This window comes from Yersinia alsatica (assembly GCF_025133195.1).
GTDB classification, from domain to species: domain Bacteria; phylum Pseudomonadota; class Gammaproteobacteria; order Enterobacterales; family Enterobacteriaceae; genus Yersinia; species Yersinia alsatica.
The window spans coordinates 4,489,581-4,604,923 of the sequence record NZ_CP104006.1 but is presented as its reverse complement, the minus strand read 5'-3'; the positions used below and the strand labels follow the sequence as shown (position 1 = coordinate 4,604,923).

The window sequence follows — 115,343 nt, the reverse complement described above, 5'->3', positions numbered from 1 at the left end:
AATCCTTGCCAACTTCCCTGATAAAACAGGGCTGAAATAAGGTACGAAATGAGCAACGCAGGCACCATGACCGACAAAATAATCCGGCGCGCCAGAGGGGCACCAAAAATTCGCACTGTTAGGTCAGTGGCTAAGAAGATAAACGGAAAGGTAAAAGCCCCCCAAGTGGTGTGAAAACCGAAGATAGCGATCGGTAATTGCACCAGATAGTTACTGGAGGTAATGATGACAATATGGAATAGCGACAGCCATACCAAAGCGGTCATCCGCTGTTGGGCAGTAAACGAAAACATAAATGTGACCTTTTTGGTTATTGGGGTGAGGGAACCCAAACAGAATGTGCCGCAATTTATGCGACGCGCGGCATAATACGCGTTTGCGCAACGAATGCAATGGTTAATTTTAACGCAAACGTTAGCGCGGCTTGCACCTGAAAAACAGCAGAGTAAACTATCGAACCTCTTTTATATTGCTACTGACTGACAAGAGAACCGCAATGACCGATATTTTTGCCAATCCGGATAAAACCCTTGATGCATTGGGATTGCGCTGCCCGGAGCCAGTGATGATGGTGCGTAAAACTGTCCGGCATATGGAAGATGGCCAAACGCTGCTAATTATTGCTGACGACCCCGCCACCACCCGTGATATCCCCGGTTTTTGTCGCTTTATGGATCACCAGTTGCTGGCGCAAGACACCACACAGACTCCCTATCGGTATCTGGTTAAAAAAGGGGCAAAAGCCGAGTAATCCGCCGCTTTTGCCCTGAGACTCAAACCTCTCTTTTGCGCAGTAACCTCAAGGCATTGGCGGTGACTAAGGCGGTAGCACCGGAATCTGCTAATACCGCTAGCCACAAACCGGTTAAGCCGAGCAATGTGGTCACCAGAAAAATCCCTTTTAGCCCCAAGGCGATAGTAATATTTTGGCGAATATTGGCGTTAGCTGCTCGTGATAGCAGAATGATTTCAGCCAATCCGGTAAGCCGATTATGGGTCAGTGCGGCGTCGGCGGTTTCCAAGGCGACATCCGTGCCGCTACCCATGGCGATACCAATACTGGCGGCTTTCATGGCCGGAGCATCATTAATACCGTCGCCAACCATCAGGGTTGGTTGCGTCTCATTGAGTGCCATAACCGCTTGTACTTTATCGGCAGGTAGCAACCCGGCGCGGTAATCAATCCCCAATTCACTGGCAATTGCCGCTGCGGCTCGTGGGTTATCGCCAGTGAGCATGACACCTTGAATACCTAACGTTTTCAGCGAATCAATAGCTTGTTTGGCATCGGCACGTAAAGTGTCTCGCAGTGCCAATAAGCCGATGAGTTTCTCATCTTCCAGCACCGCGACTGCGGTTTTACCGCTGCTTTCCAACAGATCGAGCTGAGCTTGCCACTCGGCAGTCAATAATGCCGGTGATATTTTCCCTGGCGCGCTGACGCGAACAATTAGGCCGTTAACCACACCTTCAACGCCCACCCCCGCCAAGGCTCGGCGATCTTCCGCTAGCGGTAGCATTTGCGTGCTACCCTGTTTAGCTGATTGCATAATAGCGATAGCCAATGGGTGATGTGACCCAGCCTCGACCGCTGCGGCCATGGCTAACAGGCGACTTTCACTCACGCCAGATGCGGGCAGGATATCGGTAACTTTCGGCTTACCCTCAGTGAGGGTACCAGTTTTGTCGAAGGCGACAGTTTGAATTCGGCCAAGTTGCTCTAATGCCGCGCCGCCTTTAATCAGTGCCCCACGGCGAGTTGCCGCCGCTAATGCCGAGGTGATCGCCGCCGGTGTGGAAATGACCAGTGCGCATGGGCAACCAATGAGCAATAGTGTCAGGCCACGGTAAATCCAGGTCTCCCAAGGCTCGGCGAAAGCCAAAGGTGGAACCAACATCACCAGCGCCGAGAGAAACATAATTGCCGGAGTATAAATTCGACTGAAACGGTCAATAAAGCGCTCAATAGGTGCGCGCCGTTCTTCTGCTAATTCAATCAGTTGTAAAATACGGTCGATGGCATTGTTTCCCGGTTCCGAGATAACGCGCATTTCAGTGGCGCGATCGACCGATAAGCTCCCCGCCGCAACTTTCTCGCCTTGTTGGCGCTCAACAGGAATAGATTCTCCGGTGAGGGCGCTTTCATCAAAACTGGCAAATGCGGTGATTAATTCTGCGTCTGCGGGCAGGCGGCCACCCGGCGCGATTTCAATGATATCGCCGGGACGCAAGCTGGCGACAGGAACTGGTCTGCGTTCCCCATTTTTCAACAGCAGCGCTTCTTCCGGCACCAACGCCATCAGCGCAGTGACTCCACGGCGCGCGCGGTTTGCAGCATAGGATTCGAGTAATTCACCAATCATAAACAGCAGCAGCACCATGGCAGCTTCAGCTGTTGCGCCAATAAACATTGCCCCGATGGCGGCTACGCTCATCAAGGTTTCAATGGCAAAAGGTGTGCCTGAGCGAATGAGTTTCCAAGCTTTAGTTACGATAGGAATCAACCCGACAATGGTTGTCGCGGTGAAAGCAAATTCACTCAGCTCAGTGCTAAATAACGAGATTACCCAGCTGATAAGCATCAGCGTGGTTAATAATGCGATTGGTAGATATTCACTAAAGCGTGTTTCTGGCGCTGGGTTCGTCACAGCTGATTGAGCATCTATCAGACTAAAACCAGCTTTCATGACGGCACTTTGCACTTGGGGGCGAATATCCGAGCTGGCATCAACCACCAATTTTTCCGTCGCGAAGAGGACTTTTACATTTTCAATGCCAATCAAACTACTAACTGCATTTTCAATCTTGCGGGCGCAACTCGGGCAATCCATCCCTTTGACCTGCCAGCTAAAACGCTGACTTCCTGTAGGTAGCGTTGCCGCAAGTATGTCACTCTCGTCATCACCCTCATCGGCATGGCTCTGACTACAGCAACCCCCTTCGTGATGTGAATGTTCACTCACTGGATTTGTACTGTCATTACCGGTTTTGGTGGCTTGTTGGCTACTGCAACCCGTTTGTTTTTTCGCATGGGTTTGACCACAGCCACAGTGGCTATGTGTATCAGTTGAATTCCGATGTTCAGAATGTGAATGCATGATGCCTCCTGGACAAAATGTAAAAGAGATACTGGATTTAGCCAGTATGCTTGCACTCTACACCTTAGAGTCAACTCCAGAGTCAAGAGGCTAAATGAGAATAATTACTAAACGGAGGCTAGTCGGCGATGAGGGTATAACGGAAGGGAGCACATCTTGCGCCAAATATTCCAGCCCCATCTTTGGGGCTGTGTCTCCGTAACTTTATAAATCAGTATGTTGCTAAATTGCTTTGTACTGTAATGGGTTAATTACAGATACAGCGACCGAACAATCAGGAAGTGCCCAACAAAATAGCAGCCAGCGACGACGGCAGCTGAAGCGCGGAACGAGAAACGATAGCGATTCAGTAACCAAATAGTATGCGACACCAGCAAAAGCACGGTACCTGCCAGCAATGAGAAGCTCAGGTCGGTACTACGAGCAAAGTACTGTTCACCTGCCATCCACACCATAAGTAATGTCATGCCGACGAAAGCGACTACCGGCCAACGCATCTCTTCTAACTTGCTCCAGATTGTTGCCAACAATAGCGCGCCAACAATAATTAAAACCAAAGGAAGCGGCCAGAATAGGGTGAAGGTCATCTGGCTGGCAAAGCTGATGGTATACAGTAAATGAGAGAGGAAGAATGCACCCAAAGCATAAAGTAAGCGCTCACTGGGTAGCAGTAATAAGGCGTCTGCAACCAGCGTTGCCACCAGACCGAATACAATCAGATAACCGGCAGGGCCGAGGATCGGTGCTTGCCATGCCAGTAACAGCAACAGTAACAAGGTGACGGGTTTGAATACCCAACGTTGCCAACGTGGGCCGCGGTAAGTTGCATCAACAAACAACCAACCGGAAAAGAATACAGCAAGGAATGGCCAGCTCATTATTTATCCTTTTTCTATACAGGTTTCAATGAAAGTACCTGTGTTGTAATGATAATCCGCAACGCCAATAACTTTTAGTATACATCCTTCAAGTGTAAGGGATGGAAACAAAGAGTGATAGATACGCTCACGTGATTTGCATGATTTATGCCACTTAATGCGTAGCAGTGCGCATAATCAGGTTTAGCGGAGCAATCGGTCGGCACAGCTCTTGGTCTTGTTTGGCCCACATGTTATGTTAACGCCGATTTCCGTTCGTTAAATCAAGGGATAGAGGCAATACGCCATGGCTAATGAACAATTGCTTTATCGTATTCAATTTATTAATAACGGTAAGAATTATCAGCTCTATGTCCGTGAGGTTGGCCCAAGTACCCTGTTTGGGTTTATTGAAATTGCTGATTTTGTCTTTGATAGCCAATCCACATTACTGGTTGATCCATCAACAGAAAAATTGAAGACAGAGTTTTCTGGTGTTAACCGTAGCTATATTCCACTTCATTCTGTGATTCGCATTGATGCGGTAACGGAAAAGGGCAGTGCTCGGATCTCCGAACTGGGCAATAACGTGATGAGCTTCCCTTATCTGCCAGGTAATAAACCTTAAACCTATCTCTTGAGTGGGGTTCGTAAGATTTTATGAACAAACCTCCGTTGCTATTTATTGCTGTAGTTGTGCTGATTGCCGTGCTGGCAACCCGTCAGTATTGGCAGAAAAAACGGCAGGAAGCGGAAAATGACCGCTCACCGGTGCGCAGCTTACAAGTTGAAGTCATTAATAAGCGAGAGGTATTGGCTCCCAATCGTCGTTCACGTCAGCGTGAAGAGATTGTTGCCGAAGAAAAGCGTTATGAAGTTGATTTTCGATCGGTTTTTAGTGAAATAGCATCGAAAAATAACAGTGAAATCAAAATGATACTACCGCTACAGGAATATAATCGTATTGAGCAGGGTGCCCAAGGGACGCTACGCCTACAGGGAACCCGTTATATTAATTTCACGCCCAACACAGCCGTAACCAATAAGTGACCCCGATAGATTACATCAGTAAGTGATTCGTGTGAACGAAAGTAGCCAACACATCTGCAGCTTGAAAGATGGCACATATCTGTACCCAATAGATTTCAAGATGCAGGAAGGCGGCAAAGGAGAGAATCCCGATGAGCTTACATCAGTAAATGACTCGGGTGAACGAAAGCAGCCAACACCCCTGCACCTTGAAAGATGACGGGTAAGGCCATTATTTCTTAGGAATTGGTGGTTGCTTCTTTTGCCAGGCCAGCAATTCAAAAACGCCGAAGACAAAAATTTTAACTTGTTGTAACCGACTGATGGGTTGGTCTTTAGGTTGGGTAGATTTGAGTAATACCAATTGCAACCCATGCATCAACACCATGAATATCATTGCAACATTAATAAAATATTTTAACGGTGTTGGAAAGGGTTTAAATAGATTTAAGAGCAGGAAAAACCATACTCCTAGCATCAATAATCGGCCGAGGTTAATCCACATGGTGTTGCTCCTGTTCTTCAACGGATTCTGCATCTTGATGAGTCGGTTTGTTACGGATATAGAGGCGATAAGCAACTTGCCCGGCAATTTTCTCACGATGTAACTGCCAACTGGCTGGCACATCTGCGGCAGCGCTTTCAGCCTCAGCTTCGACATAAATCCAGGCATCTGCCGCTAGCCAGTTGAATTGTTCCAGTAAATTGATGGTTTCAGCCAATAAACCTTTACGAAAAGGGGGATCAAGGAATACCAAATTAAAAGGTTGCCCCGGTTGGGCCAACCATTGCAAAGAGTTGGTATGCACGACTTGCCCATTTTCGGCACTCAATAACGTCAGGTTGCTGCTCAGTTGCTTCGCGACATGCCGATCAGCTTCCAGCAATATAGCTTCACCTGCGTAGCGCGATAGTGCTTCCAGCCCTAATGCGCCGCTACCAGCAAAACAATCCAGGCATCGGGCACCTTGAATCATCGGTGCAAGCCAGTTAAACAGTGTTTCTCTCACCCGATCAGTGGTTGGACGCAGCCCTGGGCTATCAGGCACAGGCAATTTGCGCCCTCGCCATTTACCGCCAATGATGCGGATCTGCCCTGCTGATTGTGATGGGGCTTGTTTTGCTTTTACTATCGGTCGCTTTGCCATAGATCGCTTTATGTGAGAATTGGCCAGTATTACAGCACTGAATAAAAAAGTTAGTTGCTATTCTACCTATGTGTGCAGTGTGGGGGAAACGTTAAACCTTTGTTGATTGAATTCACAATAGAAAGCAGCATCGTGCGCGTGTTGCTGTTCAGGGGAAAGTGATAGACTTGCGAACTATTATCTTATTTATGCAAACCCAAAGTAATTAGAGTCCAAAAATGGCAAAAGATAAAAAACGTGGATTTTTTTCCTGGCTGGGTCTTGGCCGGCAGAATGAAGAAAACACAGCAGAGCCATTGGCTACTGAGAAAGAAGATACAGCAGAGCAAATTGCCGAACAGCAAGCTATCAGTGAAAAACAAGCTAATGTAGCGCCTGAAAGCACGGCAACCGAGCCTGTAGCAGAGCAGCCAACACTAACCCCGGGTGAATGGGATAGCGTTGCCATCAGTGAAGCTGCGGCTGAAACTCTCCCAGAGGTGGCAGCAGAACACACTGCGCAATCTGTTGAAGAGCCTATAGTTATTGACGAAACTATAGTCGTCGAGAAACCTATAGCCGTTGAAAAACCTATAGATTCTGCTGAAGATCCTCGGTATTTACAGCATCATTTCTCACAGCATCACTCTTCACCGCATCATTCTTCACAACAACAGAGTGATGATAAGAGTATTACTTCATGGGATGAAGGCTCGGTCAGTGCGCCAGAACTGCCGCTGATGGAAGATAATGTTGTTATTGATGCTCCAGCGCCACAAGCTGTAGTCGAAGAACCTCAGATTGAGGTTATTGAAGAGCTTGATATTGCTGAAGTCGAAGACGATGAAACGGAAGAAGAAATTGCTCCAGTAGCGGCTCAGGAACAAGAGCGGCCAACTAAAGAAGGCTTTTTTGCCCGGCTAAAACGCAGCTTAATTAAAACCAAGCAGAATCTTGGCTCCGGTTTTATGGGGTTGTTCAGCGGTAAAAAAATCGACGACGACCTCTTTGATGAGCTGGAAGAACAGCTTTTGATCGCCGATGTGGGTGTCGAAACTACCCGTAAAATCATTACCTCTTTGACAGAACACGCCAGCCGTAAGCAACTAAAAGATGCTGAAGCGCTGTATGGCAAGCTCAAAGAGGAAATGTCTGAAATTCTGTCTAAAGTAGATAAACCATTGGATGTCAGTGGCAAAAGTCCGTATGTCATCTTAATGGTCGGTGTTAATGGTGTGGGTAAAACCACCACTATCGGTAAACTGGCGCGTCAATTCCAGGCGGAAGGTAAATCTGTCATGCTGGCTGCGGGCGACACTTTCCGTGCCGCAGCGGTAGAACAACTGCAAGTTTGGGGTGACCGCAATAAAATTGCCGTTGTGGCACAGCATACCGGTGCAGATTCCGCTTCGGTAATTTTCGATGCTATTCAGGCGGCTAAAGCTCGTGGTATTGATGTGCTGTTGGCAGACACCGCGGGGCGTTTGCAAAATAAAGCCCACTTGATGGAAGAGCTGAAGAAGATTGTCCGTGTGATGAAAAAGCTGGACGGCGATGCCCCACATGAGGTTATGCTGACGTTGGATGCCAGTACCGGACAAAATGCGGTTAGTCAGGCGAAACTGTTTAATGAAGCAGTGGGTCTGACCGGAATTACCCTGACTAAACTGGATGGCACCGCCAAGGGCGGGGTTATTTTTGCCATTGCAGACCAGTTCGGTATCCCAATCCGTTATATCGGTGTTGGGGAAGGTATAGAAGATTTGCGGCCATTTAAGGCTGACGATTTTATTGAGGCTCTTTTTGCCCGAGAGGATTAATACGGATGATTCGCTTTGAACAGGTCAGTAAAGCTTATCTAGGCGGACGACAGGCGCTGCAAGGGGTAGATTTTCATCTGCGTCCGGCGGAAATGGCGTTTCTGACCGGCCACTCTGGTGCTGGGAAAAGTACTCTGCTGAAACTGATTTGTGGTATCGAGCGACCGAGCGCTGGCCATATCTGGTTTGGTGGTCACGATATCAGCCGCTTGAAAAACCGCGAAGTGCCATTCTTGCGTCGCCAGATCGGAATGATCTTCCAGGATCACCATCTACTGCTCGATAGAACAGTATATGACAATGTTGCTATGCCATTGATTATTGCTGGTGCCAGCACCGAAGATATTCGCCGCAGGGTGTCAGCAGCACTGGATAAAGTGGGGCTATTGGATAAGGCGAAGAACTTCCCTATTCAACTTTCCGGTGGTGAGCAACAGCGTGTCGGTATTGCCCGGGCAGTGGTGAACAAGCCCGCGGTATTACTGGCGGATGAACCAACTGGTAACCTGGACGATGCGTTATCCGAAGGCATTTTGCGTTTGTTTGAAGAATTTAACCGTGTGGGTGTGACCGTGTTGATGGCAACTCACGATACGTCGTTGATTGCCCGGCGGCGCTACCCAATCTTGACGCTGAGTCAGGGGCGGATGTTAGGAGCGCATCATGGCGAATAACGCGCAGAAAGCAAAAACCAAGGCGCTGAAAGGCGGCTGGCGCGAACAGTGGCGCTATTCGTGGGTTAATGCCATTGCCGATATGATGCGCCAACCCTTGGCAACGTTGTTAACTGTGATGGTCATTGCTATCTCACTGACACTGCCAAGTGTGTGCTATATCGTATGGAAAAACGTCAGTCAGGCGGCGGATCAATGGTATCCGACTCCGCAATTGACGATTTATCTGGATAAGGCTCTGGATGATAATGCGGCTGAAAATGTCGTAACCGCACTGAAAGCTGAAGCTGGTGTTGAGAAGGTTAACTATCTATCGCGAGAAGAAGCGATGGGTGAGTTCCGCAACTGGTCTGGTTTTGGTGGTGCGCTGGATATGCTCGAAGAGAATCCATTGCCCGCTGTCGCGATCATCACACCGAAGTTGGATTTCCAAAGTTCAGGGTCGTTGGAAACTCTACGTGACCGAGTCAGTAAAGTTGAAGGTGTCGCGGAAGTTCGCATGGACGACAGCTGGTTTGCTCGCTTGGCAGCCCTAACGGGATTAGTTGGGCAAGTTGCTGCAATGATTGGTGTTTTGATGATAGTCGCTGTGTTCCTGGTGATTGGTAACAGTGTACGTTTGAGCATCTTTAGTCGGCGCGACACTATCAATGTCATGAAGTTGATTGGCGCGACCGATGGGTTTATCTTGCGTCCGTTCTTGAACGGCGGGGCGATGTTGGGCTTTAGTGGCGCAGTGTTATCACTGATTCTGTCTGAAGCACTGGTATGGAAGCTGGGTTCGGTGGTTACGCAGGTAGCCACAGTGTTTGGCACCAGCTTTACATTACACGGCTTAAGCTGGGATGAGTGCCTATTACTGGTATTGATCTCTGCCATGATTGGCTGGATCGCAGCTTGGCTGGCGACGGTTCAACATTTACGCCGATTTACACCGCAGTAAAAAATGTTTGTTATACTCTTTCCCTGCAGTGCTCGGATTAAGGCAGGGAAAGAGTCGTTGTTTGCCCGTTAATTCCGCTGACTCTCCCCTGACACACTCCGGGTTATCTGCTAGGATCTACAGTTGAGAAATGTGATCTAGTTTGAACTTTTTTGGCAATAACCAGTCGAAGAACACAGTGAAATGATATAGCGCCCAGCGCTTGAATCTGCCTAAGCAGATGCTAAAATATCGGCGCTGAGATAAAACCGCACTATACCTATAGATGCAATGAGAGGGTTTTGAATGACCAAAGAAATGCAAACTTTAGCCTTAGTACCCCAAGGTAGTCTGGAAGCCTATATTCGGGCTGCCAATGCCTATCCGATGCTGACTGCAGAGGAAGAGCGGGAGCTGGCTGAACGGCTGCATTACCAGGGCGATCTGGGAGCGGCTAAACAGCTTATCCTGTCTCACCTGCGCTTTGTCGCTCATGTTGCCCGCAACTATTCTGGGTATGGTTTGCCACAAGCCGACCTTATCCAGGAAGGTAATATTGGCTTGATGAAAGCGGTTCGCCGTTTTAACCCTGAGGTAGGGGTACGTCTGGTGTCCTTCGCAGTACACTGGATCAAAGCAGAAATTCACGAATATGTTCTGCGTAACTGGCGAATTGTTAAAGTCGCGACCACAAAAGCTCAGCGTAAGTTGTTCTTTAACCTGCGTAAAACCAAGCAGCGTCTGGGCTGGTTTAATCAGGATGAAGTAGAGCTGGTTGCCAAAGAACTGGGTGTGACCAGTAAAGATGTTCGTGAGATGGAATCACGCATGTCCGCTCAGGATATGACTTTCGACCCATCTCCAGATGACGAAGCACGTGACGGCCAATCTATGGCCCCAGTCCTGTATTTACAGGATAAAACCTCTGACTTTGCTGATGGCATCGAAGAGGACAACTGGGATAACCACGCGGCAGATAAACTGTCTTATGCGTTGGAAGGATTGGACGAGCGGAGCCAGCATATTATTCGTGCCCGTTGGCTGGACGATGACAATAAGTCTACGTTGCAGGAGCTGGCTGATCAGTATGGCGTATCTGCGGAACGTGTTCGTCAGCTTGAAAAGAACGCGATGAAAAAATTACGTATGGCAATCGAAGCCTAATACGGCAATCACGATGCGGCAATACGACAAAAAGGGCGATATTAATATCGCCCTTTTGCTTTTCTGATATTTACGCTGGCTATTGATACCGTAGCACCGGCGCTACCCTTACGACTGCCGCTGCCAGCCTTGTGTACTGCGGATAAAACCGTTGGCGTGCATAAAGCCATCTATTGCTGCACGGTTTTCGGCAGTGACTTGCTCATTACTTAAATACCAGTGCTTGATTACTGGTAGCTGACGCAATGTTTCTTCAATCAGATATAACCCCACTCCGCGACGACGCGTCACCTCTCTGATCCACAAATCCTGAAGTTCGGCTTGTTCACCATCCACCCTGATTTTAACTGCACCTAACAGACGCTCATTAAAACGTGCGGCGAAGAGGGGCTTACCATCGTCAATCCATTGTTGCCAGAGGGCTGGTTGTTGCTCAGGCCAAATTTTAGCTAAATCGATAAGGTCCTGATGAGTAAGGGTTGTTAATCGTTCAATAGTCAGTTTCATCGTCGCTAGACCACAAAGAGATAAGGGTTATGGGGCTGTGGTTTATTGTACTAGATCACAGGTCAGAGCGTTGTGTAAGTTTTTCTGTACGTTTACGGGGGAAAATGTTTTTTCGATACTGCATTTTCCGAGTTTTAGTAGACTAAATGATCACATATCCAGCACAACTCACTAGCATTTGTGCGAAACCCATTCAATTTAATCCTAATTTTATGCTGTTTACACCGCTTGTTTCTGCTTGTCTCAGTTGATTTACAGCATAAAACTCCTGTTTAATGACATGAAAAATAAAGTCTTATTAGAAAAATGCATGGCTTTTGAGACTAAATCATTATTACTTATGAATAAAACGTTAAAGCACGATAAAAAACGTTAAGACAAACACAACAAGCACGTTCACAACGACAGATGGGGTATTCGCGGATGAAATTAACAAAAGGTAAAGTGTTGCTGGCTGGGTGTATAGCAATGGCGATGAGCCATTCTGTGCTGGCGAAAGACATTAAAGTTGCCATTGTTGGCGCTATGTCCGGTCCGGTTGCCCAATATGGTGACATGGAATTTACCGGCGCACGTCAGGCTATTGCTGATATCAATGCCAAAGGTGGAATTAAAGGCGATAAACTGGTTGGCGTGGAATACGATGATGCCTGCGACCCTAAACAAGCAGTGGCTGTTGCTAACAAAGTGATTAACGATGGCATCCGCTATGTTATCGGCCACCTGTGCTCCTCCTCAACTCAGCCTGCTTCAGATATTTATGAAGATGAAGGCCTGATCATGATCACCCCGGCGGCAACTAACGCGGATCTGACCACCCGTGGTTACAAAATGATTATGCGCACCACTGGTCTAGACTCTGACCAAGGCCCAACTGCGGCGAAATATATTCTTGAGACTATCAAACCTAAACGTATCGCGGTTGTGCATGATAAACAGCAATATGGTGAAGGTTTGGCGCGCTCAGTACGTGACAGCCTGAAAAAGCAGGGCACAGAGCCTGTGCTGTTTGAGGGTGTGACTGCGGGTGATAAAGATTTCTCTACTCTGGTTGCTCGTCTGAAGAAAGAGAACGTCGATTTTGTTTATTTCGGCGGTTACTACCCAGAGATGGGGCAAATCCTGCGTCAGGCTAAGCAAGCTGGTCTGACAGCCCGCTTCATGGGCCCAGAGGGCGTTGGTAACTCCTCACTGTCTAATATCGCCGGTGATGCTTCTGAAGGCATGCTGGTGACATTACCGAAACGTTATGACCAGGTTCCTGCTAACCAACCTATCGTTGAGGCATTGAAAGCGAAGAAACTGGATCCAACTGGCCCGTTCGTTTGGACAACCTATGCTGCGCTGCAATCACTGACTACAGCGATGGAGCGGAGTGGCAGCCAGGAACCTGCTGATTTGGTCAAAGATCTGAAAACCGGTAAGCCGGTTGAAACCGTGATGGGGCCATTGAGCTGGGATGAAAAAGGCGATCTGAAAGGGTTTGAGTTCGGTATTTTTGAATGGCATGCGGATGGCTCGTCTACCGCAGTCAAATAACAATAATATTAGAATCATCAAGTTGTAGGGTTGCTGTCGCAGCAATCCGGCCCCTTTTACCAACTGCATCCCCCCAGATTACGGGGGGATTTTTCCACTCTGCACACAGTAGATTCGGCGCAGTTGGCTAGGGCAGCCAAGCAAGTGAATCAAAGGGTTAGGGTATGTCAGAGCAGTTTCTCTATTTTCTGCAGCAGATGTTCAACGGTGTTACGTTGGGCAGCACTTATGCGCTGATCGCCATTGGTTATACCATGGTGTACGGCATTATCGGCATGATCAACTTTGCTCACGGCGAAGTGTATATGATCAGCAGCTACGTCTCATTTATCGTGATCGCCGCATTGATGATGATAGGGATCGATGCCAGCTGGTTATTGATCGGCTCCGCTTTTCTTGTCTCGATTGTGATCGCCAGTGCCTATGGCTGGAGTATTGAACGGGTGGCGTATAAGCCGGTTCGTAGCTCTAAGCGTTTGATTGCACTGATCTCTGCGATCGGGATGTCTATCTTCCTACAAAACTATGTCAGCTTGAACCAAGGTTCCCGTGATCTGGCATTACCCAGTTTGGTGACGGGGCAGTGGACTCTGGCAGAAACCAATGGTTTTGCCGCAACTATCAGCACCATGCAGCTGACTATTTGGATAGTCACCTTCCTGGCTATGTTGGCATTGACACTGTTTATTCGTTATTCCCGCATGGGGCGAGCATGTCGTGCCTGTGCTGAAGACTTAAAAATGGCCAGTTTACTGGGCATTAATACTGACCGGGTTATTTCGCTGACTTTTGTTATCGGCGCGCTGATGGCTGCTGTTGCCGGGGTTTTATTGGGTCAGTTTTATGGTGTGATTAACCCATACATTGGCTTTATGGCCGGCATGAAAGCCTTCACCGCCGCAGTATTGGGTGGCATTGGCAGCATTCCGGGGGCGATGATTGGTGGCTTGATTCTAGGGGTAGCTGAAGCATTAACCTCTGCTTATCTCAGTACCGAATACAAAGATGCAGTTTCATTTGCGCTGTTGATTGTCGTCTTGCTAGTGATGCCGACCGGGATCTTAGGCCGTCCGGAGGTTGAAAAAGTATGAAACAACTCAATTTCCTTAACGCCATTCTTTCCAGCTTTGTGTTACTGGTCCTCGCCTCATTTGTGATGGGCTTGCAGCTGCAATTAGACGGCACCAAACTTATCGTACAAGGCGCTTCAGAAGTCCGTTGGTTGTGGATTGGCGCGGCTTGCATCGTGGTTTTCTTCTTCCAATTGGTGCGCCCATATATTCAGCAAGGCATTAAAAAAGTCTCTGGCCCAGCCTGGGTGTTACCTAGCTTTGATGGCACTACACCACGGCAAAAACTATTAGCTGCCGCAATTATTGTCGCCGCGGTAGCTTGGCCATTTTTGGTTTCTCGCGGTTCAGTTGATATCGCAACATTGACACTTATCTATGTCATGTTGGGCTTGGGGCTGAATGTCGTGGTTGGGTTATCCGGCTTGCTGGTGCTCGGCTATGGCGGTTTTTATGCTATTGGTGCCTATACCTATGCTCTGCTAAATCACTATTATGGTTTAGGTTTCTGGGAAAGCTTACCTCTGGCAGGTATTGTCGCGGCCCTGTCAGGATTTCTACTGGGATTCCCGGTTCTGCGTCTGCGCGGAGATTATTTGGCGATCGTGACATTGGGTTTCGGTGAGATTGTGCGTATTTTGCTGCTCAATAATACCGAGTTTACCGGCGGTCCTAATGGTATTAGCCAAATCCCTAAGCCAACCCTGTTTGGCCTGGAATTTAGCCGCACAGCGAAAGACGGCGGTTGGGATACCTTCCACAATTTCTTTGGCCTGAATTATGACCCGAGTGACCGCATCATTTTCCTGTATATGGTCGCACTGTTATTAGTGATTTTGACACTGTTCGTGATTAACCGGTTATTGCGTATGCCGCTAGGTCGGGCATGGGAAGCACTGCGCGAAGATGAAATAGCCTGCCGTTCATTGGGCCTCAGCCCAACCAAAATCAAGCTAACAGCGTTTACCATCAGTGCCGCCTTTGCCGGTTTTGCCGGTACGTTATTTGCCGCCCGTCAAGGATTTGTCAGCCCAGAATCTTTCACCTTTGTTGAATCAGCTTTCGTGCTAGCGATTGTAGTATTAGGCGGAATGGGGTCGCAGTTCGCGGTCATTCTGGCTGCTGTGTTGCTGGTGGTTTCGCGTGAATTAATGCGCGATCTCAATGCGTACAGTATGTTGCTGTTAGGTGCATTGATGGTATTGATGATGATTTGGCGTCCGCAAGGGTTGCTGCCAATGAAACGGCCACAGCTGAAGCTTAAAGTGGCAGATATCAAAGCTAAACAGGGGGAACAAGCATGAGTACGCAACCTTTGTTAGCTGTTGAAGGGCTGTCGATGCGTTTTGGTGGATTGTTGGCGGTGAACAATGTTGGTCTGACCCTTAATCAAGGGGAAATTGTTTCGCTGATTGGCCCAAATGGGGCGGGTAAAACCACTATTTTTAACTGCTTAACTGGTTTTTATCGCCCGACTGGTGGCACCATTAAGTTGCGAGATCGTCATCTTGAAGGGTTACCCGGCCAGATGATTGCTCGCATGGGCGTCATTCGTACTTTTCAACACGTGCGATTATTCCGTGAAATGACGGTAGTGGAGAACTTGCTGGTAGCACAGCATCAGCATCTTAAAAGCGGTGTATTTGCTGGCTTGTTGAAAACTCCCGGCTTTCGCCGGGCAGAGGCCGATGCATTGGAACGTGCGGCAACTTGGCTGGAGCGTGTTGGGTTATTAGATTTGGCTAATCGTCAGGCAGGGAATCTGGCTTATGGTCAGCAACGGCGTTTAGAAATAGCACGCTGCATGGTAACCCGCCCTGAATTATTGATGTTAGATGAACCGGCTGCGGGTTTGAATCCGAAAGAGACTGATGAACTGAATCAGTTAATTATGGAACTGCGTGACCAGCATCAAGTGTCGGTATTGCTCATTGAGCATGACATGAAACTGGTGATGGGGATTTCTGATCGTATTTATGTGGTCAATCAGGGGACCCCGCTGGCTCAGGGTACACCAGCCGAAATTCGTAATAACCCGGATGTGATCCGCGCCTATTTGGGCGAATAAAACATGGGCGAGGCATAAACATAACATGTTGTCATTTAATAAAGTTTCAGCCCATTACGGCAAAATTCAGGCTTTGCACCAAGTTAGCCTGCATATTCAACAAGGCGAGATCGTTACACTGATTGGCGCCAATGGGGCGGGTAAAACCACCTTGTTGGGGACATTGTGTGGCGAACCTCGAGCGACCGAGGGCAGCATTGTTTTTGGTGAGCAAGATATTACCGCCTGGCAAACTGCGCGCATTATGCGTGAGGCGATTGCGATTGTGCCAGAAGGGCGTCGGGTCTTCTCCCGTATGACTGTTGAAGAGAATTTGGCAATGGGCGGCTTCTTTGCTGATCGCCAACAATATCAGCAACGTATCGAGCGGGTTTACGACTTGTTCCCACGGCTGTTTGAACGGCGTGTTCAACGGGCGGGGACGATGTCTGGTGGTGAACAACAAATGTTGGCGATTGGTCGTGCGCTGATGAGCCAGCCTAAATTATTGTTGCTGGATGAGCCGTCACTGGGGCTGGCACCGATTATTATTCTGCAAATATTCGATACTATTCAACAGCTAAGAGAGGAGGGTATGACTATCTTCTTGGTTGAACAGAATGCCAATCAGGCACTGAAACTGGCTGATCGTGGTTATGTACTTGAGAATGGTCGTATTGTTCTGGAAGACACTGGGGCGGCCTTGCTGGCGAATGAGGCAGTGCGCTCAGCTTATTTGGGCGGTTAAGTCTCATAGATGATTTTTTAAGGCCCACTTATGGGCCTTATTCTATTATTTAATCAACTCTATGATTCAGGGGTGATAGTGAAAGTCAGTGTATCGCTGTAGCTGCCTTTATCCATGGAATCGGTACGGTAAAGATATATTTCGGGCGACCAGCACATTTCTTGTTTATCCGCGTAATTATTTGCTATTAACTGAATAAATTTTTTATCTTTTGGCAATACAAATTTTTTGCTAGGGTTCTCATCACTTACGAATCTTACGTTATAGTTAATCAGATTATTGCCTGCGTTTTCTTTTAATTGAAAATATTGGCCACTATTATCTAATGCATTTATATTACTGGCACTGATCATATAATTATTATTCTGTACCCCCATCGCGCGATAGTTGATACAGAAGCGATTTGCTGATGCATTTTTCAATCGGAGATGTAAGCTACCATTATTGTCAGCGGTTCTTTCTAACAAAGAGTCAAGATCGATAGATTCTAACTGCCATACTGCGGAAGATAGCTGGAATTTAGGCGCCACTTTAAAAGTGTCTGGTGCGATATTAGCCTGTGGATCAAAAGGTTTGCATGCCTTACCATATGGGCCAAAAGATACCCCTTTTGATGCAAATAGCGAGTATGCCGACGGTCGCGGCTTCTTATCTACATCATCAATATAATCATCGTTAACAAAACTTAACTCGCCTCCAACGGTGGCACCGATTCGGATAGATTTAAGCACATTGGGATTAACTGTAAATGACACCTCATAGCTTTTATGTCTATTATTAAATGTCTTGTGGCTATTAAACTTAATCTCTTTAATATTATCATTAGAACTATCCAGTGTCGCGCCATTGAGCGAAATGTTATTTAGATCCTTAACACCAATATTAACATTGGGTGAACCATCAGCATGGTAGAAATAGAGTGATAACAGGGCGTTGTGTCTAGCCAAGTCAATATATGTTGCTTCATCACTCGGAAGACCTATTAATTTTGCCCATGATTTTTGATATGGAGAGTCTTGGATAAATAGATTATTAACCAAATCTACCTTAAAAGAGACTTTGACGCTGTTGTCATCTAATAGTTTTACTGAACAATGGGAGTAGTTTTGAACAAAGTTGTTGTAAAAAAGGGGGCTAGCGATAGCTGTGGGTTGCAGCATTAAGAGCATTAACCCCATTAATAGTTGTTTATATTTTATGTTCACTTAGTCTTTCTCCATGTCTGTCAGCTATTTACTTCAAAGATTAATGTCAGCTGTCCGTGATACTTCCCTGTACTATTTGGTTCACTGGGTGCCAAAGCTGAAATACGCAATATATAGTCAGTGCTGACCAAGCTAGATGTACCTTTATCCACCGTAAATGTTTCTGGAGCAGCTGTTAATTGCCGAAAATTGGTGCGTTCTTTGCCCCAATATACTTGAGCAAGTGAGAATGTCCGTTCGGGATCGCCAACGTTATTAGCCTGACGAGTGAGTATTAGCTCATTTTTAACTGAGACTCGAAATCCCGTTTGGTTGCGTAGTTTTACTGTGACAGGAACGTCAGATTGATAAATATTGGGATTATCCAGGCTATTATCCAGTTTGATATTGTCGTACCAGCCACCTTGTGGTCTTTCAACCTCAATGATGGGCAGTGCGGTGACGTCTAATTTGATATCAATACGGCCAAGCTCAATTTCAGTACCAGCAGAATTAACCTGCCATGGAATGAATAATAATATGGCCAATATTTTTATAATATTCATAATGCTCCTTAATCTTTAACTAGTAGGGCACTGTAAGCTGAAGAATTCATCTTCAACTATTCCCTGTAGATTGCTGACGGTTAGTTGCCGGTATTTTTCGGGATAAAGATTAAAATTATCTATTTCCCCCTGTTGGGTCTTCAACTGTTGCCAATGCAGGCGAGTATTACCGGTATTTTGTAATTTCAATTTTCCGTCAACGCAGTGGTGTACCCATTGGGGATGTGATGAAGCAGGTAGATGCCTGACCAATCCCATATAACTCAGTTGCACACCGACAGCACCACCATGGCCTCCGCTGACTTGTAGGTTCTTTTCTGGCATGACGGATAGCCGATAAATTTGTTCTTTATCTGGCGATTGCAGTGCTTTAAGTAATATTCTACCGCTCTGCTTGGGGCCGAGAGTGAGTTTGGATGGCACGGCAAATAACGCTGGTTGCAGTTGCTCTCCAACAGAGATTAATGATTCTTGGTCTGGTGGCACTCCGGGGTTATTAATCTGATACAACTGAACTGTGATGTACTCAGTGACTGAGCTGCGGTTGATAACATTCACCTCCGCACTAGTTTGTTGTATTTCCAACACATGTGGCTGAATATCTATTACTGCGAAAGCATTCAGTGGCAGCCAGCTAGCTGCAACGAAGAGTAAAGGTTTCATTGTCAGCCTGCCCGCTAAGTTGTTTGACTGATAAGGTGATTGGAGTACCCGGATACACATTCAGACTGTCTGCAAGTGCGGTGTTATCCGATGATTTCAGTTGTGCAAACTTACTGTGGACGCTACCTGTAGAACGGAGTATTAGCCCATCAGGCAGGCATTGATGTTGCCAATGGCGAGTATGGGCTGCGGCTGGAGGGACATGGTGGATAAGGACGCCATAACCAACACTGATAGCAATTGGTGTGTGGATCTTGCCCTTATCTCCGTCACCCACGGCTTTAATATCGACGACTGGATCGATATACAAACGGTATAAGGTTTCCTGTTTCGGGGACTTTAATGGGAGCAACTTTATATCGCGTTTTTGCTTCGGCCCTAACGTGATCCGGTTAGGATTAAAAATCATTTCAGGCTGAGCGATATCACTGATTAGCGTCTTTTTTTCTGGGGTCATTCCCGGGTTCTCTACCTGCTGTAGAGAGATATTCAAATACAATGGCGTATCACCGCTGTTAGAGACTTGCACGGTGTGGTGTTGATCCATAGCTTCAACCGTCGTGCGGATAGGTATCGCCATTAACTGCCCATGAGTTGCCGTGGTAGAGGCCAGCAGTAAGGTAATACTTATAAGTAATTTATTATATTTCATGGTTATTTCCGTCGGTATTAATTGGAGTGACAAAGGTAAATATGGTCACGCTGCTGCTGCATATCGCAGTGATAACGGACCGAACCATTTTGGACCGTAATATTTTTCAGCACGACGTTAGAATTAATGGCAAATAGCCCATTAGGGTGCACGGTATCGTTGGTCTCTTTAATTGTTCCACTAACAGGTTGCCCCTGTGAGTCTTTAAGAAAACCGTTGTAAAGAATGTCTAGCGTAATATCAGCTTTACTAACAAATACCTGACCTGGATGTGCGCGGACAATATTCACCGGTAACTGAATATTCATGTCCAGATCACTGCGATTATTATGTGTCCGAACAAAGAAACGGTCTTGATAGCGGGGAATAGGTATGGCGTAAAGGCCACCGCCGGTTATTGGATTCCCTTCTGCGTTGAAGCTGTAGGGAGTGCCTGATAATTCAGGTGTTTTGATCAGCAATGCTGAGCCACTATAGCTACTGCGCCCTAACGCCGCCCCTTGTGGACTGATGGCTACCATACCGCTATAGCTAATACCGCCGTTGGCTATCTTGTTATCTACCCCCATTCGGGCCGAAATATCTCCACGACTGCCGCTACGTTGGGCAAAAGTACCGATGCCATTAGATTTCCCACTGGTGCTGCCACTGATACCCAAAGAACTGGTGCCATGGTTATCGGTAAATTCTTTTTGATAATTGGCACTGGTGCTTAGTTGTTGTCGGGTATAGGCGCTGTTGATGCTGGCGCTACTTTGACGCAGAGACAGCGTGGTATTTATAAACACCCCGTAGTTGTTTTGGCTATGCCATTGCCCACCTTTTTGTGCGCCAACGGACAGATTTAAGCCAAATTGCGGTTGTCGCCAGTTCCAACTGCTTTGAATACGATGCTGTTGGTTATTCTTATACTGATTGAATTGGTAACTGAGCTGAGTTGGTCCAACGCGACGGCTATAAGAAGCTGAAGTACTGCCGGAACTTGGTGCGTATATTGATATATCCGGCGTTTGATAGCGCGCAACAGATAGATATCCCACCGTAGAATTGCCGCCATTTAGGCGCAGATAACCGCCACTACGTTTCTCTCCAGACATCACACCTAAAGTCGGGGTGATATTAAGAGAGGATATACCTAATGGATGCGATATGTTCCCTTCGGCTGCCCAGTGGCGCGCATCATCAGCCAGTAGCGAGATATTGGTTTGAATATTTTGTATGGCCATGCTGCGGCCAAATTGTGCCAGATGGTGAGGTTTATTTTTGTCTCTTTTTGCACTTTTACCCATGGTCAGGAACCAACCATGATTAGTTTGTGTGCCGATATTACTGATGGTTTGGCTTTCCTGACTGACAACGCGACCAGTATGGTCCACAAGGCGAATATCAATATTGTAGTAACCACCGGGGAGCCGGTTATAATCAATTTCGTTGCGGCCCAATTGTGCGGGAATACGGCGGATCAATTGGTTATCACGGTAGATTTCATAATCACCATCAACAGTGGCATATAACACTAAGCTGCCCGCCGAGGGCTTATCCAGCGCTAAATAGCTCTGGCTACCTAAGGTGATAAATTGGTCTAATGCTGGATTGATCAGGGTATGAATACTACCCGCGCTGTTATCGAGATTATTTTGTTTACCCGTCCGTAAATAGAGGGCTTGGAAGTTCTTTTGTAGATACCAACTGCCCATCCCGATTTGTGTTTGCTGTTGGTACTGTGATTGGCCTGCGAACGGGTAATGGTTCTTGGTGCGAACGCTGTTATAAAACCACTGCACAAAACCATAAGATTGCAGGGGTAGCCCAAGATAACCCTGCCCACGGGCAGACATGGCACTGTAGTTTCTTGCGGTCATACGTACGTCAAAAGATTGGTTATGAACTAAGCCCCAAGTCGTAACCGGCATCAAATAGCGGCTATTGTTATTGGTGATAGTGACAACGTTATTCACCTTATCCAACATGACGCGATGGTTTGACAAAATATAGTCGCAGCCATTTTCACATTGCAAATAAGGAATTTGAGGTAAAATCTGTTCTAATAATGCAATTGAAGGCTCATCAATGTGGTTATTACGGTATTGCTGCGGGTCGAAGCTTAATGCATTCTTACTTTCTGAGAAAAATATTGGGCCAGGTAATGCTTTACCATCGAATATACCAAGCAATTGCAGTGTTTTATGCTCGTCAATAGCTGAAAAACCCGCAGGAACTAAATGCTCAATAGTGATATTTTGCGCATATATTGAATTGGATGTTTGTAGTAATAGAATAAATAAGAGTGCCGGCCTGGCTATTATAGTGTTTTCCATTGAATTATATTCCACTATTAATGATTTAATTTTTTTATAGAGGCATATTTCCCCGACGAATATATTTATTTGTGCTAATGGTTTTCATTAAACCACTATGTTATATATTGAAGTCAAAGGGTAATACAGTCAGGAAGTTAGCCTCCTGACTGTATAGGTTAATTAAACAGGCATGTACTATGTATGATTAAACTCCAGCCTCAATACTAAGCTTTAGAGTTCCAGAATAAACTTCATTTTCTTTAGCATTATCTGGTTGTTCGGCTGTTATATTGAGCGTGTCTTCGAACTTATTAGCAGCCAAATCAAACTTCTGCGCCTGATCGATAGTTAATGTTTTACCTGCAAGTTTCACCGTCACGCTCTTAAATTCTTTATTATCCCCACTGGTTTTTTCTTGTAGAATAAGCCCATCTTTGTATGTGATATTAATAGAATCCCCTGTATTACTTTCTATGCTAATACGCTCCTCGAATGTATGTTCTTTGTCAGCAGAATTATACTTCAACTCTAAATTATCGTTCCCAAACGGAGCGCCTTCACTGTTTAAAATGATAATCTCACCATTAATTGTTGCACTGACGGGGATGTCTTTTTCTATCGGAGCAGCATAAGCAGCCATGCTACCGACTAATGTTGCCATAGTTATAATAGATAATAGAGTCTTTTTCATCGTGGATACCTAATAGTCCTTTGTATAAAATTCTATTCAGAATGAATAGCCGTTATTTCCTCTAGCGGTTCTTGTGGGTTATATTATCGACGATAACGAGGGCGTTAATACAGTCTTATTAATATCGAGCCTCACAAGGCGAAGAGACAGTAACATGTCAGATAAAGGTGGTTCAATAATGATTCAACCAATTTAAGGAAAGAAAATTAAATTGGCTGGGGTAATTAAATAAATTCCTAATTGATACTTTAATTTTTATTATATCGTTGGATAAACCTTATTTTAGCGGTCAATGAATTTAGCAGAAATACTAATTATATTCGTTACTCGTCGTGGCATTAAAAGCTAATTTCGTTTCTGTTCTGATTTCTTTGTCATTTTTCTGTCACGTGAAGGTTATATTTCTGTCATGAAATGGTGTCATGTTTGCTTTCGAACAAAAACTGATTTATTTCGCTCACCAGCAGCAATTCATTGAAGTGAGCCATACAGATTTATTCAGGGGCTAGATATGTTTAACAATACTATTCGTAAAACGTCGATTTGTATCGCGCTTACCTTGGCATTCAGTGCCAATGCAATGGCTGTCACTGAGATTCCTTTCTGGCATTCAATGGAAGGGGAGTTAGGTAAAGAGGTCGATTCATTAGCGGATCGTTTTAACCAGTCACATACCGATTATAAGATTGTACCGGTCTATAAAGGTAACTACGAACAGAGCTTGGCCGCAGGTATTGCTGCTTTCCGTTCAGGAAAAGCCCCCGCTATTTTACAAGTTTATGAAGTCGGTACCGCGACAATGATGGCCAGTAAAGCTATCAAGCCGGTATTCCAGGTGTTTAAAGATGCGGATATCAATTTTAACGAATCCGTCTTTGTGCCAACAGTGGCAGGTTATTACACTGATGCCAAAACTGGGCACTTATTATCGCAGCCATTTAATAGCTCCACGCCGGTGCTGTATTACAATAAAGATGCTTTCAAGAAAGCGGGCTTGAACCCTGACCAACCGCCTAAAACCTGGCAAGAACTGGCGGAAGATACCGCTAAGTTACGCGCTGCTGGCTCAAGCTGTGGTTACGCCAGCGGCTGGCAGGGTTGGATTCAAATTGAAAACTTCAGTGCCTGGCATGGTCAGCCGATTGCCAGCCGCAATAATGGTTTTGATGGCATCGATGCGGTGCTGGAGTTCAATAAGCCATTGCAGGTTAAGCATATTCAGTTGCTGTCAGATATGAACAAGAAAGGTGATTTCACCTATTTTGGCCGCAAAGATGAATCAACCGCCAAGTTCTATAATGGCGACTGTGCGATTACCACCGCCTCTTCTGGTTCACTGGCCGATATTCGTCATTATGCCAAGTTCAACTATGGCGTCGGCATGATGCCTTACGACGCAGATGCTAAAAATGCCCCACAAAACGCCATTATTGGTGGTGCAAGTTTGTGGGTGATGGATGGCAAAGACAAAGATACCTATAAAGGCGTGGCGGAATTCCTGCAATATCTGGCTCAACCGGAAATTGCTGCTGAATGGCACCAAAAAACCGGTTACCTGCCGATTACTACTGCAGCTTACGAGTTGACCAAACAGCAAGGCTTCTATGATAAGAATCCGGGCGCTGATGTTGCCACTCGTCAAATGCTGAATAAACCGCCATTGCCTTATACCAAAGGCTTGCGTCTGGGCAATATGCCACAGATTCGTACCGTGGTAGATGAAGAGCTGGAAGGAGTGTGGACGGGTAAGAAAACACCTCAGGAAGCTTTGGATACCGCAGTGAAGCGGGGTGATGTGTTGCTACGTCGCTTCGAGCAAGCGAATAAATAACGTTATTTGGCTATTTTATTTGCCAGTTTGGGCTTGCGGTCTGCGCAGCCAAACTGGCTGTGCCTGTAATGCCAAATAGTGTTGTGCAGTCATCAGCATTTAGTTCGATAAACGGTTAACTCTATGTCATCTTCCCGTCCCGGTTTCTCCTGTAGTTGGTTGCCTTATTTGTTGGTATTACCCCAACTGGCAATCACCGCGGTTTTCTTCCTATGGCCTGCCGGTGAAGCATTGTGGTATTCGGTGCAAACACTGGACCCCTTCGGCCTCTCTAGCCAATTTGTCGGGCTGAGTAACTTTATTCAGCTATTTCAGGATGAATACTATTTAGCTTCCTTTTACACCACGCTGATTTTTAGCTCTTTGGTGGCGGGGATCGGTTTGGTTGTATCGCTATTTCTGGCGGCCATGGTGGATTACGTCCTGCGTGGCAGCCGTATCTATCAGACGTTAATGATTTTACCTTATGCTGTGGCCCCTGCGGTGGCGGCGGTATTGTGGATTTTTCTGTTCAATCCAGGGTTAGGACTGATAACTCACTTCCTCGGCACCCTGGGTTACACCTGGAATCATGCTCAAAATAGCGGGCAGGCAATGTTTCTGGTGGTGCTGGCTTCCGTGTGGAAGCAGATCAGTTATAACTTCTTATTTTTCCTCGCAGCACTGCAATCCATCCCGCGCTCTTTGGTCGAGGCCGCTGCTATTGATGGCGCTGGGCCAGTGCGTCGCTTCTTCAATTTAGTGTTGCCGCTGATTTCTCCGGTGAGTTTTTTCCTGCTGGTGGTGAATTTGGTGTATGCCTTCTTTGATACTTTCCCGGTCATTGATGCAGCGACAGGGGGAGGCCCGGTACAGGCAACTACGACTCTGATTTATAAAATTTACCGTGAAGGTTTTGCCGGGCTGGACTTATCCAGTTCTGCTGCCCAGTCGGTGGTGCTGATGTTGCTGGTGATTGGCCTGACGGTTATCCAGTTCCGTTTTGTTGAGCGTAAGGTGCGTTACCAATGATTGAGAATCGTCGCGGGCTGGATATTTTCTGTCATGTCATGCTGATTATCGGCGTGCTGCTGATCCTGTTCCCGCTGTATGTGGCTTTTGTGGCGGCGTCGTTGGATGACACGCAGGTTTTTCAGGTGCCAATGACTCTGATACCTGGCCCTCATTTATGGCAGAACATTAGCCATATTTGGCACGCCGGTGTGGGCAACAACAGCGCCCCTTTTGGATTGATGCTGTTTAACAGTTTTGTGATGGCTTTGGCGATTACCATCGGCAAAATCACGGTATCGATGCTATCGGCCTATGCCATCGTTTACTTCCGTTTTCCGCTGCGAAATCTATTTTTCTGGTTAATTTTCCTCACCTTGATGTTGCCGGTAGAAGTGCGAATTTTCCCGACTATTCAGGTGATTGCGAACCTGAATATGCTAGACAGCTACACCGGCTTGACGTTGCCACTCATGGCATCCGCCACCGCCACTTTCTTATTCCGCCAATTCTTTATGACTCTGCCGGATGAGTTGTTGGAAGCAGCCCGTATTGATGGCGCTGGTGCTATGCGCTTTTTCTGGGACATCGTTTTGCCGCTGTCAAAAACCAATTTGGCGGCGCTGTTTGTTATCACTTTTATCTATGGTTGGAACCAATATCTCTGGCCAATTCTGATTACCAGCGATGCCTCTATGGGGACGGCGGTAGCAGGGATAAGAAGCATGATTTCCACCTCCGGTGCGCCAACACAGTGGAATCAGGTGATGGCGGCGATGATCCTAACGTTAATTCCACCGGTCGCGGTGGTCCTTCTGATGCAGCGCTGGTTTGTACGCGGCCTGGTAGACAGTGAGAAGTAATCTGATATGGCATGTTTAAAGCTTCAGGCAGTAACCAAATCTTATGACGGCGTCACGCCGGTGATTAAACAGATTGATTTAGATGTTGCCGACGGTGAGTTTATCGTCATGGTCGGCCCGTCCGGTTGTGGTAAATCAACACTGCTGCGCATGGTGGCAGGGTTGGAGCGCACCACCAGCGGCGATATCTATATTGATAATCAGCGAGTGACCGATTTGGAACCCAAAGACCGTGGTATCGCCATGGTCTTTCAGAATTACGCGCTGTATCCCCATATGAGTGTGTTTGACAACATGGCTTACGGGCTAAAAATTCGAGGTTTTGGTAAAGAACAGATCCGCCAGCGGGTGGATGAAGCGGCACGTATTTTGGAGCTACAACCACTGCTGAAGCGCAAGCCACGCGAGCTTTCTGGTGGTCAGCGCCAGCGCGTTGCTATGGGCCGGGCTATTGTGCGCGAACCGGCGGTGTTCCTGTTTGATGAGCCACTTTCTAATTTGGATGCCAAATTACGGGTGCAGATGCGCCTTGAACTGCAACAATTGCATCGCCGACTGAAAACTACCAGTTTGTATGTGACTCATGATCAGGTTGAGGCCATGACGCTAGCCCAGCGGGTGATTGTGATGAACAAAGGGATTGCGGAGCAAATTGGCACGCCGAGTGAGGTCTACAAACAGCCGGCTTCACTGTTTGTCGCCAGTTTTATTGGTTCGCCAGCGATGAACCTATTAGCCGGAACGGTTAGCCCAGATGGGCGCGCGTTTATTTTATCTGATGGAATGGCTTTGTCGTTGGAAGTCCCGCGGCCACAATGGGCTTCTCGGCGCTTGACCCTGGGTATCCGTCCAGAGCATATTCAGCAAACAACTTCAGCACTGGGTGTGCCGATGGCGTTATTAACTCTGGAATTACTCGGGGCGGATAATTTGGCGCACGGGCAGTGGGGTGGGCAGAGCATTATTGCTCGGTTATCCCATGAAGAAATGCCAGTGGCGGGCAGTATGCTCTATTTATATCTGCCCTCAGCAGCGCTGCACTTTTTTGATTCAGAAAGCGGATTACGGATGGAATCATGAGTAAAAACTGGCCTTATCCTGCTATTGTTGCCCATCGTGGGGGCGGCTCATTGGCACCAGAAAATACCTTGGCAGCCATTGATGTCGGCGCCAGTCACGGTCATAAGATGATCGAGTTTGACGCAAAATTATCGCAAGACGGCCAGATATTTCTGCTCCATGACGATACGTTGGAGCGAACCAGTAATGGCTGGGGCGTCGCCGGGGATTTACCTTGGGAAAAGCTGATTCAACTGGATGCGGGTGATTGGTATAGCACCACATTTCGAGGTGAGCGCTTACCTCTGCTCTCTGACGTTGCTGCTCGTTGTGCTCAATACGGCATGGCCGCTAATATTGAAATTAAACCGACCACCGGCACTGAAATCCCCACTGGGCGAGCCATTGCGCTAGCGGCTCGCGCGTTGTGGCAAGGTCAGGCGATACCGCCACTATTGTCGTCTTTCTCATTTGATGCATTAGCCGCCGCGCAGCATGCTGCACCTGAGCTGCCGCGTGGCTTATTACTGGATCAATGGGATGATAATTGGCAGGCGATGACCCGCCAGTTGGATTGTGTTTCTTTGCACATTAACCACAAGCAACTGACGGCAGAGCGGGTGGCATTACTCAAAGCTGCTGGGTTACGTATTTTGGTCTATACCGTCAACCAGCCAGCCCGGGCGAAAGAATTGTTAAATTGGGGCGTTGACTGTATCTGTACTGACCGTATAGATTTAATGGGTACAGACTTCTACCTTCGTACTTGAAGTCACTGGGTGTTAGCCGCACTCACTCACCCGAATCACATACTTGAGTATGTGATTCGGGATTCGTTCATTTGCTGCCTACCTGTAACTCCAATGACGTTGGTATAAATAAAACGGAAAACAGAACAGGTCAGCCACTCTTACATTTACGGGCTGACCTGGCCCGGTTTGACAGGACGTTAACCATGCCCGCCTTTGTTATTTCGCTTTGGCACCAGATTGTATTGTCTTCACCGCTATTTGTTTTGCTCGCACTGGGCTACTGCTTAGTACGATTTGGCAAGTGGCCGTCTACCATCACTGATGGTCTAACCCGTTTTGTTTTCTCGCTCGCTTTACCCGCCATGCTATTTCGCATGATGTGCGATTTCTCCGAACGCCCAGCGGTTGATGCTCGCCTACTCATTGCCTATTTTGGCAGTTGTCTGGTGGTGTTTGTTATCGGGCGCATTGTGGCTAACCGGGTATTCCATCTGGATGGCGTGTCCGGTTCGGTATTTGCCCTCGGGGGGATTTTTTCCAATAACGTGATGCTGGGGCTACCGATCGCGACCCTGATGTTGGGTGAAAAAGCTATCCCGGCAGTGGCATTGGTCTTGGTATTTAATGGCCTGATTTTATGGACATTAGTGACTATCTCAGTGGAGTGGGCGCGCAATGGTTCACCAACTTTGGCCGGCTTTGCCAAAACAGCCCGTAGCGTGCTGACCAATCCACTGATTATTGGGATTATCTCGGGCACCTTATTCAGCTTAACCGGTTTGCAACTCCCGCCGGTTATCGACCAACCCGTCACCATGTTAGGCCAAATAGCCCCGCCGCTGTCGTTAATCGTGTTGGGGATGGGGTTGGCGGAATACCGTGTGACTGACGGCTGGCAAATCAGCAGTGCCATCAGTTTGCTCAAGTTAATTGTGCAGCCCATGGTAATTTGGGCGCTGGCATGGTCCATGAATCTACCAGCACTGGAAACTCAGGTGGTGGTATTGCTGGGCTCAATGGCAACTGGCGTGAATGTTTATTTGATGTCGCGTCAATTTAATGTGCTGACCGGCCCTGCGGCCGCCAGTTTAGTGATGTCCACCGTGCTTGCGGCGGTGACTACGCCGCTGATCCTGACCATTATTGGTGCCGGGTTGTAACCGCAGGCGCGGTACGATCTAGTGGGTTATTTGATTGAGATTGCAACGGAGTCAGGGATTTAGGGGCCGACAGGCGTTGCTGGTCGCGATCATATTGCCGCTGTTGCTGTAATCGGCGCTGCTCTTGTTGCTGATTATTCAGCATGCGCTGTTGCTGCTGTTGCGTGCTGCGTTGATTGAACAAGTGCTGTTGTTGCTCAGTGGATAATACCGCGCTGGGCTGCTGCGCCCAGTTGACTCCGGGTAGAACCAGTAAAATTGCGCAAAGATAATGACTTTTTTTCATCGGATGGCCCCCATTCAATCTCTATTTTGGCCGCATAACCTCATTTCAGCGACTGACTGAGAGGTGAATGTTATTCATGTGGTTGTTTATTGACCTTATGTAAACCTAGTTCGTGTAAAAACTTTCTCCCGCTTCCGCTACAATTGCACTTTATCACCTCAAAGAGCCAACTTACTGTGTTTTTACTGGTCATTACCACCATCTTATGGGCGTTCTCTTTTAGCCTAATTGGCGAATATCTGGCAGGGCATGTGGATAGCTGGTTCTCTGTGCTGATGCGTGTTGGCTTGGCGGCGCTGGTCTTTTTGCCCTTCTTGCGTTGGCGCAATATCCACTGGCGGGTGATCCTGCTGTATATGATTGTGGGCGCAATTCAGTTAGGTATCATGTACTTGTTCAGCTTCCGCGCGTATCTCTATTTGACTGTGCCGGAATTTTTGCTGTTCACCGTGATGACTCCACTGTATGTCACGTTAATCTATGATTTGCTGCGCCGTCAGCGCCTGCGTTGGAGTTATGCCCTAAGTGCATTGCTGGCGGTGGTGGGGGCGGCCATTATTCGTTATGACCATCTGAGCGAACACTTTTGGTGGGGGCTGATGCTGGTTCAGGCGGCAAATATCTGTTTTGCCATTGGCCAAGTGGGGTATAAGCGCTTGATGGAAGTCCACCCAATCCCGCAGCATGTGGCATTTTCATGGTTCTATGTCGGTGCTCTGATTGTAGCGGTGGTGGCTTGGTTCGCCTTTGGTAATCCACAGAAACTGCCAACGACATCGTTGCAATGGGGGGTATTGGTTTGGCTCGGTGTGGGGGCTTCAGCTCTGGGTTACTTCATGTGGAACTATGGTGCGACACAGGTAGATGCCGGCACCTTGGGTATCATGAATAACGTGCATGTTCCGGCTGGGTTACTGGTGAATCTGGCCATTTGGCAAGAGAAGCCCCATTGGCCCAGCTTTATCATTGGGGCAATTGTGATAATGGCTTCGCTATGGGTACACCGCCGTTGGGTCGCTCCGCATTCTTTACAAACGGCAGATGATCGCAAGCGTGCTGCCGAGCCGAACGAATAAAAGCTTCAGTGACCGGTTGGCGCTGCTCCCCATCACGGACGGCAGCGTATAACCGGCTCCATAACCCATTCCCCAGCGTTTTTGTTACCACTAATCCCTGACGTTCGAAGCTCTCTACCACCCAGTGTGGCAGGGCGGCGATACCCATGCGGGCTGATACCATCTGAATCAGTAGTAGGGTGTTATCCACATTCTTCAATTGGGGATTAATCCCCGCCGGTTGCAGGAAATGTCGCCAGACATCTAATCTTTGGCGCTGTACCGGGTAAATCATTAACACTTCTTGCGCCAAATCTTCTGGCTCAATGCGGGCTTTATTGGCTAAAGGATGGTCTGGAGCCAGTACCAGACGTACTTCAAAATCAAACATAGGTGAATAGTGCAGGCCACTGCGCGGCAAAATGTCCGAGGTTAGCACCAAGTCCAGCTCTCCTTGCTGCAACGCCGGTTGCGGATCGAAAGTCACACCTGATTTGAAATCCATCGCCACTTGCGGCCAGTTTTTGTGGAAGTTATCCAACGCTGGCGTCAGCCATTGAATACAACTATGGCACTCAATGGCGATACGCAGTGCAGTTTGGTGCGGTTCGTTACACGTTTGCAGGGCTTGCTTAATTTGTGGCAGCACCTGTTCTGCCAACTGCAATAGGATTTCACCTTGTGTGGTGAAACGTAGCGGCTGGCTTTTTCGCACAAACAGACGAAAACCCAGACGTTGCTCCAGATCGCTGAATTGATGGGACAAGGCCGATTGGGTCTGATGAAGTTGTGTCGCCGCCGCAGCCAGTGAGCCGGTATTACGCAAAGCTTGCAGGGTGCGTAAGTGTTTCAGTTCGATCATGAGAGTCCTTCACAGTGACAGTGAACAAATTGCGCTTGTGGATTATACAGTACCTGCGGATTATGGATGTGTAAACATCTGGATGGCTAAATGGGAAATAAGACGATGACAATTTTAAATCACACACTGGGTTTTCCGCGTGTAGGTCTGAAACGTGAACTGAAAAAAGCACAAGAAAGTTACTGGGCAGGCAACTCCACGCAAGAAGAATTGCTCAATGTGGGTCGCGAATTGCGCGCTCGCCATTGGCAACAGCAACAGCAAGCTGGCGTTGATTTAGTGCCAGTCGGCGACTTCGCTTGGTATGACCATGTGCTGACCACCAGTTTGCTGCTGGGTAATGTTCCAGAGCGTCATCAGAATGCTGATGGTTCTATTGATTTGGATACTCTGTTCCGTATTGGTCGTGGCCGTGCTCCAACCGGTAAACCGGCAGCCGCGGCAGAAATGACCAAATGGTTTAATACTAACTACCACTACATGGTGCCGGAGTTCCAACAGGGCCAGCAGTTCAAACTGGGTTGGACTCAACTGTTAGATGAAGTGGATGAAGCCCTGGCATTGGGCCACAAAATCAAGCCAGTACTGCTTGGCCCGGTAACCTATCTGTGGCTGGGTAAAGTTAAAGGTGAGCAGTTCGACCGCCTATCTCTGCTGAAAGATATTCTTCCCGTTTACCAGCAAGTGCTGGCTGAACTGGCAAAACGCGGTATTGAATGGGTGCAAATTGATGAACCCGCACTGGTGCTAGAGTTACCACCAGAGTGGCTGGCTGCATTCCAACCGGCTTATCAGGCACTGCAAGGTCAGGTTAAAATATTGCTGACCACCTATTTTGATAGCATCGGCCACAACCTTGATACTATCCGCGCACTGCCGGTGCAAGGTCTGCATGTTGATGTGGTCGCGGGTCATGATGACATTGCTACCCTGAATGCCGAACTGCCAAAAGAGTGGCTGTTATCACTGGGCGTTATCAATGGTCGTAACGTATGGCGTGCTGACCTGAGCAACTGGTTCGAACGTCTGCAACCACTGGTTAATAGTCGTCCACTATGGCTTGGTAGCTCTTGTTCGTTATTGCACAGCCCGATTGATTTAAGTGAAGAGACGCGCCTTGATGCAGAAGTGAAAAGCTGGTTCGCCTTTGCCCTGCAAAAATGTACCGAACTGGCATTGTTGACGCAGGCATTAAATGCACCAACCGAAGCCAAACTGGCTGAGCTAGCAGCATATAGCGCGCCAATTCGTGCTCGTCGTGCTTCCAGCCGTGTTCATAATGCACAAGTGGAACAACGTTTGGCGGCCATTACTGCGCAAGATATTGAACGCCAATTACCTTATGAAGAGCGTGCCGCTGCGCAGCGCAAACGCTTTAATTTACCCGCATGGCCGACCACCACTATCGGCTCATTCCCGCAAACTACCGAGATCCGTGGCCTGCGTCTGGACTTCAAACAAGGCCGCCTAGACGGTAAAAACTACCGCACTGGCATCAGCGAACATATCAAGCAAGCTATTGCAGAGCAGGAACGTTTGGGTCTGGACGTCCTGGTGCATGGCGAAGCAGAACGTAATGACATGGTTGAATACTTTGGCGAACATCTGGACGGTTTTGTCTTTACGCAAAATGGTTGGGTGCAGAGCTACGGTTCGCGCTGTGTTAAGCCGCCAGTCATTATTGGTGATATCAGCCGCCCTGAAGCCATTACCGTTGAATGGGCTAAATATGCGCAATCCCTGACGGACAAGCCCGTCAAAGGCATGCTGACCGGGCCGGTCACTATCCTGTGTTGGTCATTCCCACGCGAAGATGTCAGCCGTGAAACCATTGCCAAACAAATTGCACTGGCACTGCGTGATGAAGTGGAAGACTTGGAGAAGGCCGGTATTGGTATCATCCAGATTGATGAGCCGGCCCTGCGTGAAGGTTTACCTCTGCGTCGTGCTGACTGGCAAGCCTATCTGCAATGGGCGGTCGATGCCTTTAAGTTGAATGCTGCGGTGGCGCAAAATGATACTCAAATTCACACCCATATGTGTTATTGCGAGTTCAATGACATCATGGATTCCATTGCTGCGCTGGATGCTGATGTGATTACCATCGAAACCTCGCGCTCAGATATGGAACTGTTGGAGTCATTTGAAGACTTCGCCTATCCGAATGAGATTGGTCCCGGCGTTTATGATATTCACTCGCCGAATGTGCCAAGTGTGGAATGGATTGAAGCTTTATTGCGTAAAGCCGCTCAACGTATTCCTGCGGAACGTTTATGGGTTAACCCTGACTGTGGTTTGAAAACTCGCGGTTGGCCGGAAACCCGTCAGGCACTGACAAACATGGTGCTGGCTGCGCAACGTCTGCGTGAAGAACAGGTTTCATAAATTACGATTTACTCTGTGTGTGAGATTTTGGGCGCATTTTTTGCGCCCTTTTTTATGGCTGTTATTTATCTTCTTCAGGTACCGGATGGGCGCTCACCCCATGTTGAGTAAACCAGTCAAGCATGCGCTGCCAGCCATCTAATGCCGATTCTGCATGATAACTGGGACGATAGTCAGCATTAAATGCGTGCCCTGCATCAGGATAAACAATGATTTCTGCATCAGCATTCGCGGCACGTAACGCCTGGCGCATGGTGTCGATATGCTCTTGCGTGATGCTGCCATCTTTACCGCCATACAGCCCTAGCACGGGTGCACTGAGGTCGACTGCAACATCCACTGGATATTTCGGGAGCAGCAAGGTTTTCTCTCCAACTAGCTTGCCATACCATGCTACTGCAGCCTTTAACTGTGGGTTATGGGCGGCATACAACCATGCAATTCGCCCTCCCCAACAAAATCCGGTAATCGCCAGTTTGCTGGTATCGCCGCCATGGCGGGAAGCCCAATGCGCCGCGTGATCAAGATCTACCATAACCTGACGGTCGGGGACTTTGCTGACCAAATTTTTATATAACGCGTTAATATCATCATATTCTTTAGCATCTCCCTGACGGAAAAACAGTTCGGGAGCGATGGCCAAATAACCCTGTTTTGCCAGCCTGCGGCAGATATCTTGAATATGTTCATGCACACCAAAGATTTCTTGCACCACAATAATGACCGGGTAAGGGCCGGTATGTTGCGCGGGTTTGGCAATATAAGCTGGCAATTCATCGCCTTGGGAGGGGATGGTGGTTTCTCCGCAGTGAATACCTTGTTGATCGGTATGGCGGGTCGTCGAGGCCAGAGGAGCGACCGCAGGTGTGAAGCCAGCTGCTGTTGGCCTGAGAGTCATAAGTTGATCAGTTTTCACTGTGGTCTCCTTGCGAAATGAGGAAAGTATTACGCGATGAATACTGGCTGGGCTGAATAACCTGTTGCCCTATATTGGCTGTTCTCGACTTTAACTATAGGTAATCTTTGAGATTAATGAGATCAGGTTTTGCAGTAATTCAGCGTTTTATTGCAACATGGGATCTGTCTAATAAGTCAGCGAATAAAGATAAACATACAACATTAATCAATGAGTTCTATTCTTGTTATTCATATATAAAATGACTATGTCTGTGGTCTGATTTGTATGAAAAACAGTCTCATTGATTTTATTTTGTGATTTGAGTCACTAATTTAATGTATTTGATATATTCATTTCTTTTGTCAAAGTGACATCCATCACGCAATGATGGGGTGATTTTGAGTAAAGTATTCCTTTGTACCTCCCTATAACATCTCTCATGAAAGAGGAGTCTCACACATGGCTAAATCCGACGTTTTTCACTTGGGCCTGACTAAAAGCGATCTGCAAGGGGCGACTCTGGCTATCGTTCCGGGTGATCCACAGCGTGTTGAGAAAATCGCTAAATTGATGGATAACCCAGTGCATCTGGCCTCGCATCGTGAATTTACCTCATGGCGTGCTGAACTTGATGGCAAAGCTGTGATTGTCTGTTCAACCGGTATCGGCGGGCCATCAACGTCCATTGCCGTTGAGGAGTTAGCGCAGCTTGGTGTGCGGACTTTCCTGCGTATTGGTACTACCGGTGCCATTCAGCCACATATCAATGTTGGTGATGTATTGGTCACGACTGCGGCGGTACGTTTAGACGGTGCCAGCCTGCATTTTGCACCGATGGAATTCCCGGCTGTAGCTGATTTTGACTGTACGACGGCATTAGTTAACGCGGCTAAATCGGTTGGTGCGACCACCCACATTGGCATTACGGCGTCTTCAGATACCTTCTATCCGGGCCAAGAACGTTACGATACTTTCTCTGGCCGTGTGGTTCGCCGCTTTAAAGGCTCCATGGAAGAATGGCAATCTATGGGCGTGATGAATTATGAAATGGAATCTGCAACCTTGCTGACCATGTGTGCGAGTCAAGGCCTGCGTGCTGGTATGGTTGCTGGGGTGATTGTAAACCGCACCCAGCAAGAGATCCCGAACGAAGAAACCATGAAAGCGACTGAAAGCCACGCAGTAAAAATCGTGGTAGAAGCGGCACGTCACTTGCTGTAATACCGGTTGTTGTCATGCTTACTATCGACGGGGCAGTTTACTGGCCCGTTTTCTATTTCGTCGATTTATCTGTTAATGTCGTAGCTCTTATAATGGACAATAATAAGAGGAAAACATGACGACACCTGCTCTATCTCATCCTTCCCTACTGCCATTGGACGGTGGTATTAACTTTCGTGATCTCGGTGGCAATGCCGTTGCTGATGGTCGGCGTATCAAACGCGGGTTACTGTTTCGCTCCGGTTCACTCGATCGTTTGAGTGCCAAAGATTGCGACTTACTCAGCAGCGGCTCTGTTGCTCAAATTCTTGATTATCGAGATGCTGATGAAGTTCGGGCCAAACCTGATGTGGTGTGGCATGGGGCCAGTTATCATAATATTCCTGCCAACCCACTCAGTAGTGAAGTTAATGCCAATCTGGAAAAGCTGACGAACGAAACTTTAGCGACGTTTGATGCTCGTGCCTTCATGTTAGAGCTTTATGGTCGGTTACCTTTTGGTAATCAAGCTTATAAGCAACTGGTTAGTTTGCTGCAAAACAGTGCTTCACCAGAGCATACTGCCACAGGGGTCGTTCAGCATTGTGCTGTCGGGAAAGACCGTACCGGCGTGGGTTCTGCCTTGGTGTTGTTTGCTTTAGGGGCTGATGAATCGACGGTATTGGAAGATTATCTGTTGACCGAAACCACATTGAAGCCTTTTCGTGAACATATGCTGGCTCAGCTGGCACTAAAACTTAATGATCAGGCATTAGGGCAATTCGCTTTTGTACTGTCAGCCAGAGAAGAATTTATTCAAACCGCGCTACGTAGTATTCAGGAGCGCTATGGTAGCCGGGACCATTGGCTTCAGCAGGAGTTTGGTCTTGGCAGCATAGAGCGAGAGAAATTGCAGTCATATTTCCTGGAATAAGAGCTCTCTACCGCCCGTTTTTTCAATTCGTCTTTTATTGAGCCACTAGGTGGCTCTTTTTAACCGCTTAATGATGCAAACTACCGCTTAACCAGTTCACTGATATTTCTCTTAGGGACCAAGCGTATGTTAACGCCTGACAAATTCCCTGGAGAGAATGCTCATGCAACATGCGATCACCTTTGTTATCGCTTCAGCGTGTATCCTTATGATCTGCTACCGTTTATACGGTATCTTTTTTGTTCGTAAGGTCTTGCGCGTCGATGACAGTGAAGTAACACCTTCCCACACCTTCGAAGATGGTAAAGATTACGTTCCAACTAAAAAATGGGTGAACTTTGGTAGCCACTTCGCAGCAATCGCTGCGGCTGGTCCCTTGGTTGGCCCTGTGCTGGCAGCCCAATATGGTTATTTACCTGGTTTCCTGTGGTTACTGATTGGTTGTGTTATCGGTGGTGCGGTTCACGACACCGTGGTTCTGTTTGCTTCAATGAAGCATCAGGGCAAATCACTGTCTGAAGTCGCTAAATCAGAGCTCGGCCCAGTAGCAGGTTGGTGTACCGGTCTGGCTATGCTGTTTATCATCACTATTACCATGGCTGGTTTGTCGATGGTGGTGGTACATGCCCTGGAACGTAACCCTTGGGGTACTTTCGCGGTGTTCATGACAATCCCTATCGCTATTTGCGTCGGTTTATGGGAACGCATGACCGGCAGCATGAAAGGGGCTTCTTATGTTGGCATCGCCGCCATTATGGTGTGCGTGTTTGTCGGTCCTTATATTGAAGGTACTTGGCTTGGCGAATGGTTAATGCTGAAAGCCGATACCGTCAGCATTATTTTGCCAATGTATGCTTTCTTTGCGACGGCACTGCCGGTCTGGATGTTATTAACCCCTCGTGGTTACCTCTCTAGCTTTATGAAAATCGGTGTATTTGGCGCATTGATTGTTGGTGTTGTATTTATCAACCCTGAGATTCAATTCCCGGCACTGACACAGTTTATTCATGGTGGCGGCCCAGTTCTGGCCGGGCCAGTGTGGCCGTTCATCTCCATAACTATTGCTTGTGGTGCGATTTCTGGTTTCCATGCCTTTATCGGTTCAGGTACAACACCAAAACAGATCGATAAATGGAGTGATATTTTACCTGTCGGCTTTGGTGCGATGCTGGCCGAATGTATGGTTGGGGTTATGGCCCTGATCGCTGCAACATCCTTGCATCCAGCTGACTACTTCGCGATTAACTCATCTGCTGAAGCCTGGAGTATGCTTGGCATGGATGTGGTTAACCTGCCGAAACTGAGTCAGGAAATCGGTCTGGACTTATATGGCCGTACTGGTGGTGCTGTCACCTTGGCGGTTGGTATGACGGATATCTTCATTCGTGTGCCATGGTTTAGTAGTCTGGCCGCTTACTTCTTCCAGTTCGTTGTTATGTTTGAAGCCGTATTCATCCTGACCGCGGTTGACTCTGGTACTCGTGTTGCTCGCTACTTGCTGCAAGATTTCTTGGGCGATATCTGGGCACCATTGAAACGCACTGATTGGCTGCCAGGCACACTAGCTTGTAGTGTTATCGCTTGCGCACTGTGGGGCTACCTCCTGAACTCCGGTGATATCAACTCGGTATGGGCGCTATTTGGTGTATCAAACCAGTTAATGGCTTCTGTTGGGTTAATCATTGGTGCCACTATCATTCTGCGTTTGGCGACTAAACGGATTTACATGCTGACCTGTGTTATCCCACTGGCCTATCTGTTTGTTACCGTAAACTATGCTGGTTACTGGATGATCACCCACGTGTATTTCAACTCAGCAGCAAAAGGTTACAACCTATTCAATGGCATCATCTCTATTATCATGATGACACTGGGTGTAATCATCTTGATATCCGCACTGAAAAAATGGCGTGAACTGTGGATCCGCAGATCAGCCGAAATGGCGGGCAACAAAGTAGTCACTGCTAACGCCTGATAAACTAAATTTATTGTATTAATTTGTCAGAACGGTCGGAATCTTCCGGCCGTTTATTTTTTGTTAAACCCAAATGTCGACACATTGCGTATGCTAATGGCCACTTTATTGATAACAGGAAAATACCTGTGACCCTGAATGATGTCATTACCGCCACTATCGATTTTGTTCGCGAACATGAAACATGGGCTATGCCTATTGTGTTTATTCTTGCTTTCGGTGAGTCACTCGCTTTTATCTCCCTGCTTCTACCTGCAACAGTTATCTTGCTCGGATTGGGCGCATTAATTGGTGAAAGTGGTATTTCCTTCTGGCCAATTTGGGCCGCTGCCGTGGCCGGTGCATTCTTTGGTGATTGGCTCTCTTATTGGGTCGGTGACCATTACAAGGATCGCGTCGGCACCATGTGGCCACTTTCTCGTAATCCCCAGCTACTGGTTCGCGGTCATATATTCTTTGAACGTTGGGGATTCTTTGGTGCCTTTATTGGCCGTTTCTTTGGCCCTCTGCGTGCAGCCGTTCCGCTGGTGGCCGGTATTTGTGGCATGCCAAAGTTCTATTTCCAGTTAGCTAACATCACTTCCGCCTTAATTTGGGCATTCGGTATTTTGGCTCCAGGTGCATTTGGTATTCAGTGGCTTTCTCACTGGATAGATTAACCTTACTTAGGCACATAATCCGTCATCAGTGCTCTACGGCTGACAGTTTTAGCCTATTTCTTTGTGGCAAAGTAAGTACTTTTTGAACTGCTTATTATTTATGCGTACCGCTTCGCAAGATGGCATGTAACGGAAAAACACTCTGGACATCCATACAGTATCCCCTTACCTTGACTAACAATAGGTTAATGGGGAGATAACCGTGGATATCAGTTTATTTTATGGGCTGGGGGGCTGTCTGCTTGGTGGCCTTATTGGTTGGCTGATTGCCAGCTTGTATCAGCAGCGTAATAAAGCACAGCAGGATATTGAACGGCGGTTACTGGAACAGGCATTACAACAGTCTCAGCAGAATACCGCAGAATTACAGACTGCTTTACAACGTAATGAACAACAATTACGGCAAGGTGAGTTAGAGCTACGTAATTTACATAGCCAGCTAGCAGCAAATGCAGAGAAACTACAGCAGTTGGCCCATTGGCGCGATGAATGCGAGCAACTTAATCAAGAGTTACGCGCTCAAAGGGAAGTGAATAGCGCGCAAGAGGCCGAACTACGCGAAGTGACTATTCGCCTGGAAGAAACCCGCCTGACCGCAGAAGAGAAGCAGCGTTTGCTCCTTAATAGCGAACAGCGGCTAACCACTCAGTTTGAAAATCTGGCAAACCGTATCTTTGAACAAACTGGCCGCCGTGCGGATGAACAGAATAAGCAGAGTTTGGATCGCTTATTGCTGCCTCTACGAGAGCAGTTAGATGGTTTCCGTCGGCAGGTTCAGGATAGCTTTGGGCAAGAAGCGCGCGAACGCCATACTTTGACCCATGAAATCCGTAGCTTGCAACAGCTCAATGCTCAAATGGCGCGCGAAGCATTAAATCTGACGAAAGCACTCAAAGGGGATAATAAAACGCAAGGAAACTGGGGCGAAGTTGTTTTAGCTAAAGTGCTCGAAGCTTCAGGTCTGCGTGAAGGTTATGAGTATCAAACCCAAGTTAGCGTAAAAATCGATAACAATAACCGTATGCAGCCGGATGTTATCGTTCGTTTGCCACAGGGTAAAGATGTCGTCATTGACGCTAAAATGTCGCTGGTGGCTTATGAGCGCTATTTTAATAGCGAAGATGATACTGAACGAGACGCAGCATTAAATGAGCATTTATCCTCGCTACGCGCCCATATTCGAATGCTGGGCCGCAAAGATTATCAGCAACTTCCCGGCTTACGTTCGCTTGATTATGTTTTGATGTTTATTCCGGTGGAACCCGCCTTTCTGGTTGCGATAGACCGCCAGCCAGAATTGATCAGTGAAGCATTACAGCACAATATTATGCTGGTTAGCCCTACAACATTGTTGGTGGCGCTACGAACTATTACTAACTTATGGCGATATGAGCACCAAAGCCAAAATGCGCAACGCATCGCAGAAAGAGCAGCCAAACTCTATGACAAATTGCGCTTATTTGTTGATGATATGGAGTCATTAGGGCAAAGCCTCGATAAAGCTCAGCTAAGTTATCGTCAGGCAATGAACAAACTGTCGCAAGGCCGTGGTAACCTGATAGGGCAAGTTGAAGGTTTTCGTACTCTGGGGGTCGAGGTAAAACGACCTATTAGCCCGTCACTGGCAGAGAAAGCCAGTATGGAGGAAAGCCCAGAGAGCGATTTAGCGCTATCCGATGATGCAGAATCCGCAATCAATGATTCTGCACCGCTGAAGTACTAGGGTTAGTTGCATGTTCCTCTTCTGTATGATGTTGAGAAGACTGCGATTAAGCAGTTACCTTAATACCAGGTGAGGTGGGGCTTTCATCGGAGTTCTGGTACACTTCCTCGAAAGATTGACTGAAAAGCAGGCACAGAAAATGGTAGATCAGGACAAGGAAACCACTCATTTTGGTTTTCGCACCGTAGCCAAAGAACAGAAAGAAGGCATGGTGGCAGAAGTTTTTCATTCCGTAGCCGCCAAATACGATCTGATGAATGACCTGATGTCGTTCGGTGTTCACCGTATTTGGAAGCGTTTTACTATTGACTGTAGCGGTGTTAGGCGCGGTCAACGAGTATTGGATCTGGCTGGTGGTACCGGAGATTTAACGGCTAAATTCTCTCGACTGGTGGGAGAACAGGGCGAAGTCGTTCTGGCTGATATCAATGAATCTATGCTGCGTATGGGCCGTGAAAAGCTGCGTGATAAAGGCATCGTTGGTAATGTCAGCTATGTACAGGCCAATGCTGAGGCTCTACCTTTCCCTGATAATTACTTCGATTGCATCACCATTTCATTCGGTTTGAGAAATGTCACCGAAAAAGAAAAGGCGCTACGTTCCATGTTTCGGGTACTCAAGCCCGGCGGTCGCTTGTTAGTTCTCGAATTCTCTAAACCACTTCTGGCACCTTTGAGCAAAGCCTATGATGCTTACTCTTTCCATATTCTACCTAAGATTGGTGAGCTTGTGGCACAGGACTCTGAAAGCTACCGCTATTTGGCGGAGTCTATTCGGATGCATCCTGACCAAGAAACATTGAAAGGCATGATGATGGATGCCGGGTTTGAAAACGTAACCTATTCCAATTTAACCGGTGGCATCGTTGCGTTACATCGGGGCTTTAAGTTCTAACAGGAATGGGGTTATGCCGCTAAAATCACTGATATTTAGACCTTTGTCACTGAAACCAACTTTACTGTTGCCACTAATTACAGCCGCTATAGAAACATCACTTAATAGTGTGCTATTTCGCGATAAAAGCATGAAAGCTGCGCGTTTACGCTTGGCAGGGAAAGTTCTGCGCATCGAGTTACGCGAGATAAGCTTCCCACTGCTGCTCGTTTTTAGTGAACGGCAGGTAGATGTTTTAAGCCAATGGGATGGTGAAGCGGATTGCATCGTGAAAACAGAAGTTGCTGTGTTGGCAAAATTGCGTGACCGTCAGCAACTCTCACCCTTGATGCGTAGTGGCGAACTGATTGTCGAAGGTGATATTCAGGTGGTTCAACAACTTGTTGCGCTATTGGATCTTGCTGAGTGGGAGCCTGCAGAATGGTTGGCTCCCTACATCGGTGATATTGCCGCTGAATCCATAGGGCAGGTAGTGCATAAAAGTAGTCGTTTTCTTGGTAAGCAGTTACGGCAGCAGCAACATTACTTGGCTGACGCAATAACTGAAGAATGGAAAATAGCGCCGGCACCACTAGAGGTTGTGTGGTTTAACGAAGAGGTGGATGCCACTGTTCGTGCCACAGAGGCTTTAAGTGCCAGGTTGGCAACTATGGAGACAAAACAATGACGCCAGGAGAACTTCGGCGCCTGTATCTCATTATTCGGGTTTTCTTAAGCTATGGGCTGGAAGAATTAATTCCGAAGATACGTTTGACGTTGCCATTACGTATTGGTCGGCATCTGTTTTTCTGGCTGCCTAATCGGCATAAAGATAAACCCTTGGGTGAGCGTTTACGTCTCGCTTTACAGGAGTTAGGGCCAGTCTGGATCAAATTTGGCCAGATGATGTCCACGCGCCGTGATCTTTTCCCTCCAGCCATTGCTGATCAACTGGCGTTATTGCAGGACAGAGTTGCTCCATTTGATGGTGCGCTTGCACGCAAGCAGATTGAAATCGCTATGGGTGGGCCGTTAGAAACATGGTTCGACGATTTTGAACAGCAAGCTTTGGCCTCTGCTTCTATTGCTCAGGTACATACGGCGCGCTTAAAAGAGAACGGCCAGGAAGTTGTACTGAAAGTTATTCGCCCTGATATTTTGCCGATTATTAAAGCCGACGTCCGCTTAATGTATCGTCTTGCTGGCTGGGTACCTAAGCTTTTACCTGATGGCCGCAGATTGCGTCCACGGGAAGTCGTGCGTGAATATGAAAAAACGCTGCTTGATGAGCTGAATCTGTTACGTGAAGCCGCTAACGCTATTCAATTACGCCGCAATTTTGAAGACAGCCCCATGCTCTATATTCCTGAGGTCTATTCAGACTATTGCCGGGAAAGCGTATTGGTGATGGAACGTATTTACGGCATACCTGTATCTGATATTGCTGCTTTAGAAGATCAAGGCACAAATATGAAATTGTTGGCGGAACGTGGGGTGCAAGTTTTCTTCACTCAGGTTTTCCGTGACAGCTTTTTCCATGCAGATATGCATCCTGGGAACATTTTTGTTAGCTATGAACATCCTCACGACCCACTGTACATCGGGATTGACTGCGGTATTGTTGGCTCGTTAAACAAAGCAGATAAACGCTATCTCGCTGAAAACTTTATTGCTTTCTTTAACCGCGATTACCGGCGAGTTGCTGAGTTGCATGTTGACTCAGGCTGGGTGCCTCGTGATACCAATGTTGAAGATTTTGAGTTCGCTATTCGTACCGTTTGTGAGCCAATTTTTGAAAAGCCTCTGGCAGAAATATCATTCGGGCATGTGTTATTGAATCTCTTTAACACGGCACGTCGCTTTAATATGGAAGTACAGCCCCAGTTGGTTCTGCTACAGAAAACGTTGCTGTATGTTGAGGGTTTAGGGCGTCAACTCTATCCTCAGCTTGATCTCTGGACGACAGCGAAGCCGTTTCTTGAAAGCTGGTTACGGGACCAGGTTGGCTTACCCGCGGTAATTCGTGCATTGAAAGAGAAGGCACCGTTCTGGGCAGAGAAGTTCCCAGAGCTACCGGAACTCGTTTATGACAGCTTGCAACAGCACAAATTATTGCAACAAAGTGTCGATAAACTCACTACACAGATACAAGGCCAGCAGCAACGTCAAGGGCAGTCACGGTATTTATTCGGGGTTGGCGCTACACTATTAGTCAGTGGTACCATTTTATTCTTGGCTGGTGCGGTAGAGGTCTCAACGGGATTCATTGTCGCTGGAGTACTGGCCTGGTTTATTGGTTGGCGACGAACCAGTTAACATACTTAGTGCATGGTTAATGAGTTATGTAAAAGTTATTCAAGAAGCCATTTATTTGTTCAAGAAGCTATGCGCTAGTTCAAAATGCGGTAAGTTAGATAGGTATTCACAGAGGTTATATGACGTATAATGCGGCCCTCTGTGGAATAACCCTTGTATATAGAGGTGAATGGAATGGGTGGTATAAGTATTTGGCAGTTATTAATCATTGCCGTGATTGTTGTTTTGCTGTTTGGTACTAACAAACTGCGGACATTAGGGTCAGATCTAGGTGCGTCCATCAAAGGTTTTAAAAAAGCGATAGGTGATGAACCAAAAGACGCTCCAACCGATGCTGATAAGACCAGCAATGATGCTGATTTCGCAAAATCGATTGCTGAAAAGCAGCAACAGCCGGTAGTCAAAGCTGAAGAGCCTACTAAGAGTCACGACAAAGAGCAGGGATAAGCTGTGTTCGACATCGGGTTTAGTGAACTGCTACTGATACTTGTTATTGGTCTGGTCGTGCTTGGGCCAGAACGGCTGCCGGTTGCTGTAAGAACAGTCGCCGGCTGGATTCGGACATTGCGCTCACTCGCGGCAACAGTGCAAAACGAATTGGCACAAGAACTTAAGTTGCAAGAGTTGCAAGACAGTCTGAAAAAAGCAGAACAGGCTGGTTTGCAGAACCTGACACCTGAGCTGAAAGCCTCAATGGATGAACTCAAAGAGGCTGCGGAGGCGCTGAAGCGTTCTTATCATTCTGATATTACTTCGGAAGCGCCACATACGATCCATAATCCGTTGGTAACCGAGCCAGAAGCAATTCATGATGGCGTTACCCCTGCTGAATCGGCGACGCAAGCTGAAGCTTCACCTCAGGCACCGAGCACTAATGAGGTGGGCACCTCGACTGTGGTTGAAACTGCCCTTGATAACGTCGAAAAACCCATTGTTCAGGTTAAAGCATTCTCTGAGTCTATCCCTTCAGTAGAGAGGGAGGCTGTGCCAGTTACAAACCCCCCTGTAACCAAGGCGAACGCAGCCACAATTGACTCCCATAGCACAGATTCAATCAGTGCTGACCAACCTCGAACTCACCAACCTGACGGCGATCGGTAAACATGGCTGTTGATGATACCCAACCCCTTATCACTCATTTGATAGAACTGCGTAAGCGGCTATTGAATTGTATTATCACTATTTTAGTGGTTTTTTTAGCATTGGTTTTTTTTGCCAATGATATCTATCACTTGGTTTCAGCACCGTTGATCAAACAACTGCCTGTTGGCTCCAGTATGATCGCAACTGATGTTGCATCCCCGTTCTTTACCCCGATTAAATTGACCATGATGGTCTCGGTGTTTGTTTCTGCACCGATGATCCTCTATCAGGTTTGGGCATTTATAGCCCCTGCGCTGTATAAACATGAGCGCCGCCTGATGGTTCCACTGCTGATATCCAGCAGTTTCTTGTTTTATCTGGGTATGGCATTTGCCTATTTTATCGTTTTCCCGTTAGCTTTTGGTTTTTTTGCCAAAACAGCGCCGGAAAGCGTATTGATTGCGACGGATATCACCAAATACCTTGATTTTGTTATGGCGCTATTTATGGCGTTTGGTATTTCTTTCGAAGTCCCGATCGCCATCATTCTTCTATGCTGGGCTGGGGTAACAACACCTGAAGCATTGAAGAAAAAACGTCCTTATGTATTTGTCGGTGCTTTTGTCGTGGGCATGCTCCTTACGCCACCTGATGTGCTGTCACAGACATTATTGGCCATTCCAATGTATCTGTTATTTGAACTGGGTGTGTTCTTTGCTCGTTTTTATACTGGCAAACAACGGCGCGCAGATATTGAGGAAGAGGATGAAGACAGCGATAACCATCCGAAAGCCCCTTAAATCTCTGTTTTGATGTTTAGCCGCCCTCTGGGGCGGCTTCTGTTTTGGAACGTACATGTTTGATATTGGTGTGAATTTAACCAGCGCGCAATTTACCAAAGATTGTCCTCAGGTTATCGCTCGCGCAAAAGAAGCCGGGGTTAGCGGGATGCTGATTACTGGTACTGATGCCGAAGAGAGTCAAGCCGCACTTGAGCTTGCCACAGCCAACGCGGGTTACTGCTGGTCAACCGCAGGGGTTCATCCTCATCATGCGAGTAGCTGGCAAATAGCGGTAGAGCAGCAAATCAGAACATTGGCGGCAGATACCTCGGTAGTCGCCATCGGTGAGTGTGGGCTAGATTTTAACCGCAACTTCTCTACACCAGCAGAGCAAGAAATCGCATTTACTGCACAGCTTGCACTGGCAGCAGAGCTTTCTTTGCCTGTTTTCTTACATTGTCGTGAAGCTCACGAACGTTTTATCACTCTGCTTTCGCCTTGGTTAGATAAAATCCCCGCTGCTGTGGTGCATTGTTTTACGGGCACTGCTGATGAGCTAGATTCTTGCCTGGCGTTGGGTCTATCTATTGGTATCACCGGTTGGGTTTGTGATGAACGCCGAGGCCTTGAGCTAAGATCACTACTGCCGCGCATTCCCGTTCAACAATTGTTGCTGGAAACTGATGCCCCTTATTTATTGCCAAGGGATATACATCCAAAACCTGCATCTCGTCGCAATGAACCTTGCTTTCTGCCTCATATCGTCCAGCAGGTTGCTGTCTGGCGACAAGAAGACCCTAAATGGCTGGGACAGAAAACTGATGAAAACGCCCGCCGGATTTTCCGGTTGGTTTGAGTTAGGAGAACAATATGAGCTATGCATTCCCGGGCACCTTTCCTGGTCGCCGTATGCGCCGTGTGCGCCGTCATGATTTCAGTCGCCGACTGGTTGCTGAAAATCAGCTGACAGTCAATGACCTGATCTATCCGGTGTTCGTCATGGAAGGAAATAACCAGCAGCAAGCGGTTTCATCCATGCCCGGAGTCTCGCGCATGACGATTGACCTGTTGGTAAAAGAAGCTGAGGCCATTGCCAAGCTTGGTGTTCCGGTCATCTCGTTGTTCCCTGTTATTGAGTCAGGCCTTAAATCATTACATGCGGAAGAAGCCTATAACCCAAATGGCTTGGTACAACGAACTGTACGTGCTTTAAAAGATGCGGTGCCTGAGTTAGGTATTCTTACCGATGTCGCACTCGACCCTTACACAACCCACGGGCAAGATGGCGTCATTGATGCTGACGGGTATGTCATTAACGACATCACCAAAGAGATTTTAGTGCGTCAGGCATTGTCACATGCAGAAGCCGGAGCCGAGATTGTTGCTCCGAGCGATATGATGGATGGCCGCATTGGGGCTATTCGCGATCAGTTAGAACTGCAAGGGTTGGTAAATACGCAAATCATGGCGTACTCAGCGAAATATGCCTCTTGCTACTATGGCCCATTCCGCGATGCTATTGGCTCTAGCAGCAATTTAAAAGGCGGAAACAAGAAAACCTATCAAATGGACCCAGCCAACAGTGATGAAGCTTTGCAAGAGATAGCCCAGGACTTGCAGGAAGGCGCTGATATGGTCATGGTCAAGCCAGGAATGCCATATCTGGATGTGGTGCGTCGGGTGAAAGATACCTTTGGGGTTCCAACTTTTGCGTATCAGGTTTCGGGTGAATATGCGATGCACATGGCAGCCATTCAAAATGGCTGGCTGCAAGAAAAACCGACGGTAATGGAGTCACTATTATGCTTTAAACGTGCGGGTGCGGATGGGGTATTAACCTATTTTGCTAAGCAAGTTGCTCAATGGCTTCATGACGATCAAATGCAGCGCTAACTCTTTGCATATAAACTATAAGGTAGGTACGGATGTACCTACCTCGATTTATTTCTATACTGGGATATTATTGTTTTTCGAACTTATTGTTTTTCGAACTGACGATTATCCAAGCTTTGCAGCACTTGGCTATTGAGCATATTCAGCAACAACATTGAACGAGCCTCACCATCTGGCTCGGTATAAATCGCCTGTAGCCCAGAAAAAATACCCTCGGTAATTGTCACCACATCACCAGGTACAGGGACTTCTGGCGCAATGATTCTATCTGCAGTGTGAGATTGCATCTCAGCGATAACCAGTGCTGGAATCACCGCGGGTTGCACACCAAATCGGACAAAGTGGCTTACACCTCGAGTGGCACTTATCGTGGTGGTATGAATATGTTCCGGATCAAACTCCACGAACAGATAATTAGGAAATAACGCTTCTGTCGTTTCAGCCCGTTTTCCGCGCACTATCTTCTCGATAGTCACTATCGGCGTCCAGCAGTTCACTTTTTGCCGCTCTAGATGCTCTTTAGCGCGTAAAAGCTGGCCACGTTTACAATATAATAAATGCCAATATTTCATAATTTCACATGCCTTTAGGTACTACTTGGCAGCATAACAAAAGTGGCGATATATAAACAGTGAGGATAAATGGGCATTTAGAGCCTATTGATTGTTATACAAAGATTTAGCCTATTTCCCACTGATGAAATGATATTTGGATTAATAGTTGTTAATAGCAGAGAGCAGCATGATATCTTTTCGAGTGAGCCCGTATCCATTTTTAACAAAAAGACAGCAACTGCTATAAAGACAGCCTATAATGGCGCATCACATAGCCGCCGAAATGATCAGCATGAAATACCGTGACTTACGTGACTTCCTCTCGTTGCTGGAACAGAGGGGTGAACTTAAACGTATTAGCCAGCCTATTGATCCCTATCTGGAAATGACAGAAATTGCCGACCGCACCTTGCGTGCTGGCGGGCCTGCATTACTTTTTGAAAATCCTAAGGGTTACAGCATGCCAGTGCTGTGTAACTTGTTTGGCACCGCCAAGCGGGTAGCCATGGGGATGGGACAAGAGGATGTCAGCGCATTGCGCGATGTTGGTAAGCTGTTGGCTTTCTTGAAAGAACCCGATCCTCCGAAGGGATTTCGCGATCTATTCGATAAACTGCCGAAATTTAAGCAGGTATTGAATATGCCGACGAAATGCTTAAGTTCCGCTCCTTGCCAGGAACAAGTCTGGGAAGGGGACGATGTCGACTTGAGCCGAATCCCAGTCATGCATTGCTGGCCGGAGGATGCTGCGCCCTTGGTTTCTTGGGGGCTGACGGTCACTCGTGGCCCACATAAAGAGCGCCAAAACCTGGGTATCTATCGCCAGCAAGTTTTGGGCAAAAACAAATTAATCATGCGCTGGTTATCCCATCGTGGTGGCGCGCTAGATTATCAAGAGTGGTGTGAAGCTCATCCCGGTGAACGTTTCCCGGTGGCTGTGGCGCTTGGTGCTGATCCAGCAACCATCTTGGCGGCGGTAACGCCAGTGCCCGACACACTGTCTGAATATGCTTTTGCCGGCTTACTGCGTGGGCACAAAACAGAAGTTGTGAAGTGTCTTTCCAATGACCTTGAAGTGCCTGCCAGTGCAGAAATTGTATTGGAAGGATATATTGAGCAGGGCGATATGGCTCCGGAAGGCCCTTATGGTGACCATACCGGTTATTACAACGAGATTGACAGCTTCCCTGTCTTTACCGTTACTCATATTACCCAGCGCAAAGATGCAATTTACCATTCCACTTATACTGGCCGTCCTCCGGATGAACCGGCAGTGATGGGAGTTGCACTGAATGAAGTGTTTGTCCCTATTTTGCAAAAGCAGTTCCCAGAGATTGTTGATTTCTATCTGCCACCAGAAGGCTGTTCATACCGTCTGGCGGTAGTGACAATAAAGAAACAGTATGCAGGCCATGCTAAACGCGTGATGATGGGCGTTTGGTCGTTTTTACGCCAGTTTATGTATACAAAATTTGTTATTGTTTGCGATGATGATATTAATGCGCGTGATTGGAATGATGTTATTTGGGCGATTACCACCCGGATGGACCCATCCCGCGATACGGTGTTAATTGAAAACACGCCAATTGATTATTTGGATTTCGCCTCACCGGTTTCCGGTTTGGGATCGAAAATGGGGCTGGATGCCACCAACAAATGGCCAGCTGAGACTTCGCGTGAATGGGGGCGTCCAATTAAAATGGATGAAGAAGTCCGCGCCCGTGTTGATGCTATTTGGGATGAACTCGCCATTTTCAGTGACAAAGAGACGAAACGCTAACCGGCGTCGTTCTTGTCCTTGGTTTTGCATTTGATGACCCGACAGAGGGAAGGCATGACAACTTTAAGCTGTAAAGTAACCTCCGTAGAGGCCATTACCGATACGGTGTACCGGGTGCAATTGGTGCCTGCATCTGCATTTTCTTTCCGTGCTGGGCAGTATTTGATGGTAGTAATGGACGAGCGTGATAAGCGCCCATTCTCTATGGCATCCACGCCATTGCAGCAAGATTTTATTGAGCTGCATATTGGAGCTTCGGAACTGAATCTGTATGCCATGGCCGTGATGGACAGAATTCTGAAAGAGAAAACACTGGATGTGGATATCCCTCATGGTGAGGCATGGTTCCGTGAGGGCAGTCACCGTCCATTGCTTCTTATTGCTGGCGGCACTGGTTTTTCCTATGCGCGCTCAATTTTGTTAGCGGCGTTAGCGGAACGGCCTGATCGTGAAGTCTCTATCTATTGGGGAGGCCGCGAAGCCGTGCATTTATACGATCTAAACGAGCTAGAAGCGCTGTCGGTTAAATATCCACAATTGAAAGTTATCCCGGTGGTCGAGCAACCTGAAGAGGGCTGGCGTGGCCGTACCGGAACAGTGCTGAGTGCGGTATTGCAAGACTACGGCTCTCTCGCTGAGCAGGATATCTATATCGCCGGTCGTTTTGAAATGGCGAAAATTGCCCGTGAGCGTTTTTGTGCTGAGCGTAGCGCGCAGGAAGCGCATATCTATGGTGATGCTTTTGCCTTTATCTGAGTGAATGATTTTATTCAGAATAAAAAAGCCCGCCCCTGACAGGCGGGAAAACGGCAACTAAACACCAGGTACAGCGGTTATCAGGGCCTGTATTCAGGCCCTTAATGTTTTTTAGATAAGATATTCAGAGATTAGACGCGTTCAAAGACGGTCGCGATGCCTTGGCCCAAGCCGATGCACATGGTTGCCAGACCAAACTGCACGTCACGGCGTTCCATCAGATTGAGCAATGTGGTAGAGATTCGTGCCCCTGAGCAACCTAATGGATGGCCTAATGCAATGGCCCCGCCATTCAGGTTTACCTTATCATCCATGCTTTCCAGCAAACCCAAACCTTTCAGACAAGCCAGTGATTGCGCGGCAAAAGCCTCATTTAATTCAAATAAACCAATATCTTCCAGTTTTAACCCAGCACGTTTTAATGCTAGTTGACTGGCGGGTACTGGGCCATATCCCATAATCGAAGGGTCACAACCGACGACCGCCATTGAGCGAATACGGGCGCGCGGTGTTAAACCTAATGATTTTGCACGAGATTCACTCATGATAAGCATGGCTGAAGCACCATCAGAAAGTGCCGACGATGTTCCGGCCGTCACGGTGCCGTTCACGGGATCAAAGGCTGGGCGCAGAGCTGCCAGACCGGCTAGATTGGTTTCAGGGCGAATAACTTCATCGAAATCAAAGCGTGTTAAGATGCCGTCAGCGTCATGTCCATTGGTCGCGACTATCTCATTGGCAAAATGGCCCGCTTGCGTCGCCGCATAGGCACGTTGATGAGAACGAACAGCAAACTCATCTTGTGATTGGCGGCTGATATTGTGGATTTTTGCTAACATTTCAGCGGTTAACCCCATCATGCCCGCCGCTTTAGCCACAGTACGGCCCATGCCCGGATGGAAATCGACACCGTGATTCATTGGCACATGGCCCATATGTTCCACGCCACCAATCAAGCTAACTTGTGCATCACCCACCATAATAGCTCGGGCGCCATCATGCAGAGCCTGCATAGATGAACCACATAGGCGGTTCACTGTCACTGCGGGAACGCTATGCGAGATTTCAGCCAACAAAGAGGCATTGCGGGCGATATTAAAGCCCTGCTCTAGCGTTTGTTGCACGCAGCCCCAATAAATATCATCGATTTCGGCAGCATTCAGCCCAGGATTGCGGCTTAAAACTTCCCGCATTAAGTGAGCCGAGAGATCTTCTGCTCGAACCTGACGGAATGCGCCGCCTTTAGAGCGGCCCATCGGCGTGCGGACGGCATCAATAATGACTACATTTTCCATGTTTTCAGACCTCATGCCGGTTGACTGGTAGAAACATCAAGCAGCGCTGCTGCCACAGGATAATAACTTTCGTTATGTTCAGCTTTGGCTCTCAGCCCTGCCGGGACGTGATACAGCGCGCCAAGGTGAGCATAACGTTGCGCCATCTCGACATAATTTGCACTGCCGATAGTATCAAGGTAACGGAAGACACCGCCGTGGAATGGAGGGAAGCCCAGACCATAAACTAATGCCATGTCACCCTCAGCCGGGCTGGCAATAATGCCTTCTTCCAGACACCGCACAACTTCATTGATCATCGGTATCATGGTGCGCGCGATAATATCTGCGTCACTAAATTTCTGAGCCGGTTGGCTGACTTGTGCCAGTAACGCATCAACTTGCTCGTCATTTTCTTTACGTGGCTTGCCTTTGGCATCTTGGGTATAACGGTAGAAACCTTGGCCATTTTTCTGACCAAAACGTTGATTATCAAACATCACGTCAACTGCATCGCGATAATCTTTATTCATGCGGTCTGGGAAGCCAACTGCCATCACAGCTTGTGCATGATGCGCAGTATCAATACCCACCACATCTAGCAGATAAGCCGGGCCCATTGGCCAGCCAAACTGTTTTTCCATCACTTTATCAATTTGACGGAAATCGCCACCGTCTCTGACCAACATGCCAAAGCCAGCCAGATACGGGAATAAGACGCGGTTAACGAAGAAACCTGGGCAATCATTCACCACAATTGGGGTTTTGCCCATTTGTGTGGCATATGCCACAACGGCGGCAATAGTTTTATCTGAGGTTTTCGCGCCACGAATAATTTCAACCAGCGGCATACGATGAACGGGGTTAAAGAAGTGCATGCCGCAGAAGTTTTCAGGGCGTTTCAGTGATTTTGCTAATTGATCGATTGGAATGGTCGATGTATTAGAGGCTAAAACCGTTTCTTCACCAATCAGCGCTTCAACCTCAGCCAAAACAGCGGCTTTCACTTTTGGATTTTCCACCACGGCTTCTACGATAACTTGCGCACGTTCAATTCCGGCATAATCTAGTGTTGGCTGGATGGTTGCCAAAATATTCGCCATTTTCAGGCCATCGACTTTACCGCGCTCCAGCTGTTTATTGAGCAGCTTGGCGGCTTCATTCATGCCAAGGGTCAACGATTTGTCATTAATATCTTTCATAATGACTGGCACGCCTTTCAGCGCCGATTGATAGGCAATCCCACCGCCCATAATCCCAGCACCCAATACGGCAGCTTGTTTTGGTGCACTGACACCTTTGGACAGTTTTTTGGCCTGACCTTTAACATATTGGTCATTAAGGAAAATACCGACCAGCGCTCGAGCTTCATTAGAACCGGCCAATGGCACAAAGCTATTGGTTTCCAGTTTCAATGCCTCGGTTCGGCCAAACTTCGCTGCAGCTTCGATAGTTTTGACCGCGGTCAATGGTGCTGGATAGTGTTTACCCGCGACTTGCATGACCATGCCTTTGGCAATGGTAAAGCACATGGCGGCTTCAGTTGGGTTGAGCTTCAATGGCTCTAATTTCGGACGGCGTGCAGCTTGCCAATCGAGCTTTCCGTCAATCGCCTGTTTCAGCATGATTAAAGCGGCATCAGTCAGCTTTTCAGGGGCAACAACGGCATCAACCAGCCCAACTTTTAGGGCATCTTTGGCAATAATATCTTTACCAGCCGCAATGATTTCCAATGCACTGTCAGCACCTAGTAAGCGCGGCAAACGCACGGAACCGCCAAAGCCCGGCATGATACCAAGTTTGGTTTCCGGCAGACCGATACGGGTTTCTGGCGATGCAACACGGAAATCAGTAGCAAGAATACATTCACAGCCACCACCCAATGCGTAACCATTGATGGCAGAAATAGTCGGGACCGGTAAGTCTTCCAAACGATTGAAGATATCGTTGGCGAAGACCAGCCATTGGTGCAGCTTTTCGGGTGGCGCATTAAACAGAGACAGAAACTCGGTGATATCGGCACCGACAATAAAGGCCGCCTTGGCGGAACGCAGCAGTAACCCTTTAAGTTCGCTTTGTTTTTCCAGCACAGCCAGGGCTTCACCCAGATTGGCTACAGTTTTGGTATCCAGTTTATTAACTGAACCCGGTGCATCAAACACCAACTCGGCGATGCCGTTTTCCAGCCAGTGAAGCTGCAGTGTTTCGCTTTGGTAGAGCATATCTATCTCCTGAATAAGCGCATGTGATCTGGTATGACCAGATATTCAGGAAGTGTGGATATTTTGTTAATGAAATGCAAACGAGAGATTGATTTTTTGCAGTGAAGATCACAGTCAATTAGAAGGGTTAATTGATTTTTATCATGTTTATTCGTGGAGTTTGAGCGGTTAAATAATCAATTTATTGCGGGTTGTAACGCATTTTTCAGACAGATAAGCGGTCGCCGGAACATGGCTTTGGCGACTATGATAAGATGAAAAAATTAAGTTCTAATAGCAAAGGGTACTGTGATGGAAACGCTGGCTTCTTTATATAACGAACATTTGTCCACCCTACAACAGCGCACCCGCGATGTGCTGGAGCGTCATCAGCTAGACGCTTTACTGATTCACTCCGGTGAATTACAACGCATTTTCCTTGATGATCGTGATTATCCCTTTAAAGTTAACGCCCAATTCAAAGCTTGGGTGCCAGTGACGCAAGTCCCAAACTGCTGGTTATGGGTTGATGGGGTCAATACGCCGAAGTTATGGTTTTACTCCCCAGTTGACTATTGGCACAGTGTGGAGCCATTGCCAGACAGTTTCTGGACAAAATCGATCGATATCCAACCATTAGCTAATGCAGATGATATTGCGCAGCAATTACCTGTGCAGCGGGATCGCGTAGCCTATATTGGATATGCGCAGCACCGCGCTCAGGCTCTGGGTTTCAGCGCCGAAAACATCAATCCGCAGCCGGTGTTAGATTATCTGCATTTCTACCGTTCTTATAAAACGGACTATGAGCTGGCATGTATGCGCGAAGCGCAAAAAATGGCGGTCACCGGGCATCGGGCCGCTCATGAAGCATTCCAATCAGGAATGAGCGAGTTTGATATTAATCTGGCATATCTGATGGCCACAGGCCACCGTGATACTGATGTACCTTACGATAATATTGTTGCGCTGAACGAACACTCAGCTGTGCTTCACTACACCACCTTACAGCATCAGCCACCGGCAGAAATACGCAGCTTCTTGATGGATGCAGGTGCTGAATATAATGGCTATGCTGCGGACCTGACGCGGACTTATGCCACTGATAGTGATAGCGATTTTGCAGCGCTGATCCAAGATTTGAATGATGAGCAGCTTGCACTGATCAAAACCATCAAAAGTGGTGAGCGCTATACCGATTATCACGTCCAGATGCATCAGCGCATTGCCAAGTTACTGCGCTCTCATAATCTGGTCACTGGGATCAGTGAAGATGCCATGGTCGAACAAGGAATTACTTGCCCATTCTTACCTCACGGGCTAGGCCATCCTCTTGGGTTGCAAGTGCATGATACTGCTGGTTTTATGCAGGATGATACCGGTACTCACCTGAGCGCGCCAGCCAAGTATCCTTATCTGCGTTGCACACGAATTCTGCAACCTCGCATGGTGCTCACCATCGAGCCGGGCCTCTACTTTATCGAATCTCTGCTGGCCCCATGGCGCTCAGGGGAATTTAGTCAGCACTTCAATTGGGATCGTATTGATGCGCTGAAGCCTTTTGGTGGTATTCGTATAGAAGATAATATCGTTATTCACGATAATCGGGTTGAGAACATGACACGTGACCTGAAGCTGGCCTGATGCAGCCTTATCTGATACCTGCGGCTCCGGTGACTATCAGCGAAGAGATCAAAAAAAGTCGTTTTATCACCCTACTGGCACATACCTGTGGGGTGAATGAAGCGAAGGATTTTATTCAGCAGGTTAAGCAACAACATCCTACAGCCCGGCATCATTGCTGGGCTTTTGTTGCCGGTACACCAACAGATTCACAGCAATTAGGCTTTTCCGATGATGGTGAACCCTCGGGTACTGCGGGCAAACCTATTCTGGCTCAGCTTATGGGCAGTCATATTGGTGAAATTACTGCTGTGGTTGTGCGTTACTATGGCGGTATAAAGCTGGGGACTGGCGGGCTGGTCAGGGCGTACGGCAGTGGTGTTCAGCAAGCGTTAAAACAGATTGAAGTAAAATATAAAGTCCCGCAGGTAGAATATACTTTGCAGTGTGACTATGCGCAGCTTGCGATGGTAGAAACACTATTACAGCAGGTTGAAGGCCAGATTTTACAGAGTGAATATGCACAACTCGTGACACTTCATCTCTCATTGCCAGCAACTCAAGCCAGTCAGGTCGGGGATAAATTGCGTGATCTCAGTCGTGGTACGTTGCAATTGACGCCCATTTCGCAATAATCCCCATCCAAGTGAATTGCTAAGGAACGTGCCGGAATGCATTTTCGTGCCATAACCCGTATTGTTGGCCTGCTGGTCATCTTATTCTCCGGGACAATGTTTATTCCCGGGCTAGTGGCCTTGATCTATCGTGATGGTGCCGGCCGTGCCTTCAGCGAAACCTTTTTTGTTGCTCTGGCGATCGGTCTTTTGCTTTGGCTACCAAACCGAAAACAGAAGCATGAGTTGAAGCCTCGCGAGGGTTTTCTCATTGTCGTGCTGTTCTGGACGGTGCTGGGTAGTGTCGGGGCATTACCTTTCTTATTCTCTGAGCGGCCAAACCTCTCCTTAACTGATGCATTTTTTGAATCATTCTCCGGTTTGACCACCACTGGGGCGACCACGCTAGTGGGATTGGATTCACTGCCTAAAGCTATTTTATTCTATCGGCAAATGCTGCAATGGCTTGGTGGTATGGGGATCATTGTGCTGGCTGTGGCAATCTTACCTATTCTGGGGGTCGGGGGGATGCAGCTCTATCGAGCAGAAATGCCCGGCCCGTTGAAAGACAATAAGATGCGGCCCCGAATTGCTGAAACCGCTAAAACGCTGTGGCTTATCTATGTATTACTGACGATTGCCTGTGCGCTTTCCCTGTGGGGCGCGGGCATGTCGGTGTTTGATGCTATCTCTCACAGCTTTTCTACTATAGCTATTGGCGGCTTCTCGACCCATGACGCCAGTATCGGTTACTTCAACAGCCCAACGATTAACACCATTATTGGTATTTTCTTACTGATCTCCGGGTGTAACTTTGGTCTGCACTTTGCGGTGCTCAGTGGCCGCAGTTTGAAAGTGTATTGGCGTGACCCCGAATTCCGTATGTTTATCTTCGTACAATTGACCTTGGTTATCGTGTGCACCCTAGTGCTCTGGCAACATAATGTGTACAAGTCGGGCATGGAAACGCTAAACCAGGCGTTTTTCCAAGTGGTATCAATGGCGACCACGGCGGGCTTCACCACTGACAGTATTTCTAAGTGGCCTTTGTTCTTGCCAATACTCTTATTATGCTCTGCATTTATTGGGGGATGTGCGGGGTCGACCGGTGGTGGCCTGAAAGTTATCCGTATCCTGTTGCTCTATCTGCAAGGTTCGCGTGAGTTAAAACGTTTGGTTCATCCGAATGCAGTTTATACCATTAAGCTCGGGCGGCGGGCGTTGCCGGAAAGGATATTGGAGGCTGTCTGGGGGTTCTTCTCCGCCTATGCTTTGGTTTTCATCATTAGTATGTTGGCGATTATCGCGACGGGTGTTGATGAGTTCTCTGCTTTTGCGGCAGTCACCGCAACGTTGAACAATCTTGGGCCAGGCCTGGGGGTTGTTGCTGATAACTTTACCTCTATGAACCCAGCGGCGAAATGGATACTGGTGATAACCATGTTATTTGGTCGACTAGAAGTCTTCACCTTGCTGGTTCTTTTCACCCCAACATTCTGGCGTGAGTAATTCTGCATAAGGAACATTGCTATGAAAGTACTGATACTTTACTCCAGCCGAGATGGTCAAACGAAAACCATCGCTTCTTATATAGCTAAGGAGTTATCAGTGGCTGCCACCTGTGAAATACGGGATTTGGCAGAAGTGGGGCAAATCGACCTGAGTCAATACCAGCAAGTGATGATTGGTGCCTCTGTGCGTTATGGGCATTTCAACCCGAGCTTGAGCAAATTCGTCAACAAACACGTCGAACAGCTAAATCAAATGCCGAGTGCATTCTTTGCAGTCAATCTGACCGCACGTAAGCCAGAAAAGCGCTCGCCACAAACTAATGCCTATGTCCGTAAGTTTTTGCTCAGCACACCTTGGCAACCTACATTGTGCACTGTATTCGCTGGAGCCCTGCGTTATCCCCGCTATCGTTGGATAGATCGGGTGATGATTCAACTTATTATGCGTATGACGGGCGGAGAAACTGATACCAGTAAAGAAGTTGAGTATACGGATTGGCAACAGGTAAGCAGTTTTGCTCAGGATTTCTCGGCATTGTCGTACAAAAAATAACAATAGTGGCGGTTATCACAGCAAATCGTTGAAATAAAACACGGTTGAAAAGTTTTTTCAAATTAGGGGTTGCAGGCTGTCAGGAACTCCCTATAATGCGCCTCCACTGACCGGGAACAACGAAACACACTTCGCCGGGTCAGGAAGAGAAAAGAATGATTTTGACTTCGAAAGAAACAAAAGAAAACCTTGACTCTTCAGCGGGAAAGCGTATTATCTGCCTCCCGCGTTACCGTAAGATTCGCCGAAAGGCAAACGGGTAACGAACGCTCTTTAACAATTTATCAGACAATCTGTGTGGGCACTCGCAAGACGATATCGAAGCCTGTTTCGGCAGGCAGAAGAAATATCAAAGTCTTGAAGAGTGACCAAAGCAGTACACATTTGAACTTCGGTTCGAATGCATATTTGCAGAAAGTAATCTTTGAGCATCGCTGCTTTTATTAGCAGCAAATCAAACAAATCTTAAATTGAAGAGTTTGATCATGGCTCAGATTGAACGCTGGCGGCAGGCCTAACACATGCAAGTCGAGCGGCAGCGGAAAGTAGCTTGCTACTTTGCCGGCGAGCGGCGGACGGGTGAGTAATGTCTGGGAAACTGCCTGATGGAGGGGGATAACTACTGGAAACGGTAGCTAATACCGCATGACCTCGCAAGAGCAAAGTGGGGGACCTTCGGGCCTCACGCCATCGGATGTGCCCAGATGGGATTAGCTAGTAGGTGGGGTAATGGCTCACCTAGGCGACGATCCCTAGCTGGTCTGAGAGGATGACCAGCCACACTGGAACTGAGACACGGTCCAGACTCCTACGGGAGGCAGCAGTGGGGAATATTGCACAATGGGCGCAAGCCTGATGCAGCCATGCCGCGTGTGTGAAGAAGGCCTTCGGGTTGTAAAGCACTTTCAGCGAGGAGGAAGGGGTTGAGTTTAATACGCTCAATCATTGACGTTACTCGCAGAAGAAGCACCGGCTAACTCCGTGCCAGCAGCCGCGGTAATACGGAGGGTGCAAGCGTTAATCGGAATTACTGGGCGTAAAGCGCACGCAGGCGGTTTGTTAAGTCAGATGTGAAATCCCCGCGCTTAACGTGGGAACTGCATTTGAAACTGGCAAGCTAGAGTCTTGTAGAGGGGGGTAGAATTCCAGGTGTAGCGGTGAAATGCGTAGAGATCTGGAGGAATACCGGTGGCGAAGGCGGCCCCCTGGACAAAGACTGACGCTCAGGTGCGAAAGCGTGGGGAGCAAACAGGATTAGATACCCTGGTAGTCCACGCTGTAAACGATGTCGACTTGGAGGTTGTGCCCTTGAGGCGTGGCTTCCGGAGCTAACGCGTTAAGTCGACCGCCTGGGGAGTACGGCCGCAAGGTTAAAACTCAAATGAATTGACGGGGGCCCGCACAAGCGGTGGAGCATGTGGTTTAATTCGATGCAACGCGAAGAACCTTACCTACTCTTGACATCCACAGAACTTAGCAGAGATGCTTAGGTGCCTTCGGGAACTGTGAGACAGGTGCTGCATGGCTGTCGTCAGCTCGTGTTGTGAAATGTTGGGTTAAGTCCCGCAACGAGCGCAACCCTTATCCTTTGTTGCCAGCACGTCATGGTGGGAACTCAAAGGAGACTGCCGGTGATAAACCGGAGGAAGGTGGGGATGACGTCAAGTCATCATGGCCCTTACGAGTAGGGCTACACACGTGCTACAATGGCAGATACAAAGTGAAGCGAACTCGCGAGAGCAAGCGGACCACATAAAGTCTGTCGTAGTCCGGATTGGAGTCTGCAACTCGACTCCATGAAGTCGGAATCGCTAGTAATCGTAGATCAGAATGCTACGGTGAATACGTTCCCGGGCCTTGTACACACCGCCCGTCACACCATGGGAGTGGGTTGCAAAAGAAGTAGGTAGCTTAACCTTCGGGAGGGCGCTTACCACTTTGTGATTCATGACTGGGGTGAAGTCGTAACAAGGTAACCGTAGGGGAACCTGCGGTTGGATCACCTCCTTACCTAACGATACGCATTGCGCAGTGTCCACACAGATTGTCTGATGAATGTAAACGAGCAAGAGCACCTGTTGATGAGGGTGATGATTGTGCGATAAAACCTCGGTATCGGGTTTTTACTGCATCAGTCGTTCGAATGTGTCACCACATTCTCACCTTTACACAAAAATACTGAATCAGTGATTCAGTAGCAATTTTTGTGTCCCCATCGTCTAGAGGCCTAGGACACTGCCCTTTCACGGCTGTAACAGGGGTTCGAATCCCCTTGGGGACGCCACTCCGATAATGTGTGAAAGACATTATCACCGGTTCTTAATGAACCACAAAGTATCTTAAAGATGACTTTAACAAGTCGTGTTTAAGATATTGCTCTTTAACAATCTGGAACAAGCTGAAAATTGAAACAATACAGCTGAAACTTATCTCTCCGTAGATGTACTGAGATAACGAGTAACCTGTATTAGAGTCTCTCAAATAATCACAACGCAAGTTGTCGAAAGACACCTTCGGGTTGTGAGGTTAAGCGACTAAGCGTACACGGTGGATGCCTAGGCAGTCAGAGGCGATGAAGGGCGTGCTAATCTGCGAAAAGCGTCGGTAAGCTGATATGAAGCGTTACAACCGACGATACCCGAATGGGGAAACCCAGTGCAATTCGTTGCACTATTGCATGGTGAATACATAGCCATGCAAGGCGAACCGGGGGAACTGAAACATCTAAGTACCCCGAGGAAAAGAAATCAACCGAGATTCCCCCAGTAGCGGCGAGCGAACGGGGAGGAGCCCAGAGTCTGAATCAGTTTGTGTGTTAGTGGAAGCGTCTGGAAAGTCGCACGGTACAGGGTGATAGTCCCGTACACAAAAATACACTTGCTGTGAACTCGATGAGTAGGGCGGGACACGTGACATCCTGTCTGAATATGGGGGGACCATCCTCCAAGGCTAAATACTCCTGACTGACCGATAGTGAACCAGTACCGTGAGGGAAAGGCGAAAAGAACCCCGGCGAGGGGAGTGAAATAGAACCTGAAACCGTGTACGTACAAGCAGTGGGAGCACCTTCGTGGTGTGACTGCGTACCTTTTGTATAATGGGTCAGCGACTTATATTTTGTAGCAAGGTTAACCGAATAGGGGAGCCGTAGGGAAACCGAGTCTTAACTGGGCGTCTAGTTGCAAGGTATAGACCCGAAACCCGGTGATCTAGCCATGGGCAGGTTGAAGGTTGGGTAACACTAACTGGAGGACCGAACCGACTAATGTTGAAAAATTAGCGGATGACTTGTGGCTGGGGGTGAAAGGCCAATCAAACCGGGAGATAGCTGGTTCTCCCCGAAAGCTATTTAGGTAGCGCCTCGTGAACTCATCTTCGGGGGTAGAGCACTGTTTCGGCTAGGGGGTCATCCCGACTTACCAAACCGATGCAAACTCCGAATACCGAAGAATGTTATCACGGGAGACACACGGCGGGTGCTAACGTCCGTCGTGAAGAGGGAAACAACCCAGACCGCCAGCTAAGGTCCCAAAGTCATGGTTAAGTGGGAAACGATGTGGGAAGGCATAGACAGCCAGGATGTTGGCTTAGAAGCAGCCATCATTTAAAGAAAGCGTAATAGCTCACTGGTCGAGTCGGCCTGCGCGGAAGATGTAACGGGGCTAAACCATGCACCGAAGCTGCGGCAGCGACACTTAGGTGTTGTTGGGTAGGGGAGCGTTCTGTAAGCCGTTGAAGGTGGACTGTGAGGTCTGCTGGAGGTATCAGAAGTGCGAATGCTGACATAAGTAACGATAATGCGGGTGAAAAGCCCGCACGCCGGAAGACCAAGGGTTCCTGTCCAACGTTAATCGGGGCAGGGTGAGTCGACCCCTAAGGCGAGGCTGAAAAGCGTAGTCGATGGGAAACAGGTTAATATTCCTGTACTCGGTGTTACTGCGAAGGGGGGACGGAGAAGGCTAGGCTAGCCGGGCGACGGTTGTCCCGGTTTAAGCATGTAGGCGGAGTGACCTGGTAAATCCGGTTGCTTATCAACGCTGAGGTGTGATGACGATGCACTACGGTGCAGAAGTAGTTGATGCCAAGCTTCCAGGAAAAGCCTCTAAGCATCAGGTAACATTGAATCGTACCCCAAACCGACACAGGTGGTCAGGTAGAGAATACTCAGGCGCTTGAGAGAACTCGGGTGAAGGAACTAGGCAAAATGGTGCCGTAACTTCGGGAGAAGGCACGCTGGCATTAGGTAAAGAGACTTGCTCTCGTAGCCGAAGCCAGTCGCAGATACCAGCTGGCTGCAACTGTTTAATAAAAACACAGCACTGTGCAAACACGAAAGTGGACGTATACGGTGTGACGCCTGCCCGGTGCTGGAAGGTTAATTGATGGGGTCAGCCGCAAGGCGAAGCTCTTGATCGAAGCCCCAGTAAACGGCGGCCGTAACTATAACGGTCCTAAGGTAGCGAAATTCCTTGTCGGGTAAGTTCCGACCTGCACGAATGGCGTAATGATGGCCAGGCTGTCTCCACCCGAGACTCAGTGAAATTGAACTCGCTGTGAAGATGCAGTGTACCCGCGGCAAGACGGAAAGACCCCGTGAACCTTTACTATAGCTTGACACTGAACATTGAGCCTTGATGTGTAGGATAGGTGGGAGGCATCGAAGCGTGGACGCCAGTCTGCGTGGAGCCAACCTTGAAATACCACCCTTTAATGTTTGATGTTCTAACTCGGCCCCGTAATCCGGGGTGAGGACAGTGTCTGGTGGGTAGTTTGACTGGGGCGGTCTCCTCCCAAAGAGTAACGGAGGAGCACGAAGGTTAGCTAATCACGGTCGGACATCGTGAGGTTAGTGCAAAGGCATAAGCTAGCTTGACTGCGAGAGTGACGGCTCGAGCAGGTACGAAAGTAGGTCTTAGTGATCCGGTGGTTCTGAATGGAAGGGCCATCGCTCAACGGATAAAAGGTACTCCGGGGATAACAGGCTGATACCGCCCAAGAGTTCATATCGACGGCGGTGTTTGGCACCTCGATGTCGGCTCATCACATCCTGGGGCTGAAGTAGGTCCCAAGGGTATGGCTGTTCGCCATTTAAAGTGGTACGCGAGCTGGGTTTAGAACGTCGTGAGACAGTTCGGTCCCTATCTGCCGTGGGCGTTGGAAGATTGAGAGGGGCTGCTCCTAGTACGAGAGGACCGGAGTGGACGAATCACTGGTGTTCGGGTTGTCATGCCAATGGCATTGCCCGGTAGCTAAATTCGGAAGAGATAACCGCTGAAAGCATCTAAGCGGGAAACTTGCCTCGAGATGAGTCTTCCCTGGGGCTTTAAGCCCCCTGAAGGAACGTTAAAGACTATGACGTTGATAGGCTGGGTGTGTAAGTGCAGCGATGCATTGAGCTAACCAGTACTAATGATCCGTGAGGCTTAACCTTACAACACCGAAGGTGTTTTGGTTATTTGAGAGTATATTTTAATTTTCAGCGACGTTTACAGATTGAATTGGCTGGCTGCATGAGGGTTATTGTGTGGCGGGTTGATTAAAACAGAATTTGCCTGGCGGCCATAGCGCGGTGGACCCACCTGAATCCATGCCGAACTCAGAAGTGAAACGCCGTAGCGCCGATGGTAGTGTGGGGTCTCCCCATGCGAGAGTAGGACACTGCCAGGCATCAAATAAACAAAAGAGGCTACCCTAACGGGTGGCCTTTTTTGTTTATCTCATTTGTGTGGTGTGCGGCTCGAGCATGCATGCGACAAACTGCGCAGGCAGTTTGAACAGCGCATGCACTGGCCCCAACGGGGTGAGACTCACCCAGAAATGAGGTGAATAGAGTAGGAAAAACCGCCGGTAACGATTTTTAACGTTGCTTGCAACGGCCCGAAGGGCGAATGGCAGGAAAGCCATTAATACACTGCCAGGCATCAAATCAAGCCGAGACCCCATGCCAAAAGCGTGGGGTTTTTGCTGTGTGGGATTTGGGATACAAGAGAAAGCCTTCTGCTGCGCAGAGGGCTTTTTTTATGCCTGCACTTAAAACAAAATACAATATGAGTATTATGATCGGTTAGACTAGCGCTAGAGCTAGCTAGAATGAGTATCCAATGCAATGTCGAGTCAAGGTTCCCCGCTAAAACATCTCAATACTTTCGCGTTATCAGCCTACGCGAGCAACGTTATCAGTGCCAATTCTACGGAAGAATTGATTAACGCATGGCGTGAGTCAGTCTCTAAGCAGCAGCCTGTGCTTTTGCTTGGCGAAGGTAGCAATGTACTGTTCATTGAGAATTACGCAGGAACAGTATTACTAAATCGTATCAAGGGCATCACTTTTACTGAAGACGATACCGCCTGGCATCTGCATGTCGGTGCCGGGGAGAATTGGCATGAACTGGTATGCTATTCGCTACAACACAATATGCCGGGGCTGGAAAACTTAGCTTTAATCCCTGGGTGTGTCGGCTCTGCGCCAATTCAGAACATTGGTGCTTATGGTGTTGAACTGCAAAAGGTATGTGAGTACGTTGATTTGCTTGATATGGAGGCGGGCACAGTGCTGCGCCTCTCGGCTCAAGATTGTCAGTTTGGTTATCGCGATAGCATATTTAAGCATCGCTATGGGAATGGATTTGCCATCGTCGCTGTGGGGATCAGATTAATAAAATCTTGGACTCCAACATTGGGTTATGGCGATTTAACTCGTATGGACCCATTGACGGCCACTGCAGAAGATATCTTCAACTCAGTCTGTGCAATGCGCCGGAGTAAATTACCTGACCCGACAGTAACGGGTAATGCGGGCAGTTTCTTTAAGAACCCGGTCGTAGATGCAAGTGTGGCTGAAGATATAGTGAAGCGTTACCCCAATGCACCTCATTATTTGCAACCTGATGGCTCAGTAAAACTGGCCGCCGGTTGGCTAATTGATCAATGTGCGCTTAAGGGATACCAAATTGGCGGTGCCGCAGTACATCAACAGCAAGCCTTAGTACTGATTAACCTCGCAGGAGCGACAGGGCAGGATGTTGTGGGCCTTGCTAGCTATATTCGCCAGCAGGTCGCAAACAAATTCGCTATCTGGTTGGAACCAGAGGTCCGCTTTATTGCCAGTAATGGTGAAGTTAATGCTGTGGAGCGTTTGTCGTGAAAGATATTAAAGTCCCCTTGCGGTTAATCGGCATACTGGCTGATGGCGCATTTCACTCAGGTGAACAACTGGGTGAAATGTTGGGCATGAGCCGTGCAGCGATTAACAAGCATATGCAAACTATCAGAGAGTGGGGATTAGATGTCTTTACGGTTCCTGGTAAGGGCTATAGTTTGCCAGCGCCGATCCAACTACTTGATGAACAAACGATATTACGTTATCTACCCGCAGGGCAGGTCGCTGTGTTACCGGTCGTTGACTCTACGAATCAGTACCTCCTTGATCGCATTACAGAGCTGAAATCTGGTGATGCTTGTGTTGCTGAATATCAACAAGCAGGACGGGGTCGACGCGGACGTCAATGGGTATCTCCTTTTGGCGCGAATCTTTATTTATCAATGTTCTGGCGTCTCGAGCAAGGCCCTGCGGCAGCCATGGGCCTGAGTTTGGTTGTGGGCATTGTCATGGCTGAAGTACTGCATAAGCTGGGTGCTGAGCAGGTTCGTGTTAAGTGGCCAAATGATCTGTATCTCAATGATAAAAAACTGGCCGGTATATTAGTTGAACTCACTGGGAAAACGGGTGATGCGGCTCAGTTAGTGATTGGCGCTGGTATCAACCTGACAATGCGTGAATCAACAACCAATGTTATCAGCCAGGATTGGATTAATTTGCAGGAAGCCGGTGTTATTATCGATCGTAATAAACTGACAGCTGAACTGTTATCGGAATTAAGATTAGCCGTGGTTAAGTTCGAGAATGAAGGGCTATCTGCCTTTATTTCTCGTTGGCGGGAAATGGATAATTATCTCGATCGTCCTGTGAAATTGATTATTGGAAACCAAGAAATATTTGGCATAGCTCGGGGTATAGACCAACAAGGGGCATTATTGTTAGAGCAAGACGGTAATGTAAAACCTTATATTGGTGGTGAGATATCCCTTCGCGGTATTTAATTGATAAGTTAAGCGGGCAGTTATTACTACCCGCTATTTATTATTTTCTCAATCGTACACTCTCAACGGCGTGGTTAGCACTCTTAGTCATTATCAGACTTGCTCGCTCACGAGTTGGTAATATATTTTGCTTTAAATTCAACCCATTAATCTCTTTCCATAACTGAGTTGCAATTTTGACTGCTTCTGTTTCAGGCAGTTTGGCATAGTTATGGAAGTAAGAATCTGGATTAGAGAATGCACCTTGTCGGAATTTAAGGAACCGATTGATATACCAGCTTTGCAGTAAATCTTCTGGTGCATCTACATATATAGAGAAGTCTACAAAGTCAGAAACAAATACATGGTGAGGATCATGGGGATAATCCATACCACTTTGTAATACATTCAACCCTTCCAGAATAAGGATATCAGGCTGCTTAATGACTTTATTTCCATCGGGCACAACGTCATAGATCAAATGTGAATAAACTGGCGCTGTAACCTGACTGGCACCTGATTTAACTTCCGAGACAAAATTCACCAAGCTATGCATGTCATAAGACTCAGGGAAGCCTTTTTTCTTCATCAACCCACGTTCATTTAATACTTTATTGGGATGAAGAAAACCATCTGTAGTAATCAGTTCTACGCTGCGGTGTTCTGGCCAACGGCTTAGTAATGCTTGCAGCAAACGTGCTGTGGTACTTTTACCTACAGCAACACTACCGGCAATACCGATAACATAAGGGATACGTTGGCCATCAGTCCCGAGGAATTGCTCCAGAACAGCCTGGCGGCGCAAATTAGAACTGATATAAAAATTAAGTAGACGTGAAAGTGGTAGATAAATCTGTGCCACTTCATCTAATGAAAGGTCTTCGTTAATCCCTTTGAGTTTAACGATTTCTTCTTCTGTTAGTGTCAATGGTACGGAGTCGCGCAGAGCTGCCCACTGAGTACGATCGAACTGTAGATAAGGCGTCGCTAAAGATTGATCTCTTTTTATCATAAGCCAAATTCTGCCTGTTAACGCAGGTTGGGAAAGGCGCTGGACGCCAACTCCAGATAAGAAACAAGCTGCATATTATAGGCAGCTTGCTTTTTGGCGTAGACATTTTTGTATTTAGTGAGTGATTTCTTTGATGTGTGTTGCTATTCCAATCAATTAAGAAGGGCGGTGGCGAGTGAGAAGCTTTTTACCGACTATATTTATCTTTATTAACTGGCAATAGCAGTATGCCTTTGATTCACAAAAAATAATCGTTTGAAATAAATTGCCGTTGGATGATAAGAACCATCCGGTGTACAGGCATAATCAGGAATTTCGCCCATACGGTGATAACCCTGTGCCCGATAGAAAGATTCTGCGGGAGAACCTGCTTGTGTATCGAGATACAATAAACCGCGGCGGAGCTGGATGGCGGTATCCTCCATGGCGGCCACCAATTTATGCCCGATACCGCCACGGCGGCTACGGCTATGTACTAATAATTTTTGCACTTCGGCCCGATTTAGCCCATTAGGTTTTTGGCAAAGATCTAATTGGATGGTGCCAACAATTCCTATGTCATCGCGTGCTATCCATAACAATAATGTCCCTTTGGCGATGGCGGGACGAAGTCCGTGAAAATAACTCTCGGCGTCCTCTCGTGAAAGAGCCCGGGTGTCATAGCCTATTGAGGCTCCGTGAGATACGGCATCAATCAGCAAGTTTGCTAATTCGCTTCGGTAAATGGGTAATGTCGCCGCATTAAGTAAAACTATCTTCATGATAAAACTCCTCTCCAGCGATCGCCTCGCATATATCTCTATGCTTAAGCAATAAACAAGCCAAACGAGCAATAGCGTGATTATCTGAATTGAGGTAATTATTTTTTCGCATATATGCACTGTATTGGAGGGGGTTCACCATTTTGGTGCATACAGCGAAATTAATTTTTATCTAACCGAGGATGAGATTGTTGGGTATTGCGACATTAGCCGATTTTTTAGGGATGATTTTTATCTGCGAATTTGGTTAAAATAGCAAATCTACTGGATGCTAATTAAGCTAACCGTGGTTAATAATACGCCGAGCATTTAAAAAGTGACTGTTTTATGAGCGAAAGGGCAAGTTATGCAATTTTTTAGTTGCATCATAAGCCCACTCTACCTAGAATGCGCTGCACTTGATGCCGGCATAGCTCAGTTGGTAGAGCAACTGACTTGTAATCAGTAGGTCCCGAGTTCGACTCTTGGTGCCGGCACCATTCAAGTATAAAAATTAGGTGGGGTTCCCGAGCGGCCAAAGGGAGCAGACTGTAAATCTGCCGTCATCGACTTCGAAGGTTCGAATCCTTCCCCCACCACCATATTTAACCTTGAGTCTCAGGGTGATTCAGAAGATCGAACCCCAATAAACACTCAAGGCGAGAGCAGCGCTCTCGATGAAGAGTGAAGTGGCCAAGCCCTTCCTTTCAAGTTTCTGCAGATTAAGTCAGGTAGCCGAGTTCTAAGATGCGGGCATCGTATAATGGCTATTACCTCAGCCTTCCAAGCTGATGATGTGGGTTCGATTCCCACTGCCCGCTCCAAGATGTGCTGATATAGCTCAGTTGGTAGAGCGCACCCTTGGTAAGGGTGAGGTCGGCAGTTCGAATCTGCCTATCAGCACCACTTCTCATTCTCTCGTCCCCTGATTTTCTTTCTGTGTTATGGATTCAGCAAGCATGCGCTTGGTTGATGTGGTGAAACCACCGATTCCGTGTCTTAGAGGGACAATCGATGTCTAAAGAAAAGTTTGAACGTACAAAACCGCACGTTAATGTGGGTACTATCGGCCACGTTGACCATGGTAAAACTACCCTAACTGCTGCAATTACCACCGTACTGGCTAAAACTTACGGCGGTAGTGCTCGTGCATTCGACCAGATCGACAACGCTCCGGAAGAGAAAGCGCGTGGTATCACCATCAACACTTCACATGTTGAGTATGACACCCCGTCACGTCACTATGCTCACGTCGACTGCCCAGGGCATGCTGACTACGTTAAAAACATGATCACCGGTGCTGCTCAGATGGACGGCGCGATCCTGGTTGTTGCTGCAACTGATGGCCCGATGCCACAGACTCGTGAGCACATCCTGTTGGGTCGTCAGGTGGGTGTTCCTTACATCCTGGTCTTCCTGAACAAATGTGACATGGTTGACGACGAAGAATTGCTGGAACTGGTAGAAATGGAAGTTCGCGAACTTCTGTCTCAATACGATTTCCCAGGCGATGACACTCCAGTTATCCGCGGCTCTGCGCTGAAAGCACTGGAAGGCGAACCTGAGTGGGAAGCTAAAATCATCGAATTGGCCGAGGCGCTGGATAGCTATATTCCACAGCCAGAGCGTGCGATTGATAAACCATTCTTGCTGCCAATCGAAGACGTATTCTCAATCTCTGGCCGTGGTACTGTGGTTACCGGTCGTGTAGAGCGCGGTATCGTTAAAGTCGGTGAGGAAGTCGAAATCGTGGGTATCATCGATACCATTAAGACGACCTGTACTGGCGTTGAAATGTTCCGCAAATTGCTGGACGAAGGCCGTGCGGGTGAGAACGTGGGTGTTCTGCTGCGTGGTACTAAGCGCGATGACGTACAACGTGGTCAGGTATTGGCAAAACCAGGTTCTATCAAGCCACACACCAAATTTGAATCAGAAGTTTATATTCTGAGCAAAGATGAAGGCGGTCGTCATACTCCGTTCTTCAAAGGTTACCGCCCTCAGTTCTACTTCCGTACAACTGACGTAACCGGTACTATCGAACTGCCAGACGGCGTTGAGATGGTAATGCCAGGTGATAACATTCAAATGATTGTTAACCTGATTGCTCCTATCGCAATGGATGATGGCCTGCGCTTCGCGATTCGTGAAGGTGGCCGTACTGTTGGTGCTGGCGTTGTTGCTAAAGTCATTGAATAAGATTTGACGCGACATGCGATAAAAGGGCATCATTTGATGCCCTTTTTCTACGTTGTCATACTAGAACCTATCTCATCAGTGGTTTTTTCAGCATAATTACTGGTGAGATGGGCTCTGGAAGTACGGCGAATAGTGCTGAGTGGTGCCGATTAGAGAGTCTCTAGAGCATCCTTCGGCTTGGTTTGCTTTGCGGTGCGAAGCAAAGTTGTTTGTTCTGAATCATAGTGACAGGTTGGTTTATGAGTGCGAATACCGAGGCTCCAGGGAGCGGACGCGGCCTGGAAACGGCTAAATGGCTAATCGTTGCTGTACTTTTAGTTACAGCAATTGTGGGTAATTATTATTACCGTGATTTCAGCCTGCCGCTGCGCGCGTTGGCAGTTGTAGTAATTATCGCTGTTGCCGGTGCTATTGCATTGATGACGGCAAAAGGCAAAGCCACTGTAGCGTTTGCTCGTGAAGCACGCACGGAAGTGCGTAAAGTGATTTGGCCTACCCGTCAGGAAACTCTGCACACAACGTTAATCGTTGCTGCGGTAACTGCTGTAATGTCACTGATTCTATGGGGGCTGGATGGTATTCTGGTCCGCCTGGTATCATTTATTACTGGCCTGAGGTTCTAAGATGTCTGAAGCACCAAAAAAGCGTTGGTACGTCGTTCAGGCGTTTTCCGGTTTTGAAGGCCGCGTAGCTCAATCGCTGCGTGAGCACATCAAGTTACATGACATGGAAGAGCTGTTTGGCGAAGTCATGGTTCCAACGGAAGAAGTCGTCGAAATTCGTGGCGGTCAACGTCGTAAAAGTGAACGCAAATTCTTCCCAGGCTATGTACTGGTCCAGATGGTGATGAACGATGCCAGCTGGCACTTAGTGCGTAGCGTACCTCGTGTAATGGGCTTTATCGGTGGTACATCCGATCGCCCTGCACCAATCAGTGATAAAGAAGTTGATGCGATTATGAATCGCCTTCAGCAAGTGGGTGATAAACCACGTCCTAAAACACTGTTTGAACCAGGTGAACTGGTACGTGTTAGCGATGGTCCGTTTGCCGACTTCAACGGTGTCGTCGAAGAAGTGGATTACGAAAAGAGCCGCTTGAAAGTGTCTGTTTCCATCTTTGGCCGTGCTACTCCGGTCGAACTGGATTTCAGTCAGGTAGAAAAAGGCTGATTCATTTTTCGACAATGGTTGAAATTTGAGTCTTGTCTTAGGCGCGAAATTACAATATAATTTCGCGCCTTTTGTTTTTAGATGTCTTGCTTTTGTCATCCGTGGCAATAACAAGCGAGACAAAACACGGGGAGCCTCAAACGAGGCGTTACTACCCAAATCGAGGAAATCGTAAATGGCTAAGAAAGTACAAGCCTATGTCAAGCTGCAAGTTGCAGCTGGTATGGCGAACCCAAGTCCACCAGTTGGTCCAGCTTTGGGTCAGCAGGGTGTTAACATCATGGAATTCTGTAAAGCGTTCAATGCTAAGACTGAAAGCATTGAAAAAGGCCTGCCGATCCCTGTTGTTATTACTGTTTATTCTGATCGCTCTTTCACTTTCGTTACTAAAACCCCGCCAGCAGCAGTTTTGCTGAAAAAAGCGGCAGGTATTAAGTCTGGTTCCGGCAAGCCGAACAAAGACAAAGTAGGGACCGTGACCAGTGCTCAGGTTCGTGAAATCGCAGAAACCAAAGCTGCGGATATGACTGGTGCTTCAATTGACGACATGATGCGTTCAATCGAAGGTACTGCTCGTTCCATGGGCCTGGTAGTGGAGGGTTAATAAATGGCTAAGCTGACCAAGCGCATGCGCGTGATCCGTGACAAAGTTGATGTTACTAAGCAGTACGATATCAACGAAGCTGTTGCCCTGCTGAAAGAGCTGGCTACTGCTAAATTCGTAGAAAGCGTGGACGTTGCCGTTAACCTCGGTATCGACGCACGTAAATCTGACCAAAACGTTCGTGGCGCAACTGTGTTGCCACATGGTACTGGCCGTTCAGTACGCGTTGCTGTTTTCGCTCAGGGTGCAAACGCTGAAGCTGCGAAAGAAGCAGGCGCTGAATTGGTAGGTATGGACGACCTGGCTGATATGATCAAGAAAGGCGAAATGAACTTCGACGTTGTTATTGCTTCCCCGGATGCAATGCGCGTTGTTGGTCAATTGGGCCAGATCTTGGGTCCACGTGGCCTGATGCCTAACCCTAAAGTGGGTACTGTTACTCCTAACGTTGCTGAAGCAGTTAAGAATGCTAAAGCAGGTCAGGTTCGTTATCGCAACGATAAAAACGGTATTATCCACACTACCATTGGTAAAGTTGACTTCGACTCAGATAAGTTGAGAGAAAACTTAGAATCTCTGGTTGTTGCGCTGAAGCGTGCTAAACCTGCTACAGCGAAAGGCGTTTATATCAAGAAAATCAGCCTGTCCACCACCATGGGCGCTGGCGTTGCGATTGATCAAAGCGGCCTGACTGCAGTAGTGAGCTAATCACTAATTGCTTTTATCGCTTTACGTGGGCGTAAGGTTTGTCTAGAATCTTACGCCCACGCTTCTGCTGATGGCTTGTTTATCGATAACAAATGTCCAGTTGGCAGAAAAACAGAATTTTCGGTTGGAGCTTGGCCTTATCCAAGCCTCCGTCCAAGACCGCAGGTGTGTTTAGAGTATTTATGCTGTAAAAACACTTAATTTCCTGCGTAGACGGTGACAGAACCTAAAGCATTTTTTTTGATAAAGAATTGTCTTTGCTGGATTCTGCTCACCGTGTTTCAACGCCCGCTCATTACAATTTAGTAATGTTTTGGGTGACGTGAGTTCCGGGGAATTATTCCCCGGTTAATCCAGGAGCAAGAACTAATGGCACTAAATCTTCAAGGCAAACAAGCGATTGTTGCTGAAGTTAAAGAAGTAGCCAAAGGTGCGCTGTCTGCGGTTGTTGCGGATTCTCGTGGCGTTACCGTTGATAAAATGACTGAACTGCGTAAAGCAGGTCGTGAAGCTGGCGTTCACATGCAAGTTGTTCGTAACACCTTGCTGCGTCGCATTGTTGAAGGCACTCCATTCGAATGCCTGAAAGACACGTTTGTTGGTCCAACCTTGATTGCATTCTCTTCAGAACACCCGGGCGCAGCTGCTCGTCTGTTCAAAGCATTTGCTAAAGATAATGCGAAATTTGAGGTTAAAGCAGCAGCCTTTGAAGGCGAGTTAATCCCTGCGGCTCAGATCGACCGCCTGGCAACTCTGCCAACCTACGAAGAAGCAATTGCAAAACTGATGGGAACCATGAAAGAAGCCGCTGCTGGCAAATTGGTTCGTACTCTGGCTGCACTGCGCGATCAGAAAGAAGCGGCTTAATCGCCTTTCTTATCCATCGTTGCTTTTTAACGTATAAACTATTTCTGTATTTTAGGAACACTTGTTATGTCAACTATCACTAAAGAACAAATTCTTGACGGTATTGCGGCTCTGTCTGTAATGGAAATCGTTGAACTGATTTCTGCTATGGAAGAGAAATTCGGCGTTTCAGCTGCTGCTATTGCTGCAGGTCCTGCTGCTGCTGCTGAAGCTGTAGAAGAACAAACTGAATTCAACGTTGTTCTGGCTTCATTCGGCGACAACAAAGTTGCAGTAATCAAAGCTGTTCGCGGCGCAACTGGCCTGGGCTTGAAAGAAGCTAAAGACTTGGTTGAATCCGCACCTGCAGTTCTGAAAGAAGGCGTGAACAAAGACGAAGCTGAGTCTCTGAAAAAATCTCTGGAAGAAGCTGGTGCTTCTGTTGAGATCAAGTAAGTTAAGCTTTGAGTTCGCAGCCTGACTTATAGGCTGATGGCTGGTGACTTTTTAGTCATCAGCCTTTTTGCGCTGTAGGGCGTTAGTCGCATTTCACACTGTTTAGCGGCTAGCTAACCCCCAATATTCCTTTCTATTGACGACTTAATATACTGCGTTCTCAGCTACGACCCACTCGGGTAGCTCGGTAGTCAAAGTAACGCGATGAAATGGTTTAAGAGTGATAGAAGAGAGTATTCCGAGAAGTGTTTCGACTTCTCAGTCTAAATAATAGTGTTGCATGAACTGTCCTAGTTTAGGGCGGACAGAGTGGGTCACTGATCAGCGAGCTGAGGAACCCTATGGTTTACTCCTATACCGAGAAAAAACGTATTCGTAAGGATTTTGGTAAACGTCCACAAGTTCTGGACATACCTTATCTCCTTTCTATCCAACTTGACTCGTTCCAGAAGTTTATCGAGCAAGATCCCGAAGGGCAGTACGGCCTAGAAGCAGCATTCCGTTCTGTTTTTCCAATTCAGAGCTACAGCGGCAATTCGGAGCTGCAATACGTTAGCTACCGTCTTGGTGAGCCAGTATTTGACGTCAAAGAGTGCCAGATCCGTGGTGTGACTTATTCCGCACCGCTGCGCGTTAAACTGCGTCTGGTAATCTATGAGCGCGAAGCTCCGGAAGGTACGGTCAAAGACATCAAAGAACAAGAAGTCTACATGGGTGAAATTCCACTCATGACCGAAAACGGTACCTTTGTCATTAACGGTACTGAGAGGGTTATCGTATCTCAGCTGCACCGTAGTCCTGGCGTATTCTTTGACAGTGATAAGGGTAAAACCCATTCATCGGGTAAAGTGCTGTATAACGCACGTATCATCCCTTACCGCGGTTCATGGTTAGATTTCGAGTTTGACCCGAAAGACAACCTGTTTGTCCGTATTGACCGTCGTCGTAAGTTGCCGGCAACCATCATTCTGCGTGCATTGAATTTCACCACTGCACAGATCCTCGATCTGTTCTTTGAGAAAGTGGTCTTTGAGATTCGTGACAACAAGCTGCAGATGGAATTGGTTCCAGAGCGTCTGCGCGGTGAAACGGCATCCTTTGATATTGAAGCGAATGGCAAAGTTTACGTCGAGAAAGCGCGTCGTATTACTGCACGTCATATTCGCCAGCTTGAAAAAGACGGTATTGATCGCATCGAAGTTCCAGTCGAGTACATTGCTGGCAAAGTCGTTGCAAAAGACTATATCGACGAGAACACCGGTGAGCTTATCTGTGCAGCCAACATGGAGCTGTCACTGGATCTGTTGGCTAAGCTGAGCCAAGCGGGTCACAAGCAAATCGTAACACTGTTCACCAACGACCTGGATCACGGTGCTTATATCTCCGAGACCCTGCGTGTTGACCCAACCAGCGATCGTCTGAGCGCTTTGGTTGAGATCTACCGCATGATGCGTCCTGGTGAGCCACCAACACGTGAAGCAGCTGAAAATCTGTTTGAGAACCTGTTCTTCTCTGAAGACCGCTACGATTTGTCTGCGGTTGGCCGGATGAAGTTCAACCGTTCACTGCTGCGTGACGAGATCGAAGGTTCCGGTATCCTGAGCAAAGAAGACATCACTGAAGTGATGAAGAAGCTCATCGATATCCGTAACGGTAAAGGCGAAGTGGATGATATCGACCACTTAGGCAACCGTCGTATTCGTTCTGTTGGTGAAATGGCTGAAAACCAGTTCCGTGTTGGTCTGGTTCGTGTTGAGCGTGCAGTTAAAGAGCGTTTGTCTCTGGGCGACCTCGACACACTGATGCCTCAGGACATGATCAACGCCAAGCCTATCTCGGCTGCGGTGAAAGAGTTCTTTGGTTCTAGCCAGTTGTCACAATTTATGGACCAGAACAACCCGTTGTCTGAGATTACGCATAAACGTCGTATCTCTGCATTGGGCCCGGGCGGTTTGACCCGTGAACGTGCTGGCTTTGAAGTTCGAGACGTACACCCGACTCACTACGGTCGCGTATGTCCAATCGAAACGCCAGAAGGTCCAAACATCGGTCTGATCAACTCCTTGTCCGTGTACGCACAGACCAATGAGTATGGTTTCCTGGAAACACCTTATCGTCGCGTTCGTGATGGTGTGGTGACCGATGAAATTAACTATTTGTCTGCTATTGAAGAAGGCAACTTCGTTATCGCTCAGGCGAACTCCAACTTGGACGAAGATGGCCGCTTCATCGAAGACTTAGTCACTTGTCGTAGCAAAGGCGAATCAAGCCTGTTCAGCCGCGACCAAGTTGACTACATGGACGTTTCCACTCAACAGGTGGTGTCCGTTGGTGCTTCTCTGATTCCATTCTTGGAACACGATGACGCCAACCGCGCCTTGATGGGTGCGAACATGCAACGTCAGGCGGTTCCTACTCTGCGTGCTGATAAGCCGCTGGTTGGTACCGGTATGGAACGTGCAGTAGCGGTTGACTCAGGGGTAACCTCTGTAGCCAAACGTGGCGGTACCGTTCAGTACGTAGATGCATCCCGTATCGTTATTAAAGTTAACGAAGACGAAATGTATCCGGGCGAAGCAGGCATTGATATTTATAACCTGACCAAATACACCCGTTCTAACCAGAACACCTGTATCAACCAGATGCCGTGTGTGAATCTGGGTGAGCCAATCGAGCGCGGCGACGTGCTGGCAGATGGCCCATCTACAGACCTGGGCGAGCTGGCATTGGGTCAGAACATGCGCGTAGCGTTCATGCCTTGGAACGGTTACAACTTCGAAGACTCCATCTTGGTCTCCGAGCGCGTGGTTCAAGAAGATCGCTTCACGACCATCCATATTCAGGAATTGGCATGTGTGTCCCGTGACACCAAGTTAGGGCCTGAAGAGATCACTGCTGATATCCCGAACGTGGGTGAAGCTGCGCTCTCCAAGCTGGATGAATCCGGTATCGTCTATATCGGTGCTGAAGTGACTGGCGGTGACATTCTGGTTGGTAAGGTAACACCTAAAGGTGAAACTCAACTGACGCCAGAAGAGAAGCTGTTACGTGCGATCTTTGGTGAGAAAGCGTCTGATGTTAAAGACTCTTCTCTGCGTGTACCAAACGGTGTTTCCGGTACGGTTATTGACGTGCAGGTCTTTACTCGCGACGGCGTAGAAAAAGACAAGCGTGCGTTGGAAATCGAAGAAATGCAGCTGAAGCAGGCTAAGAAAGACCTGACTGAAGAGTTGCAGATTCTGGAAGCTGGCCTGTTTGCACGTATCCACGCAGTACTGGTTTCTGGCGGCATCGAAGCTGACAAGCTGAGCAAATTACCACGTGATCGCTGGCTGGAACTTGGCCTGACCGACGAAGACAAGCAAAACCAGCTGGAACAGTTGGCAGAGCAGTACGACGAAATGAAATCCGAATTCGAGAAGAAGATGGATGCCAAGCGTCGTAAGATCACCCAAGGTGATGATTTGGCACCAGGCGTGCTGAAGATCGTCAAGGTGTATCTGGCGGTTAAACGTCAGATTCAACCGGGTGACAAGATGGCCGGTCGTCACGGTAACAAAGGTGTTATCTCTAAGATTAACCCGATCGAAGATATGCCTTACGATGAAAACGGTACGCCGGTAGACATCGTTCTGAACCCGCTGGGCGTACCATCGCGTATGAACATCGGTCAGATTCTGGAAACCCACTTGGGGATGGCAGCGAAAGGTATTGGCGAGAAAATCAACGCCATGCTGAAGAAGCAGGAAGAAGTTGCCAAACTGCGTGAGTTCATCCAGAAAGCCTACGATCTGGGCGATAATGTTTGTCAGAAAGTTGATCTGAGCACTTTCACCGATGACGAAGTATTGCGTTTGGCAGAGAACCTGAAAAAAGGTATGCCAATCGCAACACCAGTCTTCGATGGTGCGACAGAGAAAGAAATCAAGGAACTGTTACAGCTGGGTGGCCTGCCAACTTCTGGTCAGATTACTCTGTTTGACGGCCGTACCGGCGAGCAATTCGAACGTCAGGTTACTGTCGGCTACATGTACATGCTGAAACTGAACCACTTGGTTGATGACAAGATGCATGCGCGTTCTACCGGTTCTTACAGCCTGGTTACTCAGCAGCCGCTGGGTGGTAAGGCTCAGTTCGGTGGTCAGCGCTTCGGTGAGATGGAAGTGTGGGCGTTGGAAGCTTATGGCGCCGCGTACACCTTGCAGGAAATGCTTACCGTCAAGTCTGACGATGTAAACGGCCGTACCAAGATGTACAAAAACATCGTGGATGGCGATCACCGTATGGAACCGGGCATGCCGGAGTCCTTCAACGTATTGTTGAAAGAAATCCGCTCGCTGGGCATCAATATCGAGCTGGAAGAAGAGTAATTCTTCTCCAGACGGCAGGCTCTCATAGCCGGGAGTCTGCTGGTGGTTCGCACTGGTCACAGGGGCGCTCAAACTTAGGTTTGGGCGCCTATCAGGTCTAACTCCGACAGGAGCCAATCCGTGAAAGACTTATTAAAGTTTCTGAAAGCGCAAACTAAGACCGAAGAGTTTGATGCGATCAAAATTGCTCTGGCCTCGCCAGACATGATCCGTTCATGGTCGTTCGGTGAAGTTAAAAAGCCGGAAACCATTAACTACCGTACGTTCAAACCAGAACGTGACGGCCTTTTCTGCGCCCGTATCTTTGGCCCAGTAAAAGATTACGAATGCCTGTGCGGTAAGTACAAGCGTTTGAAACACCGCGGTGTTATTTGTGAGAAATGCGGCGTTGAAGTGACTCAAACCAAAGTACGCCGTGAGCGTATGGGTCACATCGAACTGGCTTCTCCAACTGCGCACATCTGGTTCCTGAAGTCGTTGCCATCTCGTATCGGTTTACTGCTGGATATGCCATTACGTGACATCGAACGTGTACTGTACTTCGAATCCTATGTGGTTGTTGAAGGCGGTATGACCAACTTGGAACGTCGTCAGATCCTGACTGAAGAGCAGTATCTGGACGCGTTGGAAGAGTTTGGTGATGAGTTCGACGCGAAAATGGGCGCCGAAGCTATTCAGGCCCTGTTGAAAAACATGGACCTGGAAGCTGAGTGCGAGATCCTGCGTGAAGAATTGAACGAAACAAATTCTGAAACCAAGCGTAAGAAGCTGACCAAGCGTATCAAGCTGCTGGAAGCGTTCGTACAGTCTGGCAACAAGCCAGAGTGGATGATCCTGACCGTGCTGCCTGTGCTGCCGCCAGATCTGCGTCCATTGGTACCGTTGGATGGCGGTCGCTTTGCGACTTCTGATCTGAACGATTTGTATCGTCGCGTGATCAACCGTAACAACCGTCTGAAACGCCTACTGGACTTGGCTGCTCCGGACATCATCGTACGTAACGAAAAGCGTATGCTGCAAGAAGCAGTAGATGCATTGCTGGATAACGGCCGTCGCGGTCGTGCAATTACCGGCTCTAACAAGCGTCCGTTGAAGTCACTGGCTGACATGATCAAAGGTAAGCAAGGTCGTTTCCGTCAGAACTTGCTGGGTAAACGTGTTGACTACTCAGGTCGTTCGGTTATTACCGTTGGTCCATACCTGCGTCTGCATCAGTGCGGTCTGCCTAAGAAAATGGCTCTTGAGCTGTTCAAACCGTTCATCTACGGCAAGTTAGAATTGCGTGGTCTTGCTACCACCATTAAAGCTGCCAAGAAGATGGTTGAGCGTGAAGAAGCAGTTGTTTGGGATATTCTGGATGAAGTTATCCGCGAACACCCAGTATTGCTGAACCGTGCACCAACCCTTCACCGTTTGGGTATCCAGGCGTTTGAACCGGTTCTGATCGAAGGTAAAGCAATCCAGTTGCACCCACTGGTTTGTGCGGCCTATAACGCCGACTTCGATGGTGACCAAATGGCTGTTCACGTACCGCTGACACTGGAAGCTCAGTTAGAAGCGCGTGCGTTGATGATGTCTACCAACAACATCCTGTCACCAGCGAACGGCGAGCCAATCATCGTTCCTTCTCAGGACGTTGTATTGGGTCTGTATTACATGACCCGTGACTGTGTTAACGCTAAAGGCGAAGGCATGGTACTGACTGGCCCGAAAGAAGCTGAGCGTATTTATCGCGCTGGCTTGGCATCTCTGCATGCCCGAGTCAAAGTCCGTATTACTGAAGAAATTCGTAATACCGAAGGCGAAAGCACTTCGCGTACCAGCATCATCGATACGACTGTAGGCCGTGCTATTTTGTGGATGATTGTCCCGAAAGGCCTGCCTTACTCTATCGTTAACCAGCCGCTGGGCAAAAAAGCTATCTCTAAGATGCTGAACACTTGTTACCGCATCCTGGGCTTGAAACCAACGGTTATCTTTGCTGACCAGATCATGTACACCGGTTTTGCTTACGCAGCACGCTCAGGCGCCTCTGTAGGTATCGATGACATGGTTATCCCAGAAGCGAAAGCAGGGATCATCGAAGAAGCTGAAACTGAAGTTGCCGAGATCCAGGAACAGTTCCAATCCGGTCTGGTAACTGCAGGTGAACGTTATAACAAAGTGATCGATATCTGGGCCGCGGCTAACGAACGTGTTGCCAAGGCGATGATGGATAACTTGTCTGTTGAAGATGTTGTCAACCGTGACGGCGTTGTTGAACAGCAGGTTTCCTTCAACAGCATCTTTATGATGGCCGACTCCGGTGCGCGTGGTTCTGCTGCACAGATTCGTCAGCTGGCAGGGATGCGTGGCCTGATGGCTAAGCCAGATGGTTCGATCATTGAAACGCCAATTACTGCGAACTTCCGTGAAGGTTTGAACGTACTTCAGTACTTCATCTCAACCCATGGTGCTCGTAAAGGTTTGGCGGATACCGCATTGAAAACTGCGAACTCCGGTTACCTGACCCGTCGTTTAGTTGACGTGGCACAGGATCTGGTGGTGACTGAGGACGATTGTGGTACCCATAACGGTATCGTGATGACCCCGGTTATCGAAGGTGGTGATGTTAAAGAGCCACTGCGTGATCGCGTACTGGGTCGTGTGACCGCAGAAGAAGTTATCAAGCCGGGTACGGCTGATATTCTGGTTCCGCGTAACACCCTGCTGGACGAAAAATGGTGTGATCTGTTAGAAGAAAACTCCGTCGACAGCGTTAAAGTTCGCTCCGTAGTAAGCTGTGAAACTGACTTCGGTGTGTGTGCTAACTGCTATGGTCGCGACCTGGCACGTGGCCACATCATCAACAAAGGTGAAGCAGTTGGTGTTATTGCAGCACAGTCCATTGGTGAGCCGGGTACCCAGCTTACGATGCGTACGTTCCACATCGGTGGTGCGGCATCTCGTGCGGCAGCAGAATCTAGCATCCAGGTTAAGAACAAAGGTAGCTTGAAACTGAGCAACGCCAAGTTCGTTACCAATGCAGCTGGCAAGCTGGTGATTACTTCTCGTAACACCGAGCTGAAGCTGATCGACGAATTCGGTCGTACTAAAGAAAGCTACAAAGTGCCTTACGGTGCTGTAATGGGCAAAGGCGATGGTGCAGAAGTTCAGGGCGGCGAAACCGTTGCTAACTGGGATCCGCACATCATGCCAGTTGTGACCGAAGTGAGCGGTTTCATTCGCTTCGCGGACATGGTTGACGGCCAGACCATTACCCGCCAGACCGACGAACTGACTGGTTTGTCTTCTCTGGTAGTACTGGACAGCGCAGAACGTACCGGTAGCGGTAAAGACCTGCGTCCGGCACTGAAAATCGTTGATGCCAAAGGCGACGATGTATTGATCCCAGGTACAGATATGCCTGCTCAATACTTCCTGCCAGGTAAAACGATTGTTCAGCTGGAAGACGGTATTCAGATCGGTGCGGGTGATACCCTGGCGCGTATTCCTCAGGAATCAAGCGGTACCAAGGATATTACCGGTGGTCTGCCACGTGTTGCTGACTTGTTCGAAGCACGTCGTCCGAAAGAGCCTGCAATCCTGGCTGAAATCAGCGGGATCATCTCGTTCGGTAAAGAGACCAAAGGCAAGCGTCGTCTGGTGATCTCACCGTTGGATGGTAGCGATGCATACGAAGAGATGATTCCGAAATGGCGTCAGCTCAACGTGTTCGAAGGTGAAATTGTAGAACGCGGTGACGTGGTTTCCGACGGCCCAGAATCTCCACACGACATTCTGCGTCTGCGTGGCGTTCACGCGGTTACCCGTTACATCACCAACGAAGTGCAGGAAGTTTACCGTCTGCAAGGCGTTAAGATTAACGATAAACACATCGAAGTTATCGTTCGTCAGATGCTGCGTAAAGGCACCATCGTTGATGCAGGTAGCACCGACTTCCTGGAAGGCGAGCAGGCAGAAATGTCCCGCGTTAAAATCGCTAACCGTAAGCTGGCAGCTGAAGGCAAAATCGAGGCTACGTTCACACGTGACCTGCTGGGTATCACCAAGGCATCCTTGGCGACCGAGTCCTTCATCTCTGCGGCTTCGTTCCAGGAAACCACGCGCGTTCTTACTGAAGCGGCTGTTGCCGGTAAACGTGATGAACTGCGTGGCCTGAAAGAAAACGTAATCGTGGGCCGTCTGATCCCAGCCGGTACCGGTTATGCTTATCATCAGGATCGTATGCGTCGTAAAGCTCTGGGTGAAGTTCCAGTGGTTCCGCAAGTTAGCGCGGATGAAGCGACTGCTAACCTGGCTGAATTGCTCAACGCCGGTTTTGGTAACAGCAAAGACTAATCTCTTTGTTGGTCACCAACGTAAAAACCGCTCCTTTCGGGGCGGTTTTTTTTGCTTATTTTTCAGGATGAAAACGGAAGACTTATTGGAGAGAGCGGCCTAAATGACGATCCCAATCTTTCCAAACCGGTTGCAGCCCTGCTAGCGTTAATGCCTGCGCAACCTGCTCAGGAGTCCGATTATCATGCGGAGCAAACTGTTCAAGCTCGGGGTGATTATCTGCATATCCCCCCGGTTGAGTTTTCGAGCCGGCACTGACATTATTAATCGCCACTGGAATCACGTTATCGCGAAAGAAAGGCGACTCGCGGGTGGATAAGGACAGTTCCACATCTGGTGCAAACAGGCGAAAAGCACAAATCAGTTGCAGCAGTTGTGGCTCACTCATCAGAGAGGCGGGTTCAATGCCCCCAGCACAAGGCCGTAAACGTGGGAACGAGATAGAATAGCGGCTCTGCCAATAAGTTTGTTGCAGGTAAAACAGATGCTCTGCCAGCATGTAGCAGTCAGTGCGCCAACTGTTCGACAAACCAATCAAGGCACCCAGTCCGATCTTATCGATCCCCGCGCGCCCCAAACGATCCGGAGTTGCCAACCGCCAGTGAAAATCCTGCTTATGGCCGCGCAAGTGGTGCTGCTGATAAGTGGCGGGATGATAGGTTTCTTGATAAACCATCACGCCATCCAATCCCAATGTTTTAAGCTCCGCATACTCTGCTTCCGCTAATGGCTGAACTTCCATCATCAGCGAGCTGAATTGGCTGCGGATAGCGGGGAAATGGCGCCGGAAATAGTCCATCCCGACTTTTGCCTGATGTTCGCCGGTAACCAGCAGTAAGTGTTCGAAACCCAATGCTTTGATGGCTTCACACTCACGAATGATTTCCGTTTCATCCAAAGTTTTGCGCTTGATACGATTACTCATTGAAAAACCACAATAAGTACAATCATTGGCACACAGATTAGAGAGATAAAGCGGCACATAAAAACTGACGGTATTGCCAAAGCGCTGACGAGTCAGTTGCTGAGCTTTTTGCGCCATGGGTTCCAGATAAGCTGATGCCGCCGGTGAAATCAATGCCATCAAATCGTCACGATTGGGTTTAGTGGCATTAATGGCTCGTTCAACATCCATAGCGGTTTTGCTGTTAATGCGCAGCGAAATATCATCCCAATCCAATTGTTGCCAGCGCTGAGTAAAATCTTCAGACATGATTTTTTTCCTCTAGCTGGCTAAGGAAGCCGGTCAATGGGCTGGTGGCATTGGCTTGCAGTTGACTTGAGCCTAAACCGGCCTGACGCGCCAGAGTTCCTGCTTCAACAGCCAGCCGGAATGCTTGCGCCATTTGTACCGGCGAGCGTGCGACAGCAATGGCGGTATTCACCAAAACAGCATCTGCGCCCAACTCTATAGCTTCAAGAGCATGGCTTGGGGCACCAATCCCAGCATCGACCACCACCGGTACTTTGGCTTGTTCGATAATGATTTGCAGAAAGTCGCGGGTACGTAATCCCAAATTTGAGCCAATAGGTGCTCCCAATGGCATCACGGCCGCACAACCAACTTCTTCCAATCGTTTGCATAATACCGGGTCAGCGCCGCAGTAAGGCAAAACGACAAAACCCTCTTTCACCAGGATTTCGGCAGCTTTCAGGGTTTCTATTGGGTCGGGTAGCAAATACTTCACATCTGGGTGGATTTCCAGCTTCACCCAATGAGTACCCAGCGCCTCGCGAGCCAGGCGAGCAGCAAAAATGGCTTCTTGTGCGGTTTTTGCCCCCGAGGTGTTGGGCAACAAACGCACCCCTAATTGGCGCAGAGGGGCCAGAATGGCATCGTTGCCAGCATGTAGATCCACGCGCTTCATCGCCATAGTAATCAGCTGTGAACCGGAGGCTTGCAGTGCTGCTAACATCAATTCAGCCGTGGCAAATTTGCCCGTGCCGGTAAATAAACGCGAGGTAAAGGTAGTATCGGCGATTTTCAGCATGTCAGCCCCCAGCAATCGCTTGGAAAAGCAAAATGTTATCTCCGGCGCGCAACTGATACTTTTCCCAGTCAATGCGGGGGATGATGACCTGATTAATCGCCAGTGCCGTACCCGGCTGGTGGCGATTTAACTGATTGAGCAGCTTGTCAGCGGTGATGTTGGCCTCCACCTCTAACGGCTGGTCATTGAGCATAATGAGCATGGAGTTTGTCGTCACAATCCACCTCCACAGGCAGGGCAATGTGCCGCCCGCGTGAGTTGCAGGGTGCTCCAGCTCTGCTGCTTACCATCGAATAACCGCAGCTTGCCGCTCAATGGCGAAGGAAGCCCCGCCAACATTTTGATGGCTTCGAGTGCTTGCAAAGTACCAATCACCCCCACGACTGGCCCCAATACACCAGCGGTACGGCAGTTTCGCTGTGGCAGTTCTTTGTCTGGATAAAGACAGGCATAGCAACCATGGGAATAGGGCGGCTCAATCACCAGCAACTGCCCACTGAACCCAACCGCACTGCCGCTAATCAATGGCTTATGCGCTTTGATGCAAGCTGCATTCACCTGATGGCGGGTCTCCATGTTGTCGCTACAATCAAGCACTAAATCGACCCCAGCGACGGCATCAATCAATGCTTCTCCCGCGAGTCGCGTATCAAAGGCGATAGCTTCAATCAGTGGATTGAGACTTTGCAGGTGGTGTTGCGCCAATCGGGCTTTATTTTGGCTAAAAGATGTGGGCGAAGTGCGAACTGGAGTAGGGCTGATATCCGTAGTGCGATACAGAATTTGGCGCTGTAAATTAGTCAGTTCGAGCTGGTCATCGTCAACTAGTAATAACCGCCCAACGCCCGCTGCCGCCAGATAAAGGCCCGCAGGGGAGCCCAGACCACCCAGCCCGACAATCAATACGCTGGCACTTTTCAGCTTCAATTGGCCTTCAGGGCCAATATCTTCCAGTAACAATTGGCGGCTGTAGCGCAAGAATTCACTGTCACTTAGCTCATGCTTGTTGATCATCGCTCAGCTCCTTGCCCTCAATCAGGTGCAGCAATTGCGCAGTTGCTTGCTGCCAATCATCAGCTTGAGTAATAGCACTGACCACAGCCACACTGCCGACGCCGGTTGCCAATACCGCAGGGACGCGCGCGATACTGATGCCACCGATAGCGACGGTGGGGTAATCAGGGGTGTTATCAACCATTTGTTTAAGAACTGCCAGCCCCTGAGGGGATGACGGCATCTGCTTGGTCTGGGTCGGGAAGATATGCCCCATGGCGATATAGGAAGGCCGCACAGCCTTGGCGATCGCCAGCTCATGCCCATCGTGGGTGGAAACACCCAGCCGTAATCCGGCCTGTTGAATAGCCGCTAAATCAGTGGTTTCCAGATCTTCCTGCCCCAGATGAACACCATAAGCGCCATGCTTAATCGCCAACCGCCAATAGTCATTGATAAATAAGCGCGCCTGATAGCGTTTGCCCAATTCAATGGCAGCAGCAATATCTTGTTCGACCTGTGCATCCGCTAAATCTTTAATACGCAATTGGATGGTGGTCACGCCCACGGCCAGCAGCCGCTCTATCCACAGCAATGAATCGACCACTGGGTACAATCCAAGGCGCTGTTTGGTCGCCGGGAAACCTTGCTCAGCAGAAAATGAAGCATGATCAGACGGATTCATTATTTGCCTCCGTTTTCAGATTCGCTGGGCTGTGGTACAGCTCACTGCCACGGGAGCGGAACTCGGCCGACATCTGCTCCATACCGGATTGCAAAACCGCTATTGGCTGAGCCGCTGTCTCTTGCGCGGCCGCCAGTTCTTGTTTAGCGGCATAGTCACGCACTTCTTGTGAAATCTTCATGGAGCAGAATTTCGGCCCACACATTGAGCAGAAGTGAGCCACTTTTCCTGACTCTTGCGGCAGGGTTTCATCGTGATAAGCCCGGGCGGTTTCTGGATCGAGTGCCAAATTGAACTGATCTTCCCAGCGGAATTCGAAGCGCGCTTTTGACATGGCATTATCGCGGATCTGTGCACCGGGGTGGCCTTTCGCCAGATCCGCCGCATGGGCCGCAATTTTATAAGTGATAAGCCCTTGCTTCACATCATCTTTATTGGGCAGGCCAAGATGCTCTTTGGGAGTGACATAGCACAACATGGCGCAACCAAACCAACCAATCATGGCGGCCCCAATACCCGAGGTGAAGTGGTCATAGCCGGGGGCAATATCCGTGGTCAATGGGCCTAAGGTATAAAACGGCGCTTCGTGACAATGCTCCAACTCTTCGGTCATATTGCGGCGAATCATCTGCATCGGCACATGGCCCGGGCCTTCAATCATCACCTGTACGTCATATTCCCAGGCAATTTTGGTCAATTCCCCCAAGGTATGTAGCTCAGCGAATTGGGCTTCATCATTCGCGTCCTGAATAGAACCAGGGCGCAAACCATCACCCAGAGATAATGAAACGTCATAGGCTGCGCAAATTTGGCAAATATCGCGGAAGTGCTGGTAGAGGAAATTTTCCTGATGATGGGAAAGGCACCATTTCGCCATAATAGACCCGCCACGGGAAACAATTCCGGTCAGTCGTTTGGCTGTCATCGGTACGTAACGCAGCAGCACGCCAGCATGAATAGTAAAGTAATCAACCCCTTGTTCGGCCTGCTCTAATAACGTGTCGCGGAATATTTCCCATGTTAGGTTTTCAGCCACGCCATTAACTTTTTCCAGCGCCTGATAGATAGGAACCGTGCCGATAGGGACCGGGCTGTTACGCAAAATCCATTCACGAGTTTCATGAATATAGCGGCCGGTGGACAAATCCATCACGGTATCTGCGCCCCAGCGGGTAGACCACACCAGTTTTTCCACTTCTTCTTCAATAGAGGACGTCACGGCGGAGTTACCGATGTTGGCATTCACTTTCACCAGAAAGTTGCGGCCAATAATCATGGGCTCAGATTCAGGGTGGTTAATATTGGCAGGGATAATCGCACGACCGGCGGCCACTTCTTGGCGAACAAACTCCGGCGTGATGTTTTCCGGCAAGTTAGCACCAAAGGCTTGCCCCGGATGCTGGTGGCGTAATACTTCACCGCGAATCCGCTCACGGCCCATATTTTCTCGTAGGGCGATAAATTCCATCTCCGGCGTCACTTTACCGGCTCTGGCGTAATGCAATTGCGTAACACATTTACCATCAATCGCTTTTTTAGCGCGTGGGAGATGCTCAAAACGCAAATGATCCAAACCTTCATCAGCCAAACGTTGCTGGGTAAAGCCAGAGCTGAGGGTCGTCAGTGCCTCGGTATCCTGACGGTCGGCTATCCAGCTATCACGCAATTTGGGTAAACCGGCATGGACATCCAGTTTGGCGCTCGGGTCGCCATAAGGGCCGGAGGTGTCATAAACCGGAATAGCTTCGTTATCTTCATAACTTGGCGTGTCTTTGCTGCCGCCGATCAATGTCGGGCTGAGTTGGATTTCACGCATCGGGACTTGAATATCGGGCCGTGAACCTTGCAGATAAATTCGTTGCGAGTTAGGGAAAGTCACTCCTTGCAGGGTATCGATAAATTGTTGCGCTTCTTCGCGCACTTGTTTCCGGGGTATAGCTTTACGCGGGAGTGATGAGTTTTGAGTTGTATTATTAGACATAGCAAATTCCTACCAGTGTGGTTTATAGGGAAAATTGCTTGTCTGGAGCTTGGCGGGAGTAACGATGTTGGCCAGTGACCGGCAGCCACCTGTAAGGGGAAGACGGGCCTGTAGCGATAAATTACTCTTGTTCCCTTCGCGGGTATTAACCCGATCAGGTTCCGCGGATCCCGAATTAACGGTCTCAGCCTGCGTTTGCTTCCCTAAGAAAGCAGGTGCTAGGCACTCCGACAAGAGCCTTGAGTATATGAGGTTATCTTAAAACTACAACCCCACCAGAATAATTGGCTTATTACGCATCACTGATATCAATTTGCTTTTGTTTGCAGGTCAATCGGCTGAGCGGCTTGCCATGACTCGGCAGCCCACTGAATTAATTGATCTTCTAGCCTGAAACGGGCATCGAGTGCTTCGCCGATATCGGATAAAGCCTGTTGAAACTCGGTGCAACTATCTTGGTCTATCTCAATGTTTGTATAGCGATCATGGAATGCCATGATAGTTTGAGTGTTATTTTTTAAGGCAGGATAAACTTTGGTCGTCAGCGCCATTTTCGGGCTGGATGCACCTTCTACCTGTTTGATAATTCTATCGTAGATATGAAAATGTCCTGAGGAGAGATAATCCACCAGATTATGGCAAAAGTTCTCCAGCGCTTTTTCATTAAGCGGGGTATGCTTTTCTTTTTGCGGCTTAATACCGATCACTGCGCAATACGAGACTAAAAGTTCTTTACGTGCATGAAGCCATTGATCAATTAATTCATTACTGCCGCCAACGCGTTGAGTCAGGCTTTCCAGTCGGTTGAGCATGAGCGACTCCATGAGTAAGAATACGTCAATATGGGTTACGGAAATGTAACAAGCCAGATTCTAGATTGCCAGTGAAGTCGAGGTTGTGCAACAACGATATGGAACTACAACTTACAGGTAAAGAAAGTGGCTGGTGGATTGTCAGTCATGAAAACAAATTATGGTTACCAAAAGGGGAGTTGCCGCAAGGTAATGCCGCCAATTGGTCATTACAGGGCGCAACCGCCAGACAGATTGGTGAATGGCAAGGCCAGGCTGTTTGGCTTATTCGCCAACAGATGTCTACCGATATGGGCTCAGTGCGGCAATTGCTGGATGTGGATCGCGGTTTATTCCAATTAGCAGGGCGAGGGGTGCAATTAGCGGAGTTTTATCGCTCTCATCGCTATTGTGGTTATTGCGGTCATCAAATGCATGCCAGTCGTACCGAGTGGGCTTGCTTATGTAATCACTGCCGTGAACGCTACTATCCGCAAATCGCGCCTTGCGTCATTGTTGCCATTCGCCGTGGTGATGAAATTTTATTGGCGCAGCATGTTCGTCATCGTGGCGGTATTAATACCGTGCTGGCTGGGTTTGTCGAGGTCGGCGAAACGTTGGAACAGGCCGCCTCTCGTGAAGTTTTGGAAGAAAGTAATATCCACATTAAGAATCTGCGTTATGTGACCTCACAACCTTGGCCGTTCCCGCATTCGCTGATGATGGCGTTTATGGCGGATTATGACCACGGCGAGCTGCGCCATGATCCTAAGGAGCTGCTGAATGCCGGTTGGTATCGTTATGATCAATTGCCATTATTGCCGCCACCAGGCACCGTGGCACGCCGGTTGATTGAAGATACCGTGGCATTGTGTCGCAGCGAGCAGGACAGCTAAAGCTGGCATGCTACAATAGCGGCAGATAACTAAGGGAGCCCCACATGAATGAGTTGAAAAACGATCGCTATCTGCGTGCTTTATTACGCCAGCCGGTAGATGTTACCCCGGTGTGGATGATGCGCCAGGCAGGCCGCTACTTGCCAGAATATAAAGCCACTCGCGCTGTTGCCGGGGATTTTATGTCACTGTGCAAAAATGCTGAATTGGCCTGTGAAGTGACGATGCAACCATTGCGTCGTTATCCGCTCGATGCGGCGATTCTGTTTTCCGACATTCTGACCATTCCTGATGCTATGGGATTGGGGCTCTATTTTGAAACCGGTGAAGGTCCTCGTTTCCAATCTCCTATTACCTGCCGTGCCGATGTCGAAAAACTGCCAATTCCTGACCCTGAGCAGGAGTTGGGCTATGTCATGAACGCGGTAAGAACCATTCGCCGTGAGCTGGCAGGAGCCGTGCCATTGATTGGTTTCTCTGGCAGCCCGTGGACATTAGCGACCTATATGGTCGAGGGCGGGAGCAGTAAAGCTTTCACTAAGCTGAAGAAAATGATGTATGCCGAGCCGCAAACATTGCACCTGTTGCTGGATAAACTGGCCGACAGTGTCATTTTGTACCTCAATGCTCAAATTAAAGCGGGCGCGCAATCCGTGATGATCTTTGATACGTGGGGTGGGGTGCTGACAGGGCGTGATTATGCTGAATTTTCATTGAATTACATGCATAAAATCGTCGATGGCCTGATCCGCGAAAACGACGGGCGGCGGGTGCCGGTGACCTTGTTCACCAAAGGCGGTGGGCAATGGCTGGAAGCAATGGCGGCTACCGGTTGTGATGCTTTGGGGCTGGATTGGACCACAGATATCGCTGATGCACGTCGCCGCGTGGGCGACAAAGTTGCTCTGCAAGGGAATATGGACCCTTCCATCCTTTATGCTCCACCTGCGCGTATTGAGCAGGAAGTTAACACTATTCTGGCCGGTTTTGGTCGGGGAGAAGGGCATGTCTTTAATCTGGGGCACGGCATTCATCAGGATGTCCCACCAGAACATGCAGGTGCTTTTGTTAATGCGGTGCATCGTTTATCCAAACCGTATCATCAATAAGTTAGCGAGCGACTAGACTGATGGTTGATACTCAAGCGCTACGGGCAGAACAACGGCAACGGGCATCTGAAGTGCGTCTTCAAGATGATATTGCTAGCAGCTCGGTGCGCTTTATTGCTGGGGCTGATGTTGGCTTTGAGCAGCAAGGGGAGGTTACCCGTGCTGCTATCGCAGTCTTACGCTACCCTTCGCTCGAGCTAGTGGAGTATCAGATTGCTCGAGTAGCAACTTCACTGCCGTATATCCCCGGTTTACTTTCTTTTCGTGAATATCCTGCATTATTAGCCGCCTGGCGGCAGTTACAGCAACGGCCTGATTTGGTTTTTGTCGATGGGCAGGGTATCGCGCATCCCCGCCGTTTAGGGGTTGCCAGCCATTTTGGTTTGTTAGTCGATGTCCCTACCATTGGTGTAGCCAAAAGCCGTCTGTGTGGGCATTTCCAGCCATTGGGCAGTGATAATGGAGCACTACAGCCGCTGGTGGATGGCGATGAGCAACTTGGCTGGGTATGGCGCAGTAAAGCCCGCTGTAATCCATTGTTTATTTCGCCCGGTCATCGGGTGAGTGTGAACAGTGCGCTGGAATGGGTGCAGCATTGTATGGCCGGTTACCGCTTGCCAGAGCCGACACGTTGGGCGGATGCTATCGCATCAAACCGTCCGCAATTTCAGCGTTGGATATGGAAAAATCCTGATTTGCTTGGCAAGCATAGGGATATGATTTAATTTCGGGTACACTGCCGCGCAGATAATGAATAATGAGAACTCATCATGATACGTAATCCGATTCATCTACGTCTCGAAAAGCTGGAAAGCTGGCAACATCTGACTTTCATGGCTTGCCTGTGCGAGCGGATGTATCCCAACTATCAGCAATTTTGTCTGGAGACCGAGTTCGGTGATCCGGCGGTTTACCGACGTATTCTGGATCTTATCTGGGAAACATTGGTGGTAAAAGACGCTAAGGTCAATTTTGATAGCCAGTTAGAGAAATTGGAAGAGGCAATTCCTTCCGCTGATGACTATGCTATCTACGGTGTTTACCCTGCTATCGATGCTTGTATTGCATTAAGTGAAGCTATTCATTCGCGTTTGAGTGGCGAAACTCTAGAACATGCTATCGCTATCAGCGAAACGTCAATCCGCACAGTTGCAATGCTGGAAATGACGTTGGCCGGTAAAGAAATGACCGATGAAGAACTGAAAATCTTGCCCGCGATTGAAGAAGAATGGGATATCCAATGGGAGATTTTCCGCCTGTTAGCTGACTGCGAAGAGCGCGACCTAGATCTGATCAAAGGGTTACGATCTGACCTGCGGGAAGCGGCTGTTAGCAACATTGGCATAAATTTAACGCAATAAGGCAAGAAAACGTGATTTAACGCCTGATTTGTCACGTCTTAAGGCTTCACATCTGCCCCCTGTCTGTTCTACATTTGGGGGGCGAAAAAAAGTGGCTATCGGTGCGTGTATGCAGGAGAGTGCTGTCAATCGGCATATCCGTCGCACTCGATGCTTTGCAAACGATAAACACACTGTAAGGATAACTTATGAATAAGACTCAACTGATTGACGTAATCGCGGACAAAGCGGACCTTTCCAAAGTACAAGCTAAAGCAGCTTTGGAGTCCACACTGGCTGCAATTACCGAATCTCTGAAAGACGGTGATCCAGTACAATTGGTTGGTTTCGGTACTTTTAAAGTAAACCATCGTAATGAGCGCACTGGCCGCAACCCACAAACCGGTAAAGAAATCAAAATTGCTGCAGCTAATGTGCCAGCGTTTGTTGCTGGTAAAGCACTGAAAGACTCTGTTAAATAATAGTGTGTCAGTGAAAATAATAAACGGGGGGGTGGCAAAACCCCTTTTGTTTATGCAGCGGGTGCTGATGACCCTCGGTTTAGCCTTTGGTCTCAGCGCCTGTAGCAGCCAGTCAGGCACCCCTCAATTTAGTGCCAGCGGATATATCGCCGATAATGGTGTTGTTCGTTTATGGCGTCAGGATAATGCACAACAGCAGCCACAAGTGCTGATGAGCGTCTACAGCCCCTACTCTGGGGATAATACCCGCGTTACCTTCTACGAATATCAAAATGGCCTGTTACGGGAAATCCGGCGCAATGATTTGGGCCGTGAGCCACAAAGTGTCGAATTGCGTTTTGATGAGCAAGGTCAGGTCAGTTTTATGCAGCGTCAGCTAGCGACGCGGCGTGAGCAACTCTCTGCGGATAATATTGCGGTTTATCAATTGGACGCCAAGCGGACCTTGGAGCTGAGCAGCGTGCTGCGCGCCGGAAACGTTAGGTTAATTCAAGGGCGTTGGCAGGACGGCGTGGTGACGACCTGTGCCGGGAAGAAGTTACGTTTGAGTCTGGATGAAAAGTCACAAGCATGGCTGAGTAAACGAGGCGAGAATAGCACCCAACCTTTGGGTATCGCGTGGTTGGATTCACCAGAAGGCCAGCAATTACTGTTGGTTGCCAATCAGGACTTCTGCCGTTGGGAACCTACCGCGGGGAGCTTGTAAGATAAAGGGGCACAGTGAACTGCCCCTTTGAAAGTGATGACCATGAGCTTTATTGCGAGTTATTTGCCGCGCGCAATTGCCCGATAGCCAATATCTTTACGGCAGAAAGCACCTTCCCACTGAATATTCTCAGCAAGTTGATAGGCATGTTGCTGTGCTTGAGCGACGGTGGCACCGAGCGCCGTGACACACAACACGCGACCCCCGCTGGTCACAACATTATTCTGGCTATCTAGCTTGGTTCCGGCATGGAACACTTTCCCATCAGCGGTTTCTTGCTGTGGCAGCCCGTGAATGACATCACCCTGACGGTAATCCGCCGGATAACCGCCTGCGGCCAACACAACACCCAGTGATGGGCGCTCGTCCCACTCAGAGGTTTTCTCATTCAGTTTGCCTTGAGCACCGGCGAGACAGAGCTCAACTAAGTCTGAACGCATCCGCAGCATGATGGGCTGGGTTTCAGGATCACCAAAACGACAGTTGAATTCGATAACTTTTGGTTGCCCATCGGCCGAAATCATCAAACCCGCATAGAGGAAGCCAGTATAAACATTGCCTTCCGCCGCCATGCCGCGCACGGTTGGCCAGATAACTTGGTCCATGACGCGTTGATGGACTTCATCAGTGACCACCGGCGCTGGAGAATAAGCGCCCATGCCGCCAGTATTCGGCCCGGTATCGCCATCACCCACTCGCTTATGGTCTTGGCTGGTGGCCATCGGCAACACGTTTTCACCGTCAACCATCACGATAAAGCTGGCTTCTTCGCCATCAAGGAATTCTTCCACCACAATACGGTGGCCTGCATCACCAAATGCATTGCCTGCCAGCATGTCATGAACGGCAGTTTCTGCCTCTGCTAATGTCATGGCGACAATCACACCTTTACCTGCAGCTAGTCCATCCGCTTTAATTACGATGGGAGCGCCAATCTGGCGAACATAGGCTAAAGCCGGTTCAACTTCGGTGAAGTTTTGGTAAAACGCGGTTGGGATATGGTGGCGAGCCAGGAAGTCTTTGGTGAAAGCTTTCGACCCTTCCAACTGAGCGGCGGCTTGCGTTGGGCCAAAGATAGTCAGGCCAGCAGCGCGGAAAGCATCAACGACACCAATCACCAGCGGAGCTTCCGGGCCGACGATAGTCAGGCCAATGTCATTCTTCTGAGCAAAAGCCAGCAAACCCGCGATATCGGTAGCGGCGATATCTACATTTTCTAGCCTAGGCTCCAGTGCCGTCCCCGCATTACCTGGCGCGACATAAATTTTATCCGCCAAAGGTGACTGTGCAGCTTTCCAGCCCAGCGCATGCTCGCGCCCGCCATTGCCAATAATCAAAATATTCATTCGGATGACTCCGTGGGTTATGCACCAGAGCGCATACCCCACTTAGATAAGAGGTTTAATTAATGACGGAAATGGCGCATGTCGGTGAAGATCATGGCAATACCGTGTTCATCAGCGGCAGCAATAACTTCGTCATCACGGATTGAGCCACCAGGCTGGATTACGCAGGTGATACCCACGGCTGCTGCGGCATCAATACCGTCACGGAACGGGAAGAAAGCATCAGAGGCCATGGCGGAACCCGCCACTTCCAAACCTTCATCTGCCGCTTTGATGCCAGCTATCTTGGCTGAATACACGCGGCTCATTTGGCCTGCGCCTATACCAATCGTCATATTGTCGCGCGCATAAACAATCGCGTTAGATTTAACGAACTTGGCGACTTTCCAGCAGAACAGCGCATCACGCAGCTCTTGCTCGGTGGGTTGGCGTTTGGATACCACGCGCAGATCCGCGGCAGTTACCATACCTAAATCGCGATCTTGCACCAACAAACCACCATTGACGCGTTTGAAGTCCAGCGCGGCGGTACGTTCTTGCCACTGACCACAAGTCAGAACGCGAACATTCTGTTTAGCGGCTAACAGCGCCAAAGCTTCAGTGCTAACTGCTGGCGCAATAATGACTTCGACGAATTGGCGGCTGATAATGGCGCTCGCAGTTTCGGCATCGAGTTCACGGTTAAAGGCGATAATGCCGCCGAAAGCTGATGTCGGGTCAGTTTTATAAGCTTTATCGTAAGCAGCCAGCAGAGAGTCAGCGATAGCAACGCCACATGGGTTGGCATGTTTGACAATCACACAAGCGGGTTCACTGAACTCTTTCACACACTCCAGTGCGGCATCGGTATCGGCGATGTTGTTATAAGAGAGGGCCTTACCTTGCAATTGCTGCGCAGTTGCAACGGAGGCTTCTTTAATATCTTCTTCTATATAGAAGGCGGCATGCTGGTGGCTGTTCTCACCGTAGCGCATATCTTGTTTCTTTATATAGTTAAGATTCAGAGTCCGAGGGAAGCGGCCAGAAGGTTGCTCAGTGTCGCCATAATAAGGAGGAACCAGCGCGCCAAAGTAGTTGGCAATCATGCTGTCGTAGGCGGCAGTGTGTTCGAAAGCTTTAATCGCCAGGTCGAAACGGGTTGGATAAGTCAGTGAACCCTCATTCTCATCGAGCTCAGCAATAATAGCCTGGTAGTCGCTGCTCTTGACGACAATGGCGACATCTTTGTGGTTCTTAGCCGCTGAGCGCACCATGGTTGGGCCGCCGATATCGATATTCTCTACCGCATCTTCTAGTGAGCAATCAGGGCGGGCTACCGTCTGGGCGAATGGATATAAGTTCACAACCACAATATCAATCGGCTGAATGTCATGTTGGGCCATGATGCCATCATCTTGACCACGACGACCGAGAATGCCGCCATGCACTTTGGGATGCAAAGTCTTAACGCGTCCGTCCATCATTTCTGGGAAACCGGTGTAGTCCGAAACTTCGGTGACTGGCAGACCAGCCTCAGCAAGCAGACGGGCGGTCCCGCCAGTGGAAAGTAACTCGATACCACGTTGTGAAAGTGCAGTGGCGAATTCGATGATCCCGGCTTTATCAGAGACACTGAGTAGAGCACGGCGGATTGGGCGGCGTTGTTGCATGGTTTTATCCCTTGGCTTTGGAGTCGCAATTATTCTTCGCAATCGATCAATAGAGCGTTATGTGGATCTCTTCTATCTATATAGCGCTATAAAGAGAAGAACAGATTCAGATAACGTCCCAAACTTTGCCAACAAGGTGACTCTTTTCGACGCGGGGAATTGTAGCGAAAACGATTGCGCGATGCTCGTCAATTTTGAGTTCAGATTCAATCTGTGGATAAGTTTGTGTACAACAGGGTATAAGGTGGGGTTTTGCTGTGGAATGCAGCAAACAGTCATTTTAATTGAAATTAGCGGTTGCGGGCAGCTCAGAACTCCCTATAATGCGCATCCATCGAGACGGCACACAACGAATCAAGTAGTTAAGTGACCGGCAAAGAGAACAGAGAAATTCAACGAAATTAGTAGTTGACTCTGAATGAGGAAAGCGTAATATGCGCACCTCGCGTTACCAACCACGGGTTGCTAACGCACTGCTCTTTAACAATTTATCAGACAATCTGTGTGGGCACTCGCAAGACGATATCGAAGCCTGTTTCGGCAGGCAGAAGAAATATCAAAGTCTTGAAGAGTGACCAAAGCAGTACACATTTGAACTTCGGTTCGAATGCATATTTGCAGAAAGTAATCTTTGAGCATCGCTGCTTTTATTAGCAGCAAATCAAACAAATCTTAAATTGAAGAGTTTGATCATGGCTCAGATTGAACGCTGGCGGCAGGCCTAACACATGCAAGTCGAGCGGCAGCGGAAAGTAGCTTGCTACTTTGCCGGCGAGCGGCGGACGGGTGAGTAATGTCTGGGAAACTGCCTGATGGAGGGGGATAACTACTGGAAACGGTAGCTAATACCGCATGACCTCGCAAGAGCAAAGTGGGGGACCTTCGGGCCTCACGCCATCGGATGTGCCCAGATGGGATTAGCTAGTAGGTGGGGTAATGGCTCACCTAGGCGACGATCCCTAGCTGGTCTGAGAGGATGACCAGCCACACTGGAACTGAGACACGGTCCAGACTCCTACGGGAGGCAGCAGTGGGGAATATTGCACAATGGGCGCAAGCCTGATGCAGCCATGCCGCGTGTGTGAAGAAGGCCTTCGGGTTGTAAAGCACTTTCAGCGAGGAGGAAGGGGTTGAGTTTAATACGCTCAATCATTGACGTTACTCGCAGAAGAAGCACCGGCTAACTCCGTGCCAGCAGCCGCGGTAATACGGAGGGTGCAAGCGTTAATCGGAATTACTGGGCGTAAAGCGCACGCAGGCGGTTTGTTAAGTCAGATGTGAAATCCCCGCGCTTAACGTGGGAACTGCATTTGAAACTGGCAAGCTAGAGTCTTGTAGAGGGGGGTAGAATTCCAGGTGTAGCGGTGAAATGCGTAGAGATCTGGAGGAATACCGGTGGCGAAGGCGGCCCCCTGGACAAAGACTGACGCTCAGGTGCGAAAGCGTGGGGAGCAAACAGGATTAGATACCCTGGTAGTCCACGCTGTAAACGATGTCGACTTGGAGGTTGTGCCCTTGAGGCGTGGCTTCCGGAGCTAACGCGTTAAGTCGACCGCCTGGGGAGTACGGCCGCAAGGTTAAAACTCAAATGAATTGACGGGGGCCCGCACAAGCGGTGGAGCATGTGGTTTAATTCGATGCAACGCGAAGAACCTTACCTACTCTTGACATCCACAGAACTTAGCAGAGATGCTTAGGTGCCTTCGGGAACTGTGAGACAGGTGCTGCATGGCTGTCGTCAGCTCGTGTTGTGAAATGTTGGGTTAAGTCCCGCAACGAGCGCAACCCTTATCCTTTGTTGCCAGCACGTCATGGTGGGAACTCAAAGGAGACTGCCGGTGATAAACCGGAGGAAGGTGGGGATGACGTCAAGTCATCATGGCCCTTACGAGTAGGGCTACACACGTGCTACAATGGCAGATACAAAGTGAAGCGAACTCGCGAGAGCAAGCGGACCACATAAAGTCTGTCGTAGTCCGGATTGGAGTCTGCAACTCGACTCCATGAAGTCGGAATCGCTAGTAATCGTAGATCAGAATGCTACGGTGAATACGTTCCCGGGCCTTGTACACACCGCCCGTCACACCATGGGAGTGGGTTGCAAAAGAAGTAGGTAGCTTAACCTTCGGGAGGGCGCTTACCACTTTGTGATTCATGACTGGGGTGAAGTCGTAACAAGGTAACCGTAGGGGAACCTGCGGTTGGATCACCTCCTTACCTAACGATACGCATTGCGCAGTGTCCACACAGATTGTCTGATGAATGTAAACGAGCAAGAGCACCTGTTGATGAGGGTGATGATTGTGCGATAAAACCTCGGTATCGGGTTTTTACTGCATCAGTCGTTCGAATGTGTCACCACATTCTCACCTTTACACAAAAATACTGAATCAGTGATTCAGTAGCAATTTTTGTGTCCCCATCGTCTAGAGGCCTAGGACACTGCCCTTTCACGGCTGTAACAGGGGTTCGAATCCCCTTGGGGACGCCACTCCGATAATGTGTGAAAGACATTATCACCGGTTCTTAATGAACCACAAAGTATCTTAAAGATGACTTTAACAAGTCGTGTTTAAGATATTGCTCTTTAACAATCTGGAACAAGCTGAAAATTGAAACAATACAGCTGAAACTTATCTCTCCGTAGATGTACTGAGATAACGAGTAACCTGTATTAGAGTCTCTCAAATAATCACAACGCAAGTTGTCGAAAGACACCTTCGGGTTGTGAGGTTAAGCGACTAAGCGTACACGGTGGATGCCTAGGCAGTCAGAGGCGATGAAGGGCGTGCTAATCTGCGAAAAGCGTCGGTAAGCTGATATGAAGCGTTACAACCGACGATACCCGAATGGGGAAACCCAGTGCAATTCGTTGCACTATTGCATGGTGAATACATAGCCATGCAAGGCGAACCGGGGGAACTGAAACATCTAAGTACCCCGAGGAAAAGAAATCAACCGAGATTCCCCCAGTAGCGGCGAGCGAACGGGGAGGAGCCCAGAGTCTGAATCAGTTTGTGTGTTAGTGGAAGCGTCTGGAAAGTCGCACGGTACAGGGTGATAGTCCCGTACACAAAAATACACTTGCTGTGAACTCGATGAGTAGGGCGGGACACGTGACATCCTGTCTGAATATGGGGGGACCATCCTCCAAGGCTAAATACTCCTGACTGACCGATAGTGAACCAGTACCGTGAGGGAAAGGCGAAAAGAACCCCGGCGAGGGGAGTGAAATAGAACCTGAAACCGTGTACGTACAAGCAGTGGGAGCACCTTCGTGGTGTGACTGCGTACCTTTTGTATAATGGGTCAGCGACTTATATTTTGTAGCAAGGTTAACCGAATAGGGGAGCCGTAGGGAAACCGAGTCTTAACTGGGCGTCTAGTTGCAAGGTATAGACCCGAAACCCGGTGATCTAGCCATGGGCAGGTTGAAGGTTGGGTAACACTAACTGGAGGACCGAACCGACTAATGTTGAAAAATTAGCGGATGACTTGTGGCTGGGGGTGAAAGGCCAATCAAACCGGGAGATAGCTGGTTCTCCCCGAAAGCTATTTAGGTAGCGCCTCGTGAACTCATCTTCGGGGGTAGAGCACTGTTTCGGCTAGGGGGTCATCCCGACTTACCAAACCGATGCAAACTCCGAATACCGAAGAATGTTATCACGGGAGACACACGGCGGGTGCTAACGTCCGTCGTGAAGAGGGAAACAACCCAGACCGCCAGCTAAGGTCCCAAAGTCATGGTTAAGTGGGAAACGATGTGGGAAGGCATAGACAGCCAGGATGTTGGCTTAGAAGCAGCCATCATTTAAAGAAAGCGTAATAGCTCACTGGTCGAGTCGGCCTGCGCGGAAGATGTAACGGGGCTAAACCATGCACCGAAGCTGCGGCAGCGACACTTAGGTGTTGTTGGGTAGGGGAGCGTTCTGTAAGCCGTTGAAGGTGGACTGTGAGGTCTGCTGGAGGTATCAGAAGTGCGAATGCTGACATAAGTAACGATAATGCGGGTGAAAAGCCCGCACGCCGGAAGACCAAGGGTTCCTGTCCAACGTTAATCGGGGCAGGGTGAGTCGACCCCTAAGGCGAGGCTGAAAAGCGTAGTCGATGGGAAACAGGTTAATATTCCTGTACTCGGTGTTACTGCGAAGGGGGGACGGAGAAGGCTAGGCTAGCCGGGCGACGGTTGTCCCGGTTTAAGCATGTAGGCGGAGTGACCTGGTAAATCCGGTTGCTTATCAACGCTGAGGTGTGATGACGATGCACTACGGTGCAGAAGTAGTTGATGCCAAGCTTCCAGGAAAAGCCTCTAAGCATCAGGTAACATTGAATCGTACCCCAAACCGACACAGGTGGTCAGGTAGAGAATACTCAGGCGCTTGAGAGAACTCGGGTGAAGGAACTAGGCAAAATGGTGCCGTAACTTCGGGAGAAGGCACGCTGGCATTAGGTAAAGAGACTTGCTCTCGTAGCCGAAGCCAGTCGCAGATACCAGCTGGCTGCAACTGTTTAATAAAAACACAGCACTGTGCAAACACGAAAGTGGACGTATACGGTGTGACGCCTGCCCGGTGCTGGAAGGTTAATTGATGGGGTCAGCCGCAAGGCGAAGCTCTTGATCGAAGCCCCAGTAAACGGCGGCCGTAACTATAACGGTCCTAAGGTAGCGAAATTCCTTGTCGGGTAAGTTCCGACCTGCACGAATGGCGTAATGATGGCCAGGCTGTCTCCACCCGAGACTCAGTGAAATTGAACTCGCTGTGAAGATGCAGTGTACCCGCGGCAAGACGGAAAGACCCCGTGAACCTTTACTATAGCTTGACACTGAACATTGAGCCTTGATGTGTAGGATAGGTGGGAGGCATCGAAGCGTGGACGCCAGTCTGCGTGGAGCCAACCTTGAAATACCACCCTTTAATGTTTGATGTTCTAACTCGGCCCCGTAATCCGGGGTGAGGACAGTGTCTGGTGGGTAGTTTGACTGGGGCGGTCTCCTCCCAAAGAGTAACGGAGGAGCACGAAGGTTAGCTAATCACGGTCGGACATCGTGAGGTTAGTGCAAAGGCATAAGCTAGCTTGACTGCGAGAGTGACGGCTCGAGCAGGTACGAAAGTAGGTCTTAGTGATCCGGTGGTTCTGAATGGAAGGGCCATCGCTCAACGGATAAAAGGTACTCCGGGGATAACAGGCTGATACCGCCCAAGAGTTCATATCGACGGCGGTGTTTGGCACCTCGATGTCGGCTCATCACATCCTGGGGCTGAAGTAGGTCCCAAGGGTATGGCTGTTCGCCATTTAAAGTGGTACGCGAGCTGGGTTTAGAACGTCGTGAGACAGTTCGGTCCCTATCTGCCGTGGGCGTTGGAAGATTGAGAGGGGCTGCTCCTAGTACGAGAGGACCGGAGTGGACGAATCACTGGTGTTCGGGTTGTCATGCCAATGGCATTGCCCGGTAGCTAAATTCGGAAGAGATAACCGCTGAAAGCATCTAAGCGGGAAACTTGCCTCGAGATGAGTCTTCCCTGGGGCTTTAAGCCCCCTGAAGGAACGTTAAAGACTATGACGTTGATAGGCTGGGTGTGTAAGTGCAGCGATGCATTGAGCTAACCAGTACTAATGATCCGTGAGGCTTAACCTTACAACACCGAAGGTGTTTTGGTTATTTGAGAGTATATTTTAATTTTCAGCGACGTTTACAGATTGAATTGGCTGGCTGCATGGGAGTTATAGTGTAGCGGGTTGATTAAAACAGAATTTGCCTGGCGGCCATAGCGCGGTGGGACCACCTGAACCCATGCCGAACTCAGAAGTGAAACGCCGTAGCGCCGATGGTAGTGTGGGGTCTCCCCATGCGAGAGTAGGACACTGCCAGGCATCAAATAAACAAAAGAGGCTACCCTAACGGGTGGCCTTTTTTGTTTATCTCATTTGTGTGGTGTGCGGCTCGAGCATGCATGCGACAAACTGCGCAGGCAGTTTGAACAGCGCTTGCGCTGGCCCCAACGGGGTGAGGCTCATCCTGAAGATGAGACGAATACAGTAGGAAAAAATCGTCGGGAACGATTTTTAACGTTGCTTGCAACGGCCCGAAGGGCGAATGGCAGGAAAGCCATTCATACACTGCCAGACATCAAATCAAGCCGAGACCCCATGCCAAAAGCGTGGGGTTTTTGCTATGTGGGATTTGGGATACTAGAGAAAGCCTTCTGCTGCGCAGAGGGCTTTTTTTATGTCTGTAATTTGGTGATAACTTAACGAAAGATGAATTGCATATGCAGTTATTTAGCTGATTTTGCATTAGTTAACCGCTTGATAGAGGCTATAACCAGTCACTGCGCCGGCGACATCCCAGGCAAAATCTTTCCAGCTCCAGCCCGTACCACCTTGCCGGCTATCATATAACTCTTTACCCGCACCTATACCTATCGAGAACAGTAAACCAAAATTACGACTTTTCGCATCTGACCAATTTTGATGCTCGCCATAAGCTGTACCTGCGGCGGCTAAAGCGGCAGAAGCAAAGAAATGTTGTGCTTTGTCTTTCCCTGTCCAACTGTCATTGGCCATATGGGTACATGCAGTACTGATAAAAAGGAGCGGGGCAATAATTAAAGGGCGAAGATAAGGTGAGCACCGCATGCTCTCTCTCCTCTGGCTAGAGACAAAAAACCCGGCATAGAACCGGGTTTTTATATTTTAGATTTACAGAATACGGCTAATGAGTCGGTCGATACGAATTCTACGTAGACGACGGATCAGTTTGCGTACCTTGACCGGATATTGCTGAATATTCTCCAGCTCAAGGTAGTGCGAAACTACTTTAGTATGGGTGCGGATACACTCGAGCTCTTTTGCTCGCTGCTCATGCATCTCATGTTTAGGGTCGTGGATCAAAATGGCATTTTCCAGATCCAGACGCCATGCCCGTGGATTCAGGTTATTACCGGTGATCAATTGCCAATTATTATCGACCCACATTCCTTTCAGATGGTAGGTGTTATCGCCATCTTTCCATAAGCGAACAATAAGTTGCCCACTATCAACAAAGCGCTGCAAGCGGCTGAGAAAGCGGCGCAAGTTGATTTCGTATAAGTAAGGCAATGCACCGATAATCTTAAATGGCTGATCTTCGGGAATATAAAAGTCGTTTGCTGTTTTGTCGCCAACAATAATCTCGACCTGTTTACCTTCGCGTAGTAGATAAATGATATTACGCACTAATAGCGCAGGCAGATTAAAGTAGGGTGTACAAATCGTGAGGCGCTCATCAGCGGAAGCCATCAAATGATGAATAGTTTTATTCAGTTGGCTCTTTTTGCCTAGCCCGACGAGTGGGGTAACAGCCAATTCATCATTGCTAGCTTGTGCTGGAAATTGATAACCGATATCACGCAGTGATGAGCGAAACTGCCGAGTTTCGTTTTTGATCTCAGGGTTGGTTGGCCGATCGGTACGATCAAGGCGCTGAACCGCTCCTGCACTGAGTACCCGCTGCTTCAAGTAATCAATCATAATATTGGCTAATGATGGATTCGTGATCAATTGGTAGCGATCATAACGATACTTATCGTTTTGATGGAGATAGACATCATTGATGCTGGCACCACTGTAAATCACGGTGTCATCAATAATAAAACCTTTTAGATGCAACACACCAAGGGCTTCACGGGTATTAACCGGAACACCGTAAATCGGAACACAGACATCCGGATGCTTGTTTGCCATCTCACAATACCAATCAGCGTTGGTGTTGACTGCTGCGGCTCCGATGCGGCCACGCTGGGCACGATGCCAGTCGACTAGCACACAAATTTCCAGTTCAGGGTTCAGAAGCTTTGCCTGATAGAGGGCGTTCATCACGTCACGGCCTGCATCATCCTGCTCAAGGTAAAGCGCCACCAGATAAATACGTTTGGTCGCCTGGCCTATTAATTCCAGCAGTGTTGAGCGGAAAACCTTGGGGCAATAAAGCGTTTGGACATCATCAACTGGCTGGGGGAGTTTGGGCAGTTGTGCAAGGTGTTGTTGATGTTTGCTACGTTTGAATTTTGACAACATCACAGTGCGCTTCTTCTCTTGTTATTTGATGGCAAAACCGCCATATCCAAAAAAACACTAATCCATAGAGTCGGGCGATAATACCACTACTTTTCCGGATTGTGCGCAAGTTTTGCCTGCCGCAGACCGAATCGCTAATCTATGTGGCCTATATCACTTTGATTCATGTAATTGAAATTAAAGTGTCAGCTCCAAATTAACGATTCCATCCTCCATCTGTACATCAATACTAAAACCGAGTTTCTTCGCCAAACCTATCATGCCGCGGTTATTGGGCATGGTGACCGCAGTAAGCCGTGTTAGCCCGTGGCTGCGGGTATATTGAATCATCTTTTCGAGTAATTCTCGGCCTAATCCTAACCCTTTAAGGTCCGAGCGCACCAATACCGCAAATTCTGCGTCAATATTGTCAGGATCAGATAACGCACGCGTGACTCCAATGATTTCTGGGCCTGTTTCATTTTGGCGCACAGCAACAAATGCCATTTCCCGATCATAGTCAATCTGCGTCATATTCGCCAAATCATCGTGGCTGAATTCATTGATTTCACTAAAGTAGCGATAGTAGAGATCTTCTTTAGTGACTTGATCAATAAACAATTTCAGCAGCGGTTCATCTTCCGGCAAGATTGGGCGGAACAAACAATGCGAGCCATCTTTAAGCAGCACTTCTTGCTCAAGTTCGTGAGGGTAGGGGCGAATAGCCAGCCGAGCTTGCGGATCGCCAGTAACGGGCGCCAGTTGCATCGAGACATCCAGCAATGTGAACTCACTGCCCGAAGCAAGCACCGGGTGAATATCTAAGCGCGAGATTTCAGGGCAATCAAGGATAAGATTGGAGACCTGCACCAACAAGTGACTTAGCCCCGGGATATCCAAAGGTTGGAGTGAGCCGCGGCTGCGAATTTTCCCGCCTTTCACTGCCTGTATAATCAGGTAGCGAGCCAGCGCCATATTCAATGGCGGCAATGCGACGGCGGCTTGGGTTTCATGGTGCCACTCTATGCCGCCTTCTCCCAACATGATCAGCGGGCCAAAAATAGCATCTTGCTCGACAGCAATCCGCAGCTCCTGTGCCCCAGCGCGGTTTGCCATGCTTTGCACCAGTAAACCGTGAATGCGGGCTTGCGGGTAAGTCCGCTTGACCCGATCTAGGATATCGTCAGCAGCCCGCTGTACTTCAATCGCGGTGCGCAGATACAGCATCACCCCCTGCACTTCTGATTTGTGCGGGATGTCAGGCGAGCGCAATTTGATGGCGACCGGATAACCGAGGCGCTCTGCAATATGTACCGCTTCGACACTATCACTGGCAATCCAGGTCGGCAGCATACGAAGGCCATAAGCTTCGAGAATCGGCTGCACTTCATGGGTATCGAGCTGGGTTGTTCCTTCTGCCAGCGCCTGACGGATTAACTGATGCACATGGGCCGTATTTGCCGTGAGGCCAACAGGCAGTGCGGGAGTCTCTTTCAGTTGCTTTTGGTTGCGACGATATTCCACCATGTGCATAAACGCGGTAATCGCCCCTTCCGGTGTGCGGTAGGTCGGGATGCCCGCTTCGGTAAACAAACGGCGAGCATCTTGTGATGAATACTCGCCGCACCAGTTCGTCAGCAACGTGATGCGCTTGCCGCGTGGATGCTGACGGATAGCCTCAATCAGTAATTCCGCCGTTTTACTGCCCGGTGCTGCGGCGCTTGGCGAGTGAATCAGTAGTAGCGCGTCATAATCGGTACTGTCCAATAGTGGTTTAACTGCCGCCAGGTAGCGCTCAGCAGTCGCATCATCCCGTAGGTCTATTGGGTTACGTAAGGAAACAAAAGGCGGCAGTGCGGCACTCAGCGCGGATTGAGTCGTGTCCGACAAGGTTGCCAGCTTGCCATTACGGCTAATCAGTTCATCCAATGCCATCGCCGCTGGGGCAGCACCATTACTGACAATCAACAGCCGCTCGCCACGCAATGGGTGCATATGACTGAGTGTTTCGACCGCAGAGAACAGTTCGTGAGTATCTTGAACTCGCAGCAAGCCGGCGCGCTGAATAGCGGCATCATAGGCGGCATCTAGCCCTTGCTGACCATTCAGCAACTGCTGGGCGCGCTGGCTGCGGCCACTTTTAACCACCAGAATAGGTTTATTGCGTGAGGCACTACGCGAGGCAGATAAGAAGCGGCGAGCATCGCTGATATGTTCGATATACAACATGATGGCGCTGGTTTTGCCGTCTCGGGCTAAGAAGTCGAGTAAGTCATCGACATCAATATCCAGACTGTCACCCAGCGCAATAAAGTAAGAGAAGCCAACTTCCCGCTGTTGCGCCCAATCCAGAATGGTATTTGCCACGGCTGCAGACTGGGAGATAAACGCCAGCCGGCCTTTTTTGATTGGAACCGGGGAGAAACTGGCATTCAACCCTTGCCACGGAGCCAGCAAGCCCAAGCTGTTAGGGCCAAGCAGGCGCATATGATGGCGCTGCGCACAGGCTTTCAGCTCTGAGAATTGCTCGGTTGCCGCCGACAGAACAATCACCGCTTTGCAGCCACACGTGCCCAAATCTTCCAGTAGGGTAAGATTGCGGCTGTCATGAGTGCAGAGGATGGCTAAGTCCGGCGTGATGGGTAGGCTGGCAATATTCGCATAAGCCAGCACGCCACAAACGGCTTTATGAGTGGGCGTTACCGGCAAAATAGGGCCGTTGAACCCGCCATCAAGCAAATTACGCATCATCAGGAAGCCAGCACGCTCAGGTTTTTCAGAAGCGCCGATAACCGCGATAGACTTCGGGCGTAGTAGTGCTTCTAATCCACGTTGGCTCATATTTATCCCCGTCATCTTTCACGTTGCAGAAGTGTTGGCTGCTCTCGCTTACCCGAATTACTTACTGATGTAAGCTTATCGGGGCTCTCTCCTTTGCCGCCTTCCTGCACCCTGAAATCTATCGGGTATAAGTTAAGGGCAGCTTGCCTAATTTTATGCGATATCTTCGAGACTTGCTGTGACTCGGCCCACTGGATGATGAGGTTTTCCGGCTAAATATTGTTGGCGAAAATAGTGGAAATGCGCGGTTAACCCATCAGCCGCTTGAATATCGCCCGCCTGCTGAAGTAGAGCCGCGGCCACCTCGACAGTACAGTGTTGTTCCGGACGTGGTGATTCACGCAGCAAATAATCTGAGGTATTACTGACATTCAGCGACAGTACAGGTAAACCGGCAAGGTACGGGCTTTTGCGGAACATTTTTTTGGCCTCATTCCAGGTTCCGTCCAGCAGAATGAATAATGGCGGTTTATCGCTGACGGGTAATTGATTGAGAACCTGCCGCTCAGGTGCAGCGTATTTTTCCGGGAATACCACATAAGGTTGGCGCTGAGGGTCACGAATCGCGGCTAATAACTCAGGATCAATTTCAGTTCGCGCCCAGAGAAAGGCTTGGGTGTCTGGCAAAATATCGGCAATCAGGCGGCCGGTATTGCTGGGCTTGAGGGGTTCGGTGTCGAACATCACCAGACAAAAGCGGCTACTAGCGGGTTGAGGCTTGATGGTGTCGCACAAACAAAAGCGCTCAGTCAGCAGACAACCCTGGCAGCGAATAGCGCGACAGCCTCGGGCGCGATAAGGGCGAGTGGATAGTGCTAGCCGCTGGCGACGCAGGCGCAATACCGCATTTTCCGTCGTTATATTTACCGGCAATAGCTGCTCGTTGCTCAATGTCTCGGCTCCTGAAGAAATAGCGTTATTCTAATGAACCTATAGCCTGAATTATAGATAAAGTAACGCCCCAGACAGCAAGCTGCCGGGGCGTCAGTCTAATTTGGCGGGGGAATACCGCCAAATGAGCAATAAATGAAGTAAACTAGCTTAGCGGGCCGCAGGCTCTAGGGCTAATTGCTCATCTAACCAATGGTCAAAAGGTGCCTTTGGTACTGCCCCGCTGAGCATGTCGACCATTTTGCCGTTACGATACAGCATAATGGTGGGAATGCTGCGGATGCGGAAACGGGTGCTAAGTGCCGGTTCTGCTTCAGTATTGATTTTGACGAAGCGGACTTTCCCTGCGCGCTCAGCGGCAACATCGGTAAAGATGGGGGCGAAGCTGCGGCAAGGGCCACACCAAGGCGCCCAGAAATCGATGACGACGGGCAGGTCATCTTGCAGCAGTTTATCCAGCGTTTCGGCGGTGGCGTTAATGACTTCGCCATCAAATAAAGAGTGGCCACAGCGCCCACATTTAGCGCCGTCATCAATACGTTCTTCCGGCAGGCGATTAGTCGCCATACAAGCTGTACATACCGTATTCATAAATTAGCCTTTATTTTGTATCTCATTAGATAAGAGAAACCAAACAGTCAAAGTGAGCTGAATTGTTTCGTTGTTGTTATCTATTATGAGTATAAATGAGGTCAGTGCCAAAAAGGTTTATTCGATGAATACGATAGTTGGTAGCTTTTAGCGCTTGCTTATGGCTAACCGAGCAGACATCAGGTAATCTTCGCGCCCTGCGCGTTGGTGGAGAAGACAATGAACGATTCATTTAGTGGCAAGAACGGCAAAGTTAAAGTGATGTACGTCCGCAGTGACGAAAGCAGCGACGACCGTAACAGCAATAACCGTAGTAACAAGCAACGTCCAGCAGGTAAAGGTCGTCCGGGTGATAATGCTGGTCGAGGCAGTTCACCGCGTAATAATGACTCACGTCGTAACGATTCCGGCCGTAATGAACGCGATCGTCCTAGCCGTCCGGCTCGTTCTGACAGCAGTGGCCCTTACGATTCACCGTGGAAAACCGTGTCTCGTGCGCCATCTGAAGAGCCAGAGTTTGATCACGGCGGTATCAGCGGTAAAAGCCATGTGGACCCGGCACAATTGCGCCGTCAGCGGGCTGAAGAAACGCGTGTTTATGGCGAGAATGCCTGTAAAGCGCTGTTTGAAAGCCGCCCTGATGCTATCGTGCGCGCCTGGTTTGTGCAGTCAGTGACTCCCCGTTTCCGCGAAGCGCTGAAATGGATGGCGGCTAACCGCAAGGCTTACCATGTGGTTGAAGAAGATGAGCTGGCGAAAGCATCCGGCACAGAGCACCACGGTGGCGTGTGTTTCCTGATTAAAAAACGTCAGGGTTTGGATGCGGAAACCTATCTGCAACAGCAGACTCAGGCGAAAGATTGTGTATTGGCGCTGGAAGATGTGGGTAACCCACATAATCTGGGTGGCATCATGCGTACCTGTGCACACTTTGGTATTAACGGCGTGTTGTTGCAAGACCCGGCGATGCTGGAGTCAGGTGCTGCAGTACGTACAGCAGAAGGCGGTGCAGAGCATATCAAGGCAATCAATGCTGATGATTTCCTCTCTGTGCTGGATACCTTCCGTAAAGCGGGTTACACCATCGTCACCACTTCAAGCCATAAAGGTGTCAGTCTGGCGAAAGCTGAACTGCCAGCCAAAATGGTGCTGGTATTAGGTCAAGAGAGTGATGGTCTGACCGACAGTGCTTGGCAGCAGGGTGATATGAGTGTGTCTATCGGCGGTACCGGGCGAGTTGAAAGTCTGAACGTGTCGGTGGCGACGGGGATTTTGCTGTCAGAATGGTGGCGTCAAAATAGCGCCCAATAATACCCTGCGTCCTTGACGTTGCAGGGTTGTTAGCTGCGTTCATGCACCCGAATCACATACTTGAGTATGCTCATCGGGATACATTTACTTGCTGCCTACCTGCAACGCCAATGACTTTGGGTATGTCCCTGCGTTCTTGATGTTGCGGGGGAGTTAGCTGCGTTCATGCACCCGAATCACATACTTGAGTATGCTCATCGGGATACATTTACTTGCTGCCTACCTGCAACGCCAATGACTTTGGGTATGCTCAGTATAAAAAACGGGCGCTGATGATTAGTCAGCGCCCGTTTTTTTATGTTAAATCTTGATTGGTTTAGTGCGCGCCACCGCCTCCGCCACCGGACGTAAACGGAGGTTTAGCAAACCAGACTAACGCCAGCAGCAGCAGGAAGACACCCGCCGAGAGCCAGAAGATTTCATTAGCCGAGATTATCAGCCCCTGATTGGTAATTTCCCGCGCCAGATAAGCCGAAGCCTGTTGCTGATTCAGCCCCAATTTTTCCAAATCCTGATACATCTGTGTCGCATTCGGATTGAACGGATTAACAAACTCCGTCAGTTGCGAATGGTGCATAGACTCTCTTTGCGTCCACAGCGTGGTGGTGATTGAGGTACCAATCGAACCGGCCAATGTTCGCAGGAAGTTAGATAAACTGGATGCTGCGGCCATGCGCTCCGGCGGTAAGCCGGATAAGGTAATTGCGGTCAGTGGCATAAAGAAGCAGGCAATCGCAAAGCCTTGCACAAACTGTGGCCACGCCGAAGCACCAAAATCCATTCCCGGTTCGAATGTATATGCCCGCCAGTAGAAACAAACCGCATACATAATGAAGCTGAATGTGACTAACTGCCGCATATCGATTCGATGAGAGAAGCGACCAATTATCGGTGACAGCAATACCGGTAAGATCCCCACTGGCGCTGATGCCAAACCGGCCCAAGTGGCGGTATAGCCATAGACCTCCTGAAGTAGCTGAGGCAGCAAAACAATCGCGCCAAAGTACAACATATAGGCCAGGCTGATACACAAACAACCAATGGTAAAGTTTCTCGATTTGAATAATGACAAATCGATCACCGGATGGTCGTCGGTTAGCTCCCACACTATCAGGAAGGTAATGGCAATCACGGCAACTACCGTCAGGACGATAATCTCGGTCGAGTTAAACCAATCCAGCTCCTTACCTTGGTCGAGCATGATTTGCAAGGCACCGATACCGACGACCAATAATACTAATCCCACCGTATCAATTGGCCTGATCTCAGTTTTAGTCTCTCGCCCTTTCAGGGTGCTGCCCGCAATTAAAATAACCACTATCCCAATCGGGATGTTGATAAAGAAGATCCAGCCCCAGTGATAGTTGTCACTGATATAACCGCCGAGGATCGGCCCAAAGATTGGGGCGACAACAATTGTCATCGACCACAATGCCAGGGCCATACTTCGCTTCGCCGGGGGGTAGTTATTCAGTAGCAAGCTTTGTGACAATGGAATCAATGGCCCGGCAACCAGCCCTTGAATCACCCGGAAGAAGATAAGCATCCCCAGGCTGTTTGAAATGCCGCACAGCCATGAGGCCAGCGCAAATAAACCTATTGCCCACAGAAATAATCGAACTTCACCGACACGTTTTGCCAGCCAGCCGGTGATAGGGATGGAGATCGCATTAGCCACACCAAACGAGGTGATAACCCATGTGCCCTGTGAGTTGGACGAACCCAGATCACCGGCAATGGTCGGAATAGCCACGTTAGCAATGGTGGAGTCCAGCACCTGCATGAAAGTCGCTAATGATAGCGCGATAGTCATCCAGGCGAGTTGGGCACCTTCAAGCGGTTTTTGTGCCACAGTGGCCTCCGGCGCGCTTAACCCGCGTTTGCATGAACATTAACCTGCATTCGCATGAACAATATCGCTAATCATTTGGTTCACTGGCGCTAAGTCGATTGACAGAGCATCGGTGACAAATGCCGGATCTTTACGCACAGTTTGCGCTAACACCAGACCATCAGTATTGGCGGTATCCACTCTTACGGTGGAAGAGAGGCCAATTCGCAGCGGATGCTCAGCCAGCTGTTTTGGCTCTATCGCAATACGGACTGGCAGGCGCTGAACCACTTTGATCCAGTTGCCGGTGGCGTTTTGTGCCGGTAGCAGTGAGAAGGCACTGCCGGTCCCCATATCCAGACCGACGACTTTCCCTTGATAAACAACATCATCGCCATAGAAATCTGTCACCACAGTGGCCGATTGACCAATGCGCATATTGGCTAACTGTGTTTCTTTAAAGTTAGCGTCAATCCACATCTCATTAGCCGGAATAACAGCCATGAGCGGCGCACCATTAGCGATTTCAGCACCCACTTGCACACTACGGCGTGAAACAAAACCGGTGATTGGGCTGACAACTTTGGTACGTTGCAGTGATAACCAGGCATCACGCAGCTTAGCAGCCGCTTGTTCGACCGCCGGTTGCTTCTCCAGTGGGGTATTAAGAACCAGCGCCTGATTGGCATTGTATTGTGCAATCGCCACATCCAACGATGCTTGAGCTGACTCTACGGCATCGCGGGCGTGCTGTAGTTCTTCACGGCCAATCGCATCAACCGAACCCAGAACTACACGGCGTTTCAGGTCACTTTGCGCTTTGCTCAGCTCCGTTTTTTTCAGGGCAATATTAGCCTGATACTGCTTGCTGTTAATCATGAGCTGGTGGGTTTGACGCACGCTGTTAGCCAGCGCGGTTTTTGCTTGCTCATAGGCTTGTTCAGCATCGGTTGGGTCCAAAGTCAGTAGGACATCACCGCTTTTGACAAAGTCAGTATTTTCAAAATTGACACTGACAACACTGCCGGGCACCTGAGACATGATCTGCACCTGATTACCAGATACATAAGCATTATCAGTCTCTTGGTGATGACGCAGTACCAGGAACCAATAAATCAGGTAGGCCACCCCAATCATAATAAAAATAACCGTCAGTAACAGCAGCACGCGTTTACGTTGCTGCTTTTTGTTCTGCGGTTGTTGCGGGATTTGAGCTTCCGCGTTTGCACTCATGGTGTTCTCCACGCTCTATACCCGTCATACTTCAAGCTGCATGTGCGTTGGCTACGTTCAATCACCCGAATCACTTACAACACAGTAAGCTCATCGGAACTCTCTCACTTGCCGCCTTCCTGCAACTCGAATTATTTAGGGTATATATTGTTTTATATTGTTTTATTTTGTGAACCGTCACTGACCGGGGCTTGATAACCACCACCGAGTGAACGGATCAAACCAATCTTGGCCTGCAATAAATTGTTGCTGGCACTCAATTCTGATTGCTGCTGTTGTAGATATTGCGACTGGCTAATCAACAGTTCATCACGGCCAATAATCCCTGCCTTATAACGGGCGCTAGCGACGTTATAAACTTTCTGCATGGCTTGTGACGCGGATGCAGCCTGTTGAAGTTGAAGCTGGTTACTTTGTTGGATGGTGATGGCGTCCGCCGTTTCCTGCACAGCATTAAGGATGGTCTGGTTGTAAGATTCAACCGCCTCATCATAAAGTGCTGACTCTTCACCTAACTTGCTGCGTAACGCGCCTGCGTGGAAAATAGGCAGCGAAATGGCAGGCGCGAAGTTCCATGCCTGACTGGCTGCTTCCAACAGATTGGGGTTAGTGCCTTGGAAATTAGTGGTAGAGAACCCGGCAAATCCGGTAATCGATAAGCTTGGATAGAACTCTTTACGTGCTGCTTTAACCCGCTGGTCATAAGATTCAACCAGTTGGCGCTGGGCGGTAATATCTGGGCGCTGACCGAGTAAATCGGTGGTCAGTTCGCCTTTAGGTGTCAGCCGCGAGATATCTGGCAAGGGCACTGGGCGAATATTCTGTGTGCCGCTCGGGCCTTGGCCTGTGAGGGCGGCTAACTGATGTTTCAGCTGTTCACCTTGCGACTGCAACTGGATAATCTGTTGCTTGGCGGTGTCAGCTTGCGCCCGTGTTTGTTGCGGAATTTCAATACCATAGATGCCCGCCTGATATTGCTTGGTGCGCAACTCAGCCAGACGTTCGTTGTT

General features: G+C 48.7%; 95 protein-coding genes, 6 tRNA genes, 6 rRNA genes and 1 riboswitch (2 of these 108 cut by a window edge). Of the genes, 70 read left to right on the top strand and 37 right to left on the bottom strand.

Annotated elements, in window-relative coordinates; genetic code table 11:
- A protein-coding gene (locus N0H69_RS20830; protein WP_050109714.1) for a 7-cyano-7-deazaguanine/7-aminomethyl-7-deazaguanine transporter crosses the window boundary here: on the bottom strand, positions 1-293 show its beginning. The gene continues 388 nt to the left of window position 1, outside the view; 293 of the gene's 681 nt are visible here — the first part of the coding sequence; its start codon is at positions 291-293; its stop codon lies beyond the left edge, outside the window.
- Positions 294-496: 203 nt separating this feature from the next.
- Between N0H69_RS20830 and tusA the strand changes: the two genes are divergently transcribed.
- Positions 497-751, top strand: a complete 255-nt coding sequence (tusA, locus tag N0H69_RS20825) for a sulfurtransferase TusA (RefSeq protein ID WP_050109716.1) — start codon at positions 497-499, stop codon at positions 749-751.
- A 22-nt stretch (positions 752-773) separates the two neighbouring features.
- Here the strand turns inward: tusA and N0H69_RS20820 are convergent, their stop codons facing one another.
- Together N0H69_RS20820 and N0H69_RS20815 are read right to left on the bottom strand one after the other, a co-directional pair.
- Positions 774-3,098, bottom strand: a complete 2,325-nt coding sequence (locus N0H69_RS20820; RefSeq protein ID WP_050152146.1) for a zinc/cadmium/mercury/lead-transporting ATPase — start codon at positions 3,096-3,098, stop codon at positions 774-776.
- A gap of 251 nt (positions 3,099-3,349) precedes the next feature.
- Positions 3,350-3,976, bottom strand: a complete 627-nt coding sequence (locus N0H69_RS20815) for a lysoplasmalogenase (RefSeq protein WP_050109719.1) — start codon at positions 3,974-3,976, stop codon at positions 3,350-3,352.
- Between the two features lie 286 nt (positions 3,977-4,262).
- Here N0H69_RS20815 and N0H69_RS20810 point away from each other — a divergent pair, with 286 nt between their 5' ends.
- Together N0H69_RS20810 and N0H69_RS20805 are read left to right on the top strand one after the other, a co-directional pair.
- Positions 4,263-4,583, top strand: coding sequence for a DUF1820 family protein (locus tag N0H69_RS20810; protein ID WP_050109721.1), 321 nt, complete (start codon positions 4,263-4,265; stop codon positions 4,581-4,583).
- A 32-nt stretch (positions 4,584-4,615) separates the two neighbouring features.
- Positions 4,616-5,005: a DUF2500 domain-containing protein gene (locus N0H69_RS20805; RefSeq protein WP_050152145.1), complete on the top strand. Its 390-nt coding sequence runs from the start codon at positions 4,616-4,618 to the stop codon at positions 5,003-5,005.
- Positions 5,006-5,216: 211 nt separating this feature from the next.
- Here N0H69_RS20805 and N0H69_RS20800 read toward each other — a convergent pair whose 3' ends face one another.
- Positions 5,217-5,489 carry a DUF1145 family protein gene (locus N0H69_RS20800; RefSeq protein ID WP_050152144.1) on the bottom strand — a complete coding sequence of 91 codons (273 nt, stop codon included), beginning with the start codon at positions 5,487-5,489 and terminating at the stop codon, positions 5,217-5,219.
- Complete coding sequence (gene rsmD, locus N0H69_RS20795; RefSeq protein ID WP_050152143.1) at positions 5,479-6,132, bottom strand: 16S rRNA (guanine(966)-N(2))-methyltransferase; 654 nt, start codon at positions 6,130-6,132, stop codon at positions 5,479-5,481. Before rsmD ends, N0H69_RS20800 begins: the two co-directional genes overlap by 11 nt.
- A gap of 218 nt (positions 6,133-6,350) precedes the next feature.
- Between rsmD and ftsY the strand changes: the two genes are divergently transcribed.
- The 4 genes from ftsY (at position 6,351) to rpoH (ending at position 10,691) form a co-directional block, all read left to right on the top strand.
- Complete coding sequence (gene ftsY / locus N0H69_RS20790; protein ID WP_050152142.1) at positions 6,351-7,931, top strand: signal recognition particle-docking protein FtsY; 1,581 nt, start codon at positions 6,351-6,353, stop codon at positions 7,929-7,931.
- A gap of 5 nt (positions 7,932-7,936) precedes the next feature.
- Positions 7,937-8,605, top strand: coding sequence for a cell division ATP-binding protein FtsE (gene ftsE, locus N0H69_RS20785; RefSeq protein ID WP_019213191.1), 669 nt, complete (start codon positions 7,937-7,939; stop codon positions 8,603-8,605).
- A complete protein-coding gene (gene ftsX / locus N0H69_RS20780) occupies positions 8,595-9,548 on the top strand; it encodes a permease-like cell division protein FtsX (protein WP_050109731.1) in 954 nt (317 codons plus the stop codon). Before ftsE ends, ftsX begins: the two co-directional genes overlap by 11 nt.
- A gap of 285 nt (positions 9,549-9,833) precedes the next feature.
- The gene (gene rpoH, locus N0H69_RS20775) at positions 9,834-10,691 is read left to right on the top strand and encodes an RNA polymerase sigma factor RpoH (RefSeq protein WP_004391342.1); all 858 of its coding nucleotides are present in this window, start codon (positions 9,834-9,836) and stop codon (positions 10,689-10,691) included.
- Positions 10,692-10,799: 108 nt separating this feature from the next.
- On the opposite strand, the gene panM is transcribed toward rpoH, so the two are convergent.
- A complete protein-coding gene (gene panM / locus N0H69_RS20770; protein WP_050152141.1) occupies positions 10,800-11,198 on the bottom strand; it encodes an aspartate 1-decarboxylase autocleavage activator PanM in 399 nt (132 codons plus the stop codon).
- 423 nt (positions 11,199-11,621) lie between these two features.
- On the opposite strand from panM, the gene N0H69_RS20765 reads away from it, so the two are divergent.
- The 5 genes from N0H69_RS20765 (at position 11,622) to livF (ending at position 16,602) form a co-directional block, all read left to right on the top strand.
- The gene (locus N0H69_RS20765) at positions 11,622-12,737 is read left to right on the top strand and encodes a branched-chain amino acid ABC transporter substrate-binding protein (protein WP_050109735.1); all 1,116 of its coding nucleotides are present in this window, start codon (positions 11,622-11,624) and stop codon (positions 12,735-12,737) included.
- Between the two features lie 164 nt (positions 12,738-12,901).
- The gene (gene livH / locus N0H69_RS20760) at positions 12,902-13,828 is read left to right on the top strand and encodes a high-affinity branched-chain amino acid ABC transporter permease LivH (protein WP_050109737.1); all 927 of its coding nucleotides are present in this window, start codon (positions 12,902-12,904) and stop codon (positions 13,826-13,828) included.
- Positions 13,825-15,111: a high-affinity branched-chain amino acid ABC transporter permease LivM gene (locus N0H69_RS20755; RefSeq protein WP_050123885.1), complete on the top strand. Its 1,287-nt coding sequence runs from the start codon at positions 13,825-13,827 to the stop codon at positions 15,109-15,111. The genes livH and N0H69_RS20755 overlap by 4 nt, the downstream gene beginning before the upstream one ends.
- Positions 15,108-15,875, top strand: coding sequence for a high-affinity branched-chain amino acid ABC transporter ATP-binding protein LivG (gene livG / locus N0H69_RS20750; protein ID WP_050152140.1), 768 nt, complete (start codon positions 15,108-15,110; stop codon positions 15,873-15,875). Before N0H69_RS20755 ends, livG begins: the two co-directional genes overlap by 4 nt.
- A 25-nt stretch (positions 15,876-15,900) precedes the next feature.
- The gene (gene livF / locus N0H69_RS20745) at positions 15,901-16,602 is read left to right on the top strand and encodes a high-affinity branched-chain amino acid ABC transporter ATP-binding protein LivF (protein ID WP_050109743.1); all 702 of its coding nucleotides are present in this window, start codon (positions 15,901-15,903) and stop codon (positions 16,600-16,602) included.
- A 59-nt stretch (positions 16,603-16,661) separates the two neighbouring features.
- Here livF and N0H69_RS20740 read toward each other — a convergent pair whose 3' ends face one another.
- The 6 genes from N0H69_RS20740 to N0H69_RS20715 all read right to left on the bottom strand — a co-directional run bounded on the left by N0H69_RS20740 (position 16,662) and on the right by N0H69_RS20715 (position 22,658).
- Entirely contained in the window at positions 16,662-17,807 is a 1,146-nt protein-coding gene (locus tag N0H69_RS20740; protein ID WP_050152139.1) for a hypothetical protein, read from the bottom strand.
- Positions 17,808-17,827: 20 nt separating this feature from the next.
- Positions 17,828-18,352, bottom strand: coding sequence for a hypothetical protein (locus tag N0H69_RS20735; RefSeq protein ID WP_050152138.1), 525 nt, complete (start codon positions 18,350-18,352; stop codon positions 17,828-17,830).
- A 15-nt stretch (positions 18,353-18,367) separates the two neighbouring features.
- On the bottom strand, positions 18,368-19,015 hold the full coding sequence (locus tag N0H69_RS20730) for a hypothetical protein (protein WP_050123881.1): 648 nt from the start codon (positions 19,013-19,015) through the stop codon (positions 18,368-18,370).
- On the bottom strand, positions 18,987-19,667 hold the full coding sequence (locus N0H69_RS20725) for a fimbrial biogenesis chaperone (RefSeq protein ID WP_050123880.1): 681 nt from the start codon (positions 19,665-19,667) through the stop codon (positions 18,987-18,989). Before N0H69_RS20725 ends, N0H69_RS20730 begins: the two co-directional genes overlap by 29 nt.
- A gap of 17 nt (positions 19,668-19,684) precedes the next feature.
- Positions 19,685-21,985 carry a TcfC E-set like domain-containing protein gene (locus N0H69_RS20720; RefSeq protein WP_253272126.1) on the bottom strand — a complete coding sequence of 767 codons (2,301 nt, stop codon included), beginning with the start codon at positions 21,983-21,985 and terminating at the stop codon, positions 19,685-19,687.
- Positions 21,986-22,172: 187 nt separating this feature from the next.
- Positions 22,173-22,658, bottom strand: coding sequence for a CS1 type fimbrial major subunit (locus tag N0H69_RS20715; protein ID WP_050135713.1), 486 nt, complete (start codon positions 22,656-22,658; stop codon positions 22,173-22,175).
- Between the two features lie 511 nt (positions 22,659-23,169).
- Here N0H69_RS20715 and ugpB point away from each other — a divergent pair.
- The 6 genes from ugpB to N0H69_RS20685 all read left to right on the top strand — a co-directional run bounded on the left by ugpB (position 23,170) and on the right by N0H69_RS20685 (position 29,313).
- The gene (gene ugpB, locus N0H69_RS20710) at positions 23,170-24,489 is read left to right on the top strand and encodes a sn-glycerol-3-phosphate ABC transporter substrate-binding protein UgpB (protein WP_050152137.1); all 1,320 of its coding nucleotides are present in this window, start codon (positions 23,170-23,172) and stop codon (positions 24,487-24,489) included.
- 123 nt (positions 24,490-24,612) lie between these two features.
- The gene (gene ugpA, locus N0H69_RS20705; protein ID WP_050109757.1) at positions 24,613-25,500 is read left to right on the top strand and encodes a sn-glycerol-3-phosphate ABC transporter permease UgpA; all 888 of its coding nucleotides are present in this window, start codon (positions 24,613-24,615) and stop codon (positions 25,498-25,500) included.
- Complete coding sequence (ugpE, locus tag N0H69_RS20700) at positions 25,497-26,342, top strand: sn-glycerol-3-phosphate ABC transporter permease UgpE (RefSeq protein WP_050109758.1); 846 nt, start codon at positions 25,497-25,499, stop codon at positions 26,340-26,342. Before ugpA ends, ugpE begins: the two co-directional genes overlap by 4 nt.
- A gap of 6 nt (positions 26,343-26,348) precedes the next feature.
- Entirely contained in the window at positions 26,349-27,422 is a 1,074-nt protein-coding gene (locus N0H69_RS20695; RefSeq protein ID WP_050152136.1) for a sn-glycerol-3-phosphate import ATP-binding protein UgpC, read from the top strand.
- A complete protein-coding gene (ugpQ, locus tag N0H69_RS20690; protein WP_050152135.1) occupies positions 27,419-28,171 on the top strand; it encodes a glycerophosphodiester phosphodiesterase in 753 nt (250 codons plus the stop codon). The genes N0H69_RS20695 and ugpQ overlap by 4 nt, the downstream gene beginning before the upstream one ends.
- A 185-nt stretch (positions 28,172-28,356) precedes the next feature.
- Positions 28,357-29,313, top strand: a complete 957-nt coding sequence (locus N0H69_RS20685; RefSeq protein ID WP_050123875.1) for an AEC family transporter — start codon at positions 28,357-28,359, stop codon at positions 29,311-29,313.
- Here N0H69_RS20685 and N0H69_RS20680 read toward each other — a convergent pair.
- Entirely contained in the window at positions 29,294-29,599 is a 306-nt protein-coding gene (locus N0H69_RS20680) for a hypothetical protein (protein WP_050152134.1), read from the bottom strand. The two genes, N0H69_RS20685 and N0H69_RS20680, sit on opposite strands and share 20 nt — an antisense overlap.
- A gap of 176 nt (positions 29,600-29,775) precedes the next feature.
- Between N0H69_RS20680 and N0H69_RS20675 the strand changes: the two genes are divergently transcribed.
- On the top strand, positions 29,776-30,675 hold the full coding sequence (locus N0H69_RS20675; protein ID WP_050123874.1) for a carboxylate/amino acid/amine transporter: 900 nt from the start codon (positions 29,776-29,778) through the stop codon (positions 30,673-30,675).
- Here the strand turns inward: N0H69_RS20675 and metR are convergent.
- Positions 30,563-31,516 carry an HTH-type transcriptional regulator MetR gene (gene metR, locus N0H69_RS20670; RefSeq protein ID WP_050109768.1) on the bottom strand — a complete coding sequence of 318 codons (954 nt, stop codon included), beginning with the start codon at positions 31,514-31,516 and terminating at the stop codon, positions 30,563-30,565. The genes N0H69_RS20675 and metR overlap by 113 nt on opposite strands.
- 105 nt (positions 31,517-31,621) lie before the next feature.
- Here metR and metE point away from each other — a divergent pair, with 105 nt between their 5' ends.
- Positions 31,622-33,901: a 5-methyltetrahydropteroyltriglutamate--homocysteine S-methyltransferase gene (gene metE / locus N0H69_RS20665; RefSeq protein WP_072077687.1), complete on the top strand. Its 2,280-nt coding sequence runs from the start codon at positions 31,622-31,624 to the stop codon at positions 33,899-33,901.
- Positions 33,902-33,962: 61 nt separating this feature from the next.
- Here the strand turns inward: metE and N0H69_RS20660 are convergent, their stop codons facing one another.
- Positions 33,963-34,817: a dienelactone hydrolase family protein gene (locus tag N0H69_RS20660; RefSeq protein ID WP_050109772.1), complete on the bottom strand. Its 855-nt coding sequence runs from the start codon at positions 34,815-34,817 to the stop codon at positions 33,963-33,965.
- 441 nt (positions 34,818-35,258) lie between these two features.
- On the opposite strand from N0H69_RS20660, the gene udp reads away from it, so the two are divergent.
- The 13 genes from udp to hemB all read left to right on the top strand — a co-directional run bounded on the left by udp (position 35,259) and on the right by hemB (position 48,238).
- On the top strand, positions 35,259-36,020 hold the full coding sequence (gene udp / locus N0H69_RS20655; protein WP_050152132.1) for a uridine phosphorylase: 762 nt from the start codon (positions 35,259-35,261) through the stop codon (positions 36,018-36,020).
- A gap of 115 nt (positions 36,021-36,135) precedes the next feature.
- Positions 36,136-36,933 (top strand): tyrosine-protein phosphatase, encoded by a 798-nt coding sequence (locus N0H69_RS20650; protein ID WP_050152131.1) that lies wholly within the window; start codon positions 36,136-36,138, stop codon positions 36,931-36,933.
- 163 nt (positions 36,934-37,096) lie between these two features.
- Positions 37,097-38,908: a carbon starvation CstA family protein gene (locus N0H69_RS20645; RefSeq protein WP_050147078.1), complete on the top strand. Its 1,812-nt coding sequence runs from the start codon at positions 37,097-37,099 to the stop codon at positions 38,906-38,908.
- 128 nt (positions 38,909-39,036) lie between these two features.
- Positions 39,037-39,567 (top strand): DedA family protein, encoded by a 531-nt coding sequence (locus tag N0H69_RS20640; RefSeq protein ID WP_050109780.1) that lies wholly within the window; start codon positions 39,037-39,039, stop codon positions 39,565-39,567.
- 202 nt (positions 39,568-39,769) lie between these two features.
- Positions 39,770-41,290 (top strand): DNA recombination protein RmuC, encoded by a 1,521-nt coding sequence (gene rmuC, locus N0H69_RS20635; protein WP_050152130.1) that lies wholly within the window; start codon positions 39,770-39,772, stop codon positions 41,288-41,290.
- Between the two features lie 139 nt (positions 41,291-41,429).
- Positions 41,430-42,185, top strand: coding sequence for a bifunctional demethylmenaquinone methyltransferase/2-methoxy-6-polyprenyl-1,4-benzoquinol methylase UbiE (gene ubiE, locus N0H69_RS20630; RefSeq protein ID WP_050109784.1), 756 nt, complete (start codon positions 41,430-41,432; stop codon positions 42,183-42,185).
- Between the two features lie 13 nt (positions 42,186-42,198).
- Positions 42,199-42,852, top strand: coding sequence for a ubiquinone biosynthesis protein UbiJ (gene ubiJ, locus N0H69_RS20625; protein WP_050109785.1), 654 nt, complete (start codon positions 42,199-42,201; stop codon positions 42,850-42,852).
- The gene (gene ubiB / locus N0H69_RS20620) at positions 42,849-44,480 is read left to right on the top strand and encodes a ubiquinone biosynthesis regulatory protein kinase UbiB (RefSeq protein WP_050152129.1); all 1,632 of its coding nucleotides are present in this window, start codon (positions 42,849-42,851) and stop codon (positions 44,478-44,480) included. The genes ubiJ and ubiB overlap by 4 nt, the downstream gene beginning before the upstream one ends.
- 174 nt (positions 44,481-44,654) lie before the next feature.
- On the top strand, positions 44,655-44,927 hold the full coding sequence (gene tatA / locus N0H69_RS20615) for a twin-arginine translocase TatA/TatE family subunit (protein WP_050109788.1): 273 nt from the start codon (positions 44,655-44,657) through the stop codon (positions 44,925-44,927).
- A 3-nt stretch (positions 44,928-44,930) separates the two neighbouring features.
- Positions 44,931-45,581: a Sec-independent protein translocase protein TatB gene (tatB, locus tag N0H69_RS20610; RefSeq protein WP_050147076.1), complete on the top strand. Its 651-nt coding sequence runs from the start codon at positions 44,931-44,933 to the stop codon at positions 45,579-45,581.
- A gap of 2 nt (positions 45,582-45,583) precedes the next feature.
- A complete protein-coding gene (gene tatC, locus N0H69_RS20605) occupies positions 45,584-46,363 on the top strand; it encodes a Sec-independent protein translocase subunit TatC (RefSeq protein ID WP_050109791.1) in 780 nt (259 codons plus the stop codon).
- A gap of 55 nt (positions 46,364-46,418) precedes the next feature.
- Positions 46,419-47,201 (top strand): 3'-5' ssDNA/RNA exonuclease TatD, encoded by a 783-nt coding sequence (tatD, locus tag N0H69_RS20600; protein ID WP_050147074.1) that lies wholly within the window; start codon positions 46,419-46,421, stop codon positions 47,199-47,201.
- A 14-nt stretch (positions 47,202-47,215) separates the two neighbouring features.
- Complete coding sequence (gene hemB / locus N0H69_RS20595; RefSeq protein ID WP_050109794.1) at positions 47,216-48,238, top strand: porphobilinogen synthase; 1,023 nt, start codon at positions 47,216-47,218, stop codon at positions 48,236-48,238.
- A gap of 83 nt (positions 48,239-48,321) precedes the next feature.
- On the opposite strand, the gene rfaH is transcribed toward hemB, so the two are convergent.
- Positions 48,322-48,810, bottom strand: a complete 489-nt coding sequence (rfaH, locus tag N0H69_RS20590) for a transcription/translation regulatory transformer protein RfaH (RefSeq protein ID WP_050109796.1) — start codon at positions 48,808-48,810, stop codon at positions 48,322-48,324.
- Positions 48,811-49,075: 265 nt separating this feature from the next.
- Here rfaH and ubiD point away from each other — a divergent pair, with 265 nt between their 5' ends.
- Together ubiD and fre are read left to right on the top strand one after the other, a co-directional pair.
- A complete protein-coding gene (gene ubiD / locus N0H69_RS20585; RefSeq protein ID WP_050109813.1) occupies positions 49,076-50,572 on the top strand; it encodes a 4-hydroxy-3-polyprenylbenzoate decarboxylase in 1,497 nt (498 codons plus the stop codon).
- A gap of 54 nt (positions 50,573-50,626) precedes the next feature.
- Positions 50,627-51,328 carry an NAD(P)H-flavin reductase gene (gene fre / locus N0H69_RS20580; RefSeq protein WP_050109798.1) on the top strand — a complete coding sequence of 234 codons (702 nt, stop codon included), beginning with the start codon at positions 50,627-50,629 and terminating at the stop codon, positions 51,326-51,328.
- 131 nt (positions 51,329-51,459) lie between these two features.
- Here fre and fadA read toward each other — a convergent pair whose 3' ends face one another.
- Both fadA and fadB read right to left on the bottom strand, forming a co-directional pair.
- On the bottom strand, positions 51,460-52,623 hold the full coding sequence (fadA, locus tag N0H69_RS20575) for an acetyl-CoA C-acyltransferase FadA (RefSeq protein ID WP_050152128.1): 1,164 nt from the start codon (positions 52,621-52,623) through the stop codon (positions 51,460-51,462).
- An 11-nt stretch (positions 52,624-52,634) separates the two neighbouring features.
- Positions 52,635-54,824 carry a fatty acid oxidation complex subunit alpha FadB gene (gene fadB / locus N0H69_RS20570; protein ID WP_050152127.1) on the bottom strand — a complete coding sequence of 730 codons (2,190 nt, stop codon included), beginning with the start codon at positions 54,822-54,824 and terminating at the stop codon, positions 52,635-52,637.
- A gap of 291 nt (positions 54,825-55,115) precedes the next feature.
- Between fadB and pepQ the strand changes: the two genes are divergently transcribed.
- The 10 genes from pepQ to birA all read left to right on the top strand — a co-directional run bounded on the left by pepQ (position 55,116) and on the right by birA (position 67,204).
- The gene (pepQ, locus tag N0H69_RS20565; protein ID WP_050109803.1) at positions 55,116-56,447 is read left to right on the top strand and encodes a Xaa-Pro dipeptidase; all 1,332 of its coding nucleotides are present in this window, start codon (positions 55,116-55,118) and stop codon (positions 56,445-56,447) included.
- A complete protein-coding gene (locus N0H69_RS20560; protein WP_050109806.1) occupies positions 56,447-57,061 on the top strand; it encodes an IMPACT family protein in 615 nt (204 codons plus the stop codon). Before pepQ ends, N0H69_RS20560 begins: the two co-directional genes overlap by 1 nt.
- Positions 57,062-57,097: 36 nt before the next feature.
- Positions 57,098-58,549 (top strand): Trk system potassium transporter TrkH, encoded by a 1,452-nt coding sequence (trkH, locus tag N0H69_RS20555; RefSeq protein WP_050109808.1) that lies wholly within the window; start codon positions 57,098-57,100, stop codon positions 58,547-58,549.
- A 21-nt stretch (positions 58,550-58,570) separates the two neighbouring features.
- Complete coding sequence (gene hemG / locus N0H69_RS20550; protein ID WP_050109810.1) at positions 58,571-59,104, top strand: menaquinone-dependent protoporphyrinogen IX dehydrogenase; 534 nt, start codon at positions 58,571-58,573, stop codon at positions 59,102-59,104.
- 467 nt (positions 59,105-59,571) lie between these two features.
- Positions 59,572-61,114: ribosomal RNA gene (locus N0H69_RS20545) — 16S ribosomal RNA — on the top strand.
- A 198-nt stretch (positions 61,115-61,312) separates the two neighbouring features.
- Positions 61,313-61,388, top strand: a tRNA-Glu gene (locus tag N0H69_RS20540).
- A gap of 240 nt (positions 61,389-61,628) precedes the next feature.
- Positions 61,629-64,535 (top strand): 23S ribosomal RNA (locus tag N0H69_RS20535).
- 120 nt (positions 64,536-64,655) lie between these two features.
- Positions 64,656-64,771 (top strand): 5S ribosomal RNA (gene rrf, locus N0H69_RS20530).
- Together the 16S, 23S and 5S rRNA genes with 1 tRNA gene alongside form the textbook arrangement of a ribosomal RNA operon.
- 439 nt (positions 64,772-65,210) lie before the next feature.
- Positions 65,211-66,248, top strand: a complete 1,038-nt coding sequence (gene murB / locus N0H69_RS20525) for a UDP-N-acetylmuramate dehydrogenase (RefSeq protein WP_050124091.1) — start codon at positions 65,211-65,213, stop codon at positions 66,246-66,248.
- On the top strand, positions 66,245-67,204 hold the full coding sequence (birA, locus tag N0H69_RS20520) for a bifunctional biotin--[acetyl-CoA-carboxylase] ligase/biotin operon repressor BirA (RefSeq protein ID WP_050152512.1): 960 nt from the start codon (positions 66,245-66,247) through the stop codon (positions 67,202-67,204). The genes murB and birA overlap by 4 nt, the downstream gene beginning before the upstream one ends.
- A 40-nt stretch (positions 67,205-67,244) precedes the next feature.
- Here the strand turns inward: birA and coaA are convergent, their stop codons facing one another.
- Positions 67,245-68,195, bottom strand: a complete 951-nt coding sequence (gene coaA, locus N0H69_RS20515) for a type I pantothenate kinase (RefSeq protein ID WP_004712399.1) — start codon at positions 68,193-68,195, stop codon at positions 67,245-67,247.
- A gap of 209 nt (positions 68,196-68,404) precedes the next feature.
- On the bottom strand, positions 68,405-68,956 hold the full coding sequence (locus N0H69_RS20510; protein WP_050111266.1) for a GNAT family N-acetyltransferase: 552 nt from the start codon (positions 68,954-68,956) through the stop codon (positions 68,405-68,407).
- A 403-nt stretch (positions 68,957-69,359) separates the two neighbouring features.
- Between N0H69_RS20510 and N0H69_RS20505 the strand changes: the two genes are divergently transcribed.
- The 13 genes from N0H69_RS20505 (at position 69,360) to rpoC (ending at position 83,629) form a co-directional block, all read left to right on the top strand.
- A tRNA-Thr gene (locus N0H69_RS20505) sits at positions 69,360-69,435 on the top strand.
- A 17-nt stretch (positions 69,436-69,452) separates the two neighbouring features.
- Positions 69,453-69,537 (top strand) — tRNA-Tyr (locus N0H69_RS20500).
- Between the two features lie 147 nt (positions 69,538-69,684).
- Positions 69,685-69,759, top strand: a tRNA-Gly gene (locus tag N0H69_RS20495).
- A gap of 6 nt (positions 69,760-69,765) precedes the next feature.
- Positions 69,766-69,841 (top strand) — tRNA-Thr (locus N0H69_RS20490).
- A 108-nt stretch (positions 69,842-69,949) separates the two neighbouring features.
- Positions 69,950-71,134, top strand: coding sequence for an elongation factor Tu (gene tuf / locus N0H69_RS20485; RefSeq protein WP_050111023.1), 1,185 nt, complete (start codon positions 69,950-69,952; stop codon positions 71,132-71,134).
- Positions 71,135-71,373: 239 nt separating this feature from the next.
- A complete protein-coding gene (secE, locus tag N0H69_RS20480) occupies positions 71,374-71,757 on the top strand; it encodes a preprotein translocase subunit SecE (RefSeq protein ID WP_050111022.1) in 384 nt (127 codons plus the stop codon).
- Position 71,758: 1 nt separating this feature from the next.
- Positions 71,759-72,304 carry a transcription termination/antitermination protein NusG gene (gene nusG / locus N0H69_RS20475; RefSeq protein WP_002210671.1) on the top strand — a complete coding sequence of 182 codons (546 nt, stop codon included), beginning with the start codon at positions 71,759-71,761 and terminating at the stop codon, positions 72,302-72,304.
- 175 nt (positions 72,305-72,479) lie between these two features.
- Positions 72,480-72,908, top strand: a complete 429-nt coding sequence (gene rplK / locus N0H69_RS20470) for a 50S ribosomal protein L11 (protein WP_004393384.1) — start codon at positions 72,480-72,482, stop codon at positions 72,906-72,908.
- A 3-nt stretch (positions 72,909-72,911) separates the two neighbouring features.
- Positions 72,912-73,616, top strand: coding sequence for a 50S ribosomal protein L1 (gene rplA, locus N0H69_RS20465; RefSeq protein ID WP_004716476.1), 705 nt, complete (start codon positions 72,912-72,914; stop codon positions 73,614-73,616).
- A 369-nt stretch (positions 73,617-73,985) separates the two neighbouring features.
- Complete coding sequence (gene rplJ, locus N0H69_RS20460) at positions 73,986-74,483, top strand: 50S ribosomal protein L10 (RefSeq protein ID WP_004712405.1); 498 nt, start codon at positions 73,986-73,988, stop codon at positions 74,481-74,483.
- Positions 74,484-74,549: 66 nt separating this feature from the next.
- Positions 74,550-74,918 carry a 50S ribosomal protein L7/L12 gene (rplL, locus tag N0H69_RS20455; RefSeq protein ID WP_050111021.1) on the top strand — a complete coding sequence of 123 codons (369 nt, stop codon included), beginning with the start codon at positions 74,550-74,552 and terminating at the stop codon, positions 74,916-74,918.
- Between the two features lie 341 nt (positions 74,919-75,259).
- On the top strand, positions 75,260-79,288 hold the full coding sequence (gene rpoB, locus N0H69_RS20450; RefSeq protein WP_050111020.1) for a DNA-directed RNA polymerase subunit beta: 4,029 nt from the start codon (positions 75,260-75,262) through the stop codon (positions 79,286-79,288).
- 120 nt (positions 79,289-79,408) lie between these two features.
- Complete coding sequence (gene rpoC, locus N0H69_RS20445) at positions 79,409-83,629, top strand: DNA-directed RNA polymerase subunit beta' (RefSeq protein WP_050111019.1); 4,221 nt, start codon at positions 79,409-79,411, stop codon at positions 83,627-83,629.
- Positions 83,630-83,711: 82 nt separating this feature from the next.
- On the opposite strand, the gene thiH is transcribed toward rpoC, so the two are convergent.
- The 7 genes from thiH to N0H69_RS20410 all read right to left on the bottom strand — a co-directional run bounded on the left by thiH (position 83,712) and on the right by N0H69_RS20410 (position 90,091).
- Complete coding sequence (gene thiH / locus N0H69_RS20440; protein WP_050111018.1) at positions 83,712-84,842, bottom strand: 2-iminoacetate synthase ThiH; 1,131 nt, start codon at positions 84,840-84,842, stop codon at positions 83,712-83,714.
- Positions 84,835-85,620: a thiazole synthase gene (locus N0H69_RS20435; protein WP_050136529.1), complete on the bottom strand. Its 786-nt coding sequence runs from the start codon at positions 85,618-85,620 to the stop codon at positions 84,835-84,837. Before N0H69_RS20435 ends, thiH begins: the two co-directional genes overlap by 8 nt.
- A gap of 1 nt (position 85,621) precedes the next feature.
- Positions 85,622-85,822 (bottom strand): sulfur carrier protein ThiS, encoded by a 201-nt coding sequence (thiS, locus tag N0H69_RS20430; protein WP_375541948.1) that lies wholly within the window; start codon positions 85,820-85,822, stop codon positions 85,622-85,624.
- Between the two features lie 11 nt (positions 85,823-85,833).
- Positions 85,834-86,634: a HesA/MoeB/ThiF family protein gene (locus tag N0H69_RS20425; RefSeq protein WP_050152510.1), complete on the bottom strand. Its 801-nt coding sequence runs from the start codon at positions 86,632-86,634 to the stop codon at positions 85,834-85,836.
- Positions 86,618-87,298, bottom strand: coding sequence for a thiamine phosphate synthase (thiE, locus tag N0H69_RS20420; protein WP_050152508.1), 681 nt, complete (start codon positions 87,296-87,298; stop codon positions 86,618-86,620). Before thiE ends, N0H69_RS20425 begins: the two co-directional genes overlap by 17 nt.
- Positions 87,285-89,279, bottom strand: coding sequence for a phosphomethylpyrimidine synthase ThiC (gene thiC, locus N0H69_RS20415; protein WP_050152507.1), 1,995 nt, complete (start codon positions 89,277-89,279; stop codon positions 87,285-87,287). Before thiC ends, thiE begins: the two co-directional genes overlap by 14 nt.
- 114 nt (positions 89,280-89,393) lie before the next feature.
- Positions 89,394-89,519: riboswitch (TPP riboswitch) on the bottom strand.
- A gap of 68 nt (positions 89,520-89,587) precedes the next feature.
- Entirely contained in the window at positions 89,588-90,091 is a 504-nt protein-coding gene (locus N0H69_RS20410; RefSeq protein ID WP_050152505.1) for an Rsd/AlgQ family anti-sigma factor, read from the bottom strand.
- Positions 90,092-90,189: 98 nt separating this feature from the next.
- Between N0H69_RS20410 and nudC the strand changes: the two genes are divergently transcribed.
- The 6 genes from nudC (at position 90,190) to N0H69_RS20380 (ending at position 94,603) form a co-directional block, all read left to right on the top strand.
- The gene (gene nudC / locus N0H69_RS20405; RefSeq protein ID WP_050111011.1) at positions 90,190-90,966 is read left to right on the top strand and encodes an NAD(+) diphosphatase; all 777 of its coding nucleotides are present in this window, start codon (positions 90,190-90,192) and stop codon (positions 90,964-90,966) included.
- Between the two features lie 44 nt (positions 90,967-91,010).
- On the top strand, positions 91,011-92,075 hold the full coding sequence (hemE, locus tag N0H69_RS20400; RefSeq protein WP_050124086.1) for a uroporphyrinogen decarboxylase: 1,065 nt from the start codon (positions 91,011-91,013) through the stop codon (positions 92,073-92,075).
- Between the two features lie 20 nt (positions 92,076-92,095).
- Positions 92,096-92,800 (top strand): deoxyribonuclease V, encoded by a 705-nt coding sequence (gene nfi, locus N0H69_RS20395; RefSeq protein WP_050124085.1) that lies wholly within the window; start codon positions 92,096-92,098, stop codon positions 92,798-92,800.
- A gap of 45 nt (positions 92,801-92,845) precedes the next feature.
- Positions 92,846-93,436 (top strand): YjaG family protein, encoded by a 591-nt coding sequence (locus N0H69_RS20390; RefSeq protein ID WP_005166074.1) that lies wholly within the window; start codon positions 92,846-92,848, stop codon positions 93,434-93,436.
- A 188-nt stretch (positions 93,437-93,624) separates the two neighbouring features.
- Complete coding sequence (gene hupA, locus N0H69_RS20385; protein ID WP_050111008.1) at positions 93,625-93,897, top strand: nucleoid-associated protein HU-alpha; 273 nt, start codon at positions 93,625-93,627, stop codon at positions 93,895-93,897.
- A 52-nt stretch (positions 93,898-93,949) separates the two neighbouring features.
- Entirely contained in the window at positions 93,950-94,603 is a 654-nt protein-coding gene (locus N0H69_RS20380; protein WP_050136540.1) for a DUF1481 domain-containing protein, read from the top strand.
- Between the two features lie 59 nt (positions 94,604-94,662).
- On the opposite strand, the gene purD is transcribed toward N0H69_RS20380, so the two are convergent.
- Together purD and purH are read right to left on the bottom strand one after the other, a co-directional pair.
- Entirely contained in the window at positions 94,663-95,949 is a 1,287-nt protein-coding gene (purD, locus tag N0H69_RS20375; RefSeq protein WP_050111006.1) for a phosphoribosylamine--glycine ligase, read from the bottom strand.
- Positions 95,950-96,008: 59 nt separating this feature from the next.
- Positions 96,009-97,598 (bottom strand): bifunctional phosphoribosylaminoimidazolecarboxamide formyltransferase/IMP cyclohydrolase, encoded by a 1,590-nt coding sequence (purH, locus tag N0H69_RS20370; protein ID WP_050152504.1) that lies wholly within the window; start codon positions 97,596-97,598, stop codon positions 96,009-96,011.
- A 434-nt stretch (positions 97,599-98,032) separates the two neighbouring features.
- Between purH and N0H69_RS20365 the strand changes: the two genes are divergently transcribed.
- The 5 genes from N0H69_RS20365 to rrf (N0H69_RS20345) all read left to right on the top strand — a co-directional run bounded on the left by N0H69_RS20365 (position 98,033) and on the right by rrf (N0H69_RS20345) (position 103,472).
- Entirely contained in the window at positions 98,033-98,173 is a 141-nt protein-coding gene (locus tag N0H69_RS20365) for a hypothetical protein (RefSeq protein WP_162928760.1), read from the top strand.
- 99 nt (positions 98,174-98,272) lie between these two features.
- Positions 98,273-99,815, top strand: a 16S ribosomal RNA gene (locus tag N0H69_RS20360).
- Between the two features lie 198 nt (positions 99,816-100,013).
- Positions 100,014-100,089: transfer RNA gene (locus N0H69_RS20355), tRNA-Glu, on the top strand.
- Positions 100,090-100,329: 240 nt separating this feature from the next.
- Positions 100,330-103,236 (top strand): 23S ribosomal RNA (locus N0H69_RS20350).
- A 120-nt stretch (positions 103,237-103,356) separates the two neighbouring features.
- A 5S ribosomal RNA gene (gene rrf / locus N0H69_RS20345) occupies positions 103,357-103,472 on the top strand.
- Positions 103,473-103,895: 423 nt separating this feature from the next.
- Here rrf (N0H69_RS20345) and N0H69_RS20340 read toward each other — a convergent pair.
- The 5 genes from N0H69_RS20340 to trxC form a co-directional block, all read right to left on the bottom strand.
- Entirely contained in the window at positions 103,896-104,237 is a 342-nt protein-coding gene (locus N0H69_RS20340) for a YfiM family lipoprotein (protein WP_050152574.1), read from the bottom strand.
- Positions 104,238-104,300: 63 nt separating this feature from the next.
- Positions 104,301-105,653: a CDP-diacylglycerol--serine O-phosphatidyltransferase gene (gene pssA / locus N0H69_RS20335; RefSeq protein WP_375541947.1), complete on the bottom strand. Its 1,353-nt coding sequence runs from the start codon at positions 105,651-105,653 to the stop codon at positions 104,301-104,303.
- A gap of 180 nt (positions 105,654-105,833) precedes the next feature.
- Positions 105,834-108,476: a bifunctional acetate--CoA ligase family protein/GNAT family N-acetyltransferase gene (locus N0H69_RS20330; RefSeq protein WP_050152571.1), complete on the bottom strand. Its 2,643-nt coding sequence runs from the start codon at positions 108,474-108,476 to the stop codon at positions 105,834-105,836.
- 153 nt (positions 108,477-108,629) lie between these two features.
- Positions 108,630-109,367 (bottom strand): tRNA-uridine aminocarboxypropyltransferase, encoded by a 738-nt coding sequence (locus tag N0H69_RS20325; RefSeq protein ID WP_172665494.1) that lies wholly within the window; start codon positions 109,365-109,367, stop codon positions 108,630-108,632.
- A gap of 150 nt (positions 109,368-109,517) precedes the next feature.
- On the bottom strand, positions 109,518-109,958 hold the full coding sequence (gene trxC / locus N0H69_RS20320; protein ID WP_050133671.1) for a thioredoxin TrxC: 441 nt from the start codon (positions 109,956-109,958) through the stop codon (positions 109,518-109,520).
- Positions 109,959-110,177: 219 nt separating this feature from the next.
- Here trxC and N0H69_RS20315 point away from each other — a divergent pair, with 219 nt between their 5' ends.
- Positions 110,178-111,269, top strand: coding sequence for a tRNA/rRNA methyltransferase (locus tag N0H69_RS20315; protein WP_050110100.1), 1,092 nt, complete (start codon positions 110,178-110,180; stop codon positions 111,267-111,269).
- Positions 111,270-111,585: 316 nt separating this feature from the next.
- Here the strand turns inward: N0H69_RS20315 and emrB are convergent, their stop codons facing one another.
- From emrB to N0H69_RS20300, 3 genes are all read right to left on the bottom strand, one after another.
- Positions 111,586-113,082, bottom strand: a complete 1,497-nt coding sequence (emrB, locus tag N0H69_RS20310) for a multidrug efflux MFS transporter permease subunit EmrB (protein ID WP_230676775.1) — start codon at positions 113,080-113,082, stop codon at positions 111,586-111,588.
- A 78-nt stretch (positions 113,083-113,160) separates the two neighbouring features.
- Complete coding sequence (emrA, locus tag N0H69_RS20305; RefSeq protein WP_050110098.1) at positions 113,161-114,333, bottom strand: multidrug efflux MFS transporter periplasmic adaptor subunit EmrA; 1,173 nt, start codon at positions 114,331-114,333, stop codon at positions 113,161-113,163.
- 152 nt (positions 114,334-114,485) lie between these two features.
- On the bottom strand, positions 114,486-115,343 hold the 3' portion of the coding sequence (locus N0H69_RS20300) for an efflux transporter outer membrane subunit (RefSeq protein WP_050110097.1). Its footprint extends 609 nt past the window's final position; 858 of the gene's 1,467 nt are visible here — the last part of the coding sequence; its start codon lies beyond the right edge, outside the window — the gene reads right to left on this strand; its stop codon occupies positions 114,486-114,488.

Excerpts from the sequence above, each read along its gene's own strand:
- rpoB (WP_050111020.1), top strand. The coding sequence starts at position 75,260 with ATGGTTTACTCCTATACCGAGAAAAAACGTATTCGTAAGGATTTTGGT.
- N0H69_RS20330 (WP_050152571.1), bottom strand. The coding sequence starts at position 108,476 with ATGAGCCAACGTGGATTAGAAGCACTACTACGCCCGAAGTCTATCGCG.
- fadB (WP_050152127.1), bottom strand. The coding sequence starts at position 54,824 with ATGCTCTACCAAAGCGAAACACTGCAGCTTCACTGGCTGGAAAACGGC.
- N0H69_RS20685 (WP_050123875.1), top strand. The coding sequence starts at position 28,357 with ATGCCCGCCTTTGTTATTTCGCTTTGGCACCAGATTGTATTGTCTTCA.
- N0H69_RS20510 (WP_050111266.1), bottom strand. The coding sequence starts at position 68,956 with ATGAAGATAGTTTTACTTAATGCGGCGACATTACCCATTTACCGAAGC.
- ugpA (WP_050109757.1), top strand. The coding sequence starts at position 24,613 with ATGTCATCTTCCCGTCCCGGTTTCTCCTGTAGTTGGTTGCCTTATTTG.
- nusG (WP_002210671.1), top strand. The coding sequence starts at position 71,759 with ATGTCTGAAGCACCAAAAAAGCGTTGGTACGTCGTTCAGGCGTTTTCC.
- N0H69_RS20765 (WP_050109735.1), top strand. The coding sequence starts at position 11,622 with ATGAAATTAACAAAAGGTAAAGTGTTGCTGGCTGGGTGTATAGCAATG.
- livF (WP_050109743.1), top strand. The coding sequence starts at position 15,901 with ATGTTGTCATTTAATAAAGTTTCAGCCCATTACGGCAAAATTCAGGCT.
- rplA (WP_004716476.1), top strand. The coding sequence starts at position 72,912 with ATGGCTAAGCTGACCAAGCGCATGCGCGTGATCCGTGACAAAGTTGAT.
- N0H69_RS20715 (WP_050135713.1), bottom strand. The coding sequence starts at position 22,658 with ATGAAAAAGACTCTATTATCTATTATAACTATGGCAACATTAGTCGGT.
- N0H69_RS20560 (WP_050109806.1), top strand. The coding sequence starts at position 56,447 with ATGCAGCCTTATCTGATACCTGCGGCTCCGGTGACTATCAGCGAAGAG.
- ugpE (WP_050109758.1), top strand. The coding sequence starts at position 25,497 with ATGATTGAGAATCGTCGCGGGCTGGATATTTTCTGTCATGTCATGCTG.
- hemE (WP_050124086.1), top strand. The coding sequence starts at position 91,011 with ATGAATGAGTTGAAAAACGATCGCTATCTGCGTGCTTTATTACGCCAG.
- emrA (WP_050110098.1), bottom strand. The coding sequence starts at position 114,333 with ATGAGTGCAAACGCGGAAGCTCAAATCCCGCAACAACCGCAGAACAAA.
- tusA (WP_050109716.1), top strand. The coding sequence starts at position 497 with ATGACCGATATTTTTGCCAATCCGGATAAAACCCTTGATGCATTGGGA.
- N0H69_RS20810 (WP_050109721.1), top strand. The coding sequence starts at position 4,263 with ATGGCTAATGAACAATTGCTTTATCGTATTCAATTTATTAATAACGGT.
- N0H69_RS20645 (WP_050147078.1), top strand. The coding sequence starts at position 37,097 with ATGCAACATGCGATCACCTTTGTTATCGCTTCAGCGTGTATCCTTATG.
- ftsE (WP_019213191.1), top strand. The coding sequence starts at position 7,937 with ATGATTCGCTTTGAACAGGTCAGTAAAGCTTATCTAGGCGGACGACAG.
- fadA (WP_050152128.1), bottom strand. The coding sequence starts at position 52,623 with ATGGAAAATGTAGTCATTATTGATGCCGTCCGCACGCCGATGGGCCGC.
- N0H69_RS20435 (WP_050136529.1), bottom strand. The coding sequence starts at position 85,620 with ATGCTGAAAATCGCCGATACTACCTTTACCTCGCGTTTATTTACCGGC.
- N0H69_RS20820 (WP_050152146.1), bottom strand. The coding sequence starts at position 3,098 with ATGCATTCACATTCTGAACATCGGAATTCAACTGATACACATAGCCAC.
- tuf (WP_050111023.1), top strand. The coding sequence starts at position 69,950 with ATGTCTAAAGAAAAGTTTGAACGTACAAAACCGCACGTTAATGTGGGT.
- nudC (WP_050111011.1), top strand. The coding sequence starts at position 90,190 with ATGGAACTACAACTTACAGGTAAAGAAAGTGGCTGGTGGATTGTCAGT.
- N0H69_RS20755 (WP_050123885.1), top strand. The coding sequence starts at position 13,825 with ATGAAACAACTCAATTTCCTTAACGCCATTCTTTCCAGCTTTGTGTTA.
- thiS (WP_375541948.1), bottom strand. The coding sequence starts at position 85,822 with ATGCTCATTATGCTCAATGACCAGCCGTTAGAGGTGGAGGCCAACATC.
- panM (WP_050152141.1), bottom strand. The coding sequence starts at position 11,198 with ATGAAACTGACTATTGAACGATTAACAACCCTTACTCATCAGGACCTT.
- livG (WP_050152140.1), top strand. The coding sequence starts at position 15,108 with ATGAGTACGCAACCTTTGTTAGCTGTTGAAGGGCTGTCGATGCGTTTT.
- ubiB (WP_050152129.1), top strand. The coding sequence starts at position 42,849 with ATGACGCCAGGAGAACTTCGGCGCCTGTATCTCATTATTCGGGTTTTC.
- N0H69_RS20365 (WP_162928760.1), top strand. The coding sequence starts at position 98,033 with ATGCGCACCTCGCGTTACCAACCACGGGTTGCTAACGCACTGCTCTTT.
- tatC (WP_050109791.1), top strand. The coding sequence starts at position 45,584 with ATGGCTGTTGATGATACCCAACCCCTTATCACTCATTTGATAGAACTG.
- ubiJ (WP_050109785.1), top strand. The coding sequence starts at position 42,199 with ATGCCGCTAAAATCACTGATATTTAGACCTTTGTCACTGAAACCAACT.
- N0H69_RS20315 (WP_050110100.1), top strand. The coding sequence starts at position 110,178 with ATGAACGATTCATTTAGTGGCAAGAACGGCAAAGTTAAAGTGATGTAC.
- N0H69_RS20805 (WP_050152145.1), top strand. The coding sequence starts at position 4,616 with ATGAACAAACCTCCGTTGCTATTTATTGCTGTAGTTGTGCTGATTGCC.
- N0H69_RS20680 (WP_050152134.1), bottom strand. The coding sequence starts at position 29,599 with ATGAAAAAAAGTCATTATCTTTGCGCAATTTTACTGGTTCTACCCGGA.
- N0H69_RS20815 (WP_050109719.1), bottom strand. The coding sequence starts at position 3,976 with ATGAGCTGGCCATTCCTTGCTGTATTCTTTTCCGGTTGGTTGTTTGTT.
- thiH (WP_050111018.1), bottom strand. The coding sequence starts at position 84,842 with ATGTCTGAAGATTTTACTCAGCGCTGGCAACAATTGGATTGGGATGAT.
- N0H69_RS20380 (WP_050136540.1), top strand. The coding sequence starts at position 93,950 with ATGCAGCGGGTGCTGATGACCCTCGGTTTAGCCTTTGGTCTCAGCGCC.
- N0H69_RS20650 (WP_050152131.1), top strand. The coding sequence starts at position 36,136 with ATGACGACACCTGCTCTATCTCATCCTTCCCTACTGCCATTGGACGGT.
- fre (WP_050109798.1), top strand. The coding sequence starts at position 50,627 with ATGACAACTTTAAGCTGTAAAGTAACCTCCGTAGAGGCCATTACCGAT.
- livH (WP_050109737.1), top strand. The coding sequence starts at position 12,902 with ATGTCAGAGCAGTTTCTCTATTTTCTGCAGCAGATGTTCAACGGTGTT.
- nfi (WP_050124085.1), top strand. The coding sequence starts at position 92,096 with ATGGTTGATACTCAAGCGCTACGGGCAGAACAACGGCAACGGGCATCT.
- N0H69_RS20340 (WP_050152574.1), bottom strand. The coding sequence starts at position 104,237 with ATGCGGTGCTCACCTTATCTTCGCCCTTTAATTATTGCCCCGCTCCTT.
- N0H69_RS20800 (WP_050152144.1), bottom strand. The coding sequence starts at position 5,489 with ATGTGGATTAACCTCGGCCGATTATTGATGCTAGGAGTATGGTTTTTC.
- trxC (WP_050133671.1), bottom strand. The coding sequence starts at position 109,958 with ATGAATACGGTATGTACAGCTTGTATGGCGACTAATCGCCTGCCGGAA.
- N0H69_RS20720 (WP_253272126.1), bottom strand. The coding sequence starts at position 21,985 with ATGGAAAACACTATAATAGCCAGGCCGGCACTCTTATTTATTCTATTA.
- ftsY (WP_050152142.1), top strand. The coding sequence starts at position 6,351 with ATGGCAAAAGATAAAAAACGTGGATTTTTTTCCTGGCTGGGTCTTGGC.
- tatD (WP_050147074.1), top strand. The coding sequence starts at position 46,419 with ATGTTTGATATTGGTGTGAATTTAACCAGCGCGCAATTTACCAAAGAT.
- rsmD (WP_050152143.1), bottom strand. The coding sequence starts at position 6,132 with ATGGCAAAGCGACCGATAGTAAAAGCAAAACAAGCCCCATCACAATCA.
- purD (WP_050111006.1), bottom strand. The coding sequence starts at position 95,949 with ATGAATATTTTGATTATTGGCAATGGCGGGCGCGAGCATGCGCTGGGC.
- pepQ (WP_050109803.1), top strand. The coding sequence starts at position 55,116 with ATGGAAACGCTGGCTTCTTTATATAACGAACATTTGTCCACCCTACAA.
- secE (WP_050111022.1), top strand. The coding sequence starts at position 71,374 with ATGAGTGCGAATACCGAGGCTCCAGGGAGCGGACGCGGCCTGGAAACG.
- N0H69_RS20410 (WP_050152505.1), bottom strand. The coding sequence starts at position 90,091 with ATGCTCAACCGACTGGAAAGCCTGACTCAACGCGTTGGCGGCAGTAAT.
- rplK (WP_004393384.1), top strand. The coding sequence starts at position 72,480 with ATGGCTAAGAAAGTACAAGCCTATGTCAAGCTGCAAGTTGCAGCTGGT.
- ugpB (WP_050152137.1), top strand. The coding sequence starts at position 23,170 with ATGTTTAACAATACTATTCGTAAAACGTCGATTTGTATCGCGCTTACC.
- thiE (WP_050152508.1), bottom strand. The coding sequence starts at position 87,298 with ATGAATCCGTCTGATCATGCTTCATTTTCTGCTGAGCAAGGTTTCCCG.
- N0H69_RS20695 (WP_050152136.1), top strand. The coding sequence starts at position 26,349 with ATGGCATGTTTAAAGCTTCAGGCAGTAACCAAATCTTATGACGGCGTC.
- purH (WP_050152504.1), bottom strand. The coding sequence starts at position 97,598 with ATGCAACAACGCCGCCCAATCCGCCGTGCTCTACTCAGTGTCTCTGAT.
- metE (WP_072077687.1), top strand. The coding sequence starts at position 31,622 with ATGACAATTTTAAATCACACACTGGGTTTTCCGCGTGTAGGTCTGAAA.
- N0H69_RS20730 (WP_050123881.1), bottom strand. The coding sequence starts at position 19,015 with ATGAAACCTTTACTCTTCGTTGCAGCTAGCTGGCTGCCACTGAATGCT.
- hemG (WP_050109810.1), top strand. The coding sequence starts at position 58,571 with ATGAAAGTACTGATACTTTACTCCAGCCGAGATGGTCAAACGAAAACC.
- ubiE (WP_050109784.1), top strand. The coding sequence starts at position 41,430 with ATGGTAGATCAGGACAAGGAAACCACTCATTTTGGTTTTCGCACCGTA.
- hemB (WP_050109794.1), top strand. The coding sequence starts at position 47,216 with ATGAGCTATGCATTCCCGGGCACCTTTCCTGGTCGCCGTATGCGCCGT.
- ubiD (WP_050109813.1), top strand. The coding sequence starts at position 49,076 with ATGATCAGCATGAAATACCGTGACTTACGTGACTTCCTCTCGTTGCTG.
- rpoH (WP_004391342.1), top strand. The coding sequence starts at position 9,834 with ATGACCAAAGAAATGCAAACTTTAGCCTTAGTACCCCAAGGTAGTCTG.
- udp (WP_050152132.1), top strand. The coding sequence starts at position 35,259 with ATGGCTAAATCCGACGTTTTTCACTTGGGCCTGACTAAAAGCGATCTG.
- rfaH (WP_050109796.1), bottom strand. The coding sequence starts at position 48,810 with ATGAAATATTGGCATTTATTATATTGTAAACGTGGCCAGCTTTTACGC.
- hupA (WP_050111008.1), top strand. The coding sequence starts at position 93,625 with ATGAATAAGACTCAACTGATTGACGTAATCGCGGACAAAGCGGACCTT.
- coaA (WP_004712399.1), bottom strand. The coding sequence starts at position 68,195 with ATGATAAAAAGAGATCAATCTTTAGCGACGCCTTATCTACAGTTCGAT.
- thiC (WP_050152507.1), bottom strand. The coding sequence starts at position 89,279 with ATGTCTAATAATACAACTCAAAACTCATCACTCCCGCGTAAAGCTATA.
- ugpQ (WP_050152135.1), top strand. The coding sequence starts at position 27,419 with ATGAGTAAAAACTGGCCTTATCCTGCTATTGTTGCCCATCGTGGGGGC.
- N0H69_RS20390 (WP_005166074.1), top strand. The coding sequence starts at position 92,846 with ATGATACGTAATCCGATTCATCTACGTCTCGAAAAGCTGGAAAGCTGG.
- murB (WP_050124091.1), top strand. The coding sequence starts at position 65,211 with ATGTCGAGTCAAGGTTCCCCGCTAAAACATCTCAATACTTTCGCGTTA.
- ftsX (WP_050109731.1), top strand. The coding sequence starts at position 8,595 with ATGGCGAATAACGCGCAGAAAGCAAAAACCAAGGCGCTGAAAGGCGGC.
- N0H69_RS20725 (WP_050123880.1), bottom strand. The coding sequence starts at position 19,667 with ATGAAATATAATAAATTACTTATAAGTATTACCTTACTGCTGGCCTCT.
- trkH (WP_050109808.1), top strand. The coding sequence starts at position 57,098 with ATGCATTTTCGTGCCATAACCCGTATTGTTGGCCTGCTGGTCATCTTA.
- rplJ (WP_004712405.1), top strand. The coding sequence starts at position 73,986 with ATGGCACTAAATCTTCAAGGCAAACAAGCGATTGTTGCTGAAGTTAAA.
- emrB (WP_230676775.1), bottom strand. The coding sequence starts at position 113,082 with ATGACTATCGCGCTATCATTAGCGACTTTCATGCAGGTGCTGGACTCC.
- N0H69_RS20425 (WP_050152510.1), bottom strand. The coding sequence starts at position 86,634 with ATGATCAACAAGCATGAGCTAAGTGACAGTGAATTCTTGCGCTACAGC.
- rplL (WP_050111021.1), top strand. The coding sequence starts at position 74,550 with ATGTCAACTATCACTAAAGAACAAATTCTTGACGGTATTGCGGCTCTG.
- N0H69_RS20735 (WP_050152138.1), bottom strand. The coding sequence starts at position 18,352 with ATGAATATTATAAAAATATTGGCCATATTATTATTCATTCCATGGCAG.
- metR (WP_050109768.1), bottom strand. The coding sequence starts at position 31,516 with ATGATCGAACTGAAACACTTACGCACCCTGCAAGCTTTGCGTAATACC.
- tatA (WP_050109788.1), top strand. The coding sequence starts at position 44,655 with ATGGGTGGTATAAGTATTTGGCAGTTATTAATCATTGCCGTGATTGTT.